A 113,425-nucleotide genomic window follows, 5' to 3' on the forward strand; every position below is an offset into this window, starting at 1 on the left:
TTGTTGTCCAAGAAACGGGAGGCAGTTCATTCTCTCAGCGGGGGCTTTTACTATGCGCTGTCGACTGGGCCTGATGGGGTGTCGGTAGCAGATAGCTTATTGTTCATTGACCTCGCGGGGCTTCTGCGCGGGGTTGGTGACCAGCGGTTCGTCCTGGGCGATGGGTTCGGCGTCACCGTTCAGGTCGTAGACCTGGGCATCTTCGGGGATTTCCATGGCGGGAGCGCCGGGAATCCGGTCGTAGTCACCGGTGAGGCTCTCGCCGTTGGCTCCTGCCGTGAGAGCTTCTGCGGTTGCTTCGGCTGCCTCGTCGGTGGCGGCTCTATCGGCAATCTTAGTGTTAGATGCGCCTGCGCTCAGTCCCTTAGAGATTACCTTGATGGTCTTGCGCGGTCGCAGGTAGGTCACCCTGCCGTTCGCGTCCAGGTTTCCAGCCTTTTTAGCCAGGTTGAAGCTGTTGATAATACCTCGGCTGCAGAAATACTTATCGCACTTGATGCGGTTTCCCCCCGCGAGGGTGAACGCCTCCTCGACCTGCTTGGTGGTCATGGAGGTGCCGTTGACCAGCTGCTGCGCCAGCAGAGCGGAGACGTGCGGTGCCGACATGGAGGTGCCGCTCTCATAGTCGTAGCTGAACTTAGTGTTATCAGGGCGGTCGAGGCTGTTCATGGACAGGGTGAGGATGTTTTCACCCGGTGCCGAGATGTTAACCCTCGTGCCGTAGTTCGAGAATGATGCTCGCGTGCCAGCCTTGGTGGTTGCACCAACCGTGATGACGCCCATGCAGTTGGCGGGCGCGTACTTGGACGCCTCCGTGTTGCCGTTACCTGCCGCGGCGACCACGATTGCGCCCTTGGAGCGTGCAATGTTGATGGCGCGCTGGTACGCGGCGGGGCACGTGGTTACGGTGCCGATGGACATATTGATAATCTTGGCGGGGGAGGCGTTGTCCGGTACTCCGTCAACGTGTCCGCCAGCAGCCCAGATGATGGCGTCGGCAATGTCTGAGGTGCGGCCACCGCATCGGCCCAGTACGCGCACGGGCTGCACGCGGGCGAGGTCGGCAACGCCGACGATGCCCATGCGGTTATTGCCTCGGGCACCGATAATGCCAGCAACGCTGGTGCCGTGCCAGGTGGAGGTGTGGGCGTTCGCCTGGTCCTTGCAAAGGTTGTAGGGTGCGTAGTCGCCTTCATCCCTGGGGTTGGGGTCGCGGCCGTCGCCGTCGCGGGCGCTGAGCGGGTCGCTGACGAAGTCGTAGCCGTTCGCCATGCCGGTAACCAGGTCGGGGTGCGGCACGTAGCCGGTGTCAAGTACGGCGACCTTCACGTTTGCGCCGCGGCGCAGGCGCGCGTTACCGGTGTTCTGAACGCCGGTGGTGGGGTTGGTGAGGTTCCACTGCTTGCTGTACTGCGGGTCGTTGAACTGGAAGGTGATGTCGCCCTCTGCGGCGGGGTAGTTGATGTAGTCGGGCTCGACGGAGGCTACGTCCGGGTCGGAGGCGACCTTCGCCATGAACTCCTTCGCCTCGTTTTTGTTGAGGGTTTTGGAGGTCTGGATGACGGCGTCATCGGTGGAGGTGTTGTGCAGGAACTTGGTGTCGACGTTCAGTGCTTCGCTGACGACGTCGACGGTGTCCATGATGTCGTCAACGATGCCGCGGACTGCGTCCCACTCGCCGTCGCGCAGCATTTTGCGCTGCTTGGCTTCGTTGGTGTAGGTGACGATGAATCGGTCGAAGTTCTGCTGGGGGAGCGTGCCGGGTGCCGCCGCGGTGGGGGTGGTGGGGCGTGCTACGCCGTTGCGTGTGAGGGTTAAGGGGCTGACGGGGCCTTCAATCTGGGGTGCCGCCTGAGCTGCTGCCAGGATGGCTTCGTCGCTGGGTGCCTGCGCGAGGACGGCGGGCAAGTCGCCTCCGAAGAGGAGCGCGCCGGCGGCGAGCAGGCTCATGGCTGCGTGTGCGGGGCGCTTGCGGCGGCGGTTATCGGTGCAGGGGCGAGGAGGTGTTTCGGTGCGCTGCGCGCCGAAGTATGGAAGCCTCATCTGGTTCTCCTGATGTAGGTGTGTTGGTGTGGACTGTGTGATGTGTACGGGTGCGTTCGGCCTATGTTCGGCTTGTTTTTACGGGGCGGCAAAGGGGTCTGTTTTTGGGCGCGCTGAAGTGCAGAAAGGGGGTGAGGGAATAGTATTTCTTTGACCCTTTTTTGCGTACCGGAAGAACTCTTTTTGGACGCTGTGCAACGTACATTTCTAAGGTATCACCTCAAGGTATGCTTTAGGGATTTTTAAAGCAGTTTCCATGGGTTAATGTGCAGAAAATCAACCTCTGGAGGCTGAATAGTGCCCAATGGTTGAGGGTTTATGTAAGTAAAGCTTGAGGGTTGGAGTATACGAGGCAGGATATGCGGCACCTCTTGCTGACAGGGGAGAGAAATAAATGTTTTAACACTGTGGTGTAAGCACTAGAATGCATTAAAAATGCAGTTGATAGCAAAAAATAAAAATAGCCTGAAATACGCGTGAAAATAAATAAAAAGCTGGCATCAAACACACGGGACAGCACGCCCCGCCGGTAGACACACAAAGACCGGGGCGGCCACCGCATGGGTGACCGCCCCGGTCTATAGAATCATCAGCACCAGCAAGCTGGCGCTCGCTACCTACTGGAGAAAGCGTCCTTAGGAAGCGTAGGAGCCCAGCAGGCGAACCGCGCCGCCGTCCACGCCCTTAGCGCCCTGAATGTAGTCCGCGCTGTTTGCCTCGGGCTCGCCAGCGGCAACAACGTCACCCATAATCCAGGAGGGGATGCCGCGGTCGTTCAGGCGCTTGGTAGCGGCCTCAGCCACGGAGGGATCAACGATAGCAATCATGCCCACGCCCAGGTTCAGGGTGCGCTCCAGATCGGCCAGGGGCACGTTGCCCAGCGAACCGATCAGGGAGAAGATTGCAGGAATCTGCCAGGTGGAGCGGTCCACGCGACCCTCCAGGCCCTGGGGCAGAACGCGAGCCAGGTTGGCAGCCAGGCCGCCGCCGGTCACGTGAGAGAAGCCGCGCACACCGCTACCGGTGGTGCCGTCCTCACCGTTGACGGGGAATGCCGCCGCCAGATCCAGGCAGTCCGCCGCGTACACGCGGGTGGGCTCGAGTAGCTCCTCACCGATGGTGCGACCCAGCTCGTCCACCTGGCGCTCCAGGCCCCAGCCGGCTACGTTCAGGACCTTGCGGACCAGGGAGTAGCCGTTGGAGTGAATACCGGAGGAGGCCATGGCAATCAGCACGTCACCCTCGCGCACACGGTCCGGGCCGAGCAGCTCGTCCGCTTCAACCAGACCGGTTGCGGCACCGGCGACATCGTACTCGTCCTCGGCCAGCAGGCCGGGGTGCTCGGCGGTCTCGCCGCCAACCAGGGCGGTACCGGCCTGTGCACATGCGCCAGCGATACCGCGCACGATATCGGCGATGCGCTCGGGAACGACCTTGCCGGTGGCAATGTAGTCGGTCATGAACAGGGGCTTGGCGCCACAAACCACGATATCGTCTACAACCATGCCAACCAGGTCGTAACCGATGGTGTCGTGAATATCCAGGGCCTGAGCAATGGCAACCTTGGTGCCCACACCGTCGGTGGAGGTAGCCAGGTAGGGCTTGCGGTACTTAACCAGCTCGGAGACGTCGTACAGGCCCGCGAAGCCGCCCACGCCACCAACGACGGAGGAGTTGTGGGTCGCCTTGATAGCGCCCTTCATCAGCTCAACGGCGCGATCGCCAGCCTCTACGTCAACACCTGCGCTCGCGTAGGTTACGGTGGTGGTGTTCTCGCTCATGAGGATTCCTTCGGGGTAGCGGTAGCGGAGGAGTTTGCGGGGATGCGGTCCTGCTCGGTGAGCAATGCCTCGAGGTCGGCGTCGGGGCCGGGGTTGCACATGCCCATACCGGCGTCGTCTGCGGCAACCTGTACTGCGGAAGGGTCGAACTTCGTTTCGAGAGTTTCGGTGCCTTCGCGGGTCTCAATGGAGACGGCCTCAGCATGCTCAGGCTTGGAGGGGACGGGGCGCTCCACGGTTACCTCAGCTGCCTTGCCGGCGAGGGGTCCGCCCTTGCCCTTCTCCGCGGAGTCGAAGAGGGACTTGCCGCGTCGTTCCTCACTCGGCAACTCAATCGGGTATTTGCCGGTGAAGCATGCGGTGCACATGTTTTCGGCGGGCTGCTCGGTGGCTGCCATCATGCCGTCCTGAGAGATGAAGCCGAGCGAATCGGCACCCAGGGAGGAAGCGATTTCGTCCACGGACAGGCCGTTAGCGATCAGCTCCGCACGGGAGGCGAAGTCAATACCGTAGAAGCAAGGCCACTTCACGGGCGGGGAGGAGATGCGCACGTGCACTTCCTTCGCGCCAGCTTCGCGGAGCATACGCACGAGGGCACGCTGAGTGTTACCGCGAACAATGGAATCGTCAATAACGACGAGGCGCTTACCGGCAACCACAGACTTGAGCGGGTTCAGCTTGAGTCGAATACCGAGCTGGCGGATAGTCTGCGAGGGCTGAATGAAGGTTCGGCCCACGTAGGCGTTCTTGACCAGGCCGTTACCGTAGGGAATGCCGGACTCTTCGGCGTAACCAATAGCAGCCGGAACACCGGATTCGGGAGTGGGCATGACCAGGTCAGCTTCAACAGCGTGTTCGCGGGCAAGCTGACGGCCCATTTCTACGCGGGATTCGTAGACGCTACGGCCGGAGATGGTGGTGTCCGGGCGAGCGAGGTAAACGTACTCGAAGACGCAACCGGCGGGCTTAGCTTTTGCGAAACGCTGGGAACGCAGACCGTTCTCATCAATGGTGATGAGCTCGCCGGGCTCCACTTCACGCACGAAGGACGCACCGACAATATCAAGTGCCGCGGTTTCGGATGCGACAACCCAGCCACGCTCCAGACGACCGAGCACGAGGGGGCGTACACCCTGCGGGTCGCGTGCAGCGTAGAGAGTGTGCTCATCCATGAAGGTGAGGCAGAAAGCACCGCGAAGGGTCGGCAATAGGTCGAGTGCTGCTTCTTCGAGGGAGTCGAAGTCGTGCTCCGCCAGCAGGGCGGTGACGAGTGCGGTGTCGGTGGTGTTGCCCTGGGCGAGTTCGCCGTGCTTGGGGGGCTTGCCGCCGTTCTTTTCAATCAGACGCTCGTAGAGGTCTGCCGAGTTGGTGAGGTTACCGTTGTGCGCCAGGCAGAGCGTGCCGTGCGGGGTGGTACCGAGAGTCGGCTGTGCGTTAGCCCAGTGGGATGCGCCGGTGGTGGAGTATCGGGCGTGGCCGATAGCGTGGTCGCCGGGCATGGAACTGAGGGTGGCTTCGTCAAAGACCTGGGAGACCAGTCCCATATCTTTGTACACGTGGATGCGTTTGCCGTTACTGGTTGCGATACCTGCTGATTCCTGGCCGCGGTGCTGGAGCGCGTACAGGCCGTAGTAGGTTAGCTTTGCCACGTCCTCGCCGGGAGCCCAGACACCGAAGACGCCGCAGGCGTCCTTGGGGCCGTGGTCAATTGGATCGAGGTCGTGAGTGAGTTTTCCGTCGGGGCGAATCAATTCACTTCTTTTCGACGATGGGACTGCGGATGCGTCTGCGCAGGCGCAAGACGGACGTGTGTTTCTGTACTCGCACCTGCCTGTGTGTGCGGTAGCATACACCAGACCTTTAAAAGTGTACCGGGTTTCGGGGCCGATGCGGTGAAAGATACGCTAAATACCTCAGGATGGACCACTAGAACAGGCACCAAACACGCCAAATCACGAAAACTGCGTGGACCTGTGAGCTCGTAGCGAATTCTAGAAGAGCGGCAACAAACCCGAAAGGTCACTACGCTCACCCGACGCATCCAGCGCACCGGCACTCACCGCCTGCGCCCACGAACAGGCACCCAGAACCAGCGCCGCCCACACGAGCGGGCGCGCCTCCACAACGGACGGGGGAGTGCCGCGCGTATGGCGAGGACCCGCCACGCACTGGGTCACGCCCAGCGGGGGTACACGCACCTCCACGCTATTGCCGGGGGCGAGGGTCGCAAGCTCCTCCAGGGTGAAGCGCACAAAGGTCGCACGCACCGAGCGGGGGAGCGCGGCAAACGCCTGCTCCACCTCGGCGCTGTTCAGCAGGTACTCGCCTCGGGCCTGCACATCTGCAGGCTCGCCGACTGCCGCCGGTTGCGCCTCAAAGAAGGCACGCACTTCGCGTACCGCCGCCATGCCGTCTGCTTCGGAGGTTTTACGTCGAATCGCCACGACTAGTCCTCTTCCGCGGCGCCGGGAGCCAAATCCTCGCGGGTGAAAAGCTCCTCATGCACGCGCAGCTCGCCCACCTCAACCGGCTTGCCGTCCACGTAGCCGCCGGTCACCGGGTGAACCACCAGCGCAAGTAGGCGCTCGCAATCCTCGGCGCTCAGGTAGCCGCCAGCGGCGAGAACGCGCAGAGCCACGGCGTACATGGCGCGGTGCGAACCGTCGCTCATCTTCACCACCACGGATGCGCCCGAACGCAGACCAATGCAGAGCACGCCCTCCGCGCCGCCCTTGACGATCGCGTCCAGTTCTTCGCTGAGCACGGTGTCGGGGGAGCCGGGCGCTTGAATCAGCTCGGGGTAGTCCACCATGGCGGTTGCGACCGTGGAGGCGCGCGCATCCGCACCGAGGTTGCGGATTGCCGCACCGAGGGTCGAGTATGCGCGTGCGGCACCGGCCAGGGAAACGGCGTGCACGGGCGCACCGCAGCCGTCAACGCCGATGGCGGCTACGGGCTCGCCGGTGAACGCCTCAATTTCTTCGGTGATGACCTGCTGCAGCGGGTGCGCGGGGTCGAGGTAGTTGTGCAGGGTCCAGTTCTGCGAGCCCTCTTCGAGGTCGCCGCGCTCGAGCTTGGCGGTGCACGCCCACAGGAATGCGGCGTGCTTGCCGGAGCAGGGGTGCGCCAGGGTAGTAGCGGCAAGGTTCGCCTGAACCATTGCCTGGCGTGCCTGCTTGTCGGAGGGGAGCGTGGGCTTGAGCGCCAGGTTTGCCGGGGTGAGCGGGTTGGTTTCGGTGCTGCCCTGGGTGAGTACGTCCTGCACGGCGCGCATCTGCTCGAAGGTGCCGCGGTGCGAGCCGCAGGCGATGGCGACCTGGGAGCCGCGCAGGGGCGCGCCCGCCTTCATGGATCCGATGGCCTGCAGCGGTTTGGCGGCGGAGCGCAGGTAGAAGGGCTCGTGAATATCACCGAGGGCAAGCTGTACATCGCCGTCGGGGCCCAGCAGGATGAGGCGGCCGCGGTGGCGTGCCTCAATGAAGTTGTTGCGGGTGAGCTGCGCGAGTTCTACGTCGAAGGCGCTGCTGTGGTCGGTGGTGTGAGTGGTTGCCTGTGGGGTGGTGCTGTTGGTCATTCTTCTAGTTTAAGGGGTGTATTGTTCTGCCTTATGTACGCGGTTTTACGCGTATAGGGCGGCTCAGAATGGTATCCCCGCAAATATTTCCGTGCAGAACGTTGCTTGTAAGGGTGGGGCGGATTCATCCTTATTTTTGGATGTTTATGTGATATTTTTTGACCGACAGTGAGCTGTATATGTGATACCTCTCATATTAATTGGCGGTAGGGGTTATATCTTTAGCATGGGGGAGAATAGAATATTCGTGGAGTATGCCCGTAGAGGTCTGCACATGCCTCATCAACATGGGAGCGGCCCCTTCCTAGCGCCATGTATCCTAGCGCCACCTATCCTGGAGCCACCTAGAACAGATCCTCCCATCATCTACGTCTCCACTGTTTGCGAGAACGACAGCACCAGATAATACGCACACTAGATCATCAGAAATAGGTAATTTTATGGCAGAGCAGAACAACTCTTCTTCCACCACCCCTAAGAACACCGCAGAAAAAAGCGGCATGAGCGCTGAATCTGAATTTCACGCCAAGTTTTTCCCCATTCTTGCGCGAGTCGCTTCGATTACTGCCGTGCTCATGTATGTCTTCTACTTCCCGCAGATTATCGGTAACCTGAACGGTCACAAGGGCGACTGGATTCAGCCCCTGGTAGCCGCTATAAACTGCACTCTATGGTTGCTGTACGGCCTGTGGCGCCCCAAGAAGGACATACCAATTGTCATCGCTAATGCCCCCGGCATTGTTTTTGGTGGTCTTGCGGCTGTGACAGCATTGGTTTAACCCGAATCAAAGCCACCTATGTTGTGGTGAATACTCACCCGATGCGGTTCTTCTCTGATAGGCATTCTTTTGAGCGTGCCGCTAGATGAGAAGAGCCGCATTTTTAGTGTTCCCAGCTCACATTTTTAGCGTGATAGCGGGTACCCTGAATAGCATGAAGGTTTTGGTACTGGGCCCCGGCGGCCGCGAACATGCAATTATCCGAGCGCTTCTGCGCGACCCTGAGGTAACTGAGGTGCACAGCGCCCCCGGCAACGCCGGCATTGCCCAGGATGTTCCCGTCCACGCAATTGACGCAAATGATCCCGCTCAGGCAACCGCCCTGGCACGCGAACTGAACGCCGACCTGGTCGTTATTGGCCCGGAGGCGCCCCTGGTCGCCGGTGTTTCTGACGCGCTGCGTGAGGCGGGTTTTGATGTTTTCGGCCCCTCCGCAGCTGCTGCACAGCTGGAGGGTTCTAAGGCTTTCGCTAAGCAGGTCATGGAAGAGGCTTCCGTGCCGACTGCCCGCGCTTACGTGGCAACGAACGCCGCTGAGGCGCAGGCGGCACTGGACGAGTTCGGTGCACCCTATGTGGTGAAGGACGACGGCCTGGCAGCAGGTAAGGGCGTTGTGGTGACCGAGGACCGCACCGCAGCACTGGAGCACGCTCAGGCTTGCTTCAACGCTGGCGGTACCGTGGTCATCGAAGAGTTCCTGGACGGCCCCGAGGTGTCCCTCTTCGTCATTTCTGACGGTAAGAACGTTCTGCCGCTGTCCCCGGCTCAGGACTTCAAGCGCATTTTTGACAACGATGAGGGCCCGAATACCGGCGGTATGGGCGCCTACACCCCGCTTCCCTGGCTGCCCGAGGGCTTCGTGCAGGAGGTCGTGGAGAAGGTTGCACGCCCGACCGTGGCTCGTATGGCTGAGCGCGGCACCCCGTTCGTGGGCGTGCTCTTCTGCGGCCTGGCTGTGACCAGCCGCGGCGTGCGCGTTATCGAGTTCAACGCCCGCTTTGGCGACCCCGAAACCCAGGCGGTTCTGGCGCGTCTGCGCACCCCGCTGGGTCAGCTGCTGCGTGCGGCTGCTCGCGGTGAAATTTCTGAGGGTACCGAGCTGGAGTGGGATCCCCGCACCGCGGTGGACGTGGTCATGGCTGCTGAGAACTACCCGGACACTCCCCGCAAGGGTGACGTCATCTCAGGTCTGGACGAGGCGAACGCTCTGGAGGGCGTGCACGTGATCCACGCGGGTACTGCCGCATCCGAGGAGGGTGTGCTGACTGCTGGCGGTCGTGTGCTGGCTGTTGTTGCTCTCGGCGATGACCTGGCTGCTGCCCGTAACGCCGCCTACGAGGGTGTTCGCGCTATCTCTTGGGCTGGCGCGCAGTACCGTACCGATATCGCGTTGAAGGCTGTGGAGAACCGCATCCACATTCCCGCTCCGCGCGGTTAAAACCTTAATATGACCGGCTTTCCCGCTTGAGGGTGGGGGAGCCGGTCGCTTCTTTGCCTCAAGATTGTGCCGTATTGATGCCTGATTGGCACTATCGGGAGCCGCGCCTGTCGCGGTATTGTAATTACACAGACTTTTTGCATCCACATCACACCACCTCATCAGGAGAAATTCTCATGACTTCTCGTTCTAACCCCGTGGAAATCCCGGGCTGGACTCACATTTATTCCGGCAAGGTCCGCGACCTGTATGTTCCGAATGAGGAACGTTTTGATGCTACCGGCTTGACCGTCAATGATGACGCTGAGCTGCGTGCCGGTTCGGTCATGGTTGTTGCTTCGGACCGTATTAGCGCTTTTGACCGTATTCTGCCCACCGAGATCCCGGATAAGGGCAAGATTCTGACTCAGATGTCCCTGTGGTGGTTTGAGCAGCTTAAGCAGGTTCCGAACCATGTGCTGTCCACTGATGTTCCGGATGTTGTGGCTGGTCGCGCGATGATTTGCCGTTCGCTGAACATGTTCCCGGTGGAGTGCATTGTGCGCGGTTACCTGACTGGTTCGGGCTTGGCGGCGTATAACGAGACCGGTGAGATTGCTGGTGTAAAGTTGCCTGCGGGCCTGGTGGATGGTTCCCGCCTGGACACCCCGATTTTCACTCCGACCGGTAAGGCTGAGGTGGGTGAGCATGATGAGCTGGTGACCCGTGAGGAGCTGTACGCTGAGGTTGGTCAGCCGGTGGGTGAGCGCCTGGAGGAGCTGAGCCTGAGCCTGTACACCACTGCGGAGAAGATTGCTCGTGAGCAGGGCATTATTCTGGCGGATACCAAGATGGAGTTCGGTACTGATTCGTACCGCGGCGAGATTACCCTGGGTGATGAGGTTCTGACCCCGGATTCTTCGCGTTTCTGGGACGCGCAGCAGTATGAGCCGGGTCGTGCGCAGCCGAGCTTTGATAAGCAGTATGTGCGTGACTGGCTGCGTTCCCCGGAAGCGGGTTGGGACGGTTCGGATAACGTGCCGCACCTGCCTGAGGAGGTTGTGGAGAAGACTCGTGCCCGTTACGTTGAGGCGTATGAGCGTCTGACCGGCACGAAGTTCTAAACTCAATATTTCGGACCGAATAAGTCTTTGAGATAGCTAAAGGGCGGTGCCCCGGAAGGTCATTCTTCCGGGGCACCGCCCTTTAGCTATGTGGGGTTATGAGGTTGAGTGGCACATCCTAGCCGGCGTGAATGTTCTCGTGGCACAAATCCTCGTGCAGAATATCCCGCGCCGGATGCTGCCGCGCCCGCTCTTCCGCAGCACGGTCAGACAGCGAATAAAACCACGTAATGTGCTCGCACACCCGCTCATAGGCCGCCTGCTCATCGTGAGAGGTAATCGCCTCAATAATGCCGTAATGCTGCTGCTGCAACGTGCGCTTGACCGCCTCCCAATCCTTCAAGAAAGGAACTGCCTCCTGCACATAGCTCATCGTCGCCATGTGCAGAGAGTCAATAACCGTATCAAGCACAATATTGCCGCCGAGCTTCGACAGCTCATAGTGAAAACGCGTATCGCAGAAGTGGAAGCGCTCATCGCTGATCTGCTCATCCATCTCTGCCAGATGCACGCGCGCCCGCTCCAGCGCCGCCGCACGCTCCGGAGTGTCCGGCGCGGCAGCTGCCGCACGCGCCGCAGGGCCCTCCAGCAGCAAGCGGGTTGAGACAACGTCCTTCACCGGCAGGCTACGGGTCGCAATGTGCATGCGCAGCGCCCAGCTGAGCGCATCCGACGGCTCAGAAATGATAATCGCGCCCGACTTCGGTCCCGAACCCGTGCTGGAACGAATCAGACCCAGCGCGTTCAGAACCCTCAAACCCTCACGGACCGAGGGGCGGGAGATACCGTGCCGTGCCGCCAGCTCACGCTCGGAGGGGAGCTTATCGCCCACACGCAACTCACCCAGGCGCAGGCGCCGCTCAAAGGTCTCCAGAATGATGCTGTAGCTGCGGTCCGCCAGAATCGGCTGGCGCTCAACCACAGGGGGCGCCTCTGCAGGCTGGGTGTCGTCAAAAGAACGAGGCATACTCTCTCCTGATAACGAGGCGGATAACGAAAAGAAGTCTCGACTCAGCATGTTCTCCCAAACTATTGGGGCAACCTATCGAGTCATAAGGGGCATAAAAAGCGGGGCGGCGATACCGGAAAGGTACGCCGCCCCGCTGTGGCCTCCGGTCAAACCGGGGCGAATGTCCTACTGTTCGTGAAGCGGATGCTTCAGGAACTCTCTAAAACCTGAGCTTCAGATTAGGGAATCATGAAGGACAGCACGTTGGTCTGCAGGAAGACCAGGATGCAGACGACCACGAGCATAGCGAAGGACCAGGGGAGGACAGCCTTGAGGATGTCGGATTCCTTGCCTTCCATGTCCACGGAGGTAGCAGCAATAGCCAGCGACTGCGGGGAGATCATCTTACCGACCACACCACCGGTGGTGTTAGCAGCCAGCATGAGCTCGGGGGTTGCGCCGTGGATACCTGCGTGCTGCAGGTTCTCAGCAGCAGACACCTGCAGCTTGGCGAACAGTGCGTTGGCGCTGGTGTCCGAACCGGTCACAGCGGTACCGATCCAGCCCAGAGCCGGTGCGAGGAACGCGTAGACGGTGCCCAGGCCTGCCAGGTAGGTACCCATAGCAATGGTCTGACCGGAGAAGTTCATGACGTATGCCAGTGCCAGAACCGAAGCAATGGTCAGGATGGACCAGCGCATGCGGTAGACAACGGAACCGAATTCGGTGAAGATTGCCGGGAACTTGAAGGCGTAGCGGCCCTTCTCGTTGAAGAAGAAGTAGATAACAGCAACAACCAGGCCGGAGATGATCAGCAGGGTGCCGGGGTTGGACATCCACGCGAAGTTGTAGACAGCGTCCTTGACGGGCTTGCCGTCAGCGGTGACGAGGCGGGAGCTCAGAGCCTGGATGTCAATCTTGATGACGAAGCTCTTCAGCCATGCCTTCAGGCCGGCGTGCAGGTTAGCAATACCGAAGATTGCGACAACGATGACGTAGGGCAGCAGTGCCATCCAGACGCGAACTGCGGGCAGAGCTTCCTTCTCTTCGGACTGTGCGGGCAGACCGTAGCGCTCACGAACGCCTGCGACGCCGCGGGGCTTCCAGAACCGCAGGAAGATCACAGCAACGCCCATGGAGACGATGCAAGCAACAACGTCGGTCAGGTTGTATGCGGGGGTAGCAGCGGTGACCCACTGTGCGATTGCGAAGGAAATGCCGATGACCAGTGCGGGCAGCCAAGCGTCCTTCAGGCCCTGCATGCCGTCGAGGATGACGAGCAGGATGAGGGGAACGAGCATTGCCAGGAACGGAGCCTGGTGACCAACGATGGTTGCGATAACGTGTGGGTCCTTGCCGCCGACGTCAGCTGCGGTGGTAATCGGGACAGCAACTGCGCCGAATGCCACGGGTGCGGTGTTAGCGATCAGAACGGTGACAGCAGCCTTAAGGGGCTTAACGCCCAGGGAGAGAATCATGGTTGCGGTAATTGCAACGGGAGCGCCGAAGCCAGCCAGTGCCTCGAGCAGACCGCCGAAGCAGAATGCGATGAGGATAGCCTGGATGCGCAGGTCGCCGCCGCCGAGGCGGTCGAAGACGCGGCGCAGATCTTCAAAGCGGCCGGAAAGGACGGTGATCTGGTAGAACCAGATGGCTCCCAGAATCACCCAGCAGATGACCAGGCCGTAGATGCCACCGCGGATGGCGCTCAGACCGGCGAGGTCAGCGGGCATGTGGAAGCCCAGGACTGCTACGAGGATAGATGCTGCCAGTGCCACGAGTGCGGACCAGTGAGCGCGTGCCTTGACGCCCAGTAGCATCACGAAGAAGGTGAGGAGGGGAATGGTTGCCACGAGTGCGCTGAGGCCGAGGCTACCTCCCACTGCATTGGTTACAGCGGTATAAGTTTCCACTGGAACTCCTTTGGTTCAGGGTGTGTCTTGTATGTGGTCAGACCATAGATAATTCTGTGGGGAACGAGTCATTGTTCCCTGCATGGGGATGTGGTCAGACCATTGATCGCATGTTTAGAAGAGTACCGGATAATGTGGTGTTTCACCAAAAGTGACCTGACTCATTTTTGTGGAAGGCGACCGGAACCTGGGCTCGCTTCCAGTGAAACTGCCGAAATATTGCGGTTCTGATAGTTAATTCCAGGTTCTGAAACTCGAATATTTTCAGATACATCACGAGTTGGGTGTATGGGTCATTGGTTTACCCAGGGGAGAGTCTTCATTTGGACGCATATACCCGAAAAGAATGTTGTTTTAAAAAGGAAAAGCCCCATAAAACAACCATAAAATCTTCAGAACGGCGGATTTCTAGGGGGTTTATGGTCCACTTCTGTGTGTTTGATAAATGTTCAATCTGCGAAAAGAATATAGGGGTCTTACGGGGGGTGCATGGGAGATGAGGTCACATGTACCGGAAGGTAGGGAAGTGTACCTTAAGGTCAGGGTGACCTAACCCGTTATTTAACAAGGAAAGTATGTGCTATTTCGACTAGAGAAAAGCCGCACAACGGTGTTAAATGGCAAGGAAGATAAAAGACATCACCACGGTTTCTGATCCCACCGCATCCCACCTCCACTTGGGGCGCGCACATCAGCCGGAACCTACCGGCCCAGCTTCCCCGACTCAATACATCTGAGTCGCCTCTTTGGAAGACCGAACTTATTCGGACTGTGCCCCGCCTGCCCCAGACGCAGGCGGTGAGACCGAGAAACTCTGAACACAGAGGAAAGGACGGACAAGTCATGCGCATTGCACTCTTCTCCACGTGCATCGTTGACGGCATGTACCCCCGCGTAGCACGCGCCACCGTCGAAATTCTTGAGCGCCTGGGCCACGAGGTTGTCTTCCCCCCGAACCAGACCTGCTGCTCCCAGATGCACGTCAACTCCGGCTACTTCGATGACGGCTACGAAGTCATCAAGAACCACGTCGAGGCATTCGACTCCTGGGACTGGGACGTTGCTGTTGCACCCTCGGGCTCCTGCGTTGCTTCCCTGCGTCACCAGCAGGCAATGGTCGCACGTAGCCGCGGCGACGAAGCGCTGGCTCTGAAGGCAGAGCAGATTGCTTCCCGCACCTTCGAGCTTTCCCAGCTGCTAATCGACATCCTGGGCATCACCAACGCTGCCGAGCAGCTCGGCTCCTACTTCCCCGAGCACGTCACCTACCACAGCTCCTGCCACGGTATGCGTATGCTCGGCCTGGGCACCCGCCAGCAGGACCTGGTCCGCACCGTCGAAGGCATCAAGTACACCCAGCTCGAGGGCATGGACCAGTGCTGCGGCTTCGGTGGTACCTTCTCCTTCAAGAACGCTGACGTCTCCGGCGCAATGGTCAACGACAAGGCAGACAACGTTGAAGCAACCGGTGCTTCCGTCTGCACCGGCGGCGACTGCTCCTGCCTGATGAACATCGGCGGTGCGCTGATGCGTCGCGGCTCGGACGTTCAGACCATCCACTTCGCTGAGATCCTCGCATCCACCAAGGAAAACCCGCTCAAGATTAACTCCGAGCGTGTTGAGCTCTCGATCGGCTAAGGAAAGATAAGACCTCATGACCGCTATTCAGCTTGGTATGCCCAAGGTCGTTCACTACGGCGAGGGCAACATTTTCGAAGAAACCCCCTTCCCCAAGTACGCGAAGGAAGAGCTCAAGAACGAGCAGCTACGCGCCAACCTGCGCTTCGTGACCCACGCGATCCGTAACAAGCGCGCACGCGTCACCGCAGAGGTGCCCGACTGGCAGGACCTGCGTAACACCGGTGAGTCCGTCAAGAACTACGTTCTGGCGAACCTGCCCGAGCTACTCGAACAGTTCGAGCGTAACTTCACCGCCGCAGGCGGCCACGTGCACTGGGCACGCAACGCCACCGAGGCAAACCAGATCGCTCTGGACCTGATCCGCGAGCAGGGCGTGGACGAAATCATCAAGATTAAGTCCATGGCAACCGCAGAGACCGGCCTGAACGAATTCCTCGAGGAAAACGGCATCAACGCTATTGAGACCGACCTCGCGGAAGAAATCGTCCAGCTCGGCCACGACCGCCCCTCCCACATTCTGGTGCCCGCAATTCACCGCAACCGCCGCGAAATCCGCGACATCTTCCTGCGCGAAATTGAGGGTATTAACCCGGACATCACCGATGAGCCGGCAGAACTGGCAGAGGCATCGCGTAACCGTCTGCGCAACAAGTTCCTGAACACCACCGTGGCAGTCTCCGGCACCAACTTCGGTATTGCTGAGACCGGTACCCTGACCATCGTGGAGTCCGAAGGTAACGGCCGTATGTGCCTGACCCTGCCCGACACCCTCATTACCTTCATGGGTATTGAGAAGATTCTGCCCACCTTCCAGGACTACGAGGCATTCCTGCAGCTGCTGCCCCGTTCCTCCACCGGTGAGCGCATGAACCCCTACACCTCCATGTGGACCGGTGTGACCCCCGGTGACGGCCCGCAGAACATGCACGTCATCCTCATCGACAACGGCCGTACCGCCGTTCTGTCCGACGAGCTGGGTCGCCAGGCACTGCGTTGCATCCGCTGCTCCGCTTGCATGAACGTGTGCCCCGTGTACGAGCGCGCAGGCGGTCACGCCTACGGCTCCACCTACCCGGGCCCCATCGGCGCGATTCTGTCCCCGCAGCTCTCCGGTATCGAGGCTGCAGAGAACAACTCCCTGCCGTACGCATCCTCTCTCTGTGGCGCTTGCTACGAAGTTTGCCCCGTGAAGATTAACTTCCCTGAGGTCCTCGTGCATCTGCGCGCTAAGGATGTTGAGTCCCAGCACGCTGTCCGCGAGTTCGAGGGCAACAAGAAGGCTCCCTTCTCGCAGATGGACGGCATGATGCTTGGTGCGAAGAAGCTCTTCACCTCCGGCAAGATGATGTCGATTGCAGAGCGTGGTCTGCCCATGTCCCGCCTTATCAGCGGCCGCAAGCACAAGATCACCGCTGTTCCCGGTATCGTCAGCGGCTGGACCGCTTACCGCGACATCCCCGAGCCCCCCAAGGAATCTTTCCGCAACTGGTGGAAGAAGGAGAAGGGTCAGGCTCCGGCACGCGATAACGCTGAGCGCGTTGACATTCAGGCCCTCATCGAGGCAAACAAGGGTAAGGTCGCTGAGGCGGCAGCAAACGCCAAGGCAGCTATGGACGCCCAGGCAGCCCGTGAAGCTAAGGAGAACAACTAATGTCCTCTGCTAAGGAAGATATCCTCGCACGTATCCGCTCGTCCCTGGCTGACGCACCCGTCGCCCCCGAGCCCGTACGTAACTACCGCCGCGTCAGCGAGCTGAACGAAGAGCAGACCATTGAGATGCTCGTCGACCGCCTCATTGACTACAAGGCAAACGTGTTCCACGCGAACAAGGGGAACATCTCCGAGGTCATCGCAGAGCGCCTGGGTGAAAAGTCCACCTACGTGGTTCCCGAGGGCCTGAACATGGAGTGGCTGCCGGCTGACACCGCTGACCGCAAGCGCGTCACCGACTCCGGTAGCACCCTCAAACCCGGCTGCCTGAGCCTGAAGGAACTGGACGCAGTTGACGCTGTGGTGACCGGTTCGACCGTCTCCTGCGCAGAGACCGGCACGATCTTCTTGAACACCAACCCCGATGAGGGTCGCCGCGCCATCACCCTGGTGCCCGACCACCACATCTGCGTGGTGCCCCGTTCCACCGTGGTGGAGCTGGTTCCCGAGTCGATCGAGCGTATCACCTACACCCGCCCCGTGACCATGATTTCCGGTCCGTCGGCAACCAGTGATATCGAGCTGATCCGCGTGGAGGGCGTGCACGGCCCCCGTACCCTGGACGTCATCATCTACGACGCTTAAGGTGCAGCGCCAGAAGGCAAACCTCTAAAGAAACCGCCCGAGAGCTAAGGCTCCCGGGCGGTTTCTTTATGCCCTCGAGGCTCCTAGTCTTCAGAAGCATATGCACCAGTCATGAGGATGCAAAAACGGTGGCGGGCCCATGTACCCGCCACCGTTCTGTGCTTTATAGGGTGGTGTATCGACGGTTAGCGTCGTAGCGCCCCGTGAGGGTGCTTAGGCGCGTGCGTCGAAGTGCTGCAGACCGGAGTCCTCGCGGCTACCGCCCTGGCCATCGCCAACATCGTGGTAGTCCTTGATCCACTCGATCTTCTGAACCCACTTGACCATCTTGTAGCCGTGCATGGAGTCCGCACGCAGACGGAGCGGGCCACCGTACACATCGGGCAGGGGCTTGTCGTTCATGCCCCACGCCAGGATGGTCTCATCTTCCATTGCCATGGAGATGTCCAGGCACTCGTAGTAGGGTTCGGTCGGGCGGCCGTCGTAGGTGTGGCCCACGTGGCCGAAGGAGGTCACCATAACGTAGCGTGCCTCGTCGGTCTTCTCGACCAGTGCGAGAACGTCGCGCAGGCGTACACCCTCCCACTTGGCAATGCCGGTCCAACCCTGCATGCAGGTGTGCATGGTGATGTTGACTTCCTTGCCCAGCTGCTTGAGCTCGTCAATGCTCAGGGACTTGGATTCCTTCACCAGGCCGCCCAGCTCGAGGCGGTAGTCAACGAACTCGTGCTCCTTCAGACGGTTCCACTCGGTGCTCTCACGCTCGGTCGGCGGGCGAGTGTTGACCCAGTGGAAGGGCGAAATATCGGCATCGGTGAAGGTCTTCTTCTGCACCTGACGGGAGGTGATACGGTCCAGCAGGACGTTACGAATCGGCTGGGTCAGACCCCAAATGAAGGTCTGGGTGAATCGCAGGTCGCGCAGGGACCAGTACGAAGCGAAGAGCCACAGCGCCACAGCGAAGACAATGCCGCCAATGAGCATGGTGACTGCCTGAGCGAACTGTGCTGCGTCGACCTCGTTGTAGGGCTTGTTCAGCATCATGTGGGCGATGTTGTACTGGGGGTGAACCACGAACACCAGCGCCACGTGAATGACGGTGAAGACGCAGTAGAACGCCATGCCCAGGAAGTGGATGGAACGTGCGGTCTGGCGGTTACGGAAGAGGCGCACGTAGCCGGGGAAGCGGCCGCAGAATGCCGGGCTCATAATCGGGCCGGTTGCAATCATCAGCGGTGCCACAATGAACACCACGGTGAAGTACATAATCTGCTGCAGAGCGTCGTACGGCTGGAAATGCTCAATGGAGGGAATCTGGAAGCCAGCGTAAATCTGGATGGATTCCCACGCCTGCGGGATGATGTCCCAGCTGGTCGGGACGATGCGGCGCCACTGGCCGGTCAGGAATAGCAAGGAGACGTAGACGAGACCGTTAGCAATCCAGATAAAAGTAACTAGAGCGTGCCATGCACGGCCGAGACCAATCTGGCCGTTACCGGGTAGGGAGATAAGCGGCGACAGTCGACGCTGGTCGTCGCGGGCAGTGAACTCACCGGGGACAGTCGAAACCTTGTCCTTGGTGAACTTGAGCCACTCGGAACCCGGGGTGCATTGGTTGTTCCAGTACAGACGGGGGTGAGAGGCGAGAACTTCCCAACCTGAACGAATCAGGAAGCCCATCATAATGAAGTTGATGAAGTGCGTAATTCGGAGCCATGACGGGAAGTCTAGCTCTACGCCACCAGTGCTCGCGGTGAGGAGTAGTTGGTGCATGATTTTTCCTTCGGAAATGACTGTGTGTGCAGACAATCGTTAGGATTCAGTGCGAGGCCTTGAGATGTGAGGTTAGAAATAATTACCTTTCTGACCCATATAATCCTCCTCCGTGGTTGGGAGCCGCCGGGGTATCGTCGCGGATACTCCCGAAAGGGGCGCCTCCCGTGTGTGAATGGGGAGGTACACCAGCTCCCGCTGGGGCGGAAGCGGCTCTGTGCATGTATGTTGGTTTATGTGTGTTTTAGGGAAATACCCTGTGTGCTTTCAATTTTATAGGACAAAGTGTCAGTCGCGAAAGCTAAGACACGTCATCTTCTGTAATATTTGCATAAAAAATCCGAATTTAAGGATTTTTTGCCTCTTCCCCCTGATTTATAAGGAGATTCAGATGCAAAAACTCGCCACACCCTACGATGAGGGCGTGGCGAGTTTTGAGCCTATATGTGGGATGCCTTGTGAAATTGAATAGCGTAGCTACCTGTTATTATGTGGTTTTTATTAAGGTAATCCCACATAAGGTTGCTGTGACTGTATGCGGGGTACCTGTCCAAACTAGTTCATTCCATGAAAGATCGAACCACCACATAGCCGCAGCTACTTCTGCGCAGCATCCGTATTCTCTACAGAGCCCCTGCGCTTCTTTGCCGCATCCCGAGACGCAGTACAGGAAGCAACCTCAACCTCGACAGAATCAGATTCAGCCTGAGACTTCAAACGAACCACCGGAATCATACCCGTAGTCAGCTTCGTCTGAGCATTACGCTGAGCCTTCAGAGCATTCATCTGTTCCTTACGGCTCGGCGCCTGCTGAGACGGTCCAGCAGAACCAAACGCCTGACGAATACCCAACGCCCACAGCGGGAACAGTAGAACCGTCAGCGCGCCACCGGCAACCAGCAGCGACGCCGTGGACTCCTCCAGAAGACCCGAACTGGTCGCAACCTCCGTCACCGCCACAATAATCGGCAGACCCGCAGCCGAATACAACGCCAACTGCGCCTTCTGCGCGCGAGTGGTCAACCCCGAACGGGTATCGAAGAAATGCTCCGCCAAAAGCACCGGAACACCACGGCACAGCAGAATACCCACCACCACGGCAAGCAGACCCAAAGGCTTAGCCACCACGGCAGACACATCAATACCCATACCGCTGACCACAAAGAACAGCGGAATCATGAACGTAAAACCAACCACCTCAAGGCGGCGAGTCATCATATGCAAAGCCGCCGGAGGGGTCAGAGTACGCAGAATCAGACCCGCCGCAAAAGCACCGAGCACCGCATCCAAATCAAAAAGGGCAGTGCACATAATCAAGGTCGCCAGCAGGAACATCGCAAGACGCAAAACCGTCTGACCGGTCGTATTCGCCTCCGCAGCCATAATCTGACGCAGACCCGGCACATGCGCAAACAGACGGTGAGGAATCAGCGCCACAATCACCGCAACCACCATAAACGCCAGCAGCACCACAAACGCCATACCCGGCGAACGCGAAGACAGCAGCAACGAAATAGCGAAAATCGGCAGAAGCTCACCCACAGCACCGTGCACCAGCACCGCATTACCCACCGGCGTGCCAGCGGCACCGTGAGACTTCAACATCGGCAGCAGCGTACCCAACGCCGTAGAACTCAGCGCCACACCCACCGCAACATACGTATTCAGCTCACGCGAGAACGACGTGATTACCGCCGCACCCGCCATACCCAAGGCAAAGCACACAACCCAGGTGGCAATAGCGCTATAGCCCTGACGGCTACGCAACGACGACACGTTAATCTCAAAGCCCGCAATCAAAAAGAGCATGCCCAAGCCCAGCTCCTTCAGCAGCGGGATGCCGCCCTCACTGCTGGCAAGATTGAACATATTCGGGCCAATGAGCAGACCAAAAATGAGCAGGAAGACCACATCCGGAATCTTCTTACCCGTCAGCCGCGAAAGAATCGGCGACAGCAACGCAACCAACGTAATCCAGAAAATGGACACAAACTGGCCGCTATCGTGGCTCGACCCATCCGACAGAGTCGTACCCGAAGCAAGAAGAGCACCAGAAGCCCCCAAATCCGTCAAGAAAAGCGGGGAAAAAGTCGAAAACATAAAACCTCAACGTGGTGTGTGCAGGTGGGGCGCGTTTGGGACAGTAAAAGGAGCGAAATCATGCTCCCGCGGGATTGCCCCACCTTTAAGAACGTACCAATGGTACACACCCAACCTCGTGCAACAACACTTGAACATCACCAACAGGGCAAGAAGCTCCAGCCAGCAGCCGACAGAGACACGGTATGAGAGCAAAACCTCCGCGCCACCACCCGAGCAGACACAGCTTCCACCGTTACACTTAACACCTATGCCAGCGCATCCGGCACACACCACCGGACGCGGCAGATACCCTGGCAGCGCACATCCCCTGTCAGGGAACACACCCCTGGCAGGGCGCACAGACTCTCAAACACGGCACTACAAGGAGCGAGGACATGGCAGTAGGGCGCACACAACCCATCCCCACCGTCAGCAGCGGGGTACGCGCCGCCTCCCTCGGAGGCACCCGACGCGACCTCGGGCTCGACCTCGCCCGCGCCTTCGCCGTGCTCAGCCTGCTCATCCCCTTCGGATACTGGCTGCAACTGATCCCAGTGTCCTGGAAGTTCTGGATCCCTCAGACCCTCGTACCTGCAGAACCGCTCTTCGCCGCAATCCTGGGTGCCGCCGCCTGGCGCTACGCCTGCACCGCAAACTTTCCGCAGTTCTTCGCCGGAACCATCGTGCGATTCCTCGCGCTACTTCTGCTGGGCGTGGCACTCATGCAGGGTGCCACCTACCTGCCGCAAGCCGGAGTGACCGTACCGGCGCAGGGCTTCGCATACTCTCTGCCCTTCGACATGCTCGTGCACCTGGCGCTACTGACCCTGCTCACCCTGCTCGTCGTGCACCTGCCCCTGTGGGCAATCGCAGTGCTAGCGGTGGTCACCAGCCCCTTCATCACCTGGACCTACACCCTCCTCATGGACGTAGCCGCTCGGGCCGACCAGTGGACCGCTACCCAGCTGCCGTTCCTCGCAAACCACGGCGTCAACCACGCGCAGAGCGCGCAGCTCATCTGGGTCATGTGCCTGGGTATCGTGCTCGTGCGCCTCTACGACAACCTGCAGGCAAAGCTCGCAATCCCCGTAGTGCTCGCCGTGCTGGCGCTCGCCGTCTACCGCACCTTCAACCCCTACACCGAGCTCGGCTTCCTCAACAGCCCGCAGGTGCTGCTAACCCTAAACCTCGCGGCAACCCTCTACTTCTGGGCAGAATGCGCGCGCCTGCTCTCCGCGCAGGCCGGAATGCTCACCCCCATCGCCCGCCTGGGCCAGATGTCGCTGAGCGCCTCCATTGTGCTGAGCGGAATCATTATTTACACAGGCCCCACCGTCAAGGCTTTCACTGCGGGCGAGCACTACGTCGCCACCGGAGGCTGGGGCACCGCCGTGTACTGGAGCGTCTTCCTGCTGCTCGGCGCCGCAATCGCCCTGGGCTTCTGCACCCTCTGGTCGCGCATGGCGCGCTCCATTGCCGGACGCGGCCCCCTGGAGGCGATTCTCGCCCTCATCTCCGGGCGCGGCTAACCCAATCTGAACTCAATACGAAAGCGACCCCCTTCCTGCGTTCCTGCGCGGGTAGGGGGTCGCCTCTATGTGCTCAACATCTGCAACAGAATCTGCGCCGGAGTCTGCAACAGAAATACTGCGGATACGACAAAGCCCCGGTCCAGTGGACCGGGGCTAGCTGTCGGGATGACAGGATTTGAACCTGCGACCTCGTCGTCCCGAACGACGCGCGCTACCAAGCTGCGCCACATCCCGATGTTGACCTATCAGCGAATACCGTAGGCAACTCACCTAGGATAACCCAAAAAAATTCAGAACGCAACACAGCGGCACGCCACCGGTCGGGGGGAGGGCACATAAAGGTTCTACGCTTCAGCCTCCTGAACCTGATTCAGCTCATCCCAGGAGGCGTACATCGCCGCAAAACGACCACCGGAGGCAATCAGCTGCTGCGGGGAGCCATCCTCCACCACGGAGCCCTCATGAATCACCAGCACGCGGTCAGCGCCCAGAACCGTCGAGAGGCGATGCGCAATCACCAGCGCCGTACGCCCCGCCAACACGGTCCGCAGCGCCGCCTGCACCGCGCGCTCACTCGGAATGTCCAGCGAAGCCGTCGCCTCATCCAGAATCAGCACCCGCGGATTCGCCAAGAACACGCGAGCAAAGGACACCAGCTGACGCTGACCCGCCGACAGGGTAATACCGCCGCGACCCAGCTGCGACTCGTAGCCCTCACGCAGACGCTCAATGAACGCGTCAGCACCCACCGCCTTCGCGGCAGCCTTCACCTGCTCATCGGATGCCTGCGGGTTACCCATGCGGATATTCTCCAGAATCGACGCGGAGAACAGGAACACCTCCTGGGTCAGCATGAGCACCTCACGGCGTAGCTGCACATCCGCCAGTTGGCGAACGTCCACGCCGTCAATACGCACCTGACCGGCTGAAACATCGTAGAAACGAGCTACCAGCTTAGCGATAGTCGACTTGCCAGCACCCGTAGCACCCACCAGCGCCACGGTCGTACCCGGCTCAATGCGCAGGCTCGTCTCCTTCAACGCGTGACGATCCGAAGTGTACCCAAAGACCGCCGAATCCAGCTCCACCAGAGCGCCCTGAACCGTGCCGGACGCGCCCTCAGTAACGCCAGTAGCAGATTCAGCTACAGACTCTACAGCCCGCTCATGCGGATGCTCCGGCTCAGCAACCTCCGGCTCAGCAACCTCCGGCTCCTCAGCCAAGAACGACGACAGCTTCTCCAGCGCTGACATCGCCGACTGGAACATGTTGTAGAACTCAGAGAGCTGCATGACCGGCTCAAACACACGGTTCGCGTAAATCACCAGCGCCAGCAGGGTACCGATCTGCATGGTGCCGCCCAGCACCGCATAACCACCCAGCACTAGCGCACCGGCAATAAACACATTGCCCAAAAGCATCAGCACGGGTGAGTAGACGCCGAAAATCTTAATGGAATCCATCACCGCAAGGCGGTAACGCTCCGACGCCTGAGCGTACTCATAACGCATCTGCGCCTCCGCACCAAACGCCTTCACCGCACGGATACCCGTAAAAGTCTCCACAAAACGGCTCGTCAAATGCGCAGACTCGGTACGCATCGTACGGAAAACCGGCACCGCGGTCTTCTGGAACCAGCGCGTCAAGAAGTAAATCGGTACGCCCATGACCAGCATGAACAGACCAATACGCCAATCCAGAAGGAAAATAGCGACCGCAGAAATCACCATGGACAGCAAGGTAATCGCCAACTGGCTGATGCCGCTGTCCAAGAAGCTGCGGACCGTATCAATATCGCTGGTCAAACGCGAAATGACCTTGCCCGAGGTGTACCGCTCATGGAACGACACGCTCAGCGACTGCGCGTGGCGGAACACCCGCTTACGCAGGTACACCACCACGCCCAGCGACACACGCACCGTGTACGCCACGTTGACCCACGAAAAAATCGCGGTCACCGCGGTAGCCGCCACAAAAAATACCAGCAGGGTCAGCAGGGGAGAAACGTCACCCTGCTTGAGCGGCTCAATGGAACTATCCAGGACGCGGGCAATCAGAATCGGCGCAATCGCCGAGGAACCCGAGACCAAAAGCACCGAAATAATCGACAGAGCCAACGCCCCACGGTGCGGGCGCAACATCTGGCGCAGTAGAGCCATCGAGCGTTCACGGGTCTCCGCGCGCTCCTGCGGGCTCATCTGCTCCCGCGGCTCCGCCGGACGATGATGGGCCATTAGCCCTCCTCCATCGTCATCAGCTGACGGTACTGCTCCGAAGAGTCCATCAGCTCAGCGTGAGTGCCTTCGGCGACCACGGCACCATCAACCATCAGTAGCACACGGTCCGCCAACGCCACGGTGGAGGGGCGGTGCGCCGTCAACAGGGTCGTAGCGCCGCCCAGGCCCTCCAGACCCTCACGCAGACCGGTAATAATACGCTCCTCTGTGTTCACGTCCAGCGCCGAGAACGGGTCATCCAGCAGCAGTATGGAGGGGCGCTTCGCCAAAGCGCGCGCCAACGACAGACGCTGACGCTGACCACCCGAAAGGCTCAGACCCTCCTCACCAATGACGGTATCCAGACCCTGCGGAAGCTCCGCCACGAAATCGCATGCAGCCAGCTGTAGCGCGGTCTGGAGGGTCGCCTCCAGCTCTTCTGCGGCGGGGTAGTCCTCATCCTCGGTGCCGTGCTCGTACTGCTCAGCAACGCCCATCAGTACGTTCTCGCGGACCGTGCCGGAGAAGAGCACCGCCTCCTCAAAGACGAACGCGGTCTGGGCGCGCACCTCCTCAATAGACATGTCAGCGGTGTCTCGGGTGCCAAAACGCAGGGAACCGGAGGTCGGCTCGTAGAAACGCGGAACCAGCGACAGTACGGTCGACTTGCCGCTACCGGTTGCACCCACCAGCGCCAGAATCTCACCCGGGAAGACCTTGAAGTTTACGTCCTTCAGCACGGAAACCTCGGGTGCCTTCGTCTCAGAAGCAACTTCAGAATTCGCCTCAGTGGTAGACTCAGCCGGCACCTTGGCAGCATCGTAGCTGAACTGAACGTGATCGAAAGTGACAGATACTGCGCCACCGCTGGGGTACTGCATAGTTTCCTTCCCGGAGCCGCCCTGAGCGGACACTCCAGCTACTGTTGACGAATCAGAAGCACCCTGCGGATGCTCGGGCCCAGACACAGCCGCGGAGCCACGAACCAGCGGCACGGCCTCAAAGCCGGGCTCGTCCATGACCTCGTTGTGGCGTTCGAGCGCCACCTTATAGCTCAAATAGGCAGACATCAGCGCGGTCGAGCGTGTCACGTGGCTGAGCACGGTCGTCTGCACCGCAAAGTAGGCGGTCATCGCGCCCAAGCTCAAGGTGCCCGCCGCAACCTGCGAAGCGCCCACAGCCAGCGCCACCGCCGTGGAGACACCCACAATCAGCCCCTGGTACAGGGCAACACGAGCCACAAGCATCGACCTGCCGTACTCGCGCACCTGCAGAGCATCCACCGACTCGGAGTATTCCTGAATCTGCTCGGGGGAGCGACCCAGCGCCTTAATCACGCGGATGCCGCGTACCGACTCCTCAATACGAGTGGAGAGATCGCCCGTCATCTGCTGAATCTCATGTGAAGCGCGGTAGTACTTGCGGGTGAAGTTCACCAGTGACAGCACCAGAATAGGCACGGTCACCACGAACACTAGCGCGAGCGACGGCGAAGAACGCAGCATGAAGAAGCCACCGACCAGGAACATCACCGCAACAGTCAGCATCTGAACAATACCGAAAGACAACCAACGGCGAATCGTCCCCAAATCGCTCATGGAGCGGGTCAGCAACTGACCGGAGGGCCAACGGTCCAACAGAGAAAGCGGGGCACTGAGCAGGCGGTCAAAGAAGTTCATGCGCATGGACAGCTCAATTGTGGAGGTCGGGTCCACAATCAGCCAGCGCCTCCAATACATGAAGGAGGCGTGCGCAATACCCAGCAGAAGCACCAGGCCGCCGGCAATCCAGATGGCGCTCTCGGTGGTGCTCTGCGAGAGATGATCCACAATAATCTGCAACATCTGCGGGATGGAAATCTCAAGGGCACCGGCACCGAACGCCACGAGCAGGCCCACGCCCCAGCGCACACGAATCGAACGCGCATACGCGGCGAGGGTGCGCGGGGCACGCTGACCGTGCGCGTAGTCGATCGGGTCGGGGGTCGGTTCGCTCGCCGTCTCCAGGAAAGGATTACGGCGGCGCTTAGTCGTGCGCGCTGTAGAAACCTCAGACATTAGAGACGACCACCCGCCGAGGTAGCGGAGGCGCCCTGCTCCTTATCACGAGCCGTGAGGGTCACCAGGATTGCCTCCGGTGGGCAGAACAGACGCACCGGCGCAAAACGAGAGGTACCCAAACCGGCAGAAACCTGAACCGGAATACCGGACTGCTCACTGACACCCTTCGCACGCGAAGGCGGCAAATCGCAATTGCTGACCAGGGCATGACCGCCGGGCAGACAGACCTGACCGCCGTGCGTATGACCGGCAAAAATAGCCTGCGCACCGTCCTGCACGAAGCGGTGCAGAGTACGCATATAGGGGGCGTGTGCCACGCCGATACGGACGCTCGGCTCGTTCCCCTCATCGAAGGCGCCGGGAGCGAATCCGGGGTGCTCATCGTAACGCAGGTGCGGGTCATCCACACCGGAGAATTCCAGGCGCAGACCCTTGAGGCTCAGCGTGTCATAGCGGTTGATCAGGCCCGTCCAGCCGCGCGACTCGAAGGCGTCGTGCATCCGCTCAATGGGCAGGGCCACGCGTGAGCCTTCCTCAATCATCTGCGGGGTGCGCGGCTGCCACAGGTAACGCGCCGGGTTCTTGAACACTGGCGCGAAATAGCAATTCGAGCCGGGCACAAACACGCCGGGGAAGTCCATGAGCGGGTCGAGCGCCTCCAGCAGCGGACCCATACCGTCCACGTGGGAGAGATTATCGCCCGTGTTCATCACCAAATCCGGCTCCAGGGCAGCCAGCGAGTGCATGAAATCAATCTTCTTCTGCTGGCCCGGGATCATGTGCATATCCGAAATATGCAGAATCCTGAAGTCAGGACTACCGGCGGGCAGTACTGGCAGGGACTCGGTGCGGAGCTGAAAATTGTTCAGCTCAATAAAGTGCCCATACGCCGCCGTGGCGGCCCCCAAAGCTGCAGTGGCGGCTACCGCCCCCGCTACCTTCTTCAGGAGCGGGGAGGAGCCGCGTGCGCCGGGGACCGCCACGGGGACGCGGGCGTTGACTGCGTTTTCACACATTATCAATCGCCTTTCAGGCTTCAGCTGATGAGCTGTGATTCTAGCTGTACGACAGAATCTTATCGCTGGGGGTGGTGAAGTCCTTCGTGTTGTACTTCGGTGCGATCGTCTTCATGAACGACTGCCACTGAGCACCGGCGTAGGTCGCACCATCCACATAGTTCAGAACACGACCGTTAATGCCCACACCGTTCAGGGAACGGAAGCCGAGGTTGTTAGAACCAACCCAAGACGCGGTGGACAGGCCACGAGTGTAGCCAACCTGCCAGGTCTGGGAGGAGTTATCGTTCGTACCGGTCTTCGCAGCCGAACCGTTCGGCAGACCAATACCGCGCTGAGAAGCGGAACCGCCAGGCTGGATAACACCCTTCAGAACCCAGCTGACACCGTTCGCGATGTCCGGATCCAGAACCTGCTCACACTGGTTCTGGTATTCCTTCATGGTTTCACCGTTGGTCTTGGTGATCTTCTCGATGGGGCGCGGGGTGCAGTACTTACCCTCAGAAGCGAAGATAGCGTACATGGATGCGCTGGTCAGCGGAGAGATACCGTACTTGGTACCACCAATGTTGGTACCCAGGTCGGGGATGCTGTGCAGCGGTTCGCCGGTACCATCCAGGGCGTGCATCTTGATGGACAGGTCGTGCACATCGCACAGGTCAAGCTGGGAGAGCATGCCGTACAGGTACGAGTTCAACGACTGGCGAATACCGTACGCCGCGGTGTTGTAGCCTAGGCCACCGTTGAACGCGTTCTTGTAGGACCAGCCGTTCGGCTGACCGGTGTAGTAGTACTTACCGCCCTCGTAGCACTTGGCGTTCCAACCGAAGCTGGTGGGCCAGAACAGCTGGGTACCGTTCACGGTAGCGTTAGCGCCGCGGCCGCTGATGAGCCACTGAGCCAGAATAATCGGTTTGAACGTCGAACCGGGCTGGAAGCCGCGGGTACCACCGTAGGCGCTATCAACGTTGTAGTTGTACTCGGTCTTGGAGTGGTCGTTTGCGTCAGCCGGGGTGCCGAGCTCAGTGTTCTGTGCCATCGCGATGACGCGACCGGTACCGGGCTCAACACTGGTCAGGGCGGAGTTCACGTCGTTCCAGTTGGTTGCTGCGGGCTGGGTGGAGTCCACTGCCTGCTTAGCCGCGGTCTGAGCCTCGGGGTTCAGGGTGGTGATCACCTTCAGGCCGCCACGCTTGATGGCGGTGTTACGCAGCTCAGCGGTTGCGCCGAGGGATTCATCCTGCAGCAGGTAGTTGACCACGTAGCGGCAGAAGAACGCCTTATCACCTGCCAGGGAGCAACCCTGGGACTTGGGGTGGACGTTGAGCTTAATGTCGCTGGCGATAGCGTCGCTGTATTCCTTATCGGTAATCTTGCCGTCGCGGAGCATAGTGCCCAGAACGATGTCGCGGCGTTCACGGGCGAGCTCGGGGTTCACGGTCGGATCGTACACGTTCGGTGCCTGCACCAGACCGGCAAGAAGCGCGGACTGAGCCACGTTCAGGTCCTTAGCGGAAATACCCCAGTAGTACTGTGCAGCAGCCTCAACACCGTAGTTCGAACCACCAAGGTTCACGATGTTCAGGTAGCCTTCAAGGATTTCGTCCTTGGACTTGTTCTGCTCCATAGAAATCGCAAGCTTCATCTCGCGAATCTTTGCGGCGTAGGTCTTGTTACCGTTCAGGGTCGCGGTAGCGTCCTCACCGCGAGCCACAGCGGAGTCAACAATGAGGTTGTTGACGTACTGCTGGGTCAGGGTGGAAGCACCCTGGCGGCGACCGCTGTTGGAGTTAATGATGTTGTTCAGGAACGCACGACCAATACCGATAGCGGAGACCGCACCGTGGTTGTAGAAGTCACGGTCCTCCACTGAGACGATAGCGTCCTTCATGTGCTGAGAAATCTGATCCAGCTTGACCGGTTCACGGTTCTCTTCAAAGAAGGTTGCGATTTCGGTCTTGCCGTCAGCAGCGTAAATAGTAGAAGGACGGGAGGAGATGCCATCGGCAATGTCGTCAGGAAGGTCCTGGAACCATGACATCGACGCGTTCGCGACCATACCGGCACTCACTGCCGGGGGTACGACAATAATTGCCGCGAGGAAACCGGCAATCACGCTGAACGCGAGGAACTGCAAAAAATCTCCCGGGCGGCGACGCGCACGGGTTTTCTTAGATGAAGCCATTCATTCAGTTTATCCCATGAAGCTGTGAGAGGAAGTCCGGTTCGGCACCCCACAGGGAGGTGGGCGCCTCAGCCCTGAGAATAAAGCCCCCAAAAGCGCCGGACATTGACCGAAACCATAGTAAATCCCTTTTACTTATTCGACCCTGAAAGCTAGTCTAGAGGGTATGAAGAAATGGGAATACGCAACTGTACCGCTGATGATCCACACGACCAAGGCAATCCTCGACAACTGGGGTGAAGACGGCTGGGAGCTCGTAACTGTTCTCCCCGGCGCATCCGCACCTGCTGGCGCAACCCCCGCGTCGAACATGGTCGCTCCGACTCAGGGCAACCCCATCGCCTACTTTAAGCGCGAGAAGGCTGACTAAGAGCAGCGTACCCGGCGGTCACCTCGCTATCCCGGCCCTCCTATAACTAGGGGAGCGCGGGAATAGATGAGGAAGACCGCCGGTTAGCCATTTAACAGCTGCCTGAATATCAGTAGCGTTTAGATTTACGGCATTTCCCCTATCACCGTTTGGGTGCCAGCACCCGCCATCCTTCTGGAGTAATCATGACTGAATCCCGTATTGAAGCACGTATCCGCGAACTCGGTTACGAACTGCCCGTAGCACCCGCCCCCGTTGCAGCCTACGTTCCGGCTGTTACGTCCGGCTCCTACGTGTACACCTCCGGTCAGCTGCCCTTCGTTGAGGGTGCTCTGCCCGAAACCGGTAAGGTTTCCGACTCCGGCGCTGAAGGCTTCGTGACCCCCGAGGATGCGAAGAAGTACGCGGGTATCAGCCTGCTCAACGCCCTGGCAGCGGTCAAGTCCGTCATTGGCGACCTGGACCGCGTGCAGCGCGTCGTGAAGGTTGTCGGCTTCGTGGCATCCGAGGTGAACTTCACCGCTCAGCCCGCCGTCATTAACGGCGCATCCGAACTGCTCGGCGAAATCTTCGGTGAGGCAGGCCAGCACGCCCGCTCCGCCGTCGGCGTTCCCGTTCTTCCCCTGGACTCGCCCGTAGAGGTCGAGATCATTGTTGAATATGTCTAATCTGTACACCGGCGCACTGCCGCTGTCTGCTATTCGTGCTGCCCAGGCTCAGCGGGCAGCACAAAGTGGCGCCCAAAAGACGGTGAACGGTATAGACGGTCACGGATCCGGCGAATCACAGGATATCAAGACTCTGCCCCTGCCGGTGCAGGAACGCCGCTTCGGCACCCCCACCCCGGCTGAAGGCGTGGAACGCCCCCGCATGTTTACCGGCCGCCAGTCAGGTCCGCGCACCGCAGCCATTCAGCGTCTCTACACGATTCCCGAGTTCATGCGCACCGCCGCCGAAAGCTGGTGTGAAGGCGGTAACGAAGGTGCGACCGGCTGCACGATGCGCCAGGCGGCATCCGTCATTTTTGTGCGCGACGGCGAGAACGGTCTCGAAACGATTCTGACCTACCGTCCCGGCACCTCTCCGCTGGGCGTGGTGGCTTTCCCCGGCGGTACGGCTCTTCCCGGTGATGATGAGTCCGCCTCCTGGGTGGGTCCCGGCGCCGACTACTGGCAGGACCAATTCCACTTCTCCGATATTGCGCAGGCACGCCGTAGCGTCATGGCTGCCGTGCGTGAATGCTTTGAAGAGACCGGCATTCTGCTTGCCGGCGAGGACGAACAGGACGTCGTGGAGCGCTCCAGCACCCCTGAGTTCATGGCGTGGCGTGAAGCAGTTGCCGAGCAGGACAAGAGCTTCTCTGACTTCTTGACCTCCAGCGGTTTGAGCGTGCGCGCTGACCTGCTACGCCCGGTCGCGCGTTGGCAGTCCCCGGACTTCTTCCTCAAGCGCTACGATATCGCCTACTTCACCGCGGCGTTGCCCGTGGGCCAGGACCCGAAGCTACTGCTCGGCAAGGGTGTGTGGGGTGACTGGCTGAACGTGCGTGAACTGCTCGAAGCCAAGGACACCAGCGAACTGGGTGACCGCATCGGCCAGCCTAACACGGTGGGCCGTACCCTCGACCAGCTCATCACCCCCGGCGTGATGAGCTTGCTCGAATCTTTGGCGAAGGCACAGACTTCCGTGGCATGGCTGTCCAAACGCCGCAATATTGAGGTGAAGAAGCCCGTGCTCGTGACCCACAATGGCGCGTGCATGCTCTCCTTCACCGAGGTGGTTCCGGCAACCACCGGTAGCGTGTACACCGGCGCAGCGGGTGTGCACTAACAGGCGTGCTCTAACGAGCTGCAGCAATGCTCGCCCGTACGATGAAGCGTTAAAGAAATCAGGAGCCGTTTCCCCATGCAGAGGGAAACGGCTCCTGATTTCTTTAAGTCGCGTGTCTTTCAGCGAGGGCGACCTAGAATACCCTAACTCAAAGAGGCTTTAGCGGGAACGCTGGCGCAGGCGGGGCAGGTCCAGAATGACAACTGCGCGTGCCTCCAGGCGGATCCAGCCGCGGGAAACGAACTCGGCAAGAGCCTTGTTCACGGTCTCGCGGGATGCACCAACCAGCTGTGCCAGCTCTTCCTGAGTCAGTTCGTGAGCAACGAGCACACCGTCGGTCGCGGGGCGGCCGAAGCGGTCAGCCAGGTCCAGCAGTGCCTTAGCGAGGCGGCCGGGAACGTCGGAGAAGACCAGGTCAGCCAGTGCCTCGTTAGCGTGGCGCAGGCGGCGAGCCAGAGTCTTAATGACCTGATCGGAGATAGTGGGATCGAGCTGCTGTGCACGCTTGAAGGACTCGTGCTTGATGGCAGCCAGGCGAGTCTCAGAGACAGCCACAGCGTTGGTCGAACGGGGCGAAGGATCGAAGAGAGCCATCTCGCCGAAGACGTCACCGGGACCCATGATTGCGACCATGTTCTCGCGGCCGTCAGCGGCGGTGCGACCCAGCTTGACCTTACCGGAGAGCACCGCGAAGAGCTGGTCGTCCTGGTCGCCCTCGTAGAAGAGGACAGCGTTGCGGGAGAGGTCAATCTCCTGAATGTCATCGGTCAGCAGAGCGAATGCTGCGTCGTCGAGGTTAGCAAAGAGAGGGGTACGACGGAGGATCTCGAGATCCATAAAGTTCTCCTAGATATGAGGTGATGAGCCGAAACTCGTAAATGTTCAGTGAGTGAGCCCGAACCGGTGTCATGCGTCTCAACATCTGAAATGTGAGAAGGCTCAAGCTAGTGTGACATATTCAACTGATATGAGCGTACCCTAAAAAAGCGCTTTATGCATTCCGATACAGCGAGCTTTACAACAAAAGTTATTTCTTTCGAGTAAATTCAAAGCTTCCCCACAGGTTCACCACCTAATATCAGGCATTCAGGTGTGTACTTTTATCGGTACCAAGCACGCTGACGCCCTCATGACAAGGAGGCTCCCGCCTCCACACGCGGTACGATGCGACGAGGCAGAAACCCGGCCCCGAAACCTTCGGGTACACAAGCCCGCCGCACCCACCACCGGGTGTCAACGCGCCACCACACTCACCGGGCACAGCCCGCACCAACCACAATGGGCACACCGTGACCACTTCTACCCACCAAGGAGGCAATTAGTCATGACGACTGGCATCAACCTGCTTGATATTGCTATCCCCATCATCCTGCTGCTCTACTTCCTCGCCGGAGTCCGCAGCGGATTCTTCACCACCCTCGGAACCTTCCTCGGCCTGGGCCTGGGCGTCTGCGCCGCAGCCTGGCTCGTACCCCTCGCCGTGGCATCCGTGGGATCACAGTGGAGCCTCATTACCGCCGTCGGCGTGCTCATCATCTGCCTGACCATCGGACAGTGGCTCGGCCTCCTTGCCGGACGCACCATCCGCCGCGTCACCGATATCACCCCGCTCAAGGGCATTGAACGCTTCTTCGGCGGCGTGCTGAACCTCGCCGCCTGCGCCCTGGTCATGGTCGTACTGACCATCTCCATGCGCACCGTACCCATCCCGCAGCTCAACACTGCGCTCAGCGACTCCAAGACCCTCTCCTGGATGGTCGCCTCCACCCCCGAGGTCGTCAAGGACCGCATCAACACGGTACGCAATGACGTGCTCGCCTTCGGAACCATTCCGGAAGTCAGCCAACTCATCGCCCCCGAAACCAGCGCCCCCACCCAGACCGTAGAATCCGCGGCACTGGACCGGGCGGCTGCCTCCGTGGTTGAGATTCTGGGCGCTGCCGAGCAGTGCGGCTACACCTCCACCGGTTCCGGCTTCGTGGCGGATAACGGCCTGGTCGTCACCAACGCCCACGTGGTCGCCGGCGTTACCTCCCCGGTCGTACAGGACTCCCGCGGCCGCACCTGGCCCGGCACCGTCGTCTACATGGACACCGAACAGGACCTCGCCTTCATTAGCGTTCCCAAGCTGCCGCTCGCACCGCTGAACATCGGCACCAACGCCACCGCAGGTAGCCTCGTGACCTTCATGGGCTACCCCAAGGGCGGCCCGTTCAAGGCACTACCCGCCACCGTGCAGGGCATCGGCAACACCCAGACCATCGACGCCGACACCGGCCGCGCCAACGCTATGCGCCAGGTCTACCAGCTGGCAGCCGACGTGCAGCACGGCAACTCCGGTGGCCCCGTCCTCGACGAAAACGGCAACGTGGTCGGCGTGATCTTCGGTAAGGCAACCACCGGCCAGGCCGGATACGCCATCACCGCAAGCACCCTCAAGCATGCACTGGCAGAAGGCGGCGACAACACCGCCGCAGTCTCCACCGGCACCTGCCGCAAGTAACGAGTAAAAACATTCAGGCTCCCGAACCTCTAGCGAGGAACGGGAGCCTGAACTATTTAACGCTGAATTGTTGAGCGAGGGGGATAGGCGGGGCTATTCTGCCAAATGCTGCGCTGCTATTCCGCAAGGTGCTGCGCTAGGAAATCAACCGCCATGACGTAGCCGTACGCACCCGCACCGGCAATCACCGCGGTAGCCTGCGGCGACACAAACGAATGATGACGGAACTCCTCGCGGCGATGCACATTCGACAGGTGCACCTCAACCACCGGAAGCTCAGCCGCCTCCAACGCATCGTGCAGCGCCACCGAGGTGTGCGTGTACGCCGCCGGGTTGATAATAATCGCCGCGCCACGAGTGCGAGCACGCTGAATCTCATCCACCAGCGCCCCCTCATGATTCGACTGCATAAACTCAACATCAAAACCATGATCCGCCGCGCGTTCACGCACCATACGCTCAATATCGTGCAGAGTGGTGTAGCCGTACACCTCGGGGCGGCGCTGCCCAAGCAGGTTCAAATTCGGTCCATTAAGCACAAAAATCGTATCTGACATAAAACCAGTGTGGCACAGTAGGCGCCCGCCAAGCGCTAGTCGGCGCGAACTGCCCAAAAAAAGATGAGACACAGAAAATGATGGGCGAGCGAGCCAAGTACGGTGAACCTCGCTACCGCCCACATACCCAAGCCCGGTACCCTCGCGCTATGACCGAGAACGCCACCCAGCCCGCAGCGGGCGCACAGAACACTGCAGCACGCAACGCTGCGGCACAGAACACCGAATCGCTCCTGCAGATCCGATTCGTTCCCGAATTCAAAGCCGCAGCCGCCGCCCGCCGCCTCAACGCACGCGCACCCGAAAGCCACCTCGCCACCGTGCGCCGCGCCCGCAAAATCAACCGCATCCTCGGCGAAACCTACCCCTACGCCGTCGCAGAACTCGACTTCGACAACCCCTTCGAGCTGCTCATCGCCACCGTGCTCTCGGCACAAACCACCGACGTGCGCGTCAACTCCGTCACCGGTGCTCTCTTCGCACGCTACCCGGACGCTGCCGCGCTCGCCTCCGCACGCACCGAAGAGGTCGAACCCTATATTCAGTCCCTCGGCTTCTACCGCGCCAAGGCACGCTCCATCATCACCCTCTCCCAGCAGCTTGTAGAACGCCACAACGGGCAGGTTCCCTCAACCCTCGAAGAGCTCGTAGAACTCGCTGGAGTCGGCCGCAAAACCGCGAACGTCGTCCTCGGAAACGCCTTCGACGTGCCCGGACTGACCGTAGACACCCACTTCGGCCGCCTCGCCCGCCGCATGGGGTTCACCACCGCAGACGCCCCCGAAAGGGTCGAAAAAGACGTCGCCGAACTCATCGATCGCAAAGACTGGACGCTCTTCTCACACCGCATGGTCTACCACGGCCGCCGCATCTGCCACGCCAAAAAGCCCGCCTGCGGTGTATGCCCCGTTGCCGACCTCTGCCCGTCCTATGGAGCCGGGGAGACGAACGAACAAACAGCACGTAAACTCATGAAATACGAAATGGCACCCGGTCGAGAAGACCTGCACCTGCGATTCCTGCAGGGCGCAACCCGCCGCGAACTCATGGCAGAAGGCTACCCGCTCAGCGCCTAACGGCGACTGAACCAAACCGGAATGCAGCCGCACAGAAGAGAGGTACACAGATGAGCGCACCCGAGGTACAACCCGAACAGGCGGGGCAGGAGGCACAGCACCCCGCCCAGCAGGCACTGGCGGCTCTCGCAGAGGGCGGCGTGGAATTCGACGTCCAAGCCCTGCTAAGCAGCGCACCCGCCAGCCCGTTGAACAAAGAAGCCGCCGTGCTGATTCTCTTCGGCGTGCTCGACAACTCGCCCTCCACCGGCGAATTTGAAGGCTGCCCCGAGAACGTCAGCGCCGACCTGGATGTACTGCTCCTCGTGCGTGCCGCAACCCTGCGCTCACACGCCGGTCAGCCCGCCTTCCCCGGCGGCAAAATCGACCCTGAAGACTACGCGCACGCCGAAACCACCGGCGAACCCGTCGCCCACATCGCCGCCCTGCGCGAGGCGGTCGAAGAAACTGGGCTAGACCCCGCCGGCGTGCAGATCCTCGGCCAGCTGCACACCCTGCCGCTACCCATCAGCAACTTCATGGTCACCCCCGTGCTTGCCTGGTGGAACAGCCCCGTGCCCGTCGAAGTCGTCGACCACAACGAGTCCGCGCTCATCGCCCGCGTGCCCGTGCGTGACCTGCTCAACCCCGCCAACCGGCACACCGCCTACGTCAAACACGGCCGCACTTCACACCGCACCCCCGCCTTCGAGGTGCGCATGCCCGGCGGCGAAGAATTCACCGTGTGGGGATTCACCGCGATTCTACTGGACCGGATCTTCGACTCGCTCGGCTGGACCGTGCCCTGGGATACAAAAAAGATGCGCCCGGCACCCGGCTACGAGGAGTAACTACGAGGAGTAAAACCGGCTGGAATAAATACCTGACCAGCGGATACAGGGTGCAGAATAGTGCGCAAATAGGGGCGGCAGATAGCTTGAATGAAGCTACCTGCCGCCCCTATTTTCGCTGTTGCACGGTGCCGCATATATGCCGCTGATTATTTACCGCAGATTATTTACCGCTGATTATTTATTTACCCTCGGCGTAGTTGCGCACCCGCGCCACCGACACCGGAAAATCAACCGGCACCCGACCGAAGAGCAGACGTGCCGCCTCCGCAGCGCCCTCACGCACAATACGCTCCACGCGATCCGCCTCCAGCTCGGGACCGCACAGCAGAAGCTCATCGTGCAAAAAATACACAATGCGGGTGCGCATCGGCATACCAAAAATTCGCTCCGACAACAGGCGAGAACGCACCGCGCCCATCCAGCACAGAGCCCACTCAGCCGCCGTACCCTGCACAATAAAATTGCGGGTCATACGCCCGTGCGCACGTGCAGTCGACACCGCACGCGACTCAGCCGCCGGCGAAGACCGATCAGCCACAATCTCACGGAAACGCTCATCCACCGGCGGGGAGGTACGACCCAAAAAAGTCGTCACCTGACCGCCCGCCTCACCAATGCGCGCGGCACGCTCCGTAAAGTCCATCGCCTGCGGAAAAAGCGCCGCCACATGCGGCAACAGGGCACCAATCTCACCGCTACGGCCGCCATACATAATCGCCAGCATGCCCACCTTCGCGTGGGAACGCTCCGTCAAACCCACACCCTTCATGCGCGCCAACTCGGCAATACCCGCATACAGGTCAGCGCCACGACCCGCCGAGGCGAGCGCCTCATCACGGCTCAACGCCGCCAGAATACGTGGCTCAATCTGCGATCCATCCGTCACCGTCAGCACCTGACCCTCCGGCGCCTGCACCGCCTGACGAATCTCCGCAGGCAGCTGCAACGCACCACCGCCAGAAGCGCCCCAGCGCCCGGTCGCGGCGCCACCCACCTCAAGATGCGGGCGGAACGCACCCTCAGAAACCCAGGTATCAGCCCACGTCCAGCCGTTAGCAGTCCAAATACGGTACAGCTTCTTATAGCGCAGAATCGGGTCAATCAGCGCCCAACGCTTTTCCCGCTGAGCCGGAATCGCATCCGCCCAACTCTTCAACTCCCACGAACGCGTAGATTTCACCGAAACCCCCGCAGACTGCAGAGCACGCAAAAGATCCTGCGGCGAATCCGGATTCAACGACGGCATAAACAGCATGCGCTGAATCTGCTCCGCCAACTCCTGCATCTTCTGCGGACGCTCCCCAGGCACCGGGCGCGGACCCAACAACTCGCACAGATGCTCATGATGCGCCTGCACATTAAACGGGATGCCGTAATAACCAATCTCAGCCGCCACCAGCGCACCGGCAGACTCCGCCGCCGCCAAAAGACGCAACCGCTCCGGGTGCCTCGACTCGCTAATAGCGCGCGCCTGCGCCAGCCACTCACGCATCAGCACACGCACCACCGGATGCTCCGGCAGCAGAGTCACCGGGCCCGCCGCCAACTGCGGGGCAAAAGGCTCATGGGGCGCCGCCTCCAGGAAATTCGGGGAGGAATCGGTGGGGGAGGAATCGGCGGGTGCGGCGGAAGAGGTAGCGGGAGCACTCAAAAAATCAGTGCCGAACAGCTCCTCCTGGCCCTGAATCTGCCGCGCCACCGGCAGATACCCCTGAGGCTCCACCGCCTCACGCACATCAGAAAGATCTAGCACCGAGCTGTACTCCACAAAACCGCTCGGATGCGTAGCGGCAGTCGCCAAAATTCGCTGCACCAGACGCAAATCATGGCACAGATGCACCCGCACCCCGCGGCGCAGAAGCAGTGGGTCAACGTGGCGGGTATCAGCCCAAATCCAGCGGGGAAAACGCGCCTGCGCCGAATCTGCCGCTTGCCGCTCTACCTCTCGCACATACGCCGGAAGATTTGCCGCACTCACCCGATCCGCCCGCGTAATCCGCGGAATAAAGGTCGGGTCCTGCAACTGCTCAGCGGTCGGCGCCGAAAAATGAAAAGCACCCCACGAGGTCACCGGCTGAGCACCGCGCGGGGACGCACCCGCGGCAATAGCCGACGTGACCGGGTGCGCGGGGGTGCCGGTCTGGGCGGTAATACCCGCGCCGGTGGCAGGACTGAGCAGAACGTACATTCTTCCATTATCGAGGATGTGTCGGTAGAACGGGTGGTGCGTGGTTATCACCAGAATGTACGAGTGGTTTGTCATAAAAGCGCCGGATGCGTGCGTTTTGTTCGTTTGAGGTGCGTGCATCGTGGATATTTCGGGGTGCGCGAGGAGTTATCCACAGAACGCTCATTCTCATAAAAATTCGGGGCGGGCGCAATGCTCTCCTAGAGCCATGAACCCCGTCATGAATCCCTCCAGCAATCCCGCCGGGCACCCTGCCAACAATCCCGGCAACCCCAACGGTTGCTCGCCGCGTGCCGCACAGGGCGCGAATCAGCCGGGCGCACAGAATATGGGTGTCCAGAACACCCGCGCGCACTCGCTACCCGCCCTGCTCATTCCCGAAGACTATCGCGCCCGCGCCGTCGCCCTGCACGCCCGCGAGCTGATTCTGCGCTCGCCGCAGATGAGCGCTATCGCCCTGGGTGGTTTTAGTGGCGGGTTCAGTGCCGGGTTCTGTGGCGGACCCAGTAACGGATTCAGCGCCGGGGCCGAGCGGGCAGGGGAGCGGCCGCCCGCAGAGGGCGTGGTTGCCGCGGGCAGTGCAAACGCTGCGAGTGCCGCGGGCGGTGGGCTACTCCAAGAATCCCAGCCCCTCCGCGAGATTCTCGAAAACGCCGTGGACGAGGCAATCTGCGCCATCGACGGCGGATGCCAGGGGAATGCTCGGGGGAACGCCTGGGGGAACACGAGTGCAGAAGTAACGGGCGCAGACGGAACTAATGTGACGAAGCCCCGAAAATTCCGTGTCAAAACTGCACCGCCCACCTCCTGGAGCTACCCCAGCGTGGAATACGTGCCCGTCAACCGGCAGACCGCGCTGCGCTACCTCGCCGCGGAACTCTACGGCCTCGGTGCCCTCGACCTGCTCCTCGACGAGGGGCAACGCGCCGGAACCATCACCGATATCTACGTGAACTCGCCCTGCGATATCTGGGTGGGCATCAACGGAACCACCCGCCCCGTGGCGCTAAGCCTCGGCAATGAGCGGCGCGTGCGTGACCTCGCCGAGCGGCTCATCCGCAGGCACGGCGGACAGCTGGATGCCGCGCATCCGGCAGCTGACATTAGCGACGCGCAGGGTCGGCGTATCCACGCGATTATCCCTCCGCTGAGCAAACGCACCCGGCTCTCCGTGCGCCTACCCGCCCGCGAGCGCCCCACCCTGGCGCAGTTACAGGGCGCCGGGCTGTGCGATGAGGCGACTGCCGCCTACCTGCGCCGCATGATTGCCGAGCGCCGCGGGTTCCTGATTAGCGGGGGCACCGGCACCGGCAAAACCACCCTGCTCAACGCACTGCTGGGGCTGTGTACGCCGCAGGAGCGCCTCATTCTGCTCGAAGACACCCCGGAACTTGCGCCGCAGCATGAACAGGTTATTGCCCTCAAAACCCGCGCCGCCAACTCCGAAGGCGCCGGCGAAATCGGGTTGGGTGAGCTGATTGTGCAGGCGCTGCGTATGGGCCCGGATCGGCTCGTGGTCGGCGAGTGCCGCGGTGCGGAGGTGGTGCACCTGCTGACCGCCATGAATACCGGTCACCGCGGCGCCGGAACGACCCTGCACGCCAATAGTGCGCAGGCGGTGCCCCTGCGTTTGTGCGCCCTGGGTGCGCTCGCCGGACTGGATAGTAGAACGGTCGCTCTACATACGGCGACGGCTTTTGAACGCATCATCCACCTGGAACACCGGGACGGACGCCGCCGCATCGAGGGCGTCTACAGCCTGCACCCCGCAGTTGAGGGGAGCGAAGAGTATCTGCAGGTCAGGCGTATTTCTGTGGGCTCCGAAGTTGGGTACTAGCCCCCGTAAAGGGGAAACGGAAAACGTGAAAGGAGGAACCATGAAAAGGGAAGAAACGAGTCGAGGAAGCCTTCGCGAACGCTGGGCTGAGCACCTCGCCGGAGCAGCCAGCGCCGAGGAAATGCGCATGTGGCCGCTCATGCTACGCACCCTCGCCCTGAACCTGCGCGCCGGCATTCCCCTGCAGGAGGCGGTGCACGCCGACCCTGGCACCGGGCAGTTTGCACAGTTCGGGCAAAACGAACCGGTGCCGGATGCGGGGAAAATGCACGCGAAGAAAATAACAGCCCGGAAAAGCGCTGGGAAAAGCGCCCAAGCTCGACGGGCACGAGGCTTCTCGCCCCTCTCCGAAGACTACGGGCACAAGCGGTGCGCCGAAGATATCCGTCGTTTCACGCAGGCGCTTGCCGCACTTGCCTCCTGGGGCGCACCCGCACACCTCGCCTGCGCCCAGCTACTCGAAAACAGCAGCCGGATGCGCCCGCACAGCCGCGCCCGCCTGTACGACCTGCAGCTGAGCCTGCGTATGAGCGAGAGCGCCGGTGCGCCGCTCGCCACGAGCCTGGAACGCGCCGCAGAACACGCCGAAGAACGCATCGACGCGCTCCTGGGGCGGCAGAGCGCCCTTGCCGCGCCGCGTGCCACTGGCAGGATTCTCTCCTGGCTGCCGCTACTCGGCCTGGGGTTGGGTGTGCTCATGGGAAGTGACCCCGTGGGCGTGCTGACCGGCTCCATCCTCGGGGCGCTTACCGGTTTGTTCGGGCTGGGGCTCGCCTTCGCCGGGCGCCGCTGGACCGCCGCGCTCGTGCATCGGGCGGAGGTGGAGAGCACACGAGCTGGGCATACAGGAGGCGAGCAGGCCTTGAATGCACCGACTGTTGATACCGCCCTCGTACTGGAACTACTCGCCGCGCAGTTGAGAGCCGGGCTTGCACCGCTCGCCGCACTGGGCACCCTCGCCGAGGCGCTTAACAGCCGACCGTTGCACACGGTCTGCCAGCGCCTACAGATGGGCAGCGGCTGGGGGAGTGCCTGGTCGGGGTCCGCGGCGGGAACCTTCGGTGAGCTGCGGGATGCACTCGCCCCCGCCTACACGGGCGGCGCACCCAGCACGGCGCTACTGCTCTCCCTAGCCGATGCGCACCGCCTCAACGAACGCCGCGCGGCAGAACGCGCCGCCGGAAAGCTCTCTGTAGCGCTCGTAGTACCCCTCGGGTTGTGCTCGCTACCTGCCTTTATCTGCCTGGGCATTATGCCCATCCTCATCTCGCTACTACCCACGCTGACCGGCTAAAGAACCAAGCCCATAAGCACTGTCGACTAGCCGAAATGCTGAAAAGTTTAGACCTTCGCTTTAGACCTTCGTCCATCTGCAGCGAACGCGGATGGGCACCCACCCCGCCCCGCATGTTTAGGGCACAACGAAAGGAAAACCAATGACGAACACCCTCTGCGAAGCAATCCGCCACGACCTGCACCCGGTCGGCGCTCCGGTAAACGCCCCGGCCGGTGCTCCGAGCGAAATTCAGCCCGCCGCACCCGGCGCAGAAGCGCAGACCATTCTGGGCCCCGTGCCGCTGTCCGTTGCTATTGCAACCACCATGAAGCAGCTGCGTGAAGAATGCCCCGAGCTCTTCAACGATGCCGAGCTTTTGAGTGATGCTGAGCTGAACCACACCGGCCCCAGGATTGACCCTAACGAAATGGAGATTGATATGAACACGAACAGCCTGAGCCCCGAGCAGGCGCTGACCATTGCCCGTGCGCTCGCCGAGGGCTGCACCCTGGACGAATGCGGCGCCACCTGCCGCAGCCTGGGTGAGCACGCGCCCGGCTGCACCGAATATGTACCAGCTGAGAGCGACGATAAGGTACTCGAAGAGTACGCCCCGGCGGGGGACCCGGAGGAAGGCGCCTCCACCGCGGAGTACGGCATCGTGATGCTCGCGGCGGTCGGTTTCGCGGGCCTGCTGGTGCTGATTCTCAAGTCAGATGAGGTGCGTTCCATGCTCCTGGATATTGTGCGTAACGCCCTGTCCATTGCGGGCAATACGGGACTGCTCTAGAGGCCTTAGTCTAGAGGTATTGGAAAACCCGCCGTAGGGTTTTGTCCCTAGATGCTAGGTTCTTTGGAAAATCAAGCCAGAAGGGAGGAATAAAGAATGAACGCTCATGTGAATTTGGGTGCTTTGCGGCGCACTTGCTCCGCAGGGAAAACCAGTGTGGACCCGACACTCTCGACCCCGCACAAGAGCCCGGCAGAAGAGGGTGTGATCACCGCCGAATTTGCGGTCGCCCTACCCGCCGTGACGGTGGTGCTCGCCCTCTGCCTGGGTGCCGCCTCCACGGGGGTTGCGCAGCTGAAGGTGGAGGAGTCCGCGCGAACGGCTGCACGAGCCGCCGCCCGCGGAGACTCCGAGGCGCAGATTCGCTCCGCCGTCAGCCGCATCGACCCTGCGCAGAGCGTGCAGATTTCTGTTTCTCCTGATGATGTAGCCGCGACGGAGGCGGGGCGCACCCGGCAGGTGCACGTGCGGGTGAGCCGCCCCGCCCCCGGTGTGATTGGTTCGGCAACCGGCTGGGTGCTGCGGGCGGACGCCCACGCCCGCGTTGAAGCCGGCGCTGAAAACGATGCTGAAAACGGTGCGGGTCATGAAGGTGAGTAGAGCCGCTATGGGTCCCACCCCGAAAACAGCCTCCGAGAATCAATACCCCGAAGCGGGTAGCGGCACCGTCCTTGCCCTCACCATTATTGCCGCGCTACTGGTGGTGACCGTGGTGATTGCCGGGCTCATTGGGGTGGTGTCCGCAAACCGCAGGGCTTCCGCGGCCGCCGATTTGAGTGCGCTCGCGGCGGCAGACGCCTACCGCGGGCTCACCGAGGGGGACCCGTGCGCGGTCGCGGCGGATCTTGCCGAACGCCACGGCGCGCACCTGGAATCCTGCACTTTTCCGGATCGCCCCGAAACGGTGGAGGTGACGGTCGCCGTCCCGGTCGCGGGGCCCATGGGTGCGCTGGGCCCGGCGAGGGTGCGTGCCCGCGCAGGGGCTGAGCATCTCGAAGAAGGGCGCCCCGAAGAAGAGCACGCGGCGGGCAACGTGGAGGAGCTGAGCCCCGATGAGGTAGCCGAGCTGGAGGAAGAGCTGGAAGCTGCGCAGGACTCAGCGCCCGAGCCTCCCGCACCAGAAAGCTCCGCAGAATCAGAGAATCCAGTTGAGCCAGAAAACCCGCCTGAGCCAGAAAACCTAACCGACTAGGCTATTTACGTTCATCGGGAGTTGTCATTCCGGTATGCTCTACCCCCCCAGCACGCCCCGCGCCTCCTGTACGCCCCGTGCCTCCTGCAGTAATCTACGCCCCTGTAATAACCTACGCCTCCGCCATACTCTGCAGCATCGCCTGCAGTAGCGCCCGCGCGCCGTGCTTGCTGAGCGGCTCGTTGCGGTTGCCGCACTTGGGTGAGTGCACGCAGGAGGGGCAGCCGTTGTCGCATCCGCAGCTTTCGATCGCTTCGAGGGTGGCGCTCAGCCACTGCGCAACCGCGTTGAAGCCGCGCTCGCTAATGCCCGCACCGCCGGGGGCTGCGTCGTAGACGAAAATGGTGGGCCTGCCGGTGTCCACGTGAAGCAGCGTGGAGAGCCCGCCCAAGTCCCAGCGGTCGCTGGTGGCGATGAGCGGCAGCAGTCCGATGGCGGCGTGCTCGGCGGCGTGCAGGGTGCCGGGGCTGTCCTCTTCGGTCACGCCCGCGCCGAACAGGTAGCTGGGTTCGAAAGTGAACCAGACCGCCTCGGTCATGAGCACTTCCGGCGGCATGGGTTGCTCTTCTTCGCCCAGGTATTCGCCGCCGTAGACGGAGAAGCGCCGATAGCCGGTGACCTGGTCGGTGACCTGAACCTGTCCGCGGTGCATGGTGAGCGGGGCGAGCTGCGGTTCGCCGGGAACAGGCTCGCCAGGAGCAGACTCGGCGGGAGCAGTTACACCGGGAGTAGTCTCGCCGGGAATCGCTTCCCCAACAGCGTTTTGCGCACCGTAACTAACCCGCGCACGCTCCGCCAGAATACGCACCTCGGTGCTCTCAACGGCGCGCGTGTAGTAGTCCGGGTAGACGCGGCTGAGCAGGATCACGCGCTCGCCCTCGCTGAGGGACTCGACCACGTACTGCGCGCTCTGGTGAATATAAATCGCGCCCGGGTGCCCCTGGCTCATGGCGTGCGCGGCGTCCATGGTGCCAACCAGGGTGCCGTCTTCGGCGTCGATGAGCTGGTAGGGTCCGCCGCCGGTGCCGCGGATATCGACCAGGTCGGCGGCTGATTCGGCGTGCGTCCAGTACCAGCCGTCCGGGCGGCGACGCAGGTACCCCTGCTGCACCAGCCGATTCAGCAGGGCTGCGGTATGCGGCCCGAAGAGGCTCAGCTCTTCGGCGCGGATGGGTGCCTCCTGCGCGGCGGCGCACAGCTGCGGTGAGAGCACGTACGGGTTTGTCGGGTCGAAAACGGTCGCCTCAACCTCCTGCCCGAAAATCGCCTCCGGGTGGTGCACCAGGTAGGTATCGAGCGGGTTGTCGTCGGCAATGAGTACTGCGAGCGCGTCCTGACCGCTTCGACCCGCGCGGCCCACGCGCTGCATGAAGGAAGCACGGGTGCCCGGCCAGCCCGCCACGAGTACGGCGTCCAGTCCGGAGATATCGATGCCCAACTCCAGTGCGGAGGTGCTCGCCAGACCGAGCAGTTCGCCGTTGCGGAGTTTGCGTTCGAGTTCGCGGCGCTCTTCGGGGGTGTACCCGGCGCGGTATGCGGCGACGCGGTGGGCGAGGCCCGCCTCCACCTCGTCGAGGTAGCGTTGGGTCTTCTGCGAGAGGATTTCTACGCTGCGGCGTGAACCGGCGAAAACCAGGGAACGGGTGCGGGAAAGCGCCAGGTCGGTGAGCATTTGCGCGCCCTGCTCCACGGGGGAGACGCGGCGCGGCGCCTCCTGCTCAGCCTTCGACTGGACTGCCTGCTGCTGGGTGCTGCGGGCGCCCTTGGCTAGCTGATCGTGCGCCTTGGGTGGCATGAATTCAGGCTCCCAGAGCGCGACGGTGGTTTCACCGCGTGCGGAGGTGGACTCGGTAATGGCGGTGACCGCCTGCTGCGGCACGCCGATGAGCTTGGAGAAAGACTCGACCGGGTTGGAACTGGTTGCGGAGGCGCCGTAGAACACGGGCACGGTGCGGTAGAGTGCGCAGACGCGGCGCAGGCGGCGCAGCAGGTTGGCGATATGCGCGCCGAAAACGCCGCGGTAGCTGTGCGCCTCGTCGAGCACCACGTAGCGCAGCCCGCGCAGGAAGGATGCCCACTGCCGGTGGTTGCTCAGGATTGAGTAGTTGAGCATGTCCGGGGTGGTGAGGATGAAGTTGGTGTGTTCGCGGATCCAGCGGCGTTCGCCGGTGGGGGTATCGCCGTCGTAGCTTGCCGCGTGGAGCCCCGGCAGGTTGTAGGAGGTGAGGGCGGTGAGCTGGTCGGCGGAGAGTGCCTTCGCCGGCGAAATATAGAGAACGTTCGCTCTATTATTGAGGTTTTCTGCCCCCGAATACGCGGAAGTTGAACTCACCGGATCGCCACAGGATACGCGATAAATAGCGTCCAGGGTGGGCATCAGGTAGCTCAGGGTCTTGCCCGAGGCGGTGCCAGTCGCCACAATCACGTGCCCGCCGCTGCCGGCACTCTTCGCGTCTTCGGCGTGCGCGGGAGTCGGTGCTTCAACGCGTTCAGCTTCAATGCGCCCCGTCTGCCAGCCGTAGCGCGCCGCACTTGCCGCCAGCGCCGCATCAAGACCCGCGTGGGCGGCGTCTGCCGCCTGCACCTGGTGGGCGTAGGGCTCGGCAATGCCGAGCGATTCAAAGGCCTCCACCACGCGCGGATGCAACCACTGCGGCCACGGCGCGTAGCTCGCATCCCTGGCGGGAACGGTGTGGATATGGGTTACCTGCTCGGGCAGGGTTCCGGTGCGTTCCGCCTCCGGCAACAGGGATGCCAGCACCTGCTGTGCGCTCGCGGGCAGCTCGCGGTAGCGTAGTGTTTTTGGGCGCGCCGCAGACTGCCCCTGCGGCTGTTCGGGCTGGTGTACAGGCTGGTGCGTGGGTTGCTGTTCGGGGTGTTGGTTGGCGTTCTGCGAGGAGGTGCTGTGCGGCATGGGTTCCATTGTAGAGCGGCGGGCTACACCCCGACTTGCCGCCGGTCACGCGCTACCCTGAACGCCGGTTCCGAACCCGCTCGGATCCTCCCTCGACCCAGAGCCTGACCCCGAGCCTAGCCCCTAACCTAATCCCGCCCCGGCACCGCCTCTGTGCCGCCGACCCCGTAGTCAGCGCGCACATATCAAAAAATCTGCATGCTTTAGGCGTATATGACGATAAAATAGTTTCGTGGCTCAAAATAAGATTATTCTGTATTACCAGTTCGCCCCCATCGCCGACCCGCAGGCGGTCATGCTCTGGCAGCGTGCCCTCTGTGAGAAGCTCGGCCTGCGCGGGCGCATCCTCATTTCCAAGCACGGCATTAACGGCACCCTCGGCGGCGAGATTAACGCGGTCAAGGCGTACACCAAGGAAACCCGCAAGTACCCCGGCTTCAAGAACATGGAGTTCAAGTGGTCCGAGGGTGGCGCGGAGGACTTCCCCCGCCTGTCCGTGAAGGCTCGCGACGAGATTGTGGCTTTCGGTGCTCCCGACGAGCTACAGGTGGACGAGAACGGCGTCGTTGGCGGCGGTGTGCATCTGAAGCCTGAAGAGGTTAACAAGCTTGTTGAAGAGCGCGGCGACGAAGTGGTCTTCTTCGACGGCCGTAACGCGTTCGAGGCGAAGATTGGCAAGTTCAAGAACGCTATCGTTCCTGACGTGCGCACCACCCACGACTTCATTCGCGAGATTGAGTCCGGCAAGTACGATCACCTTAAGGACAAGCCGGTCGTCACCTACTGCACCGGTGGTATTCGCTGCGAGATTCTCTCCGCGCTCATGAAGAACCGCGGCTTCAAGGAGATTTACCAGATTGACGGCGGCATCGTCCGTTACGGTGAGAAGTACGGCGATAAGGAACTCTGGGAAGGCTCGCTCTACGTCTTCGACAAGCGCATGCACATGGAGTTCACCCCGGACACCGTCACCATCGGCAAGTGCGAACAGTGCGGTGCCCCCTCGAACAAGTTCGAGAACTGCTCCAACGATTCTTGCCGCGAGCTGGTTCTGCTCTGCCCCGAGTGCGCAGCTGATGACGCAAAGCGCCGCTGTGTGCCCGAGTGCTCGGTGGACCGCGAAGCAGCTGAGGTGAACGCCTAATGGCAGCCGCTAAGGGCGGCGCGGTTCAGATTTCTAAACCTCGCATTGAGGAGCACCCGGCGCTGGTTGTTGCTGGCGTCTCGCAGGTGTTCCCCCTGGATGGCGACTTCTCCTCGCTGTGGGATGAGCTGAATCAGAAGGCGTCCCCGGCGATGCTGGATGTTCTGAACGTGACCCAGTATCTGGGTGTGTGCACTCAGCCGAACCCGAAGGGCCAGGTCCGCTACACGGCGGGCTTCTTGGTGTCGGAGCCGGCGAGCGCGGCGAAGCTTGGTCTGGGCGTGCTGGAGTTGCCAGCGAGCACCTACGCGGTGGTTGAGGTGACCGGCCCGATTTCGGAGTCCATTCCGGCTGGCTTTGCGAGCTTTGAGGAGGCGTTCTTCGCGAAGAATCCGCAGTACCGCCCGGTGGGTGGCCTTGAGGTGTACGGTCGCGGCGATATGCAGGCGGCTGATTACCGTATGGAGCTGTGGGTTCCGCTGGCGAAGCGTTCCTAATGTAGGTTGTCTCGGTAACTTTGGTTGCTGAGTGGAGAGCCCGGTGGTGCGATGTGTTCGTTCCGCCGGGCTTTTTTGTGCCCTTTTCGGCTGTATTTTGCGCCAGCATTTTGTGGCGGTATGTGTGCCTCGTGCGGGTGAGGCGTGCGGGCGGGTGAGGCGTGCAGGTGGTGTGTGCAGCGAAAGTTGGGGAGGGATGCTCTGTGCGTAATACCCTGAAACAAAATACTTGACATGTAAAGTAATTGGGTTTAGATTTAAAACACTAGCCCGGCACTACAAGAGCCCGAGCGCAACCCGCAAAGGAAAAACCATGAGCACCAACCTGAACAGCACCCCGCAGCTTGACGAGTCTATCCGCATCAGCCACCTCGAGCCCATGCGCGGCGACGAGAAGAAGCTCGGCTTCCTCTCCTTCGGCCACTGGGCTGAGGTCCCCGGCTCCCGCGTACCCTCCGCCGCAGAATCTCTGCACCAGGCAATCGACCTTGCCGTAGGTGCCGAAGACATCGGGCTGGACGGCGCGTTCTTCCGCGTGCACCACTTCGACCAGCAGCAGGCAACCCCCTACCCGCTGCTCTCCGCAATCGCCGCCAAGACCGAACGCATCGAGCTGGGTACCGGCGTGATTGACATGCGCTACGAAAACCCGCTCTACATGGCTGAACTTGCCGCCATGGCAGACCTCATTGCGGCGGGCCGACTGCAGCTCGGTGTCTCCCGCGGCTCGCCCGAATCCGTTATCCGCGGCTTTGAGAGCTTCGGCTACTACCCGGCAGAAGGCGAAAACGAGAGCGATATGGCGCGCCGCCACCTCGACATTTTCCTCAAGGCAATCGAGGGTGAGGGCATGGCGCCCAGTGCTCGCGTGGCGGGCAAGTACGCCCCCGTACAGCCGCAGTCGCCGGGTCTGCGTGAGCGCATCTGGTGGGGTGCAGGCACCGATAGCACCGCCGTGTGGACCGCGCAGAAGGGGCTGAACCTCATGTCTTCAACCCTGATGCTGGAAGATAAGGGTATTCCCTTCGATCAGCAGCAGGCGCAGCAGATTCGCCTCTTCCGCTCCGAGTGGGTGAAGGCGGGCAATTCGGGTGTTCCGCGTGTTTCGGTGTCCCGCTCGGTGCTGCCCATTATTGATGAAACCTCGGCGCGCTACTTCGGGCGCCGCGCCGCGGAGGACTCGCAGGATTACACCGGCATTATCGACAACAGCTTCTCCCGCTTTGGTCGCAGCTACATTGGTGATCCTGCGGATATTGCCGAAGAGCTCGCTCGTGATGAGGCGGTTCAGGCGGCGGACACCGTGCTGCTGACCATCCCGAACCAGCTGGGTGTGGACTTCAATCTGAAGATGCTTGAGGCAATCGTGAAGGAGGTCAAGCCCGCGCTGACCACTAAGTAAAGCCCCTGAGGTGAAGACTCCGCAGAACCTTCTGCGCTAGCAGGGTTTCGCGCCAGCGTGCCGCCGTCGCTTCCGTGATGGGCGGTGGTCGCTGATGAGCGCGAACTCTGCCGCCTCCCGAGGGCAAGGGCGCGGAGCACGTGCGGCAGCCCGCACAAGTGGACAATTGGTCAGTTATCACTGTATAGTCATCGTATGCTGACTATTGCTTCACACCTCGACGTCATGAACCGGCTCGGCCGCGCCATGGCCGACCCGACACGTTCCCGGATTCTGATGACCCTCCTCAGCGGCCCGAGCTATCCAGCCGTGCTCTCGCGCGAGCTGGAGCTGACCCGCTCGAACGTGTCCAACCACCTGACCTGCCTGCGCGATTGCGGAATCGTCGTCGCCGAGCCCGAGGGCCGCCAGACGCGCTACGAGATTGCCGACCCGCACCTCGCCGCGGCACTGACGTCCCTAATCGACGTCACGCTCGCGGTGGACGAGGCCGCGCCGTGCATCGACCCGGCATGCTCGGTGTCGGGCTGCTGTGGAACGGCGGCGGGAGCATGAGCGAGACCCTGACCACCGCACGCCGCGCGATGCTGCACCGGCGCGTCCGCTTCATCGTCGGCTTCACGATCACGTACAACGTAATCGAGGCAATCGTCGCAGTCTGGGCAGGCGTCCTCGCCTCGTCCGCGGCTCTCATTGGCTTCGGGCTCGACTCGGTTGTTGAGGTACTCTCGGCCGCGGCCGTCACCTGGCAGTTCACCCGCAAGGACCCTGAGCGGTGGGAAACGGTCACCGTCAAGGCCATCGGCATCGCGTTCTTCGCGCTGGCGGCCTACGTCTCAATCGACGCGGTGCTGGCCCTGGTCGGCCAGGAGGGCCCCGACCGCAGCCCGCTGGGTCTCGGTATCACCGCGCTGAGCCTGGTCGTCATGCCTCTGCTGGCGTGGATTGAGGTCCGCACCGGGCGGGAGCTGGGCTCCAAGAGCGTGATGGCCGACGCCAAGCAGCTCATCCTGTGTATCTACCTCTCCGGTGCAGTGTTCATCGGCCTCGTCCTCGACAGCCTGTTCGGCTGGTGGTGGGCTGACTCGGTCGCGGCGCTGGTCGTGGCGGTGCTCGCGGTGCGCGAAGGCCTGGAGGCCTGGCGCGGCGACGTCGAGTCGCCGTTCGAAGTGCTAGAGGACCTTGAAGACGACTGACCCGTCACCCGACGATGAAGAGCCAGTGCTGCAACCCAGACATGCGCTACGAAAACCCGCTCTACATGGCTGAACTTGCCGTCATGGCCGATCTCATTGCGGCGGATCGACTGCAGCTGGGCGTGGACTTCAACCTGAAGATGCTGGAGGCAATCGTGAAGGAAATTAAGCCCGCGCTGGCCACCAGGTAAAGGTCCTGAGGTGAAGGTCCTGGGGTAATGACCCCGTGCCAAGCTGTTTCCAGCGCTCTGTAATGCGCTGAGATGCTTGTTTCCATACAGCTTGAGCCACACATACAGCGATGCCCCGGCAGGCACCCGCAAAGGTTCCGCCGGGGCATTACTATGCTCACGTTCTTAGAAATCCTTCTGTCTAAAAGTCTTTCGTCTTTTCCCAAGGCTCAATAGCGCCCGGAACCACCTCAAAGAGCGGATGCGCACACGCCGCCAGCTCGCCGCGCGCCGCCAGCTCGCCGCGCGCCGCCAGGCGCTCGCTCAACCGGTGCTCCCACTCGGGGTCACGCCCAGCCACCTTGTGCCGCAGAAAGGCGAGCTCGTACTCCAACTGACCCAAAGGAACAGGAATACGCGCGACCGAAGCATAAGGGTTTTCTGCCTTGTCAGCGCAGTTTTTATCGGTGTCGTTTTTGCCTGCGCTATTTTCGTTTGTACTATCTTTGCCTGCATCATGTTCGCCCGCGCCAATCAGTGCACGGTTGAACGAGTAGCCGCGGGCATCCGCCTCATCCACCAGCCCGGACAGGTAGGCGGCAACCGCCTCCAGCGGCTGCGGATGCGCGCGAAAACGAATCAGCTGCGGGTGGTTCGTGTACCCGCGAGTCAGACCCCGCAGCACCTTCTGCGCCAGCAGGGTTTCACGCCAGCAGGCGACCAGGGCGCGCCGATCGAGAAGGCAGGGGTGAAGGGACCAAATGCGCACGCCTAGCCCTGCGCTTCTGCCGCATATACCTCAGCGGCATTTTCACCAGCCGACGCTGCGCCCGCGTGCTCGTCGCTAAAGTGCAGGAAGCTCTTGAGCACCAGCTCACGCACCGCATGCAACAGGGTATCGCGCGGATGCTGCTCCTGCGTACCGCGTGCCGCGGCGGCAGCCTCATCGTATTCGGGCCAGGACAGCAGCATGGCAAGAGCCGCCACAATCTGACCCACGGCAAGCTCACCATCGCTTGCCGACGCAAAACCAGCGGTCTCGGTGGAGAGCAGCTGGGTGCGGCACAGACCCGAACCGGCACGCAGCAAAATGACGCTGGGATGCTCGGCGCCGGGGCGGCCGTGGCGTTCCTCGGTGACGTCCTCGGCAACCTCCAGATGCGCGGCAAGCAACGCCTCATCGTCCATGGCGGCGAGGCGGTCGTAGCGGCGCACGGACTCGGTGAGGGCGCGGGCGATGGGCTGCTGAATCGGGTAGGTGATTTCCTCGAAACGCTGCAGGGGCTCGGTCACGCCTGCCGCGGTCGCCTCGGTCGGGCGGCGCAGCCAAATCATGCCGAAACCAATAGAATGAACGTTCCGGGAAGCGAAGTCGTTCAGGTACGCCACGTAGGTCTGCTCGTAGTGGCTACGGTCGCGGTTCTCGCTCGCGTCCTTCAACCAGGTCTCCGCGTAGGAGGCGGGGGTCAGCGCCTCACGCTGAATAAACCACGCCTCCGCGCCGCCGTCGGCAACCCAGGCACGCGGACGCTCATCCCACGGACGCGGTGCTTCCAGGTCCTCAGAATCGCGAATAATTTCCCAGTTGCCCAGCATCTGCGCGCGGCCACCGGGCACCAGCACCGACGGCAGCTGACGCACCATCGTGCTCACAATTTCGTCACCGGGCAGGCCGCCGTCACGGTAGGTGAACTGCTCTTCGGCGCTCTCACCGGCAACGCGCGGGGTAATCACGAACGGCGGGTTTGACACCACCAGGTCGAAAAGCTCACCGGCGACCGGCTCCAGCAGGGAACCCTCACGCAGGCTTACTCGCGCCTGCGGGTTCTGCGGATCAATATTGAGTGCCTGCGCGTTCAGCAGTAGGTTAAAATGGGTGAACGCCAGGGCGCGCTCCGAAATATCGGTGGCGGTCACGTGCTCGGCGTGGGCAAGCAGGTGGAAGGTCTGAATACCGCAGCCGGTGCCCACATCCAGGGCACGCTTGACGGGGGTGCGCTCGGTAATCTGCGCCAAAGTCAGGGAGGCGTGACCAATGCCGAGCACGTGATCCTTACGGAGCACGCCGGGGCGCTGATGCGCACCCAGGTCGGCGGCAACAAAGATTTCGGTGCCGTCATCGGCGGCGTGCGGGCGCAAATCAACGCTGGCGGTCCAGCGGGTAGAATCCGCAGCGTCGCGCTCAATCAGCGCGGCATTCTCGAAGTCAACCAGGGCATCGCCGAAAACCTCGGTTGCCTCCGCTTCGGTGAGCGGGCGAGCCAGCAGGAAAAACGCCAGCAGACGCGCCAGGTTCTTCTCACCCGCACTGTAACCGCCGCGCAGAATATGCTCCACACGCCACAGACCCGGAACCACCTGGTCGCGAGCCATCGCCTCAGCCGCCTCAACACCGAGCAGCTCCTGCACAGCGTCATAGCTGTAGTTCAACGCCAGCAGGCGTTCACGGATGCGGGTCAGGCGGGCGTAATCATCGCTGCGGGGAGCATCCGCAACGGCAGCGTACTCGGGAGCGAAAGAGGCGGCAGAAATAGTCATGCACACCATTCTACGCACCCGCCGCATCTGCCCGGGCGCGCCCACCGCGTATAGGCGGCAGCGCAATGACACAGCCCCGACCCACCCACTGACCAAAACCGTCATCTGCGCAAGAGCGCCCACCCCATCGCATACACTGAAACCATGAGTAACCTGTACCCCGATGAAAGTATCAGCGTCGACAAGTGCTGGGAGCGTCTGCACGCAAACACTCTCGGCCGCCTCATCCTCACTGACGGACAGCACGTCGATGTGCTGCCCGTGCTCTACGCCGTCGCCAGCCAAGACGACAAGCAGGAAATCTACATCCGCACCACCCGCGGCAACAAGTTCTCCTCCGTGGTGGTCAGCCGCCGCGTCGCCTTCGAAATCGACGAAACCCTCGAGGACGGCATCCGCTCGGTCATCGTGGTCGGCGTCGCCCACTGGCTCCCGCCCGAGATGACCCCGCAGATCGTGCGCACCTTCGACCTGCCGGACTCCGACACGCACGAAATGCAGTGGGTGCGCATCGCGCCGCAGACCGTGTACGGCCGCGAATACCCGCTACTGCCCGCATACCTGGACGGCACCCACCCCGACTCTGATACCCTCACCAGCTAGCGGTTAGCGTCCACACCCCGGAAAACGCGGCCCCGCAGGATCCCCGGTGAGCACGTCAACGGGTGCCCCGTGCACCAATCAGTCCACCGGTACCGTATGATGGAGCGAGTACCCTGCGACCACCGCGTCTCAGCGCACACACGGTGCGGGGCGCAACCTCGACCCCCGCTCCGGGAGTCCAACACACTAATCGCTCAACGAAACACCTCACCCATCGTATTGAACCGCCCCGACCGCCCGGACCGGACGTTCGTGTGGGTTATGGTTGAATACGTAGCGACAACACATAGATAGAGGAGTGCCGTGCCCGCTCAGGCCAAGAATGGAAAAGCCCTGCTAATCGTGGAGTCCCCCTCCAAGGTCAAGACCATTAGCGGCTACCTCGGCGAGGACTACCTGGTCGACTCGTCCATGGGTCATATCCGTGACCTTCCGCAGCCCTCCGAGCTGCCCGAAAACCTCAAGAAGGGCCCCTACGGCAAGTTCGCGGTCGACGTTGAAGACGGCTTCGAACCCTACTATGTGGTCAACCCCGACAAGAAGAAGAAAGTTACCGAGCTCAAGCGCAAGCTCAAAGAGGTCGACGCGCTCTACCTGGCAACCGATGGTGACCGCGAGGGTGAGGCCATCGCGTGGCACCTGAAGGAAGTCCTCAAGCCCAAGGTGCCCGTCTACCGCATGACCTTCCCCGAAATCACCCGGGAAGCCATCCAGCGTGCCTTCGGCGAACTGCGCGACATCGACCTGCACCTGGTCGATGCGCAGGAGACCCGCCGCATCCTCGACCGTATCTACGGTTACGAAATTTCCCCCGTGCTCTGGCGCAAGGTCGGTCGCGGCCTCTCTGCAGGCCGCGTGCAGTCCGTCGCGACCCGCCTCGTGGTCGAGCGCGAACGCGAACGCATGGCCTTCGTCGCCGCCAACTACTGGGACCTGTCCGGCCGCTTCCTGAACGCGGCCTCCGAGGGCTTCGACGCCAAGCTCGTCGCCGTGGACGGCAACCGTATCGCCACCGGCAAGGACTTCGCTGACGACGGCACCCTCAGCTCCTCCAAGGTCACCCACCTGAACGAGGAGGCGGCCCGCGCGCTCGCCGCCGCCCTACAGTCAGCGGCGTTCTCGGTGCGTTCGGTCGAGACCAAGCCGTACAAGCGCCGCCCGGCAGCGCCGTTCACCACCTCCACCCTGCAGCAGGAAGCCGCGCGTAAGCTGCGCTTCTCCTCTCGCGTGACCATGCAGGTTGCGCAGCGCCTGTACGAGAACGGTTACATCACCTACATGCGTACCGACTCAGTTGCGCTGAGCGATCAGGCCGTCAAGGCCGCTCGCCGCCAGGCCTCCGAGTTGTACGGCGCCGAGTTCGTGCCCTCCGCACCGCGCGTGTACACCTCCAAGAGCAAGAACGCGCAGGAAGCCCACGAGGCAATCCGTCCCGCGGGTGACACCTTCCGCACCCCGGACGCCGTGCGCGGCTCTCTGTCCAACGACGAGTTCCGCCTCTACGAGCTGATCTGGAAGCGTACCGTCGCCTCCCAGATGGCCGACGCGACCGGTTCCACCGCCTCCGTGCGCCTGGGCGCCGTGGCCTCCAACGGTCAGGACGCCGAGTTCGCAGCATCCGGTACCGTCATCACCTTCCGCGGCTTCCTCGCCGCCTACGAGGAGGGCGTTGACGCATCCCGCGTGGCTGAGCGTGAGGCGAAGGACGCTGAGAAGCGCCTGCCGAACCTGACCACCGGCGAGGCACTGACCGCCGAGGTGATTGAACCCGCCGGCCACGAGACCCTGCCGCCTCCGCGCTACACCGAGGCGTCCCTCGTGAAGACCCTGGACGAGCTGGGCATTGGCCGTCCGTCCACCTACGCGGCGGTTATTTCGACCATCATGGACCGCGGATACGTGAACGTTCGTTCTGGTTCGCTGATTCCCTCCTGGACCGCGTTCTCCGTGGTGCGTCTGCTCGAATCCAGCTTCGGCCCCTACGTGAACTACGAGTTCACCGCGCAGATGGAAGAAGACCTCGACCGCATCGCACGCGGCGAAGAATCCCGCGTCGAATGGCTGGGCGAGTTCTACTTCGGCGGCGGCTCCAAGCGCGGCCTGAAGCCCATCGTCGACAACCTCGGCGAGATTGACGCCCGTAGCATCAACTCCATCCCGATCGCGGACGGCATTGTGCTGCGCGTGGGCAAGTTCGGCCCCTACCTGGAGGCCGAGGGCACCCTCGACACCGAGACCGGTGAGCTGACCGAGCCTGTCCGCGCGAACGTGCCGGCCGACCTGGCACCGGACGAACTGACCGAAGCGAAGGCACGCGAACTGCTCGAGCAGGGCAAGTCCGACGGCCGCGTGCTCGGCGTTGACCCGGTCTCCGGCAACCAGATTGTGGCTCGCGACGGTCGCTACGGCCCCTACGTTACCGAGGTGATCGAGGAGATGACCGAGGAGCAGATCCAGGCATACCTGGACGCGCAGCCGACCGAATACTACAAGAACGGTAAGCCCAAGCCGAAGAAGAAGCCGAAGCCCGCCAAGCCTCGTACCGCGTCCCTGTTCAAGTCCATGGACCTGGCGACCGTGACCCTGGAGCAGGCACTGCAGCTGATGAGTCTGCCGCGCGTGCTCGGTACCGACGCTGAGGGCGTGGAGATTACCGTGCAGAACGGCCGCTTTGGCCCGTACCTGAAGAAGGGCACGGACTCCCGCTCGATTGGCAGCGAGGACGAGATCTTCACGATTACGCTGGAGCAGGCCCTGGAGATTTACTCCCAGCCGAAGCAGCGCGGTCGTGCGGCGGCTAAGCCTCCGCTGGCTGAGCTGGGCGTGGACCCGGTCAGCGAGAAGAAGATCGTGGTGAAGGACGGCCGCTTTGGCCCGTACATCACCGACGGTATTACGAACATTACGGTTCCGCGTGCGGAGTCGGTCGAGTCGCTGACCCACGAGCGTGCGGTGCAGCTGCTTGCTGACAAGCGCGCGAAGGGCCCGGTCAAGCGTAAGACCGCCGCGAAGAAGACCACCACGGCTAAGAAGACTACTGCTAAGAAGACGACCGCAAAGTCTACTACCGCGAAGAAGACGACCACTCGTAAGACCGCGGCGAAGAAGACCGCCGAGTAGCCTGACGCGTTGTCAGCAGCCAAGTAGCGTTTCTACTTGAAGGCGCAGGATGTGCCCCCTGAACCCCATAGCGGGGTGGGGCGCCTCCTGCGCCTTTTGCGTGCCCGGGGAACGTTTGTGCTCGGTGTGTTCGGCGCGTTTTTTGTGTCCGCGCTGTGTTTTTTAGGCTTGCGCTGTGCTGATGCTGGGCATCCGCCCGGATTGTTTGCGGAGTGAGCCGCGCCTCTGACAGACTGGAAGAGGCGCCGCACCTGCGGTACCGCACACAGACGATATCCCGCCGCGGGGCGGGGGAGGGGAGCGCACCATGCGCCTGGGAGTTCTGGATGTCGGGTCGAATACGGTCCACCTGCTGCTGATTGACGGCAGCCCTGGAGCGCGCCCCGAACCGTACGCGTCGCACAAGATTCCGCTGCAGCTCGTGCAGTACCTCGATGCTGAGGGCAACATCTCGCAGGAGGGTGCGGACGCGCTGACCCGCTTCGTGACTAGCGCCCGCGACTTCGCTATCGAGAATGAGGCGGAGGACCTGCTGGCGTTCTCCACGAGCGCTATCCGCGAGGCGGGTAACGGCTCGGCGGTGCTGCAGCAGGTGCGTGAGCAGACCGGCGTGAGCCTGAACGGTATTTCGGGCGATCAGGAGGCGGCGATTACGTACTTTGCGGTGCGCCGCTGGCAGGGCTGGGGTGCGGGCCGCGTCCTTGATTTTGATATTGGTGGCGGCTCGTTTGAGTTTTCGACGGGTACGAATGCGTTGCCGGATGCGGCGATGAGCGTGCCGTTGGGTGCGGGCCGTCTGACGCGTGAGTTTTTTGATGAGCAGCCGCCGAGCCCGAAGCAGGTGAAGCGTCTGCGTAAGTATGTGCGTGAGCAGATTGCCCCGGTGGCGGAGAATCTGCTGCGTTATGGTGCGCCGGATATGACGGTGGGTACGTCGAAGACGTTCCGTTCGTTGGCGCGTATTTGTGGTGCGGCGCCGTATTCGGCGGGTCCGCATGTGAAGCGTGAGATGCATCTGCAGGATTTGCGCCTGTGGACTCGTCGTATGGAGGCGATGACGGTGTCTGAGCGTAGCGATTTGCCGGGTGTTTCGAAGGCGCGCGCGGAGCAGATGCTGGCGGGCGCTATCGCTGCGGAGGCGGCGATGGAGGCGTTTGGGGTTGAGACGATGCGCGTGTGCCCGTGGGCGCTGCGTGAGGGCCTGATTCTGAAGCGTATTGAACACCTGGCGGAGGGTACGGGTACTCCGGTCAACCCGAAGACCCTCCTGGGTGAGTAACCGGTGCGCGATGTGCGCGAATAGCCGCAGCTGAACCCCGCAGGCTGGCGTGTAATGGGCACCGGCCTGCGGGGTCACCGCATATAACGCATATATCCCGCCGACAAAGATGTAGGAAAGGAACAATCACCGATGAAAATCCAAAAAGTTATTGACGAGGTCAACAACACCTGGGGTGAAGAACACGAAGAAAAGAAGAAACAAATACATTGGGAAAATATTGTAGTAAAACCTCTGAAGATATTTTTGGGAATTTCAATATTCTATCTATATGGAATAATTTGTTATTCGATTTTAGATGCGATACCGGATGTCACTCCAACAGAAGGAGCAATTCAAGGGTGGGGATATATTTTCAACATCCCATACTTTGTTTTTGATATTCGCGCAAGTATGATTATTTCATTGGCGAGCATTCTTCTGAGTTTATATGTTAGTGTCGGTAAATTTGCTGATGGTGATGATAGTATCTCTGGAGACGCGAAGCGCGCAGTATATAGGAGGTTTGCTAAAAGTGTCAGCGGGATTATTTTTGCTGTATTTATTCTTAATTTTTGGCATGGCTTATTCGCTGGGTATTTTCAGGGAACTTCGTATGCGCCTGAAATTTTCGAATCTTGGAAATATGGTCCTGGGTGGGGTAAATTAATTATACCTTCGGATATGGATTTATCTAGATATGGAGATGTTCCACTGTGGTCACTGCTTTTTCTGGGTTGGTTTACCTTATCTTCGGCACTATTATTGACGCAAAATGAAAAAGATATTCTCGTCCGGAATGCTTCTTTCTTGCGGAAGATTAATCGTATTCGTGAAGATGATGCTAGGTCCCTGGAGGTTGAATATAAACTGGCACAGGAACTATGGGAAAAGGATCAGGAGTCTAACTCTAGGCCGTTTAAGCTTGGGTATAAATACGGCACAGCGGTGGGGTATGTTAGCAGATTTGCTTTGGACTCTAACTATTCAGGGTTTAAATTTAGGACAAACCTAATTAGTTATAGGAAATTTAGCGAAGTGCGCTGGATTTTAATTCTTTGGATTTCTTCTATCGTTGCATTCTCTGTTATTTCGCTGTTTTTTCTGGGATTCCCTCGAGGGATATGGATTGGATTGGCTACGGTTGTTCTACCCTCAGTAATTGAGATACTTATAAGCTGGGTTTACACTGGTTACTTGCATAAGGATATACAACTTATCGATGTGAGGCAGCTGGATGGGAAAGAAAAAAATCTGTGGCATTTGCGGTTCTTTTTTAAGAATACCCTCGGTAAACTAATTATTCGGTTATTCTATGGTGCATCCTCGATTATTGGATTTTCTATATTCCTTGGGCGTGCTTTCCAAGATGGAATTTTGGTAGATGAGGTTTCTAAGCTGTATTTATTGTATGCAATGTTTATCTTTGTTTTCAGTGTTGCGGTCTATTTGTTGTCATTTTTCTTAAGAGTTGCGGTAAAATCTATCTATATAGAAGAGATTAAGGATTATTCGATCAAATTTGTTCCCGCTGATTTTTCTAATCAACACGATATCCAAAATATTAAATATTTATTTGTTGCATATATCTATTGTTTGATGCTGAAAATCGATGAATATTATTCAGATTATAAATCTGAAATTCATGTTATCGAATCTAAAGCTGCGGATGAGGAACTGTCGGGAGATGAATCTGACATAAAGAAAAACCGGAGTGTAAATCATGATGGAATCGTCTACGAATGAAAGGCTATATGTAGCGCCCCTCCGCAAGGTTACACATTGAGAAGCCACATGTGTTTCGAACAGTCACCATTATCGTAGCTTCTGGAAACACATGTGGCTTCTCGCTATGGGGCAGCTGTAACCCTCGCAGAATTTGTGTCATGGTTTAGTGTCTTCTGCCATGGTTTTTAACTACGACCAAAGACGCTAACCTGCGGCACAACTTCCGCCCCCTTCACTTCCAAGGGATTTTATCGCCATCTTGATACAATTTCAGAAGGGTAACTAGCAGACAGAAAGGTTGGAGCATATTAATGCATGGCAGAATTTTTCACAATAAAACGTAGCGGCGGCGACAAGAGAAATAATTTTACGAGGGACTATTGGAGGTATCGATGACTTTTCTAAACTATAACAAAGATGAAAAGCTAGAATTTAACTATAAGAGGGCATGCGGTCTGTGGTTAATTGTGGTGGCGGCGGTTATAGCAATAGCCACCATGGCCGGAGGAAAGCAAATAATAAATATGCAAGTATTCAGCATTGGCTATGTTATTAGCTTTTTCTCGATCAACATGAACAAAAAGGTGTTGAATAAACTATCCGATGGTCCTTCAAGTGAATTTCAAAAGAAAGTATCTTCACGTGCCGTTATTCTATTATTTGTCTTGATGATTTTGCTGGGCGGCCCATTCTTTGCGACTGAAAATTGGAGATTGATTTGGCTGGGGGCACTGATGGCAACCGCACTGCATTTCTTCCCTTATTATTTTGTGCATGGAAAGTCAATGATCTATCTGGGTCTAGCCTGTGCCATTAACGTGTTTGCAGGATATATTTTTACCAGCATCCCGTTAGAGGTAATTGCATATATCGATGCGGCGATTAAGCTCCTCTTCGGAATCTATCTGCTATTCCTTTCAAAGCCGTCAAAACAAAAGTAAGGCAAATCTTCGGCACAGCAAAACAGGGCGGCCCCGGACGCACACGCATCCGGGGCCGCCCCCTTACTTCTGAAAGCTACTTCTTAGAGTCGAACACTCGCGTCCACGCCCAGCGGGTCAGCACCGCCGTACCCACCGCAACCGCCATCGGCAGCCACGCACTCGTACCCTGACCCGTCAAACCAATCAACAGAGTCAGCGCAGACAGCGGCGCATTCATCGAAATACCCAAAAACGCCGCCGTACCCGTCAACGCCGCCGCATACAACACCATCGACGCACCACCCGGCACCCCACCCAAACCCGGGAACGCCCACAGCACCAGCGCCGCAACGCTAAACGCGGCCGCCGCACCCAACGCCAAACCCGGTGTCAACGTACCGCCATAAGAACCGAAACGCAGACTCACCACCACCACCGCAGCCTTCGCCACACACAACGCCAACACATACGCCGCCGCCGCCGCGGTCAGGCCGCCCGCCGCCGCATCCAACGACACATTAAACGTGTGCTGAGTCAGCAGACGACCATTACCCAGAATCTCCGGAAGCCACAGCGAAACCACCGCGACCAGTGCAAACGCTACAGGAATACGCCACAGAAGAGAACGATCCTTCGCCTTCAACTTCTCCGCACGCTGCGACAACGCCCTAAAACCCAACGCCAACGGAGTCAACACCACACCCGTTAGCGCCGCCACTGTCAGCGTCGTCGCATCCAACGGAAGCTGCGGCACCGGGTACGTCGGCTCATTGACAATCACCAGATTTGCCGTGACCGTCGCCGTCCACACCGTCACCGCACCCACATACAGCGACCGCAGGCTCAAACCAACAGCCATCGCCTCCACAAGGTACACCACGCCACCAATCGGCACCTGATACACCGCCGCCAAACCAGACGCCGCACCCGCCGCCACCAGCAGACTACGCTCACGAACACCCAACAGCGGGGCACCATCAGCGCCCACAAAACCAAGACGCTCCAACAGGTTCGCGGTACGGCCAGCCGCCAAAGCACCCAGCTCACGAGGCGCGACCTCCTTACCCACAGGAGAGCCCGCACCCACAGCAACAATCTGAATCACCGAATGCGAAATCTGCCGCCACAGCGACGGGGTACGGTTCTCCTCGGTAGCACCGGCAATCTGCGACTTCACGCCGACCACACGCCGCCCACCGGACTGCAGGTAGTACCACACCAGCGCCACGAACGGACCCAGCGCCGCCAAAACCAGGGCACGACGCGCCGGATCGGCACCGTCAGTCACCATCGGGTGATGCCCCTCAGCCTGACCGAAAGTTAGCTCCTGCATAAAGTCCAGAACATAATGCAGAGCAATCGCGCCCAAGCCGCTGAACACGCCCGTGACGAGCGCGGCAAGGGTCAGCCCCAGCAGGAGGCGAAACGAAAAAGAACGGAAACCCGCAGGATTCTGCGGGCTATTCGAGGAAGATTTCGAGGAAGAACCAGTATGAGAAGACATAGAAAAAGGGGTTTGTGTGTTGCGTGCTGTGTGGTTTGAAGGCTTCATGCCCGGCGCAAACTGCCGCGGGTGAAGCTGTTTTCATTCTACGCCCGCAGAATTACGCCCTCCCCGGCATGCCAGAACGTGAGAAGCGGAGCCCCGCGCATTGGGTCGCGGAGCATGAGGTGAAGCCGCTGCCCAGAAAACGCGGAAGAAACACGAGCCAGGTCATATGCCCGTAGCCGCACCCGCTATGCTGGAAGGGTACGCCTCCACGCGCCCGCCGAACAGTAGCCCCCGGAACACACCGGCGGCACGCCTGCCGGCACCCGGCGCAGGCACCCCATTAGGAAGGATCAACGATGACCGCAACTATCGCTTTTCTCGGCACCGGCTCCATGAACGGCTCTATCGCCGCAGGTTTGCTCGCTGCAGGCCACGACCCCGCCCACATCCGCGCCACCGTGCGTAGCGAAGAATCTCGCGCCGCCCTCGCCCAGCGCCTCGGCGACAAGGTCGAAATCATCACCACCGGCGGCGAAGCCGACGGCAACCACAAAGCAACCGCCCACGCAGACGTCGTGCTACTCGGCGTGAAGCCCTACGGCATCGTTGAGCTTGCCCGCGACATTGCACCCGCCCTCGCCCCGAATGCTGTTGTGGTGTCCGTTGCTGCTGGCGTGACCCTCGAAACCCTCGCCGAGTGCCTTCCCGCAGGTCAGCCCATTGTTCGCTGCATGCCGAACACCCCCTCCTCCGTGGGCAAGGGCGTGCTCGCCATCTCCACCACCGACACCGTGAAGGACGAGCAGAAGAAGCTCGTCGAAGAGGTCCTGGGCACCGTCGGCACGGTCGTTGAGGTTCGCGAAGACCAGATGGATGCGGTCACCGCCGTCTCCGGTTCCGGCCCGGCATACGCGTTCCTGCTCGCGGAGGCGATGGCAGCCGCCGGTGAGAAGCTCGGCCTGGACGCAGACACCGCCCTCAAGCTTGCCAGCGCAACCGTTGCCGGTGCGGGCTTCCTGCTCGACACCAACCCGGATGCGCCCGCCCTGCGCCGCGCCGTGACCAGCCCGAACGGCACCACCGAGCGTGCACTGAACACCTTCGTGGACGGTGGCCTCTTCCAGCTGACCGAGGACGCGATGCGCGCCTGTGCGGCACGTTCGGCGGAAATGAGCCAGCTGTACACCGCTGACGAGGACTAATCAGCGGGGACTAACCAGCGGAGACTAATACCGTCTGGTAGCATCCCTCTGACTAGGTGAAACTACAGAAAAACAGCCTCCTCCCGACAGAACGGGAAGAGGCTGTTTTTCTATGTCTATTTGCGGGTTCCTCAATCGCGGGCTGTTCAAAAGCAACAGGCGAGGAAAAGCTCTCTTAGGGTCGCGCCGCAAAACGCTCGATCAGATCCACCTGACCGGACACGATCAGAATGTCACGCGAGTGAATGCGGGTGGTCGCATCCGCGTAGGTGAAATCCTCACCGGGGGACTTAATACCGACCACGGACACACCGTACTTGGATCGGATATCCGACTCCGCCAGAGTGAAACCGTGGGTTTCCTTCGGCGGGCGCATCTTCGCAATCGCGAAGTCGTCATCAAACTCAATGTAATCCAGCAGTCGACCCGAGACCAGGTGTGCGGCGCGGCGGCCGGCGTCCGCCTCCGGGTAGACCACGTGGTGCGCGCCAATACGCTCCAGAATCTTGCCGTGCGCCGGGGTGATAGCCTTCGCCCAAATACGCTCCACACCAATGTCCACGAGGTTCGCGGTAATCAGCACGGACGCCTCAACGGAGGTGCCCACACCCACCACAGCGGACCCGAAATCGTCCGCACCCAACTGGTGCAGGGTGTCGATATCGGTCGCATCCGCAGAGACCACGTGGGTCAGCACGCCGGACCACTTCTGCACCAGCTCGGGGTCCTTCTCAATAGCAAGGACCTCCTTGTTCTGCAGGCGCAGCTGGGCCGCCACCGCGGAGCCGAAGCGTCCCAGACCAATCACGAGGACGGGGGCGTTATGTGCACTAGCCAATGGTGGGCCTTTCTTCGGGGAACTTGTAGAGGCGGCGGCGTGAACGCAGCGCCAGGCCGGTCGCGGCGGTTGTGGTGCCCACACGGCCAATGAGCATCAGGCCGCTGAGCACGTATACGCCTGCCGGAGGTAGGCTGGCGGAGAGGCCGTTCGAGAGGCCGCAGGTCGCGAAGGCGGAGATGACCTCGAAGATGACTTCTTTGAGATCTGCGCCGCTGATGATAAGAATCGATGCGGCGCCAACAGCTACCACGGTAGCACCCATAACAATCACAGAGATGGCAATGCGCAGGGAGGATTCGGGGATGGTGCGATTGAACGCTACGACCTTCTGATCACCTCGCGCCTCGGCAAGAATCGACAGGGCAATGACCGCGATGGTGGTGACCTTCACGCCGCCTGCGGTCGAGCCGGAGCCGCCACCAATGAACATGAGCGTGTCCGTCAGCAAGGTGGAGACGGGCGTAATGCTACTCATATCGACCAGGTTGAACCCGCCTGAACGCATCATCACGGAGGCGAAGATGGCGTTGAGGATTTTATCGCCGGGAGAGTAGGAACCGATGGTTGCGGGGTTATTCCATTCGAAAAGACCCCAGAAGAAGGCACCAAAACCGAAGAAGAAGAGGGTGGTGACCATGGTCAGTTTTGCGGTGAGCTGCCAGTGTGAGGGGCGGAAGGGGTTGCGCTGAATCGCAATGAACACGGGGAAGCCGAGCGAGCCGAGGAACACCGCGATGCAGATGGGCACGAGCAGGAAGAGATCGTGGCCGTAGGGCACGATACCGTCTGAGTGCGGGGTGAATCCGGCGTTGTTGAAGGCAGAGACGGCGTAGAAAATGCCGTGCCACAGGGCCTCGTGTGGTGCTTCACCGAGCGCGAGGAATCGTGGGGTGAGGAGCATTGCAATGAACGCTTCGATGGAGAAAGACGCGTACGCCACCGCTTTGACGATGCCGCCGACCTCGCCGAGTCGGCTAATATTCAGGTCTTCCTGGGCGATGAGTTTGGTGCGCAGACCCATTTTGCGGCCGATAGCCAGCGCCAGCAGGGAGGTGATGGTCAGCGTGCCCAGGCCACCCACCTGGCAGGCGAGAAGAATCATTGCCTGACCGAAGGTTGACCACTGATCTGCTGTGGAGACGGTGGTCAGACCGGTCACGGTGACCGCGCTGGTTGAGGTGAAGACCGCGTGGTGTAGCGCGACGCGCTGCCCGTCTGCCGAAGAAATCGGCAGGGACAGCATGATGGTGAAGAAGATGATGACTAGAAAGAAGGCACCGATTGCGGTGCGTGAGGGAGACGCCAGAACTGAGGAATCAATGAAGTCGCGGAAGCGTTCGAGAGTCTTCTGGTTGAACTCTAGTGGGGTTCGTTTGCGCTGAGTCTTGGGGTCTTCGTGGTCACGTAGGGTAGGCAGACGGTCAAGATCGATGCCGGGCACGCTGGTGAGGATGCTGAGCTTTTCAGCTTCGAGGCGGTCGCGGCGGCTTCGGCGAACCTGCTGCTTTTGCGGTTCGGAGGTGGCACCGCTGAGGGTGTCCCAGCGGCGGTTGAGCTGGCCCTGGGGGTGGTGGTGTCGGCGCCGGGTGCGGCGGAGTATGCGTCCCATGCGCCTCCTTCAGTGGGTGTCTGGGTGTTGGTGTGTTGATGTGTTGGGCGGCGGTTTGAGCCTGTGTTTAACGCCTTCTAGTGTATCGCGCCGGGTGCCCGCTGAGGGGGTTGAGGCTCTGGTGGTTCGGGGGTAAATATGTGAGCTTGGAGAAGACGTGTGGCTGGTTTTGTGGGGTGGAGCCACGAAAACTATATATTCTGTATTGGTTATATAAGTATTGAGGGGTTTGCTGGGTCGCATATGCCTAGGATGAGATACAGGAAACCACCATGAGATGTGATAGGCACTTCATGCTTTTCTCCCCTTCAGTGCTCCATATTGAGCTAGCACTCAGTAGTCTTTCAGAATTTTTGAAGGTAATTTCTGTATCACCCTCATTCTAAGCTTGAGGCGCCACTTTATATGTCATAATCGCTATATGCATTCTGATGTTTTTTCTGTCATCGCGGATCCGACTCGCCGCCGAATTGTGCGTATTCTCGCTGAGCAAACCCACACGGTGGGCGCAGTGGTTGAAAAGCTGGGCATGAGCCAGCCGACCATTTCGAAGCACCTGAAAGTCCTTCGCGATGCAGATGTGGTCTCCGTGACCGTGGAGGGGCAGCGCCGCCTCTACTCCCTGAACCCGGATGTATTCGCCACCGTGACCGAGTGGATTAACGAGACCGTTCAGATTGCACGCCAGTCCAATGAGGCGCACGCACCCGTGGCACTGCCCGGTGGCGTGACTGTATCTGCCTCCGATAAGGCGACGGCTGAGAAGCCGGTCGAGAAGACCTTCGAAAAGAGCGCTCCGAAGCCCGCAGTCGAAGAACCCGCTCAGAAGCTTGCACCCGCCGCAACTGCACCGGCTGCATCCGAGAAGAGCGCAACCGCGGAGAAGCCCGAGGCGACCGACTCTGAAACTCTCACCGTTGAGGCACCCACCCCCGAGGAAATCGAGCAGGCACGCATTCAGCGCGCCCGCGCCCAGTACCTGACCCCGAGCGCACGTATTTACTCGCGCCCGGCGGAGCAGGCTGCTGAAAGTGCCGCCTCCGAATCGACTGTTGAGAAGACCGCTGCTGAGCCCACCTCGCAGGAAGAGGCAGTGGATAGCACCCCGATGCGCCCCTTCACTCCCGCATCCTACGGTTACGATGCTGGGGTGACCCCCGCGGCGTCGGCAACCCCCGCTCAGCCCACTACCCCTGCGGCACCTGCTGAGGCTAAGCCTGTTGTAGCGCAGAAGCCGGTGGTATTCCCTCAGCCTGCGGCTGTGGTGCCTTATGGCATCGACCCCGCTGCGGTTGTGGGTGGCTCGATTCAGCCTATCGCTGTGATCCCCGAGGCTGTTGTGCTTGAAAAGATCGCCGAGGAAAAGGCTACCGACGAAAAGGGCGCAGCTGAGAAGCCTGTTGCACCCGCTGAGTCCGTCAAGGAAGAAGCAACCCGCAAGGAATTTGCAGCTGAGGATTCTGCAGCTGAAAAGTCTGTGATTGAGAAGAACGTAGTGGATGAAGCCGCGGCAGAAGAGCCCGTGAAGGCTGAATCTGCTGAGGAAGTAGCTTCGCCTGCAGAAGCTACTGAGAAGGCTGAACTCGGTAAGGTCGAGCCTGCCAATGATGAGCTCACCAATGATGAGCTCACCAATGATGAGCCCACCAATGATGAGCCTGTCGAGGGTGAGCCTGCTAAGGCTGAAACCTCCGCTGAGGAGCCCGAGTATCAGACCATGCCCGCTTACGATTCGGTGTACCGCCCCAGCACTGAGACGACCAGTACCGAGGTGAAGGACGCCCACCGCGGTGGCCTCTTCGGCTTCCTGCGTGGCCGCCGCCGCTAAGACGGGCGGCTAGGGTCTGCCCTGCCGATCACTTCCGGCATTAACTCTCTGTAAAACACACACTCACTCACTTTTAACCGAAAGACGCATTCACGTGGCTATTCATCGTAAAATTCTGCGCTGGCTCGAGAACGAACTGTTCGAGGGCAATATTCAGCTGGGTCAGGACCTGCCCAGCGATAGCGAGATTGCACGCGCTATTGGTGTGGGTCGTTCCCGCACTCGCGAGGCTCTGCGCACCCTGGAAGATATGGATCTGGTGCAGCTGTACAACGGTCGCGGCAAGGAAATGCTGGTACACCTGAGTGATGAGCCTGCCGCTGCCGCGAGTGCCGCTCTGCGCCTGCACATGTCCAGCTCGCGTTATCCGACTCGTGACCTGGTGCAGACTCGTATTCTGCTGGAAAGCTGGGCGATTGCGCGTATTGACCCGAAGACCGCCTCCTTCGCGGAGATGGACGAGGTCCTGGAGCAGATGGAAGATTTCGATCTGTCGATTTGTGACTTCCTGGAGCTTCTGTTGACGTTCCACCACCAGGTGATGCGTTGCGGTGGTAACGAGCTGCTGGTGGGTCTGCTCGCGTCGGTGCGTCAGCCTAGCTTTGAGTCGATGCTGTCGCTGGTGGGCCGTATGCCGCTGTGGAGTAGCGCTGTGGAGCGTTTGCGTGCTGAGAGTCGCGCTATTGCGGAGGCTCTGAAGGCTGGCGACGCTGCGACTGCGCGTGCCATGGTGATTGGTCAGCTGCGCGGCATGTATTCCGATGCCGGTATTGACCTGGAGCAGGAGGCGACCTCGGCGAATGGCCTGCCGGGCGAGCCGATTGCGTCTGAGTTCGCGCCGGTTGATGTGGATGAGTTCGCCGCTGATGACTTTGATGATTTGATGCAGGATGACCCGTCCTTCGCTGATGTGGGGGCACTTTCTGCCGCGGATGCTCCTGTTGCGGCGCCGGTTAAGCCGGCTCAGGTTCCTGCTCCGGTTTCTGTCGCGGTGTCTGCGCAGTCTGCTGACGTGGAGTATGAGCAGTCTGAATCCGAGGCTGCCCACGTTGAGGTTGCCTACGTTGAGGAGGCGGCATCTGAGATTCCCTCCGAGCCGACTGATACCTCTGCCGAGACTGCAACTGGTGCGAATATTTCTGCTTCTGACAAGGTGGAACGTTCCATTCCCGTTGCGTCTCAGCCCGCACCTGCCGCGGCCCCCGCGCAGCCTACCGCTCATACGGTGAGCGCGGATGTGCCGCTGAGCTTCGGTACCCCGCGCCGCAGCACCCCGGTAGCGCAGGTAACCCCCGCTGCTTCTGCGGCTCCGGTATCTGGTGTCCAGGCGCCGGCCTCCCAGACTCTCACTTCCCAGCCCCTCAGCTCCCAGACCCCCAGCGGTCAGCTGCCGAGCGTCCCTGCCGCGTACGCGCAGGAAGAGGCTGAGGGTCCCGCGAAGGTTCTGCGCGCCTCCACGGCGGCTCCGCGTCGTCGTAGCGGTCAGATTATTTCTCCGGTGCGTGCGACCATCATTAAGCCGGTGGATCGTAGCAAGGTGCTGACTGCGCCTGCCCGTACCGCCCGTCCTGCGGCTGTTGTGACTGCTGCGGCTCCTGCGGAGACTGAGTCGGCTGAGAATGTTCTGCGTGCCCCTGCACGCCAGGAGGCGCCCGCCGTTCAGCCTGCTGAGCCTACCCGTCTTGAGGCGGCTGCGACCATTCACGACACCTACGAGAAGCTTCCGCATGATGAGCCGGTGCAGGAGCGCGGCGGCATCTTCTCGAAGATGAAGCGTTTCTTTGGCGTGGATGTGTACGAGCCTGATGAAGCGCAGGAGAGCCCTGAGAAGGAACAGGCTGTGAAGGAGCAGGCTCTGAAGGCTGAAACGAGGCCCGAGTCCCAGCCTGAGCCCCAGCCCGTCATTGATGAGGAGGCGCTGGCTCGTGCCGAGGCTGAGCGTGCTGAGCGTTTGAAGGCGTTGCATGCGGCGGCTGAGGAAGAGGCCGCTGAAGAGGTATCCGTAGATGAGCCGGTTGAAGAACCCGCTGAGGCTTCTGAACCCGCGCAGGAATCGGTTGCGGAATCGGTGGAGGCCGCCTCCTCTGCTGAGGAGAGCACTCATGAGGGTGCTGTAGCTTCTTCCGGTTCGGTGCTGTCTCATGGCCGTGCTAAGGGCTCGAAGAAGTCGAAGAAGAAGCGCCGTTAGGGTTACCGAATCCCCATTTTGGGCCCGATATACCCCGGATATACCCGCGGGAAAAGCGGAAATTCAGGGAAAAACTCCTGAAAAGCCGCTCTCGAATGGTGAAAATGGGGGTAAACCTAGTACTCTAGGTAGGTAGCGCTCTAAAACGCAAGGGTATTTCTGTGCCTAAAATGCGTTTTGGATCGGTTATACCGGTATAAATATCCCCGGGTAGCTACCGAGTCGAATGGCTCGGCCGGGTACGAGTAAAGTGAGGAAATCCTATGGGTTCCGTTATCAAGAAGCGCCGCAAGCGTATGTCCAAGAAGAAGCACCGCAAGCTGCTTCGTAAGACCCGCCACCAGCGCCGCAACAAGAAGTAAATAGACTTCTTTCGCCCCGCCCTCCGTATGGAGAGGCGGGGTTTTCGCGTTCCTGCAGTTTTGGCGGGCCGGGTTTTGTACGCCAGGTTTTGTATTTGTAGAGGGTATGTGCGGGTCACTTGTTTGGGGTGCGGCGCGCTATCTGAGAGACTGGGATTATGACTGAAACTTCCACCATTAAAGTTCACCTCATGCGTCACGGCGAGGTGCACAACCCCGAGCGTATCGTGTACGGCCGTCTGCCCGGCTACCGTCTGTCCGATAAGGGCCAGCAGATGGTGCGTCTGAGCGCTGAGGAGTTCGCGGCTCGTGCTGAGCGAGGCGCCCGTTTCGTGCATCTGGTCTGCTCGCCGTTGCAGCGTACCCGTGAGTCTGCCGCCCCGGTTGAGGAGCTGCTGGGTCTGACCGCGCAGCCGGATGAGCGCGTCATTGAGGCGGATAACTACTTTGAGGGTCTGCACGTGAACGCGCAGGAGCTGCTGAGGAACCCGCGTCACTGGACGAAGCTGTACAACCCGGCGCGCCCCTCCTGGGGTGAGTCGTACCTGGATCAGATTCGCCGTATGGCTGCAGCTGTTCAGGATGCGGCGCGTACCGCCTACGAGCGCGGCGGCGAGGGTGCGGAGGCGATTATTGTGTCGCACCAGCTGCCGATTTGGATTACTCGCCTGGGCGTTGAGGGCCGTATGCTGCAGCATGACCCGCGTGCCCGTGAGTGCAACCTGGCGTCGATTACGACTCTGGCGTTTAGCACCACTGATTTTGAGCATGAGATGCCGCATTTTGTGGGGTATTCGGAGCCTGCGGCGCCGCTGTACGGTGGCGTGATTCAGCTGCCCGGTAGCTAACAAACCCGGTAGCTAAAACATCCGGTAGCTAGTTCCTGAAGCTGTTTTTGAGCATAGTAAGAGGCTGTGAGCCCGTCCGTTACGGATGCGCTCACAGCCTCTTGCTGTAAACCTTGAGGGGCGCAGGAGCTGCAAACCTAGCTGTCCTGACTAGTTCTGCCCGCTGCTTTGACCAGGAGTGTTGTCCTCGGGGTCCTGCTTGGTCTGGGATTCTGCCTCGCGGCTGCGGCGTTCGCGTTCTGCCTTTGCTTTGAGCCAGCGCAGGTACTCTTCATCATCGTCGGGGGAAGATACCGAGGGCGCCGGGGTGCTGCGTCGCTGACCGAAGCCGGGTCGAGGAGCACCTGCTGCGGGCTGTGCCTTGGGGCGGCCCAGGATAAGCCACATGAGCGGGCCCACCACGGGGAAGAGCAGGGTGACGAGAACCCACAGCCACTTGGGCAGGGTTCGCGCCTCGTGTGCGGGGGTGCGGACGGCGTCCAAGAGGGTGTAGAGGGTCAGCCCCACGATGAGGGCGGCACCGCCAATAATCAGCATGGCTCGAATCATAAGCACTACTATGACATACCGCCGCGTTATTGCGGAACTATGAACCGGGTGCCCGCTAGCGGCGTAATGGCGCGGCAATCCGGCGCAGAATCGTACGTCGGCTTAGTAGCCGGTGAACACCTGAACCTCGTGGCTAATAATGTCCAACGAACCCAGCCACACGGCGAGGGCAAGAATCACGGAGTACACGAGCGCCACAATACCCGCCTGCTTGAGCACGGGAATCAGGTCGCGGCCGCCGCGCGTCCACACGGTCACGCAGGAGTGGATGGTCGGGCCGACCAGCAGGAAGATCAGCAGGAACCAGGGGTTCTCGTCGAGCAGGAGCACGCCCAGGCCCAGTGCCAGCGCCATCTCCACGATGTAGGTGATGCGCGACCAGCGTTCGCCCAGGCGGACCGCCATGGTCAGCTTGCCCGCCTCAATGTCGGTGGGAATGTCACGCACGTTATTCGCCATGAGCAGCGCACAGGAAATCAGACCAATGCCGATAGCACCAACCCAGCCGAGCAGGGTCAGGGTGTGTGCCTGCGTGTAGAGGGTGCCCAGGGTCGCAACCAGACCAAAGTAGACGAAGACGAACACGTCGCCCAGGCCCATGTAGCCGTAGGGGTGCTTGCCGCCGGTGTAGCCCCACGCCGCGAAGACGCTGGAGGCGCCAATCGCCAGGAACCACCACTGGTTCGCCAGAGCCACCAGGGCAAGACCGGCAAGCATCGCTAGGCCGAAGCAGGCGAAGGCGGCGTACTTGACGGAGCGGGGGCTTGCCACGCCGGAACCAACGAGGCGTAGCGGACCCACGCGGTCTTCGTCGGTGCCTTTGATGCCGTCGGAGTAGTCGTTGGCGTAGTTCACGCCGACCTGCAGGAAGAACGCGACGAGGAACGCCAAGAACGCGTAGAGCGGCTTGAATTCGTTGATCTCGTAGGCGGCAGCTGAGCCGGCAATAATGGGGGCGACGGCGAGCGGCAGGGTGCGCAGGCGAGCGCCTTCAATCCATTGGGCGGCAGTTGCCACGGGGGTTCCTTCCGGGTCTATGTGCGTATGATGCGTGGGTTTTGTGATGAGACGGGTTGTGACGGTGACGGTCAGGGCATGCGGGCGGGTGCGTGTGCGGGGTGAAAACCCGCGGATGAGCTTGCTTTAGCCCTGACGGTAGTCTCTGTCCAGGATACTGTATATTTCTGCGCGGTCCGGCTTGCCGGTGCTGGTGAGCGGGAAATCCGGCAGGATGCTCAGCTGCTTGGGTGCGGCGGGGGCACCGAGCTTTTCGGCGCAGTGGGCACGCAGTAGGGCGCAGAGTTCTTCGTTCAGGGCGGGGCGATTCTCGGTAGATGTAGCCGCGGCACCGGCAGAAGGTACGAGCGTGACCGCGGCGGCGATGGCTGTGCCCCAGCGGGCATCGGATAGGCCGACTACGCAGGCTTCGCGTACGGAGGGGTGCTCTTCGAGGACGGTCGCTACGGCGCGGGCGGAGATTTTTACGCCTCCGCTAATGAGGACGTCGTCGCTACGTCCGAGCGCTTGCAGGCGTTGCTCGCTACAACTCTTGTTGCTGTTGGGAGCTGCTGCAGAGCTCAGCAGCCCGTAGTCGTCGGTGCGGTACCAGCGGGTGCCGTCGGCGGCGGTGAAGAAGTGCTCGGCGGTGCGGGCGGCGTCGCCAATGTAGCCGCTGGCGAGGTGCGCGCCGCTGATCCAAATACGGCCCACCTGCACAGACTCTTCAATCGCCGACTTCCCCTCAATATCCGGCACGGCGGGCATACCTTCTTCGGGGACGAGTTTAACCTGCACGCCGGGCAGTACGGAGCCGGAGTAGACGCATCCGCCAGCGGTTTCGGCGCTACCGTAGGTGGTCACCGTGTTCAGCCCCAGGGCGGTGGCGGCGGCGAGCAGGTCGGCGCTGGCGGGGGCGCCTCCGAGCAGGATTCCGGTGAAGGAGCTGAGCGCCTCGTGAATATCAGCGCCCAGGTGCGAATCGGCGTCCGCGCTTTCAAGGAGCTTATGTAGCTGGGTCGGTACCAGGGAAATAAACCTGCGTGCCGAGCTCATTCGCTCAACCGCCTGCAGAAAAACCTCGGGGCTAAAGTGCACGGGCTCAATGACGGAGCGGGCGATGACCGGGGCGGTCCCGGCGAGTACGGAGCGGGCGAGCACCTGCGCGCCGGCAATATAGTGCGCCGGAAGAGCCAGGAGCCACTGCGATGCTGCATCGGAGTTTGAGCCGAAGAACTGCTCGGTGGCTGCCGCACTGGCGGCAAGAGCTCGCGCGGTCAGTGCGGTGCGTTTGGGGGTTCCGGTGGATCCGGAGGTGCCCACCACCAGCGCGATAGGCTCCGCAGCCGCACCCGCATCCGCCGCGTACCCGCCCAGTAGTTGCTCAAAGGCGCCCAGCATGGCGTGAGGGTCGGCGGGCTGATCGGCACGCACCTGTACCGCCTGCGGATGCAGGGCAACCTCCTGCGGGGCGGGGGAGGGCATGAGCCCGGGTACGGGGGTGTTCATCATGGCTAAATCCTTAGCGGCTGTTTGTAGCGGCTGCGTGCTGTCATGCGCCGGTGTCATATGCCGGTGCGGCATCAAATGCGCCGGAGCCGGATTCTTAGCTGAGGTTCTCAGGGTTGAATCCGGCTCCGAGCCTATGCATCTGAAACTACTTCTGTAGAAGGGGCTGTCTCTTAGAAGTAGTAGGGGTAGTTGGACCAGTCCGGGTCACGCTTCTGCAAGAACGCGTCGCGGCCCTCCACAGCCTCGTCGGTCATGTATGCCATGCGGGTTGCCTCACCAGCGAAGACCTGCTGGCCGAGCATGCCGTCGTCGGGCAGGTTGAAGGCGTACTTGAGCATGCGGATTGCCTGCGGGGACTGGCGAGCAATGTGCGCCGCGTATTCCAGGCCCTTGTTCTCGAGCTCTGCGTGGGGAACGACGTCGTTGACTGCGCCCATTTCGTACATGCGCTGTGCGTCGTATTCCTTGGCGAGGAAGAAGATTTCGCGGGCGAACTTCTGACCCACCTGGCGTGCGAGCAGCGCCGAACCGTAACCCGCATCGAAGGAGCCGACGGTTGCGTCGGTCTGCTTGAACTTGCCGTACTCTTCGGAGGCGATGGTCAGGTCAGCAACTACGTGCAGGGAGTGGCCGCCGCCTGCAGCCCAGCCGGAGACGAGGGCGATAACGACCTTGGGCATGGTGCGGATGAGGCGCTGCACTTCCAGGATGTGCAGTCGGCCTGCGCGTGCCGGGTCGATGCTTTCTGCGGTGTCGCCGCTGGCGTAGTGGTAGCCGTCGCGACCGCGGATGCGCTGGTCGCCGCCGGAGCAGAATGCCCAGCCACCGTCCTTGGGGGAGGGGCCGTTGCCGGTGAGCAGTACGGTGCCCACGTTAGAGGTCATGCGGGCGTGGTCGAGGGCGCGGTAGAGCTCGTCCACGGTGTGCGGGCGGAATGCGTTGCGCACCTCGGGGCGGTCGAAGGCGATGCGCACGGTGGGCAGATCGCGCAGAATCTCACCGTTTTCGTCGCGCTCAACCTGGCGGTGGTAGGTGATGTCGGTGAAGTCCTCGAAGCCCTCAACGACGCGCCAGTCGGCGGGGTTGAAGATGTCCGAGACCTTTTCGGGAAGTTGTGCAGTCATAGACCCTATTTTACGGTGCCCGCGGTGCGGCTCGTCGAGGCCGGGGAACGAAGCACGCTCGGCATAATATTCCAATAGCAGAATATGATGCGTGGGGAAGGGTCTCTGTCCTTGCGCTCATACCTGTATCTTGGCAGGTTAAGACCCTATAAACAGACCAAGGCCCGGACCGCGTGTGTGCGGCCCGAGCCTTGGGGAAGAGACTCTTTACTTGACCTTGGCGAGTTCAACCGCGCGGTCGAACTCTTCGTCAATGGCGTCGTTCTTCTTGTAGGTCATGAGCGAAACCACGATGGCGACAAGCAGCGCCGAAGCGAAGCCGGGAACCATTTCGTAGAGCACAGACTTCATGGGGCTCTGGCCCCATGCGAATGCCACAACGGCGCCGGTAATCATGGAGGCCAGTGCACCCTGGGTGGTCAGCTTACGCCAGTAGAGGGAGAGCAGAACGGTCGGGCCGAATGCCGAACCGAAGCCAGCCCAAGCGAATGCGACCAGCTGCAGAATGGAGCTGTTGGGGTTCCATGCCAGGGCACCGGCGACCAGCGCCACGATTGCCACGCCTGCACGGCCGAGCCACAGGGACTTGCCGGCGCTGAGCTTCTTCGAGGAGAAGATGCCGTAGAGGTCCTCCACCAGAGCGGAGGAGCACACAATCAGCTGCGAGGAGAGGGTGGACATAATTGCCGCCAGAACCGCAGCCAGAATTAGGCCCGCAATGAGGGGGTGGAACAGAATCTGGGCGAGGTCCAGGAAGACCGACTCAGCGGTTTCCGGGTTGGTGAGGGACGCCTCGGGGTGGCGTGCAAAGTATGCGATACCCATGAACGCGCCGCTCAGTGCGCCGAACACGGTCAGAACCATCCAGCTGATGCCGATGCGGCGGCCAGACTTAGCGTCCGCGGGGGTGCGCATTGCCATGAATCGCACAATAATGTGCGGCTGACCGAAGTAGCCCAGACCCCATGCGAGGGATGAAACAATACCGGCGAAGGTGGTACCCGCGAAGATGCTCAGTGCGTCGGGGCGTACCTGGCTGATGGACTCAACCACGGGGCCCACGCCGCCGAGGTCAATGATGGTGACGACCGGAACGGCAATCAGTGCTGCGAGCATGAGCAGACCCTGAACCATGTCGGTGTAGGACGCGCCCATGAAGCCGCCGAAGAAGGTGTAGAACACGGTAATGCCTGCCAACAGGAGCATACCGGTGTGGTATTCCTGACCGAAGGAGGACTTGAAGAACAGACCGCCGGACACCATACCGGAGGAGACGTAGAAGGTGAAGAATACCAGAATCACGACACCGGAGACGATGCGCAGCACGCGCTTGGTGTCATGGAGGCGGTTGCTCAGGAAGACTGGGACGGTCACTGCGTCGCCTGCTACTTCGGTGTAGCTACGCAGTCGCGGTGCCACGAACGTCCAGTTGCACCATGCGCCGATGGTCAGGCCGACGGCGAGCCATGCCTGGGAGAGGCCGCTGAGGTAGACGGCGCCGGGCAGACCCATGAGGAGCCAACCGGACATGTCGGAGGCGCCCGCTGAGAGTGCGGCGACGGTGGGGGAGAGCTGACGCCCGCCCAGCACATAGTCGTCGAGGCTGTTGTTCTTGCTATTTGCCCATAGGCCGATTGCGATCATGGCAACAAAATAAATCGCCAGCGCGATGACCTGGTATGTACTCGCGGCCATAATGTTCCTTCTCTCCTGGTGGTAGTGTGCGCCTGTGTGTATTTATGCGCTACCCCATAACTTTATGAGTGGCATAGGATACAGTCTAGGCTTTGAAGGACTGAAAATAAAGTCTATTTGACGCTTAGGGGTGAGGATCTATGGAATAAATATGTATTTTCTGTGTAAAATCCATGGTCGTACACGTGGGTCATTGTGGGAGCGTGTGCGAAAAAGTGCCCGAAAAATCCTTGAATTTCAGGGTTTCGGGCACTTGAGTGAAAGATATGTAGTTGAAAAGCAACGCAAACGCTCAATGGCATATGCATCTAAAACGAATTAAACGAAAAATTTAAAAGCCGTTCGGAGTGTTGAACTGTTACACGACAATGTCACAGAGGCTTAGAGATCCCTCACAACCCATGGTTCAGTAGCCATACGAGCCGGATCAAAACGCTCCAAAATCGCTGCCGCATTGGGCACCGGAACATCCGCCGAATGGGTGGAGCCATCGGCGTTATACACCGGAATAGATGCGGCAATCCACCCCAAAATCGTAGGGATTTCAACGCCCGCCTCACGCAACTGCGGCAGAGTCACCGCACCGTCACGCTTCGCCAGGCGCTTGCCCTCCTCGTTCAGCGCCAGCGGCACATGCGCGTAACGCGGCTGCGTCAAACCCAAAAGCTGCGCCAAATACGACTGGCGGGGCGCAGAAGGCAACAGATCATCGCCGCGCACAATCTGCTCAACGCCCACAAAGGCATCATCCACCACGGAGGTCAGGTTGTAGGCGTAGGTTCCGTCATTGCGCACCAGCACAAAATCATCCACCAGGCCGGTGTAGGTGCCGTAAAAATCATCCTGTACCGTGTAGTTCGTGCACTCGGCACGCAGACGCAGAGCCGGCGGACGCTGGGTGCGGCGCTCCTCCCGCTGGTCCTCGCTTAGGTCGCGGCAAGTACCCGGGTAGGCGCCCGGTGCACCGTGCGGGGCGCTCGACGCCTCCTGAATTTCGCGGCGGGTGCAGTAACACTCGTACACGAGGCCCGCCTCTCGTAGGTGCTGAACCGCCTGCTCATAGGCGGCAAGGCGCGTGCTCTGATACAGCACCCCTGCCTCCTTGCCCTCGGTGCTTTCGCTACCCTCAATACGCTCCGTCGAGGTGCCGGGGCTCGCATCCCAATCCAGGCCCAGAGTCGCCAAGTCAGCAATCTGGCGTTCCGCCGCGCCCGGGCGCACGCGATCCAAATCCTCCACGCGCAGGTAGAAGGGCTTGCCGCCGCGGCGCGCCATAGCCCATGCCAAAATGGCGGTACGCAAATTACCCAGGTGCAAATCACCCGAGGGGGAGGGGGCGTAGCGTCCGGTGCCGCTGGGGAACGGCTGAGTTACAGGCTGAGCAGAGGAAGGGCTAGAGGAAGAAGTCATACTCCTATCCTATAGGGCGCGAATTTCTGGTTCCTGCTCAGAGTCTCAGCGGCTCCTCAATGAATCCTAACCGGCGCTGGACTAGCTGGGGGAACGCGCCACCCGGCTAATCAATCTGTGGAGGTTGTCAAGCATCACGTATTAGCTGTCCGTAGAGGCTGAATTATGCAGAATGATGCACTTTCATCCCCTTAGAAGCGTGCAATAGTGCAAAAATATGTTCTCCAGAAGCCCGAATAGCCCCTCAGTCGCCAAAAATTACAGTAGGGTTGTATCTATGGCTCGTACTATTGAACTCGCAGACGGCGTGTACCGTATTGCGACCGACAACTACCGACTGAACACCGGACTGGTCCTCGGACTGGAACGGGCACTTGTCGTGGATACCGGCGCAGGTCCCCGTCAGGCAACCGAAATCTATGATGAGGTTCGCCGTCTCACGCGCCTTCCTATCACCGTCGTAAACACTCACGGTCACTATGAGCGTTTCTTCGGTAACGATGTTTTCGCGGCAATGGGTGCCGAAGAATTCTGGGCGCATCCTCGCGCCGCGCGCGCAATTCGTAAATACGGTGAGGCGCAGCGTCCCTACGTCGAGACGCTCGAACCGGAAATGGCGCACCATCAGGGTGCAGCCACCAATATTATTGTCCCCAACCGCCTGGTCGCCAATAGCGGTGACGGCATTACCTTCACCCCCATTGATCTGGGTGAGCGTAGCGCAACCCTCATGTACATGGGTCCCGGCCACACCGATGGTGACATTCTGGTCGGTATTGAAGATGTGCTCTTCATGGGTGGTCTGATTGAAGAGGGTACCGACCCCTACTTCGAGGATTCCTTCCCCGACCGTTGGATTGACACTCTTGGTGCCGTGCTCGAATTTGATCGTTACCGCGTGTTTGTGCCCGGTAACGGTGAGCCGGTAGACCGCACCTTCGTGGAGCGTGAACGTAACACCATGGTGACCGCTATTGAGTCGATTCGCTCCTCCACTTTGGATCGTGATGATGAGGCGACGACCGCGGCAATGTATAAGCTGCCGTATGCGCCGGGTGCTACTCGCTTCCTGCTGGATCGTTTGGCTCAGCTTGAAGGTGCACCGGTAGCGGCATATCTCGAAGCGGATTACCCGGACACCAGTGGTTTCACGGGTCCAATTACTCTGGGTCAGGCTTCGTACTAAAACCCCGTATGCAATATGCCTCATGGGGCATAAATGCAGGTGAGGGCTGGTTTCTATGATAGAAACCAGCCCTCACCTTTTATATACCCATAACCTTAGGGCACGTATTTAGCGCTGAACGTACTGGGCGCGCATTGCCTCGCAATCAGCCGCCAAAGAAGCCGGGACTTCACCCATTGCCTCGCAAAGCTGCACGAAACGGTGACGCCAATCCAGGTGCTGCAGAGCCTGACGAATCTGCTGCTCACCCTGCGCGGGGGTCCAGCGGGAGACCGCATCGGCAACCTGCGCGAGGCCCGCGCGTGCATCCGCGTGATCAATGTCGATGGTCGCGCCATCCCAAAGGATTTCACGTACGGTGGTGGTGTTCGGAACCTTGCCGACCACGGTCACGCCCGAAGCCAGGGCGTCGGTCCAACGACCGGTGATGTACTCCTTGGTCGGGTGAGTGTACGGCGCCGGGCTGACCGAAGTGGAGAACGCCAGCAGGAACTTCGCGCGGTTCAGAGAATTCTGCAGGTGCTGAGCCGACTCGCGGTCATTTGCACCGAAGGGCGGGCGGCCCTCAAAGCTCAGACCCAGCTCCGCGGCGAGGGCGGCAGTCGCCTCGTCATCTTCGTAGGCGGCGGGCTGACGGCTCACGCGCAGCAGGTCGGTGCTCTTCGACTCCAGCGCCGCCAGACGGTCGCTGAACTTGCTCCAAACATCCGCACCCCAGGGCAGAACGCCGGGGGCCTTCACGCCCGCAGCGGTCCAGGGCTGAACGTCGTCAACGTCCGCAACGAAAATACGGTCGTAGGTGGAGGACTTAGCCACCGCGGGAATACGGTCATCCCAGAAGCTATCAATCACCCAGCCATAAATCGCGCCGTAGCGACGGAAGGCGAAGGAACGTTGCGAAATGGCGTACAGCTGACCGGGATCAGAAGCAATCACCAGGCAACGATTGGAACCGCCCTTGAGGCGGGGCAGACGCGCCAGAAGCTTCGTTTCCTTGCTGAGGGATGCGCCCACATCCACGGTGTGTACGGTACCGCCGGTGTAACGGGCGAGAAGCTCCGCCATGGCGTGTACGGGAACCCAACCGGCTCCGGAGGGGACAGCAACAATAATATCGAGTGAGCTCATGAGAATCCTTGGGAGCGACGTCCGCCGCATGCACCGGGCTCACCGGGGTAAAACCTCGGGTCGCGGGCGGTGTGCATCAGCGGCAAGAGCGTGAATGTCAATAAATGATAGATAGGGTGCCTTACGTCAGCAGGCGCGCAAAAAACGCGAATGCAGCGGCGAGTGAAACCGCTACGACCGGCTAGCGTTCAGCCACGGAAGGCTATGGCACAGGTAGTTTTCAGTATATCGGTCAACCCTGCGCACGGGGCTTAGCCTGCAGCCTTTAGAAACAGCTTTAGGGTGTGTGAATGCGCACCTCAACGCCCGATTCGGTGCCAAACCCGGCAGCCATGCGCGCCAAATCAGTATTCGGGGCGGCAGCCACCGTGAAGAAACGATCCACAGCCGCAGTGAACTGCTCCTGACGAGCCATATCACCGTGTTCAAGGGTCGTGAAAATACCGCCGCCGGCATCGTCAAAGACCTCAACGCGCAGTTCGGGCAGAAGCTCAGTATTCGGCAGGTTCAGCGAGGACACATCGTGCTGGAAGGTCAGGTCACCGCACAGCAGGGTCACCGGCAGGGCGGCACCACCAATGACCGGGCGGGAGTTCTCATCCACACCGGCAGGATAGTAGCCAGACAGAGACACACCAATAGCGGTCGCAATCGTCCCGTCAATACCGGCAAGACCGCGATTAGCAAACACGCGCGCGGGGGCGGGCTCGCCCAGGGCGGGGGCTGCCGCATCCAAATCACGCACCAGGTTTGAAGAACCCAGCACCATGAGGCGGCGCTGAGCCACCGCATCCTGCCAGACGCGGCGGGCGTAGGAGCGGCCAGCGGTGCGGTTGCGGTAATCGGTGTAGTCAACCGTGCTCTCAGCACCGGGATGTTCGTAGGCGGCGATGGCGCGCAGGCACTCATCCTGCAGCTCGCGGGCGGGCTCAACCCACTGCTCTAGCCAGCTCAGCTCGTCCACCAGCTCATCAGCGGCAGCAGAGGATGCGCACGCAAACTCGGTGAGCTCGTGCGGGGTCGACAGCTCCACGAAGGAGCGAGCGCCCGGCTCGTACCAGCTGGCGCGGCGCGGGGCGTAGAACGCGCACTGAATATCTTCGCGTTCCAGCAGCGCCGTAATCGGGCGCGAAAGCGTCGGGTGGCCGAAGAGCACCACACGCTCAATCTGCGCGGCGGGCTTGAAGGACGCATCGCCGAGCAGCTGCGGGTAGTGAGGAATGGAGGTTACGCCGTGGCGCGCCTCGGAGGAAGGCTCCGCAAACAGCGGCAGGTTCAGCACGCGCGCGAACTCCGCCGCAAACTCGCCGGCACCGTCAGCGGCAACCACCACGGTGCGGTGCGCCGGGGTGAACTCCGCCAGGTCCGCCTGCGCCTCCAGGGAATCCAGAAGCCAACGCTGCTCAGCACTGGAGAGCCCGGAACCTTCAGCGCGGGCGGCGCGGGCACGGCCCTCAGCCTGCGGGTCGTAATCCTCCAGCAGGCTCTGCGCCCACTGCGGCAGCATCTGCGCAAAACGGCCAGAGGGAGTCAGCGGCGTATCGAAACAAATGTTCAGGTGCACCGGGCCAATCGGCTCCGCCGACTGCTTGCGCCAGTGTTCGGCGCTACGACCGGTCAGCGCATTCAGGCATGCGGCAAAGGCCTGAGTCTGCTCGCCCTCCACCTGCTCGGGGTAGGAGGTCAGATCAGCTTCAGCACGCACAAAAGGATAGAAGAAACTCGCCTGGCGGGTCGTCTGATTCACGCCGCTACCGCGCAGACGCTCCGGGCGGTCAGCGCTCAGCACCGCCAGGGGCACACCGGCGTGGTACGCCTCCATGACGGCGGGCATGTACTCGCCCAGCGCCGTACCGGAGGTGCACACCAGACCCACGGGCTGACCGGATGCCTTGGCAATACCCAGGGCGGTAAAGGCTGCACTTCGCTCGTCCACGCGCACGTGCGCAATGAGGGCGCCGGCTTCAGCGGCGGCGGCAATAGCGTACGCAAGAGGTGCGCTGCGGGAACCCGGAGACACGACAACATGCCGCATGCCGGCACGAATCAGCGAATCGAGCACGGATACTGCGGTGAGCATGGCGGGGGTTGAGCGGTTTTCAGTCACCGTACCATTCTAATGCCGTAAGGTTTTTCATTCAGTTATGGTTACCCTTCACGGGCGCGACCTTGATAACTGCAGTCTTCACAGTCCGCAGGCGCGTTCCAGTACCCGGTAGCAGGCGGTGACGCGCTCCACCCACCACTGGCGGGTCTGCTCATCGGTGGCAAGACGCTCCAGGCGCTGCGGGCTGGGGGTGATGGCGCGCAGGTCCATGAACCCGTCGCGGGCGATGAGCGGCTCATCGGTGACGTCCTCAGCCATGAGGGAGACCGTGCCCAGACCGCACCCGTACCTCAAAGTCGGTAGAGAGGCCGCCAGAGAGGCACCGGTGGCAATGCCCACCGAAGACTCCAGCGCAGAAGAAACTACCGCCGGAAGCTGCGCCTGCTCCACCAGCGCGAGCGCACGGCGTACACCGCCCAGCGGCGCCGCCTTAATAACCATCAGGTCCGCGGCGTTCGCGCGAGCCACCTTCAGCGGGTCTTCCGCCTTGCGAATCGATTCGTCGGCGGCAATGCGGGCGGGCAGCCCCTCCTTAGCAATGGCAAAGCGGAGCGCAGCCATATCCTCAATGGATGCCACGGGCTGCTCTGCGTAGATAATGCCGTACTCGCAGAGCTTGCGCAGCGCATCAAGGGCACCGGCGAGGGTGTAGCCCATGTTCGCGTCCACCTTCAGACGCGCATTCGGGAGCGCCTCGCGAGCGGCTGCTACCCGCGCAATATCGTCGGCGAGGCTTTGACCCTTCTCCGCCACCTTGATTTTCAGTTCCTGAATCTCACCCTCGTACTTGGCGAGCACCTCCGGCACACGCTCGGCGGGCACCGCGGGCAGGGTCGCGTTCAGCGGGATGCGCGTACGCACCGGCTCTGGGGCAGGCAACCATGCCGCCTCTAGCGCGCAGGCAAGCCACGCCGCAGACTCCTGCGGACCGTACTCGAGGAAGGGCGCGAACTCGCCCCAGCCGTACGGGCCGCAAATCAGCGCGCTCTGGCGGCTATTGACCCCACGGAAGGTGACCGTCATCGGAATTTCGACCGTGAACAGGTTCTCCAGAACCTCCTGTAGCGGCGGCAGGGGAGTGTTCGTGAGGTGAAAACCGTAGCCGAGAGGCGGCACGCTCATACTGGTGTTCAAGGTATCTGCCCTTCTGTGATGCGCTATGAGCTCACCATAACATTCCGGGGGCGGGTGGGTGCGCTCGCACCCTGTCACGCATTCTCTGGAAACTCTCAGGTTGTGGTCGAAAAAACTTTAGTTTTTCATAGCTTAACCTGGGATAGTAGGTAGTTATTCGCCCGAGAACTCGGACGGTGCTTCGCATAAAACGGCAGCTTGGGGGCTACTGTTTTGAGGGGCTGGCATCGGCGGGCTCGGGTATGGCTAACAGACATGAGGGCGAGAAGGTACGAAGGGTTATGAAGAAGACACCGCAAGCGAATACATCAGGTTCGGGAAACTCCGGTTGGGAGAGCTCCGAAAACCTCGACGCTACCAGTGTGCTTCACCCCGATGACGTGCGTGCAGCCGCTGCCGATAACGCGCCCACTACGGTGTTTTCCTCTGATGAGACTGCGGTTCTCTCCGATTATCAGGACCCGACTGCGGTGCTTTCTGATTATCAGGACGCTACCCAGGTGCTCGCCTCCCACGAAACGGCTACCCATGCCGCTGCGCACAGTGATGACCGTACGAAAGTTTTGACGGATTACGGTTCGTCGCCGGCTCACGAAGCTGCGCCTGTAGGTTCTGCAAACGTGGGTTCCGTAAACGCGGGTTTCGTGAACGCTGAATCGGCGAATACCGAAGTTATTTCTTCGCACCCCGACACCTCAGAGGTTATTGGTGCGACCCGTCCTTTGCCGCGCGTTTACCGTGCCCCCATTAAGATTCCTGAGACGATTCCCTCGCCGCAGGAACGCGCCTCTCAGGGGAACTACAGCGCGGATGAGCTGATGCAGGCTACGCGCCGCCTCGATCCGCCGAAGCCTCCGGTGAGCGGTTTCCCGCTGAACAATCAGATGGGTGCCTCCCCAATGGGTGCGCCTCAGATGGGCGCGCAGCAGCCTCTTCCCACGCGTGCGATGCCTCCGCAGGCACCTCCGCAGCCGGTGGCTTATCCTCCCGAGGCGTATCCTGCCGCCGCCTACCCGAACGGTGCGTATGTGCAGACCGGTCAGGTTCCCGTGGATGCTTCGGGCCGCCCTGTGAATCGTCCCGGCGAAGAGCAGGGGCACCATCTTCCGAGTACCGGTATTTTGATGCGTCACGTGATGGCGTTGCTGTTCTTGGGTCTGTCTCTGTACGGCGCGTTCGTGTTCTTCATTTACACGGCGACCGGCCAGCAGGTTGATGAGCAGGCGTACACCGAGTACGCGAACCAGTTCAAGAGTTACCGCGGTCCGACCCTGACGGCGCTGGATTCTTTGCCCACGATTGTTGGTGTGATTGCGGTGCTGGGTCTGATTGCGGTGCTGATTTGGAAGCACCGGTTCCTGCCCTCGCTGATTGGCGTGCTAGTTGGGGCTGCGGCGGTGACGAGCACGTACCTGCTCAAGCACTACCTGATCGTGAAGCCCGACCTGGGTGTTCAGGAGGCGCTGAGCAACTCGGCGCCCAGTGGCCACACGACCTTCGCGGCGGCGGCTGGCGCGGCGCTCTTCCTGGCGGCGCCTCGTTTCTTGCGGCCCACGGTGGCTCTCTGCGCGGCATTGGCTACCTGCCTGACGGGTGCCTCCACGATTATTAACGGTTGGCATCGCCCGGCGGATGTGGTGACCGCTATTCTGGTCACCGCCATCTGGACGGTCGTGGGTATGGGCGTGTTGCGTTATGTGCGTCCGGCAGATTTTGCGGTGCCGGCGCGCGGTGGTTTGGTGCTGGTGCCGTTGATGACGATTGCGACGCTGTTCCTGTCGTTCTGCGCGGTCATCCTGTATCTGATTGCGATTTTTGCGCCGATTCCCGGTGGTGCGTTTACCGCGGCGACCTGCATGATTATTGCGGTGAGCTTTGGTACGACGGCGTTGATGGTGAACCTGTTGCGTCCGCGTAATAGTAATCGCTCCGCCTATTCGAAGGTGTGGAGTTATCAGTAAATGTTGTTCCCCTCCTTGCGCGGGATGTTTCAGCTTGATGTGAGCTGAGATATTGTCCGGGTGCGGGGAGGGGAATACAATATAAGAAATTTAGTATTTTTAATACCAATATTAGAGAGGGGGTGTGTGCCCCCTTTCACTCACCCCTGAAGAGAAAGGTGCGTACCATGGCAGGTACCCATGAAGGCCGCGTCCTCGTATTCCCCCAGCTCACCGAAGCGCTGACCCCCTTTGAAGATAAGCCCCAGGCCCGCAAGATCGTTGATGCCGACGGCGGCAACCTGACCCTCATGGAACTGGCTGCAGGCCAGTCCTGGCACGAGCACCACAGCGTCCACCCCGTCTTCGTGCAGGTGCTCAAGGGTGAAGTTATCTTCCACGTGAAGGACCGCGATATTACCCTGGTGCCCGGCAAGCCGATTCACGTGACCGCCAAGCTGCTGCACTCCCTGCGCGCTGTGAAAGACTCCACCCTGCTGGTGACCATGCTGACCGGTGAATCGCACCCCGAACCCAAGGTCAATATTGACGTCGAAGAGGTCTAATCCCCGACCCCAAAACCCCTGACCCCAAAACCCCCGACCTCAAAACATTAGCTCGCCGCCGCATCTGCATAGGATGCCGCGGCGAGCTTTTTCTCTGTCTTCCTGCCCTCACATATGCCGGTGAGAATACCCTCACGCTACGCCCTGAGCTTTCTGCACGCCGGTTCACCCCGCGCGGGCGTACCCTGAAAGTACCCGCCCGCTAATATGCCCGCTACCACTGCAGGGAACAACCCGAAAGGGGAGCAACCCGAAAGGATACGCAATGCCCAAGTCACTGCAACGCCCCGTCGTTCTTCTCACCGGCGCCAGCTCCGGTATCGGCTACGACGTGGCGCCTCTACTGGTGCGCTGTGGCTACACCGTCTACGGTGCCGCCCGCCGCGTTGAGAAGATTGAAGAGCTCGCCTCCGAGGGCGTGAAAGCGCTCAGCCTGGACGTTACCGATGAGGCATCCATGGAAGCCGCCGTACAGCAGGTCATTGACGCAGAAGGCCGCATTGACGTGCTCATCAACAACGCGGGCTACGGATTCTACGGCGCTATTGAAGATGTCCCCATCGACGAGGCGCGCCGCCAGTTCGAGGTGAACCTTTTCGGCCTGGCACGCCTCACCCAGCTGGTGCTGCCGCATATGCGCGCACAGGGCAGCGGGCGCATCCTGAACATCTCCTCGATGGCGGGGCGTATTACCTCGCCCCTGGGTGCCTGGTACCACGCCACCAAGTACGCCCTTGAGGCGTTCAGTGATGCACTGCGCATGGAGGTTGAAGAGTTCGGTATTGACGTGGTCATTATCGAGCCCGGCGGCATCAAAACCCCCTGGGGACTCATCGCGGCAGACCACCTCGAGGAATCCTCCCGAAACGGTGTCTACGCGGTTCAGGCGCAGCGGGTTGCGGCAAATATGCGTAGGCTCTACTCGCCATCCTCCAACCTCTCAGAGCCCAAAGTAATCTCTAGGACCATTCTGCGAGCCCTGGAGGCGCGCCGCCCCAAGACCCGCTACCTGGTGGGTTTTGGCGCTAAGCCCTCCGTGTTCTTGCATGCCGTGCTGCCGGACCGTCCCTTTGACAAGGTGGCGCGCCGTATCTTCTAGAACCGAAATAGCCGTGAACTAGAGCATTAAAAAGCGGGCGGTGCTGCGCGAAACAGAATGTTTCGTACAGCACCGCCCGCTACGTTTTTCAAGAGCTAGTACTAGTCTACTACGGCGTGGGTCGGATCGAGCACGCGCGCCAAGAAAGCCTGAGTACGTTCGTGCTGGGGGTTGCCAATCACCTGATCGGCGGGACCTTCCTCCACGACCACGCCATCGGCCATGAAGACGACCTTATCGGCGACCTCGCGGGCGAACGCCATCTCGTGGGTCACCACGATCATGGTCATGCCCTCGTCAGCAAGGTTGCGCATAATGCTCAGAACCTCGCCGACCATCTCCGGGTCGAGTGCACTGGTCGGCTCATCGAAGAGCATCAGATCCGGGTGCATGGAGAGCGCACGCGCAATAGCCACACGCTGCTGCTGACCACCGGACAGCTGAGCCGGGAAGCGGTCTTCCTTGCCCTCCAGACCAACCTTGGCGAGCTGCTCGCGGGCAACCGCCTCCGCCTCAGCCTTGGAACGGCCCAGAACCTTAATCTGAGCGATTGTGCAATTATCCAGAATGTTCAGGTGACCGAACAGGTTGAACTGCTGGAACACCATACCCATGTGGGTACGCACGCGGTTAATGTCTACGTCCGGGTCGGTGACCTCGGTATCGCCCACCATGATGGTGCCGTCGTTCGGCTCCTCCAGCAGGTTCACGCAACGTAGCAGGGTGGACTTACCGGAACCCGAAGGGCCGATAAGGCACACGACCTCGCCCGGCTCGACCTGCATGTCAATGCCCTTGAGAACCTGAACCTTGCCGTAGGACTTGTGCAGGTTAGAAATGCGCACCGAGGAGGCGGCCATGGATGAAGTTGAAACAGTCATAGTATCTTCCGTAATCCGTATCTGTCGTTGCGCTTACTTGCGGCCCGCAAGCTGGGTGCGGCGCTCAAAGTATGCGGAGAGCTGGCCCAGCGGAACAGTGATAATCAGGTAGCACAGACCCGCAACCACCAGGGGAGTCAGGCCCGCGTTAGCGGCGGTCAGGCCCTCACGACCGAACTTCGCCAGCTCGTACTGAGACACCGTCACGCCCAGCAGGTACACGAGGGAGGAATCCTTGGTCAGCAGGATAACCTCGTTGGTCAGCGGGGGCAGAACCACTCGGAACGCCTGAGGAATAATGATCGAAATCATTGCACGAGTGTGGGACATGCCCAGGGAGCGTGCCGCCTCCATCTGGCCCTTCGGGATCGTCTGCAGGCCCGCACGCAGAACCTCACTAATGTAAGCAGCCGAAACCATACCCAGGGACAGGGTCACCGGAATCAGGTTATCCACGAAGCGGATCTTGAACGCCAGGGGAATACCGTAACCGAAGGCGAAGAAGACCAGCAGTGCCGGGATGCCGCGGAAAAGCTCCACGTACAGGGTCGCAATCCAACGGTAGGGGGCGATAGAGGAAATACGCATGAGCGCCAGCAGTAGACCGCCGGAGAGGCCCACGATGAAGCCCAAGGTGGTGTACAGCAGGGTGTTCTTCAACGCCACGGTGATGACGTCGGGGAACTGGGCAGCCGCAACGTCCAGGTTGAATACCTGCTGGCTGAGGGTCTTCCAGTCAGCCAGAAGAATGGCTGCCAGGGCGATAACTGCCAGAAGGGCGTACTGTGCGTAGCGGAAGAGCTTCTGCTTCTGACGGGGTGAGAGTTTAGAGGACATGCGCTTTCTTATCCGTGTGCTGTTTATCCGTGTGCTGTTCGGTTAGGAGCGTTCTACACGCTCACAAGGGTGAAGGCCGGAGAAGCCCCCAACCCAAAAGTAATAAGAGTACTCCTGAATTTTTTTTTGGGGGGGGGGGAGAGAGGCTAACCGGCTAGATGCTTAGGAAGCGGAGGAAGAGGCGCTCGTGGAGGTGGAGGAAGTGGCACCAACCCACTTGGCCTTCATCTTGTCGAGCTCGCCGTTTTCCTTGAGCTTGGCGATGGTGGCGTTTGCCTTGGTCAGCAGTGCCTTGTTGTTGGAGGAAACTGCTGCGGCAATCTGCTCGGTGTTCTCGGAATCCTGGTAGGCAATCTTGAAGGAGTCCGGGTCATTGGTCAGCGCCTCGGACACCACGGAGAGGTTCGCTGCGACTGCCTTGACTTGACCGGTCTTCAGGGCGGAGAACATGAGGGAGGTGTCTTCGTACTGGATGACCTCTGCGCCGTTTTCCTTGGCGTAGGTTTCACCGCTGGTTGCCTGCTGTGCACCAACGCTGACACCCTTCAGGTCTGCGGCGGAGGTGATGGAGGAGCCCTTGGGAACCAGGATTGCCAGGTTGTCGTCGAAGTAGACGGTGGTGAATTCCATCTTGCTCTTACGTTCGTCGGTCACGCCGATACCCGCCAGGGCGATATCGCACTGACCGGTGGCCAGGCCGGTACCGGAGTCCAGGCCCTCAAAGCTGATGGAGGTCAGCTGAGCCTTCACGCCCAGGTCGGAGGCGATAGCGTTGGCGATGTCTGCATCCAGGCCGACAATGGTGCCGTTTTCTTCGTATTCGAAGGGCTTGTAGGGGGTGTTGGTGCAGACGCTGAGGGTGCCGGACTTGACGAGGCTGACCTCGCCGTTAGGGTCGGTGTTCTCGTTGGCGGTGGAGACGCAGCCGGTCAGTGCCAGGGGCAGCACCGCCAGCAGTGCGAGGGGCTTGAGGGATGCCTTCTTGAGGATTGCGGTGTTCATTGGGATGCTCCTGTGTGGGGTGTGCGTTCACTCGTGGAGTGGCGCGTTCTATGAAATCTATGGTCTATTGTGCGCCCCAATGTTAAAAAATGCAAGCATATACATAAATATTCATAAATTTTTGCTGAATATACATAAATCCCACCGGGAAAACTGAATAAAACCCCGAATTAGAGACTCAAAAACAACTCCAGAACGCACCTTAACGTACCGTGCGACACTACTACGGTTTACCCAACTATCTAATCTCCTAACCTCCATGCCACAATTGAGAGCGTGAACGCAGAGAAGAACACCCGCGCAACCCGCGCAACCCTAGACAAGAAAACCGGCGATATTGCCGCCATGTTTGATACCGTCGCTGAACGCTACGACCTCATGAACGGCATCCTCTCCCTCGGGCAGCACATCTACTGGCGTAAGCAGGCAGTCGCCGCCGTAGACGCGCACCCCGGCCAGAAAGTACTGGACGTAGCCGCAGGTACCGGCGTCTCCTCCGAACCCTTCGCCGACGCCGGCGTAGACGTTATCGCTGCAGACCTCTCCGAAGGTATGCTCGACGTGGGCCGCCGCCGCCGCCCCGACATGACCTTCGTGCAGGCAGACGTCACCGCCCTACCCTTTGACGACGAAACCTTCGACGCAGTGACCATGTCCTACGGTCTGCGCAACGTCGCCAACTACCCCAAGGCACTGAGTGAAATCTACCGCGTGCTCAAGCCCGGCGGACGCATCGTCGTCCTGGAGTTCTCCACCCCGACCTTCGCCCCCTTCGGCGCGGTCTACAAGAACTACATCATGAAGGCGATCCCGCCGATTGCCCGCGCGATTTCCTCCAACCCCGAATCCTACGAATACCTCGCCGAGTCCATCATCACCTGGCCTAACCAGCAGGAACTGGCGCAGAAGTTCAAGGAGGCGGGCTTCACCTCCGTGCAGTACCGCAACCTCACCGGCGGCATCGTCGCCATTCACCGCGGTTTCAAGCCTGAAGCACATAACGCATAGACACCGCGTTCACACACCACCGAAGACACTAACACCGCTGAAGACACCAACACCAAGAAGATAGAAGACACCGTGAGCAACGCAGAGCAGCCCATTGCCGCAACCGACCTGCTGGGAGACCTCGACCTGAAACTGCCCGCAGGCTTTGAACTCATCGCCGCTGACCCCAAGCTGGGTCCGCAGATTCTCTCCTCTCTCGCACGTATTGAGGAGCGCCTGGCAGAAGCCATCGCACAGACTGACCACCTGGCGGACGTCGCATCCCGTCACCTGCTCTCCGCGGGCGGCAAGCGTGTGCGCCCCCTGCTGGCGCTGCTCTGCGCAGCCGTAGACGGCGAAATCAACGATGACATCATTGAAGCTGCCGTGGTCGTTGAACTGACCCACCTGGCAACCCTCTACCACGACGACGTGATGGATGATGCTCCCAAGCGCCGCGGCGTGGACAGCGCCCAGATGATTTGGGGCAATTCCGTCGCGATTCTGACTGGCGACCTGATCTTCTCCCGAGCATCCCTGTTGGTGTCCGAGCTGGGTACCCGCCCCATGAAGATTCAGTCCCAGACCTTCGAGCGTCTGGTGCTCGGCCAGCTCTTCGAAACCACCGGCCCCCGCGAGGGTCAGGACCTGCTCGACCACTACATTGCCGTCATTGAGGGCAAGACCGGCTCCCTGATTGCAGCTGCTGGCGAGTACGGCTCCCTGCTTTCGGGCGCTTCCGAAGAGATCATCTCCATGGTCAAGGCGTATGGCGAGCTGGTCGGCGTGGCATTCCAGCTGGCTGACGACGTGATCGACATCGTTAGCGACGGCAAGACCAGCGGTAAGACCCGCGGCACCGACCTGCGCGAGGGCGTGCCCACCCTGCCGACCATCCTGCTGGACCGCGCGGTAGCCGCCGGCGACGAATCTGCTATCAAGGTTCGTGCACTGCTGGATGCCGACCTCAGCTCCGACGAGGCACTGGATGCAGCCGTGGAGGCGCTCGCCGCCCACCCGGTCACCCAGGAAGCATGGCAGATCGCCTACGATTGGGCGGACCGCGCAATCGCCGCGATTGCTCCGCTGCCCGAGTCCACCGCGAAGGCTGCGCTGGAGTCCTTCGCTCACGCTGTGGTTCACCGCGAGGGCTAAACTCGCCGTGTAGCGTGTACCCGAGTCTAATGACTCCAGGTGTCTCATACTTCAAAACCCCCGCTGAATCTGCCCGGATTCGGCGGGGTTTTTCTGTGTTACGGCTAGTCAGCGCCGGTTTTTGGGAGAGCTGGGCGCAGCCCCTGCCTCCCGAAAAGTTCCGTATGCTGGGGTCTCCTTGACCGGCCCCTACCTTTAAGGTAAACCTTATAGGCATGTCCGAGGTGCACATCCACCCCTCCGGCGCTTGACGGCTCCCACACCCAACCCGTGTTGGAGAGCCATTTACTATTTCTGGACGCGAGCAGAGCCCAACCACTCCGACGGGTTATTCTCGCACCAACCATCCGCGTCCCCACACATTCGAGGTTTACAACTATGGGAGCATCTACCCCTAAGGCGCCCACGAAGCGCGAAGGCTTCTCCAGCCGTCGCGTCTTCATCTTTGCCGCCATCGGTTCTGCTGTTGGCCTGGGCAATATTTGGCGTTTCCCCTACATCGCATTTGATAACGGCGGCGGCGCCTTCATGATTCCCTACATTGTCGCCCTGCTGACCGCTGGTCTGACCTTCCTTTTCTTTGACTACGCTATCGGTCACCGTGCGCGTGCGTCTTCCCCGCTAGCTTTCCGCCGTCTGAACCGTAAGACCGAGTTCATCGGCTGGTGGCACATGGGTATTAACTTCGTCATCGCTATCTACTATGCCGCTATTGTGGCGTGGTCGCTGCGTTACATGGTTTTCTCCTTCACCAATGAGTGGGGCGATAACCCGAAGGCGTTCTTCAATGGCGAGTTCCTGAAGGTCGCAGAAACCCCCGGTGTCTCCCTGGACTTCAACATGAACGTCCTGATCCCCATGGTTCTCGTGTGGGGCGTCCTGCTTGCTGTGATGGCTCTGGGCGTTCAGAAGGGTGTGGGTGCAGCCAATATCATCTTTATCCCGCTGTTGCTGGTCATGTTTGTTGGTCTGGTGATTTACTCGCTGACCCTGCCCGGTGCAGCCGATGGTCTGAATGCTCTGTTCACCCCTAGCTGGGACTCCCTGGCTAACCCGGATGTGTGGGTTGCTGCCTACGGTCAGATTTTCTACTCCCTGTCCATTGGCTTCGGCATTATGGTCACCTATTCTTCCTATCTGAAGCCTAAGACTGACCTGACCGGTTCCGGTGCTGTGGTTGGTTTCGCGAACTCCGGTTTTGAGCTTCTGGCGGGTATCGGTGTGTTCGCTGCTCTGGGCTTCATGGCTCAGGCTGCTGGCACCCAGGTGAGCGAGGTTGCGACCAGCGGTATTGGCCTGGCGTTCATTGCGTTCCCGACCATTATTTCTCAGGCTCCCGGCGGCGTGCTGATCGGTATCCTCTTCTTTGGCTCCCTGCTCTTTGCTGGTTTCACCTCCCTCATTTCGATTCTTGAGGTGATTATCGCTGGTATTCAGGATAAGTTCGCGACGTCCCGTCTGGCATCTACCATTCTGGTGATTGTTCCGATGGCTCTGATTTCGCTGTTGCTGATGCCGACTACCACCGGTCTGTACGTGCTGGATATTCTCGATAACTTCGTGAACCTCTTCGGTATTCTGGCTGCTGGCCTGTGCGCCATTATCGTGGTTGCATACGTGGTGCGTGCACTGCCGGCTCTGGCTGAGCACCTGAACCGCTACTCCTCCATCAAGGCTGGCAAGATCTGGATGATTCTGCTGGCTGTCGTGACCCCGCTGGTTCTGGGCTACTCCCTGATTCAGAGCGTTATTAAGCTTGTGGTAACCCCCTATGAGGGTTACCCGGCAGATATGCTGGCTATTTTCGGTTGGGGTATGAGCGCACTCCTGCTGGTTGGCGCAATTGTTGTTTCTCTCTTGCCCTGGTCGAAGAAGTCTCGTGCGGCTGAAGAGCCTCCGGCGCCTCCGGTGATTGCCGGTCAGGTGGAGCACGGCCACGTTGATTCGACCATTACCCGTTAGGAGCCCTCATGTCTTTCTCCGCAATTGTGATGCTCATTGTGGCAATCCTGATCATTTGGGGTGGCCTGGGTTTGGCTCTGCTGAACCTGCACCGTCATCCGGATTTGGATGCTCTCGATGCTGCTGAAGCTCAGGATTCTGAGCTTTAGAGTGTGAACGCGATATAAAGTGATGCCCCGCAGGCGTTAGCCTGCGGGGCATCACTGTGTTTTATGCGGGACTGTGTTTTGTTCGGGTTGGGGAGATCTACTTGCTCTGTACGTCTTCAGCCTGCACGAGCGGGATCATGCCGGTTTCCGGGTCGGACAGCGCGGAGGCGCGGTAGGCGCGGGAGGCACGCAACGCATCCACGGTGAAGATGATGAGAGCGACCCAGATGAGGCTCAGACCCAGCACCTTATCGGCGCTCATCTGCTCGTGCAGAACGGTCAGCGCCAGAATAAACTGGATGGTCGGGCCCAGGTACTGCACCATGCCGATGACCGACAGCGGAAGAGCCTTGGTCGCCGCGGCAAAGAGCATGAGCGGCACAACGGTGACCACGCCGGTGGAGGCGAGAAGCCAGAAGTGTCCGGGACCCTCACTGAAGAGAGTCATCTGTCCCTGCGCGTTCAGCATCAAGAGGGCGGCAACGCCGAAGGGCGCCAGGATGAAAGTCTCTAGAGACAGTGAAATAATGGGGCTGACATCGTGGGCGATGCGCGCCTTCAGCAGACCGTAGATGCCGAAGGAGAACGCCACGCCCAGACCCGTCCACGGCACCTGGCCGTAGATGAGGCTCATCATCAGCATCGCAATACAGGAAATCGCCACGGATACCCACTGCGCCGGGCGTAGACGCTCATGCAGGAAGATGACACCCAACACCACGGAGACCAGCGGGTTAATGAAATAGCCCAGGGATACGTCAATGGTGTGGCCGCTGGTCGTCGCCATCACGTAGATGAGCCAGTTTGCGCAGATGAGGAATGATGCTGCCGTCAGCACCAGCATGATGCGGCGGTCCCGCAGCGCGCGGCGGAAGTCTGCAGTTACCCTTAAAATCGGCAGCAGCAGGGCGCAGAAGATGAGGGAGAAGACCACGCGCGCCACGACAATCTCAATAGGGCCTGCAGGTGCCATCAATACAAAATACAGGGGGAGCAGACCCCAAATAATGTAGGTGCCGATGATGGCGATGAACCCGTTGCGGGTGGTGTGCTTCTGAGTTTCTGACATGGTCTCTTCTTCTGAGTTAAGTTCTTCGGTTAAGTTCTTCTAATGCTAGTCGTCCGGATGCGCCAGCGGGGGCATTGATGCGCACCGAGGCTACTCTACCCGCCGGGTACGCCACAGGCGCGGTACCACGAGGATACCGCGCCTGAGAAATGCTGCGTATTCGGTTTAGAGGCCGAAGAAGCGGGAGAAGAAGCCCTTCTTCTTGGGCTGCTCTGCCTCGCGGCGTGCAGTTTCTTCCTGCTCGCGGCGGGCTGCCTCTTCGTGCTCTGCCTGCAGGTCGGGAGCTGCGCCAGCGTTGCGGATGGGCTCCACGTGCTGCTCTTCGTATTCTGCTGCATCCTGCTCAGCCTCTGCGGACTGCTCAGCTGCAGTCTCAACGGCGACCGGCTCCTCAGCGTACTCTGCGGAAGCCTCAACGGTCTCGTACTCGGGCTGCTCGGCGCCGATGGACTCGTCGGTGTAGACGCGAGCCTGCTCGGTCTCCTCTGCCTCGTACTCGCCGGGCAGGGTCTCTACGGTGACCAGGCCGGGCTCTGCGTGCTCTGCCGGCTCCTGATCGAAGGGAGCTTCGTCGGTGGGGTAGAGGTTCTCGGTGCTCTCAACGCCGGCAATCTCGGTCTCTGCGACCGGTGCGTGCTCGGCAATTTCTGCGGCGCGCTCAGCCTCAGCCTCGGCACGTGCGGCGGCGCGTTCTGCCGCCTCCTGCTCGCGCTGTGCGTTCTGAGCGGCTGCTTCAGCGGCTGCCACGCGCTCAATCTCGGCGCGCAGTGCCGCGAGGGATTCGCGACGCTGTGCGGCAGCGGCTGCGCACTGCTCCAGTACCTCGGGGCCAACCTGAGGTTCAGCCTGCTCGATGCCGCTGATACGGCCCTCGTCGAACCACAGGCGCAGGGCACCGTCGGTTGCGGTCAGAACGGCGGTTGCCTCGGTGTCCCAAGCAATGTGGAAGCCACGCTGCTGAGCGTAGGAGTCCACCGCCAGAACCTGGTTGTGTACCTCTTCGCTCTGCAGGGTCTTAGCAATGACGCGGCCAATACCCTTGTAGGTCGGTGCCTCGAGGGTCAGCTCAGCACCCTCCAGCAGGGTCCATGCGCGCACGCCAGCGCCCGCGGGTAGCGGGTAGTGTGCGTACAGGCCACTGATGGTTTTGGTCGCCAGGGTCAGGCGGCGTGCCAGAGACTCGGAGAGGGGCAGCTCGTCGGTGGTCAGCTCAACCAGACCGTCACGCTCACCGGTTTCACGCGCCTGAATAGCGGCAGAAACAACGGAGTCGGGGAAGTAGCCCAGCTGCTGCCAAGACCAAATCCAAGTACCGCGGTTCTCGGATTCAGTGCCCAGCAGATGCGGCTTGAGCGAGAGCGGGGGAGTGGTCTCAAAGTCCAGAGACTGGGAGGTGAAATCCACGTTCCACTCGGAGGTACCCACGAGCTCGGCGAGTCGAGCCTGGTACTCGGTGGAGATAAAGATCGATGCGTCGATAAGGTCCTGCAGAGAATTCGTCATGCTTCAAGATTATCAACCTTTTAGCGTTCACTATGCCGTGTATCCCCGGTTTTAGTGTGTGCTTTAGGCGTATTGGGCTCTAAGGCGCCTGTTTGAGCCGTATCCAAGAGCTCTGAGGGAGAGGTAGAGCATATATCTTTCGGCGTAAACTATCTGCGTTGAGTGCCTGTGTTCGTTAGAATCGAAGGGACGGCTTCTTCCGGCACCCTGTAAGCCGACACTACGACCGAACACGGATGCCTCCAGCCGCGCCGTATTCACACTCAAGGATGTATGAACTATGACTGAACCCCGCCTTGCCGAGACGAGTAGCCGTGCCGCGCGCATCCAGGATGCGCTGAATAACATTGGAAGCTGGCTGCTGGATGTCGTTAGTGTTGACCCCGGCTGGAGCGAAATGGTGCTGGACGTCAAGCCTCTGGCAGGTCAGATTTTCGTGCGTGTGCGTGAATTCCGCGACGGCGAAGAGTTCATTGGCACCATCGGCCCGCTCAAGGACGGCTCGCCCATTATTGCTGAGGTCCGTAAGCTACAGCGCGCCGCCTACGACGGTAACCGCGGCACCTGGTTTACCGCCTCCATCGTGGTTGCGGCTACCGGCTGGCCCAACCCGCAGTTCAGCGTGGGTGCCTCCTACAACCGTGACGACGAGCCCGCTAGCTGGAAGAATGAGGGCACCCTGACCGCAACCGACGTGCGTGAGCACCTGGCTGAGTTCCCTCGCGATGCGTCGCGTATCCCGCAGTGGGCTCGTGAGCGTATGGAGGGTCGTGCCCGCCACTCCGCCGCCGCGGCACTGTCTTCGAGCGAGCATGAGATTCCGAACCCCTACTTGGTTGCTGCTCTGGAGACCTTCCGCAACGACGTGCAGGAGCGAACCCTCATTAACGTGGTTCGTACGATGCTTGGTGGCGACGTTCTACTTGATGCGACCGGCTCCCTGCTGATTCCCTCCGAGACTGACCCGATGGGCCCCGAGTCGGTACTGGCCCACCAGGTCATTCGCATGCCCGAGACCGGCATGCAGGCGCTGTGCGTGTTCTCCTCCTCCGAGCACATTGGCAAGAGCTACGTGCGCCAGGAATCCGAGGGAGATGAGCTGATTCTGCGCGAACCGGCGATGAAGGTCTTCATTGACTTCCTCAGCAATGAGGCGCTGGACTTGATCGTGGTTGACCCCGGCACTGACCACGAGTGCTACATTGAGCGCGCTCAGGTGCACTGGATTGTCACTTCTCCTCGCAATGACGGCGCGAAAATGGCGCTTGTGCAGGACAATATGCAGATGCTGCTCGGCTCCCTGGTGTCCCCGGCATCCGTGCTGCTGGTGGGTGTTGACCCGGCTGACCCGTCCGGTACCTCTTTCGTCTTTGACCCGGATGAGAACGGCAACCCGCAGAGTCTGCTGGTGTTCACTTCGCCCATTGAGATTGCGGCACTGGATCCGCATATTGAGGTGCGTTCGGCGAACGCCCTGGATATTCTGCGTTACGCCCTGGAGATTGGTGCTCCGAGCGTGAAGGTGAACGCGATTAACCCCTCCACGGTGTTGACCGCGGCGCAGATTCGCGAGCTCCTCGATATTGTGGGTGAATAGGAAGCGGTCTTCGGCGCTTCTCCCGCTGGTGCTAGTGCATCCGCATAGTTCGTAAAACCCGTCACGTAAAATCGCCCGGAAGAGACACCCACACGGTGTTGTCTCTTTCGGGCGATTTTTGTGTTTGGAGAGGGTTGTAATCCTGCAAACGGGTTTAAAATATGGGGCCGGTGACTCCACCTTACTGAAAGTCACCGACCCCATAGTAGTAGCCAGCTGTGCGTCATGTTCTCGAATCTACAGGAGAACAGACGCTGCCGTATCTTATGAACCAGATGCGGCGGCTGCCACGGCCTCGCGAACGCGAGAACCGAGCTCAGGGTGAACGCTATCCCAGTATTGGAACGCGCGTTCACGAATCTCGTCGGAACGAACAGCGCCTACGTGACCGGAGATGTTGCTGATCAGGCGCTCGCGTTCTTCGTCGTTCATGGTTACCTCGTAGAGGGTGCGAGCCTGCGAGAAATCATCATCATCCGGGCGCAGGGTGTAGGCGGTGCGTACCAGCTCGCCATCAGACTCCCAGCTACCTTCGCCAGCGCGTTCCGCATCCGCATGCGGTCCACCCAGACTATTCGGCGCGTAGGTCGGAACGGAGGGGTCGTTGAAGTTATAACGCATCGAACCGTCATGCGAATAGTTGTTCACCGGCGCTGCGTGTGGTGCGTTCACGGGCAGCTGTGCGAAGTTGGTGCCGATGCGGTAGCGATGCGCATCCGGGTAGGAGAAGATACGACCGAGCAGCATCTTATCGGGCGAAGCCGCGATACCGGGCACAAAATTCGAGGGGGAGAAGGCTGCCTGCTCGATTTCGGCGAAGAAATTCTGCGGGTTGCGATCCAGCACCATGCGGCCCACCTTGATCAGCGGGTAATCCGAGTGCGGCCACACCTTCGTCAGATCGAAGGGGTTAATACGGTAGGTCTTCGCGTCCTCATAGGGCATGATCTGCACATAGAGCGTCCAGGCGGGGTAGTCGCCACGCTCGATAGCCTCGCGCAGGTCGCGGCGGTGGAAGTCAGCATCCTTACCCGCCATTTCATCGGCCTGAGCCTGGGTGAAGAACTCGTTGCCCTGCTCGGTCTTGAAGTGGTACTTAACCCAGAAGCGCTCGCCCGCGGCGTTAATCCACTGGTAGGTGTGAGAGCCGAAGCCGTCCATGTGGCGCAGGGTGCGGGGCAGGCCGCGGTCGCCCATCAGCCAGGTTACCTGGTGCGCCGATGCCGGATTGAGGGTCCAGAAATCCCACTGCATATCGTGATCGCGCAGACCCGAACCGGGCATACGCTTCTGCGAGTGGATGAAGTCGGGGAACTTAATGGCATCGCGAATGAAGAAGATAGGAGTGTTGTTGCCTACCAGGTCGTAGTTGCCTTCGGTGGTGTAGAATTTCACCGCGAAACCGCGTGGGTCACGCCAGGTATCGGGGGAACCGGATTCGCCCGCCACGGTTGAGAAACGAATCAGCAGCTCGGTTTTAACGCCGGGCTGAAAGAGCGCCGCACGGGTGTACTGCGAAACGTCTTCGGTGGTTTCAAAGTAGCCGTATGCGCCGGTTCCCTTCGCGTGCACCACACGCTCGGGCACACGCTCACGGTTGAACTGAGCGAGCTTTTCAACAGTGTAAGCATCGTGCAGAACGATGGGACCATCGGCGCCCACGGTGAGCGAATGATCATCTGAAGCCACCGGCGTGCCAGTGCTCGTGGTGGTGTAAGAACCGGGCTGAATGGGGTTCTGCGGGGTCTGATACATATTTGCTTCTCCTTGTGTTTTTGGTGATGCTATGTGGTTTTCGACGAGCATTCTTCCTGTTTTAGGGTGCAGCTAACGAACACTGAGGCGCTGTTTCACGCCCGGAGTAAGGTGTGGGAATGTGGTTCGTTAGTGCTGAACGCTCGCTGCGGCTTGCACCTGGCTCTTCGCCAGTTCTGCTTCTGCCTCAGTTTGACAGTCTACGCACACGCCCTGATAGAGCACGTCTGCGCTGAAGAGTGCCATGCCGTGAAAATCGCTGGGGGTCAGGCAGGGTGCGGAGCCGACCGCGCAGTCCACGTCTTCGACCTTGCCGCAACGTACGCAGAAGGCGTGGTGGTGGTTGTCGCCCGTGCGGGTTTCGTAGAGGGCGGGGGTTCCCGGCGGCTCAAACTTACGCAGCAGGTCGATGTCGGTCAGGTCGGCAAGAATCACGTAGACCGACTGAACCGTAATGGCGGGGATACGCTCGCGGACTGCCTGCACGATGGTGTCGGCGGTGGAGTGCGGGTGTTCCTGCACTGCGTGGAGTACGGCGAGGCGCTGCTTGGTGACGCGGCGGCCCCTGGCGCGCAGTCCGGTGGTCCATGCTTCTTCGAGCTGTTCGGGGCTCATTGCGGAGAGCAGGGGTAGGCCGGTGGTGTGGGCGCAACCGGTGTTGTGATGGTCTGGGCTTTGAGCCTTCTTCGTGTCGGAGGTTGTCTTTGCGTCGGTCATAGGTTTAAGTCTACACGTTATTATGAGAAATTCATCATTATTTTATGAAAAGCTCATAATAAGCCGGCAAGGCGTCCCTTTCATCCACTCTGTGGCGCCCCTCCTCGCCCCGGCCTCGGGTGTGAAGAGATGCCGTACAATCAAAGAACCTAGAGTAACCCGTACCGGCGATCACCATCAAGGAGGATAGGGTCATGGTGTACGACTTCACAAACCCCATCTACATTCTGCTGATGATTCTGCTCTTCGGTGTGCCCATCGTGACCCCGGTGATTTACGGCCAGTACCGCAGTACTACCACTGGTTTTGATCTGGAGGGTCAGCTGATGCTCGGTCTGCTCTTCATCCTTTTTCTGGGCGCGTACGGCACGATTCTGCTGCTGGGTATTTTCCCCACTGCTACGGCGCAGGTGCTGGAGCAGGTGCCCCTGGTGAATATTCCGGGCGCTATTCCCTAATCCCTTTTGAGCTTTCGGCGCATGGGTGACGCTCTGGGTGAATCCGCGTGCCATAAGGTGCGCCCGCGGGTGCTTGCACGTATTCTATAGAGTCAAGTACACGCTGTACGCACTGACCTAATTGTTCAGGAGGATACCCATGCACAGCCATAACAACGGACTGAAAACTGCCCTGTTGATGGGCTCCATGGTGGGCATGATGTTGCTCATCGGTGGCCTGCTTTCGGCGACTTTCCGCACCTCCATTTTCATCTGGGTTATGGGCCTGTTTAGCTTGGGTTCGGTCGCGTACACCTACTGGAACTCCGATAAGCTTGCTCTGAGTTCCATGAATGCTTACCCGGTCAGCCGCGAAGAGGTTCCGGTGCTTTACGACATTGTGGAGGAGCTGTCCTCCCGCGCGGGTCAGCCCATGCCCGCCCTTTACGTGGCACCGACCATGACCCCGAATGCGTTTGCAACCGGTCGTAACCCGCAGAATGCAGCTGTGTGCTGTACCGAGGGTATTTTGCAGTTGCTGGATGAGCGCGAGATGCGCGGCGTGCTCGGCCACGAACTGATGCACGTGTACAACCGCGATATCCTCACCTCTTCGGTGGCAGCGGGTATCGCCTCCATTATCGGTACGATTGCGCAGATTCTTTCGTTTGGCGCGATGTTCGGCGGATCCAGCCGCGATGGTGAACGCTCCAACCCCCTCGCCATGTTCGTGATTGCGTTGCTGGCTCCCATTGCTACGCAGGTCATTCAGATGGCTATTAGCCGCACCCGCGAATTTGATGCCGACGAAGACGGTGCACGTCTGACCGGCGACCCGCTGGCTCTGGCTTCGGCGCTGAACAAGCTGGAGAGTGGCGTGTCCATGTATCCGATGGACCCGAACAACCGCAACACGGAGGCGGCGAGCGCCATGATGATTGCGAACCCCTTCGGCTCCCTGAAGAACATGCTCTCTACTCACCCGCCGATGGACCAGCGTATTGCGCGTCTGCAGCAGCAGGCTCGTGAGATGGGTCAGTACTAAGTCTTTTCTTCGCTGAATCATCCGGGCGCAAATGTGGCGCTGTATGAATATGACCCGGCGTGACGATTGTGACCCGCGATGACGGGTCGGCAGGCAAAAAATCCTCGGGGTGGCTACTGTGGAAGTAGCCACCCCGAGGATTTTGCATTTCGGCTTCTATTCGCTTCCCTCACCCATCACTGGGGGGTGCATGAGCTTAGCGGTAGTTGACGAACTGCAGGTCAACCTCAAGGTCAGCGGACTTGAGCATTGCAATAACTTCCTGCAGGTCATCGCGGGACTTGGAGGAGACGCGCAGCTCATCACCCTGGATGTTTGCCTTCACGCCCTTGGGGCCCTCTTCGCGGATCATCTTGGAGATCTTCTTCGCCTGATCCTGCGCGATGCCTTCCTTGATGGAGCACTCGATGCGGGTTTCCTTGCCGGATGCGTAGGGCTTGCCGGAGTCTAGGGACTTCAGGGAGATGCCGCGCTTGACCAGCTTGGACTGGAAAACGTCGAGCACTGCCAGGGCGCGCTCTTCGGCGTTTGCCTTAATGAGGATCTTGTCGCCGGAGTAGTCGATTTCTGCACCTACGCCGCGGAAGTCGTAACGCTGGGAGATTTCCTTCTGCGCCTGGTGCAGTGCGTTGGAAACTTCCTGCTTGTCCACCTTGGACACAATGTCGAATGACGATTCGCTAGCCATGGGCTTTCCTTTCGTGAATGAGGTGCTACTGGCACCGGTTAGTACTAGCCTACCGGGTTGGGGCTCTTGTTCACAGCTAACTATCAGAATAACGAGCCTGTTTTACAGGCGTTACTAACCTTAAAAGAGGACAATAGAAATATGACCACTCCTAACCTGTCCACGACGGACCTGCGCACGAGCGAGGAAGCTCGCGACCTACAAACCCTCCTTTTCATCGACCTGCATACCTCTCTGGGTGCTGAGCCCGAGGGTATTCCTGAGGCGGAGCGTCTCAACGAATCTGACCACCACGAGATTCATCTTGATTTGCACGAGGAAGATGCCGAGCCCTCTCCCTTTGACGGTATCGGTATCACTCTGACGGAACCTTCGCTGGTGGCACGTTTCCGTGGCGTTCGCCGTGACCTGGAGCGTGAGATTGCTGGCGACATGTGCACTGTGGAGCAGGCGCGCCGCTATCTGGAGCACCTGGAGATCGTGCTTCTGCTTGAGCAGGATGGCGATACTCCGTCCCGCTCCTTCTAAAGTTGCTGTAGGCGGTAGCTTTATTTACGGCTTTATTCATGAGGGCTTTATTCATGAGGTGAGGGCGCGGGCGTTGCAATAGATATGCGCGATAGATATGGATGCGCGGTGAGCGTGCACCGACGCTCTGATGTGACGAAAAGACGATAAATATAACCAGATATATAACCTTCGTCACAAAACCCTATGTGAAGTGTACAAGTCCCTAAAACTGCTGTAGAGTAGTCTCTGTTCGCTTGAGCGAGCAACTAGCACCTAGCTAGGCGGCAGGTTACCCGAGCGGCCAAAGGGGGCTGACTGTAAATCAGCTGGCACTGCCTACGGGGGTTCGAATCCCTCACCTGCCACAAATAGCCCGGTTACGAAAGTAACCGGGCTTTTGTGTATCTAAAACCAGTTTTATAGCGGATTCCGCAGCCGCTTTCCAACCCAGCGGCTTTCCACCGCGGTAATCTTCCACCGCGGTGATCTTCCACAGCAACGGTCTTTCATGGTTGCGCCCGTATTTTCTTGGTGCCCGCATTGGGGGCTTTCCTCAGGATGCTGTAGGGGACGACCACGGGGCTTCGCCCGCCGGGTCGGGCGCCTCCATCATTCGGCTACAGGGGCATTCGCCAGAGTATTCGCGACACGCCCGTGAACCGGCTGAAACAGCCGCAAAAAGTATTTACTATGACCGCAATTTGTCATATCTTTCACATGTTTGAATCCCAGAGCGAACAATTAGCGATTGGGGTCTTGAGGGTGTAGCTTTATCTCATGGCTACTAATGAAATTACTCAGCAGAACCTGACTGCTACCGTCGAGAGCAACGATATTGTCTTCCTGGACTTCTGGGCAGATTGGTGCGGTCCCTGCAAGCAGTTCTCCCCCGTCTACGAGGCGGCTTCGGAGAAGCACAGCGACATTGTTTTCGGCAAGGTCGACACCGAGGACCAGGGCCAGCTCGCTCAGGCAGCAGGCATCACCTCCATCCCCACCATCATGGGCTTCCGTGACGGTATCCTGGTATACCAGCAGGCTGGCGCACTGCGCGAAGACCAGCTGGAGACCGTAATCGGTTCGATCCGCGAGCTCGACATGGACAAGGTCCGTGCAGAGATCGCAGCAGCAGAGGGCTCTGCAGAGAAGAAGTAAGCTCACCACCACAAAAGAGCTTGAACGGGGCGCACCCGCCGGCACAACCGGCAGGGGCGCCCCGCCCCCTTTTAACCTCGTGAGGGTGCAGGAGCGTTAGCGGTCGCGGTGATCCTCAATGGTCATGCGCGCCCCGTAGCGCTGCTTCGAAAAGCCCGAAGCATGCATGAGCCGCACCAGACGCTGCCGATGCGGGCTAAAGGGCGCCAGCAGGGAGAGCATTCCCGCATCATCGGTGCGCTGACCTATGAACAGCTCACCGACCGCGTGCGCCAGATGGTAGTCGCCCACGCTGATGGCATCCGGGTGCCCGCACACACGCTGCAGGGCCTCGGAAATACTCCACGGGCCCACGCCGCGCACAGCGTGCAGGCTCCGCGCCAGAAGTGCGACGTCGCCTTCTGCCGCAATGTTTTTTAGAGACTCTGCGGAACGAGCGTAAGCGTACACGGCATCGTAGCGGCTTTTATCAACGCCAGCCCGATGCCAATCCCAGGTAGGAATCGTCGCCAGGGTCCGGGCGCTTGGATAGACGCGCATCCCCTCCGGCTGATTCCCCAACCCGGTCGAAGGGGCGGGGGAGCCGTACTTTCGCAGAACCCAGCCTAAGGTCCTGAACGCTTCGGTCTGGGTGATGCGCTGCTCCACAATGGCGTTGAGCATCTGCCGGTCCAGCTGCCCCGAAGCGCTGAGGCGGAGCCCCGGATTCTGCCGCCACGCCTGCTGAACACGCGGCGGAAGAGACTCAAAAGAAGACAGAGCACCGAACTGTTCGGCGGGGTCGTGCAACCCCAGCCAGTACGTCATTTCCTGCGCTAGCGCCTGAAGGTCGGCTCGCGCCTGCATCTGCTGATCAGCGGCACTATAAGAAACCCAGATACGAATACGCACCGGGCGCATCAGCAGGCGATGCAGGGAGGGGAGAGTCTCGGGAAGCGTGGCTGTCTCCGCAACTCGTTCAACGTACAGCACCGCTGGGAACTCGTGAAACGGCGTGCGAGCCGTCAACCAGATTCTCTCAGCACCATCCGCGCGGCTCAGCGCACGATACGAAAAATCCTGAGCGCCGCGACGTAGCGACCCCAACGTCTGCGCCAACTGCACCGGAACATGCGGCTCAATCACAACCTCGCACACCTCAGGAGCCAGGACACTCGGAAGGGGCGAAGCGGCGGAGGAGAGAGTACGAACCTGAACGCGCGGCTGGTGAAGAACGGTAGGCTCCTGAAGAACATCCGCAAGCGCTGGCGCATAGGGCACACCAGCTGCCGCCAAAGGATGCCGGATGCGCCGAGCACCCGCTACCGGGTGGCTGTCAAGGGCCGCACAGTTAGGGGTGACACCGCCGGGGGTTGAGGAAGGAAACGTACTCACCACACCAGTCTATGCGCCCAAACCGGGCCCTAGCATCCGGGGCAGATATTTGAGGGACAAGATACAAAAAGCGCAGGAAGGGCAGGCACAGCGCTAATGCGATACCCTAAAGGGTAGAGTGAGAACGAACGCAAACTCCGCCACCGGCAACGACAAAGGCGACGCGTTCCACCCGTTCTGTGGGCGCCTGTAGCCCGGACACACACCCCGAGAGAAGGACGCCTATGGCAGCGGAAGCACACGAAGCATCCTCGAATACTGACGCACCTGAACAGAAGAACAGCACCGCCACCAGCGCGGACCGTACTCAGCGCGCCAAAAAACAGCCGCGTCAGTCCCTCACCGAGCGCGTCAAAAGCATCCGCCCCCTCGAACTACTACCCGGCCTGCTGCTTGCCGCCGCCGTCATGGCGTTGTACACCTACTACTCGCTGCAACAGATGAAGCACTGGATTACCCCCTCCTGGGACCTGGCGATTTTCACCCAGATGGCGCAGGCGTACTCGCACTTCTCCGTGCCCATCGTGCCCATTAAGGGGCCCGACTTTAACCTCTGGGGTGACCACTTCCACCCGATTCTGGTGCTCCTGGGACCCGTCTACGCGCTGTTCCCCTCGCCGACCACGCTACTGGTCGTGCAGAACGCCCTGGTCGCCTTCGCAAGCTTTGCCATTGTGCGCTTCACTCAGCGTGCCTTCGCGCTCGCCCAGAAGACTGAGGACGCACAGAAAACTGAGGACGCGCAGAAGAACGAACCTGCGCAGACTGCTCAGTCCGCAAAACTTCAGAGTGTCATCCCGACCATCACCGGTCTGCTGCTCGGCGCCGGATTCGCCCTCAGCTTCGGAGTTCAGCAGGCTATCGCCGCCCAATTCCACGAAGTAGCCTTCGCCGTGCCGCTGCTTGCCATGAGCCTCGGTTACCTGGTGCTCGCCTCGCGAGTGAGTGGCACCGAACGTGCCCGCTACCTCGCCTACGCTTGCTGGTGGTCCCTGCCCATTGCCTTCGTCAAAGAAGATATGGGTATCACCGTCGCAGCCATCGGCCTCATTATCTTTATTCGCACCGGCTGGCTGAGCACCGCCGTAGACATTCTGATGCCGCGCCTCTCCGCGGGCACCCCCGCCCCCATGCGAATCCGCGTGCATCAGCTCTACTCCTCCTGGGCGCGCACCCCCGCCGTCGCCGAATCCACCATGGTCATGATTTGGGGCGTATTCTGGTCCGCCGTCGCCATCTACGTGATTCTGCCCTACTTCAATAGCGGCGGAAACTTCGACTATGCCGACAAGGTGAACTTATCTGCGGCTCTGGGCGACCCCTTCGGCTCGGCACTGCAGATGCTCAGCAACAACACCAAGCTGGCAACCCTCGGCCTGCTGCTCATTACCGGAGCAGTCCTCTGGGTGATTTCTCCGCTCGCGGCAATTGCCCTGCCGACCCTTGCCTGGCGTCTACTCTCCACCATGGAATCCTACTGGGCAAGCACCTGGCACTACTCGCTCGTGCTCATGCCCGTCGTCTTCTTCGCCCTGCTCGACGCTGTCATGCGGATACGCTACGGAGTGGTTCCCGCTGCGATTCCGGCGCGTTTGGGCGCGCGCGCAGCCGATAGCGCCTCCGCGCAGGAACCTCAGACCAATACCGAGCCCGGCCGCCTGACCGCCACGGCGCGCCGCATGCCCGTGTGGGTTCTGCCTGCCGTGGCGCTCTTCCTAGCCGCGTCCCCGATTTTCGTGCCCGGATCCCAGCAGCCCCTCGCGTCCCTGGGTAATGCGCAGTTCACCGCCTCCGCGCTGACTACGACTGACCAGATGAAGCGGGACGCCGTCCAGAAGGTACCTGAAGGGGTATCGGTCGCATCTGACCTGTCGATTCTGACCCAGCTGATTCCCGGTCGTACCGTCTACTGGATTGGACACACCGGTAAGCCAGCGCCCGACTACGTGGTCATCGACCGCATGAGCAACTCCTGGGGCGGCAACCCGCCGACCAACGCCGCACAGTATGCGGCTGACCGCTACGGCAGCTCCTACGCTAAGTATGCGACTGTCGGCACGATTGATATTGTGCGTCGCGTGGATTAATCCCAGGACTGCATAGGCATGATGCGTGCCTGAAAAGCGCCCGCCCTCCGGCTGTGAGGGTGGGCGCTCGCCGTTAAGAGATGAGGTTTTAAGCACCTTTTGGGGTTAAATGGACGCCGCTAAGGTAGACTAGGTAGAATACGGGAACCCCCGATGAAGGTCTTGTGCGCACCCGGCACCCAAGGTGGTGCTGGAATTGTAGGTGCGCCGTACTCACCATCACCGATTGATACGCCCCATAAATTTGCGGTTTACACCGTACACGAGGGCTTCTCTTAACGATCTCTGGTCCAGCGTCTTTGCTGCGTCTGCTGTAACAGACACACCACCGCCGTGTAAGCGGGAAGGCGAACCACCAGGAATACGTGACATTGCATGTGAGCATTACCCACCCTGTACACCCTGATTCACAGGAACTACTGTGCGTTGAGCGTAGAGTACGAACAAGCGTGCGGATAATGTGCCGAGAAATTCAAGACCACCCCCAGCAAAGAGCCGCTACCCATAGCATCCGCAGAACACCTCTGCAGAATGTGCCGGTAACGGAGGACCCCTGGACTCTACTCCCCAGGGGATGATGTGTGGCTGGGCCGTGAAGGGGACACCCGGTAAGCGCCGAAAAGCGTGCGCTATCCACCCCTACCGTATAGAGGAAAAATTGACTGAGAATACTGCTACCCCGGCCGAACTGAACGCCGAGGCAGAGACCGCTGTGACCACTGAGAACATCACCGAGAACACCGTTGAGAGCCCTGCTGTAGAAGCAGAAGAAACCATCGCAGAAGCTACTGCAGAAGCACCCGCCGAAGAAACCGCCGACAAGGCTGAAGAAGAAGGCGTACGCTTCACCGACCTGGGCCTGGACGCACGCGTCCTGGCAGCCCTGGAAGAGGTAGGCTACGAGAAGCCGTCCCCCATTCAGGAACAGACCATCCCCCTGTTGCTTGAGGGCCACGACGTGGTTGGTCTGGCACAGACCGGTACCGGTAAGACCGCAGCATTCGCGCTGCCGGCACTGTCCCGCATGGCTGAACTCGCCGACATCAACGGCGTCTCCCGCGACACCCAGGTTCTGGTCCTGGCACCCACCCGCGAGCTGGCTCTGCAGGTTGCAGAAGCCTTCTCCTCCTACGCAACCCACATGGAGGACTTCACCGTCCTGCCCATCTACGGTGGCTCCCCCTACGGCCCGCAGCTGGCTGGTCTGCGCCGCGGTGCGCAGGTCGTCGTCGGTACCCCCGGCCGCGTGATTGACCACCTGGAAAAGGGGTCCCTGGACCTGTCCAACCTGCAGTACCTGGTACTCGATGAAGCAGACGAAATGCTGCGCATGGGCTTCGCCGAAGACGTGGAAAAGATCCTCGAAGGCACCCCCGACAGCAAGCAGGTTGCCCTCTTCTCCGCAACCATGCCCAACTCGATCCGCAAGATTGCTCAGCAGTACCTGAACGACCCCCGCGAGGTTCGCGTCAAGGCTAAGACCACCACCAGCTCAAACATCTCCCAGCGCTACATGCAGGTCATGCACTCCCACAAGCTGGACGCAATGACCCGCGTGCTCGAGGTTGAAAACTACGACGGCATCATTGTCTTCGTGCGCACCAAGAAGGAAACCGAGGAAGTTGCCGACAAGTTGAAGGCACGCGGTTTCGCGGCGGCAGCGATTAACGGTGACATCCCCCAGCAGCTGCGTGAGCGCACCGTTGACGCCCTGCGTGACGGCCGCATCGACATCCTCGTGGCAACCGACGTGGCGGCACGCGGCCTGGACGTTGAGCGCATCTCCTTGGTCGTCAACTACGACATCCCCCACGACACCGAGTCCTACGTGCACCGCATCGGTCGTACCGGTCGTGCAGGTCGCGAAGGTGCCGCAATCCTCTTCGTCACCCCGCGTGAGAAGTACATGCTGCGTCAGATCGAGAAGGCAACCCGCCAGAAGGTCGAGCCGATGCACATGCCCACCGCAGAGGCAGTGAACGAGACCCGTAAGCAGCGCTTCGCACAGCAGATTACCGAGACCATCGAGTCTGAGGACCTGAGCTTCTTCCGCCAGATTATCGAGGACTACGAGAACGAGCACGACACCACCGCTGAGGACATTGCGGCCGCACTGGCTGTTATCGCCCAGCAGGGTCGCCCCTTCTTCCTCGATGAGAGCGAAGATATCGCCCACAAGTCCCGCCCCTTCTCTGACGAAGATTCGGATCGCGGCGGCCGCAAGGCAAAGCGCGCGCACAACGATGAGGGTATGGTCAACTACAAGCTGAACGTTGGCCGTTCCTCCCGCGTGACCGCAGGCGCTATTGTGGGTGCATTGGCTAACGAGGGTGGTATTAAGGGCTCCCAGATTGGCTCCATCGACATTCGCCAGCACTTCACCATTGTTGGCCTGCCCGAGGACCTGCCCCGCGACTTCTTCGACCGTCTGCGTGACACCAAGATTGCTGGCGAGTTCATCAACATCCGCAAGGACAACGGTCCCAAGGGTGGCGGCGGTGGCCGCGGCTTCGGTGGCGGCCGTCGTGAGGGCGGCTACCGTGGCAACCGTGAGGGTGGCCGCGATTTTGGCGGTCGCGATAACCGTCGCGAGGGCGGCTACCGCGGTAACCGTGACGGTGGCCGCGACTTCGGTGGCGACCGCGACTTCAAGCGTCGTGACTTCGGTGGCAAGCGCAATGACCGCGACTTCGGTGGTCGCGACTTCGGCGGCCGTGATAACCGCCGCGATGGTGGCTACCGTGGCAACCGTGATGGCGGCCGCGACTTCGGCGGCCGCGACTTCGGCGGCCGTGATAACCGTCGCGATGGAGGCTACCGCGGTAACCGTGAGGGCGGCCGTGACTTTGGCGGCCGCGGCAAGCGCTACTAAAATTTCGGCTAAGCCTGGATTTGCGGTACGAGGGGCTTGCTGAGGCTATCGGCTAGCAGCCTTGTCATCCGCATATGATTCAAAGACCGGCAGGGGAGTGATGAGCTCTCCTGCCGGTCTTTATGTATTTGTGTGTTGATGTGTTTGCATCAGCTGTTGTGGTGATACCTGGTCAATGCTGGGCTCTCATGCGGCAGTGTGGAGAGCGGATAAGCATAAATGTGGCGTATGCCATAGCTTCTCCGCTTGCGAGCATTCGTGAAGACCTGTATAGTTTTACCTGTTGCCCCGATAGCTCAGTGGTAGAGCGCCATCTTGGTAAGATGGAGGTCCCGGGATCGATTCCCGGTCGGGGCTCTCTCATTAATTCATGCGAGAGCACGTATTAATGATGTGGCGGTGTAGCTCAGCTGGTTAGAGCGCACGACTCATAATCGTGAGGTCGACGGATCGAGCCCGTCCACCGCTACGCCCCGATAGCTCAGTGGTAGAGCGCCATCTT

88 protein-coding genes, 4 tRNA genes and 1 pseudogene are annotated in these 113,425 nt (G+C 60.5%); 52 read left to right on the forward strand and 41 right to left on the reverse strand.

Going from position 1 to position 113,425, the window contains the following annotated elements; translation table 11 throughout:
* Nucleotides 1-96: 96 nt before the first annotated feature.
* From HMPREF2710_RS00080 to HMPREF2710_RS00100, 5 genes are all read right to left on the reverse strand, one after another.
* Nucleotides 97-2,043 (reverse strand): S8 family peptidase, encoded by a 1,947-nt coding sequence (locus HMPREF2710_RS00080; protein WP_070598872.1) that lies wholly within the window; start codon nt 2,041-2,043, stop codon nt 97-99.
* A 635-nt stretch (nt 2,044-2,678) separates the two neighbouring features.
* Nucleotides 2,679-3,824, reverse strand: a complete 1,146-nt coding sequence (gene purM, locus HMPREF2710_RS00085; RefSeq protein ID WP_044150117.1) for a phosphoribosylformylglycinamidine cyclo-ligase — start codon at nt 3,822-3,824, stop codon at nt 2,679-2,681.
* Complete coding sequence (gene purF, locus HMPREF2710_RS00090; protein ID WP_070598874.1) at nt 3,821-5,575, reverse strand: amidophosphoribosyltransferase; 1,755 nt, start codon at nt 5,573-5,575, stop codon at nt 3,821-3,823. The genes purM and purF overlap by 4 nt, the downstream gene beginning before the upstream one ends.
* 240 nt (nt 5,576-5,815) lie before the next feature.
* Nucleotides 5,816-6,268, reverse strand: coding sequence for a sterol carrier family protein (locus tag HMPREF2710_RS00095; protein ID WP_141746575.1), 453 nt, complete (start codon nt 6,266-6,268; stop codon nt 5,816-5,818).
* A gap of 2 nt (nt 6,269-6,270) precedes the next feature.
* A complete protein-coding gene (locus HMPREF2710_RS00100) occupies nt 6,271-7,398 on the reverse strand; it encodes an asparaginase (RefSeq protein WP_070598876.1) in 1,128 nt (375 codons plus the stop codon).
* A 440-nt stretch (nt 7,399-7,838) separates the two neighbouring features.
* Here HMPREF2710_RS00100 and HMPREF2710_RS00105 point away from each other — a divergent pair, with 440 nt between their 5' ends.
* The 3 genes from HMPREF2710_RS00105 to HMPREF2710_RS00115 all read left to right on the forward strand — a co-directional run bounded on the left by HMPREF2710_RS00105 (nt 7,839) and on the right by HMPREF2710_RS00115 (nt 10,718).
* Nucleotides 7,839-8,177, forward strand: coding sequence for a PQ-loop repeat-containing protein (locus HMPREF2710_RS00105; RefSeq protein ID WP_049351963.1), 339 nt, complete (start codon nt 7,839-7,841; stop codon nt 8,175-8,177).
* A 154-nt stretch (nt 8,178-8,331) separates the two neighbouring features.
* On the forward strand, nt 8,332-9,615 hold the full coding sequence (gene purD / locus HMPREF2710_RS00110) for a phosphoribosylamine--glycine ligase (RefSeq protein WP_070598877.1): 1,284 nt from the start codon (nt 8,332-8,334) through the stop codon (nt 9,613-9,615).
* 176 nt (nt 9,616-9,791) lie between these two features.
* A complete protein-coding gene (locus tag HMPREF2710_RS00115) occupies nt 9,792-10,718 on the forward strand; it encodes a phosphoribosylaminoimidazolesuccinocarboxamide synthase (protein WP_070598879.1) in 927 nt (308 codons plus the stop codon).
* 118 nt (nt 10,719-10,836) lie between these two features.
* Here HMPREF2710_RS00115 and HMPREF2710_RS00120 read toward each other — a convergent pair whose 3' ends face one another.
* Both HMPREF2710_RS00120 and HMPREF2710_RS00125 read right to left on the reverse strand, forming a co-directional pair.
* The gene (locus HMPREF2710_RS00120; protein WP_070542905.1) at nt 10,837-11,685 is read right to left on the reverse strand and encodes a FadR/GntR family transcriptional regulator; all 849 of its coding nucleotides are present in this window, start codon (nt 11,683-11,685) and stop codon (nt 10,837-10,839) included.
* A gap of 221 nt (nt 11,686-11,906) precedes the next feature.
* Complete coding sequence (locus tag HMPREF2710_RS00125; RefSeq protein WP_070598882.1) at nt 11,907-13,580, reverse strand: L-lactate permease; 1,674 nt, start codon at nt 13,578-13,580, stop codon at nt 11,907-11,909.
* 843 nt (nt 13,581-14,423) lie between these two features.
* On the opposite strand from HMPREF2710_RS00125, the gene HMPREF2710_RS00130 reads away from it, so the two are divergent.
* The 3 genes from HMPREF2710_RS00130 to HMPREF2710_RS00140 are packed head-to-tail and all read left to right on the forward strand — an operon-like array spanning nt 14,424 to nt 17,516.
* A complete protein-coding gene (locus tag HMPREF2710_RS00130; RefSeq protein WP_005504630.1) occupies nt 14,424-15,218 on the forward strand; it encodes a (Fe-S)-binding protein in 795 nt (264 codons plus the stop codon).
* Nucleotides 15,219-15,234: 16 nt separating this feature from the next.
* Nucleotides 15,235-16,872, forward strand: coding sequence for a LutB/LldF family L-lactate oxidation iron-sulfur protein (locus HMPREF2710_RS00135; RefSeq protein ID WP_049353896.1), 1,638 nt, complete (start codon nt 15,235-15,237; stop codon nt 16,870-16,872).
* Nucleotides 16,872-17,516, forward strand: a complete 645-nt coding sequence (locus HMPREF2710_RS00140) for a LutC/YkgG family protein (protein WP_049359531.1) — start codon at nt 16,872-16,874, stop codon at nt 17,514-17,516. The genes HMPREF2710_RS00135 and HMPREF2710_RS00140 overlap by 1 nt, the downstream gene beginning before the upstream one ends.
* 213 nt (nt 17,517-17,729) lie before the next feature.
* Here HMPREF2710_RS00140 and HMPREF2710_RS00145 read toward each other — a convergent pair whose 3' ends face one another.
* A complete protein-coding gene (locus tag HMPREF2710_RS00145) occupies nt 17,730-19,289 on the reverse strand; it encodes a molybdopterin-dependent oxidoreductase (RefSeq protein ID WP_049359528.1) in 1,560 nt (519 codons plus the stop codon).
* Between the two features lie 597 nt (nt 19,290-19,886).
* Nucleotides 19,887-21,389 carry a cation:proton antiporter gene (locus tag HMPREF2710_RS00150; RefSeq protein ID WP_070598885.1) on the reverse strand — a complete coding sequence of 501 codons (1,503 nt, stop codon included), beginning with the start codon at nt 21,387-21,389 and terminating at the stop codon, nt 19,887-19,889.
* A 377-nt stretch (nt 21,390-21,766) separates the two neighbouring features.
* On the opposite strand from HMPREF2710_RS00150, the gene HMPREF2710_RS00155 reads away from it, so the two are divergent.
* Nucleotides 21,767-22,900, forward strand: a complete 1,134-nt coding sequence (locus HMPREF2710_RS00155) for a hypothetical protein (protein WP_070598887.1) — start codon at nt 21,767-21,769, stop codon at nt 22,898-22,900.
* Nucleotides 22,901-23,063: 163 nt separating this feature from the next.
* On the opposite strand, the gene HMPREF2710_RS00160 is transcribed toward HMPREF2710_RS00155, so the two are convergent.
* The 5 genes from HMPREF2710_RS00160 to HMPREF2710_RS00180 form a co-directional block, all read right to left on the reverse strand.
* A tRNA-Pro gene (locus HMPREF2710_RS00160) sits at nt 23,064-23,137 on the reverse strand.
* Nucleotides 23,138-23,247: 110 nt separating this feature from the next.
* Nucleotides 23,248-25,137, reverse strand: a complete 1,890-nt coding sequence (locus HMPREF2710_RS00165) for an ABC transporter ATP-binding protein (protein WP_070598889.1) — start codon at nt 25,135-25,137, stop codon at nt 23,248-23,250.
* Nucleotides 25,137-27,176, reverse strand: a complete 2,040-nt coding sequence (locus tag HMPREF2710_RS00170; protein ID WP_070598892.1) for an ABC transporter ATP-binding protein — start codon at nt 27,174-27,176, stop codon at nt 25,137-25,139. The genes HMPREF2710_RS00165 and HMPREF2710_RS00170 overlap by 1 nt, the downstream gene beginning before the upstream one ends.
* Entirely contained in the window at nt 27,176-28,195 is a 1,020-nt protein-coding gene (locus tag HMPREF2710_RS00175) for a metallophosphoesterase (RefSeq protein ID WP_070598894.1), read from the reverse strand. The genes HMPREF2710_RS00170 and HMPREF2710_RS00175 overlap by 1 nt, the downstream gene beginning before the upstream one ends.
* A 40-nt stretch (nt 28,196-28,235) precedes the next feature.
* Nucleotides 28,236-30,380, reverse strand: a complete 2,145-nt coding sequence (locus HMPREF2710_RS00180) for a transglycosylase domain-containing protein (RefSeq protein WP_049351940.1) — start codon at nt 30,378-30,380, stop codon at nt 28,236-28,238.
* Nucleotides 30,381-30,546: 166 nt separating this feature from the next.
* Here HMPREF2710_RS00180 and HMPREF2710_RS00185 point away from each other — a divergent pair, with 166 nt between their 5' ends.
* The 3 genes from HMPREF2710_RS00185 (at nt 30,547) to HMPREF2710_RS00195 (ending at nt 32,580) form a co-directional block, all read left to right on the forward strand.
* Complete coding sequence (locus tag HMPREF2710_RS00185; RefSeq protein ID WP_005504647.1) at nt 30,547-30,750, forward strand: DUF4177 domain-containing protein; 204 nt, start codon at nt 30,547-30,549, stop codon at nt 30,748-30,750.
* A gap of 185 nt (nt 30,751-30,935) precedes the next feature.
* Nucleotides 30,936-31,418, forward strand: a complete 483-nt coding sequence (locus HMPREF2710_RS00190) for a RidA family protein (protein WP_049363379.1) — start codon at nt 30,936-30,938, stop codon at nt 31,416-31,418.
* On the forward strand, nt 31,411-32,580 hold the full coding sequence (locus HMPREF2710_RS00195) for an NUDIX hydrolase (protein WP_070598897.1): 1,170 nt from the start codon (nt 31,411-31,413) through the stop codon (nt 32,578-32,580). Before HMPREF2710_RS00190 ends, HMPREF2710_RS00195 begins: the two co-directional genes overlap by 8 nt.
* Before the next feature lie 159 nt (nt 32,581-32,739).
* Here HMPREF2710_RS00195 and HMPREF2710_RS00200 read toward each other — a convergent pair whose 3' ends face one another.
* Nucleotides 32,740-33,417 carry a Crp/Fnr family transcriptional regulator gene (locus HMPREF2710_RS00200; protein ID WP_012902921.1) on the reverse strand — a complete coding sequence of 226 codons (678 nt, stop codon included), beginning with the start codon at nt 33,415-33,417 and terminating at the stop codon, nt 32,740-32,742.
* Nucleotides 33,418-33,904: 487 nt separating this feature from the next.
* Between HMPREF2710_RS00200 and HMPREF2710_RS00205 the strand changes: the two genes are divergently transcribed.
* A complete protein-coding gene (locus tag HMPREF2710_RS00205) occupies nt 33,905-35,083 on the forward strand; it encodes a MarP family serine protease (protein ID WP_049363374.1) in 1,179 nt (392 codons plus the stop codon).
* 116 nt (nt 35,084-35,199) lie between these two features.
* Here HMPREF2710_RS00205 and aroQ read toward each other — a convergent pair whose 3' ends face one another.
* Nucleotides 35,200-35,640 carry a type II 3-dehydroquinate dehydratase gene (aroQ, locus tag HMPREF2710_RS00210; protein WP_044150130.1) on the reverse strand — a complete coding sequence of 147 codons (441 nt, stop codon included), beginning with the start codon at nt 35,638-35,640 and terminating at the stop codon, nt 35,200-35,202.
* 149 nt (nt 35,641-35,789) lie between these two features.
* Here aroQ and nth point away from each other — a divergent pair, with 149 nt between their 5' ends.
* Both nth and HMPREF2710_RS00220 read left to right on the forward strand, forming a co-directional pair.
* Nucleotides 35,790-36,716 (forward strand): endonuclease III, encoded by a 927-nt coding sequence (gene nth / locus HMPREF2710_RS00215; RefSeq protein ID WP_070598899.1) that lies wholly within the window; start codon nt 35,790-35,792, stop codon nt 36,714-36,716.
* Between the two features lie 50 nt (nt 36,717-36,766).
* A complete protein-coding gene (locus tag HMPREF2710_RS00220; protein ID WP_049360386.1) occupies nt 36,767-37,546 on the forward strand; it encodes an NUDIX hydrolase in 780 nt (259 codons plus the stop codon).
* Between the two features lie 181 nt (nt 37,547-37,727).
* Here the strand turns inward: HMPREF2710_RS00220 and HMPREF2710_RS00225 are convergent, their stop codons facing one another.
* Nucleotides 37,728-39,737 (reverse strand): bifunctional 3'-5' exonuclease/DNA polymerase, encoded by a 2,010-nt coding sequence (locus HMPREF2710_RS00225; protein ID WP_070598901.1) that lies wholly within the window; start codon nt 39,735-39,737, stop codon nt 37,728-37,730.
* 220 nt (nt 39,738-39,957) lie between these two features.
* Between HMPREF2710_RS00225 and HMPREF2710_RS00230 the strand changes: the two genes are divergently transcribed.
* From HMPREF2710_RS00230 to HMPREF2710_RS00250, 5 genes are all read left to right on the forward strand, one after another.
* The gene (locus tag HMPREF2710_RS00230) at nt 39,958-41,574 is read left to right on the forward strand and encodes a TadA family conjugal transfer-associated ATPase (protein ID WP_070598903.1); all 1,617 of its coding nucleotides are present in this window, start codon (nt 39,958-39,960) and stop codon (nt 41,572-41,574) included.
* Nucleotides 41,575-41,614: 40 nt separating this feature from the next.
* The gene (locus HMPREF2710_RS00235) at nt 41,615-42,868 is read left to right on the forward strand and encodes a type II secretion system F family protein (protein WP_070598906.1); all 1,254 of its coding nucleotides are present in this window, start codon (nt 41,615-41,617) and stop codon (nt 42,866-42,868) included.
* Between the two features lie 142 nt (nt 42,869-43,010).
* Nucleotides 43,011-43,640: a DUF4244 domain-containing protein gene (locus HMPREF2710_RS00240; RefSeq protein ID WP_070598908.1), complete on the forward strand. Its 630-nt coding sequence runs from the start codon at nt 43,011-43,013 to the stop codon at nt 43,638-43,640.
* A gap of 156 nt (nt 43,641-43,796) precedes the next feature.
* Nucleotides 43,797-44,240, forward strand: coding sequence for a TadE family type IV pilus minor pilin (locus HMPREF2710_RS00245; RefSeq protein ID WP_239665160.1), 444 nt, complete (start codon nt 43,797-43,799; stop codon nt 44,238-44,240).
* A 7-nt stretch (nt 44,241-44,247) separates the two neighbouring features.
* Nucleotides 44,248-44,832, forward strand: a complete 585-nt coding sequence (locus tag HMPREF2710_RS00250) for an Rv3654c family TadE-like protein (protein WP_049357235.1) — start codon at nt 44,248-44,250, stop codon at nt 44,830-44,832.
* Between the two features lie 112 nt (nt 44,833-44,944).
* Here HMPREF2710_RS00250 and HMPREF2710_RS00255 read toward each other — a convergent pair whose 3' ends face one another.
* On the reverse strand, nt 44,945-47,755 hold the full coding sequence (locus HMPREF2710_RS00255) for a DEAD/DEAH box helicase (protein ID WP_070598911.1): 2,811 nt from the start codon (nt 47,753-47,755) through the stop codon (nt 44,945-44,947).
* A gap of 223 nt (nt 47,756-47,978) precedes the next feature.
* Here HMPREF2710_RS00255 and HMPREF2710_RS00260 point away from each other — a divergent pair, with 223 nt between their 5' ends.
* The 6 genes and pseudogenes from HMPREF2710_RS00260 to HMPREF2710_RS09615 form a co-directional block, all read left to right on the forward strand.
* Entirely contained in the window at nt 47,979-48,890 is a 912-nt protein-coding gene (locus HMPREF2710_RS00260) for an oxygen-dependent tRNA uridine(34) hydroxylase TrhO (protein ID WP_070598914.1), read from the forward strand.
* Nucleotides 48,890-49,387, forward strand: coding sequence for a GyrI-like domain-containing protein (locus HMPREF2710_RS00265; protein ID WP_070598917.1), 498 nt, complete (start codon nt 48,890-48,892; stop codon nt 49,385-49,387). The genes HMPREF2710_RS00260 and HMPREF2710_RS00265 overlap by 1 nt, the downstream gene beginning before the upstream one ends.
* 313 nt (nt 49,388-49,700) lie before the next feature.
* Nucleotides 49,701-50,789 carry an LLM class flavin-dependent oxidoreductase gene (locus HMPREF2710_RS00270; RefSeq protein WP_070598921.1) on the forward strand — a complete coding sequence of 363 codons (1,089 nt, stop codon included), beginning with the start codon at nt 49,701-49,703 and terminating at the stop codon, nt 50,787-50,789.
* A gap of 195 nt (nt 50,790-50,984) precedes the next feature.
* A complete protein-coding gene (locus HMPREF2710_RS00275; RefSeq protein WP_005508274.1) occupies nt 50,985-51,344 on the forward strand; it encodes a Cd(II)/Pb(II)-sensing metalloregulatory transcriptional regulator CmtR in 360 nt (119 codons plus the stop codon).
* Nucleotides 51,341-51,985 carry a cation diffusion facilitator family transporter gene (locus HMPREF2710_RS00280; protein ID WP_049331681.1) on the forward strand — a complete coding sequence of 215 codons (645 nt, stop codon included), beginning with the start codon at nt 51,341-51,343 and terminating at the stop codon, nt 51,983-51,985. Before HMPREF2710_RS00275 ends, HMPREF2710_RS00280 begins: the two co-directional genes overlap by 4 nt.
* Before the next feature lie 38 nt (nt 51,986-52,023).
* Nucleotides 52,024-52,110, forward strand: a pseudogene (locus HMPREF2710_RS09615) (luciferase); the annotation flags it as partial.
* Between the two features lie 247 nt (nt 52,111-52,357).
* Here the strand turns inward: HMPREF2710_RS09615 and HMPREF2710_RS00290 are convergent.
* Together HMPREF2710_RS00290 and HMPREF2710_RS00295 are read right to left on the reverse strand one after the other, a co-directional pair.
* Nucleotides 52,358-52,924 carry a pyrimidine dimer DNA glycosylase/endonuclease V gene (locus HMPREF2710_RS00290; protein ID WP_070598925.1) on the reverse strand — a complete coding sequence of 189 codons (567 nt, stop codon included), beginning with the start codon at nt 52,922-52,924 and terminating at the stop codon, nt 52,358-52,360.
* 2 nt (nt 52,925-52,926) lie between these two features.
* On the reverse strand, nt 52,927-54,693 hold the full coding sequence (locus HMPREF2710_RS00295; RefSeq protein WP_246824505.1) for a DUF7059 domain-containing protein: 1,767 nt from the start codon (nt 54,691-54,693) through the stop codon (nt 52,927-52,929).
* Between the two features lie 144 nt (nt 54,694-54,837).
* Here HMPREF2710_RS00295 and HMPREF2710_RS00300 point away from each other — a divergent pair, with 144 nt between their 5' ends.
* The 5 genes from HMPREF2710_RS00300 (at nt 54,838) to HMPREF2710_RS09520 (ending at nt 62,343) form a co-directional block, all read left to right on the forward strand.
* A complete protein-coding gene (locus HMPREF2710_RS00300) occupies nt 54,838-55,296 on the forward strand; it encodes a pyridoxamine 5'-phosphate oxidase family protein (RefSeq protein WP_070598931.1) in 459 nt (152 codons plus the stop codon).
* A gap of 303 nt (nt 55,297-55,599) precedes the next feature.
* Nucleotides 55,600-58,416 (forward strand): type I DNA topoisomerase, encoded by a 2,817-nt coding sequence (gene topA / locus HMPREF2710_RS00305; protein WP_070598934.1) that lies wholly within the window; start codon nt 55,600-55,602, stop codon nt 58,414-58,416.
* A gap of 307 nt (nt 58,417-58,723) precedes the next feature.
* Nucleotides 58,724-59,695 carry a Ppx/GppA phosphatase family protein gene (locus HMPREF2710_RS00310; RefSeq protein WP_070598937.1) on the forward strand — a complete coding sequence of 324 codons (972 nt, stop codon included), beginning with the start codon at nt 58,724-58,726 and terminating at the stop codon, nt 59,693-59,695.
* 132 nt (nt 59,696-59,827) lie between these two features.
* Entirely contained in the window at nt 59,828-61,420 is a 1,593-nt protein-coding gene (locus HMPREF2710_RS00315; RefSeq protein WP_070598940.1) for a hypothetical protein, read from the forward strand.
* Between the two features lie 374 nt (nt 61,421-61,794).
* Nucleotides 61,795-62,343, forward strand: coding sequence for a DUF6609 family protein (locus HMPREF2710_RS09520; protein ID WP_070593828.1), 549 nt, complete (start codon nt 61,795-61,797; stop codon nt 62,341-62,343).
* A 76-nt stretch (nt 62,344-62,419) separates the two neighbouring features.
* Here the strand turns inward: HMPREF2710_RS09520 and HMPREF2710_RS00325 are convergent, their stop codons facing one another.
* Nucleotides 62,420-63,829 (reverse strand): chloride channel protein, encoded by a 1,410-nt coding sequence (locus HMPREF2710_RS00325; RefSeq protein ID WP_070598942.1) that lies wholly within the window; start codon nt 63,827-63,829, stop codon nt 62,420-62,422.
* A 344-nt stretch (nt 63,830-64,173) separates the two neighbouring features.
* Between HMPREF2710_RS00325 and proC the strand changes: the two genes are divergently transcribed.
* Complete coding sequence (proC, locus tag HMPREF2710_RS00330; protein ID WP_070598945.1) at nt 64,174-65,019, forward strand: pyrroline-5-carboxylate reductase; 846 nt, start codon at nt 64,174-64,176, stop codon at nt 65,017-65,019.
* A gap of 175 nt (nt 65,020-65,194) precedes the next feature.
* Here proC and HMPREF2710_RS00335 read toward each other — a convergent pair whose 3' ends face one another.
* Complete coding sequence (locus HMPREF2710_RS00335; protein ID WP_005504725.1) at nt 65,195-65,857, reverse strand: potassium channel family protein; 663 nt, start codon at nt 65,855-65,857, stop codon at nt 65,195-65,197.
* The gene (locus tag HMPREF2710_RS00340) at nt 65,850-67,469 is read right to left on the reverse strand and encodes a TrkH family potassium uptake protein (RefSeq protein WP_070507065.1); all 1,620 of its coding nucleotides are present in this window, start codon (nt 67,467-67,469) and stop codon (nt 65,850-65,852) included. Before HMPREF2710_RS00340 ends, HMPREF2710_RS00335 begins: the two co-directional genes overlap by 8 nt.
* A 421-nt stretch (nt 67,470-67,890) precedes the next feature.
* Between HMPREF2710_RS00340 and HMPREF2710_RS00345 the strand changes: the two genes are divergently transcribed.
* The 4 genes from HMPREF2710_RS00345 to HMPREF2710_RS00355 all read left to right on the forward strand — a co-directional run bounded on the left by HMPREF2710_RS00345 (nt 67,891) and on the right by HMPREF2710_RS00355 (nt 72,695).
* Complete coding sequence (locus tag HMPREF2710_RS00345) at nt 67,891-69,297, forward strand: metalloregulator ArsR/SmtB family transcription factor (protein WP_070598948.1); 1,407 nt, start codon at nt 67,891-67,893, stop codon at nt 69,295-69,297.
* A gap of 94 nt (nt 69,298-69,391) precedes the next feature.
* Entirely contained in the window at nt 69,392-71,485 is a 2,094-nt protein-coding gene (locus HMPREF2710_RS00350) for a FadR/GntR family transcriptional regulator (protein WP_070598951.1), read from the forward strand.
* A gap of 263 nt (nt 71,486-71,748) precedes the next feature.
* Complete coding sequence (locus tag HMPREF2710_RS09200) at nt 71,749-71,847, forward strand: 30S ribosomal protein bS22 (RefSeq protein WP_005504750.1); 99 nt, start codon at nt 71,749-71,751, stop codon at nt 71,845-71,847.
* Between the two features lie 158 nt (nt 71,848-72,005).
* The gene (locus tag HMPREF2710_RS00355) at nt 72,006-72,695 is read left to right on the forward strand and encodes a histidine phosphatase family protein (protein WP_070598954.1); all 690 of its coding nucleotides are present in this window, start codon (nt 72,006-72,008) and stop codon (nt 72,693-72,695) included.
* 150 nt (nt 72,696-72,845) lie between these two features.
* Here HMPREF2710_RS00355 and HMPREF2710_RS00360 read toward each other — a convergent pair whose 3' ends face one another.
* The 6 genes from HMPREF2710_RS00360 to gluQRS all read right to left on the reverse strand — a co-directional run bounded on the left by HMPREF2710_RS00360 (nt 72,846) and on the right by gluQRS (nt 79,981).
* Nucleotides 72,846-73,244: a PLD nuclease N-terminal domain-containing protein gene (locus HMPREF2710_RS00360; protein ID WP_070598957.1), complete on the reverse strand. Its 399-nt coding sequence runs from the start codon at nt 73,242-73,244 to the stop codon at nt 72,846-72,848.
* A 102-nt stretch (nt 73,245-73,346) separates the two neighbouring features.
* Nucleotides 73,347-74,261 (reverse strand): 1,4-dihydroxy-2-naphthoate polyprenyltransferase, encoded by a 915-nt coding sequence (locus HMPREF2710_RS00365; protein WP_005504756.1) that lies wholly within the window; start codon nt 74,259-74,261, stop codon nt 73,347-73,349.
* Nucleotides 74,262-74,387: 126 nt separating this feature from the next.
* Nucleotides 74,388-75,752 (reverse strand): AMP-binding protein, encoded by a 1,365-nt coding sequence (locus HMPREF2710_RS00370; RefSeq protein ID WP_070598960.1) that lies wholly within the window; start codon nt 75,750-75,752, stop codon nt 74,388-74,390.
* 170 nt (nt 75,753-75,922) lie between these two features.
* The gene (locus HMPREF2710_RS00375; protein ID WP_049343219.1) at nt 75,923-76,876 is read right to left on the reverse strand and encodes a 1,4-dihydroxy-2-naphthoyl-CoA synthase; all 954 of its coding nucleotides are present in this window, start codon (nt 76,874-76,876) and stop codon (nt 75,923-75,925) included.
* A gap of 207 nt (nt 76,877-77,083) precedes the next feature.
* Nucleotides 77,084-78,571: a sodium/proline symporter PutP gene (putP, locus tag HMPREF2710_RS00380; protein ID WP_049341036.1), complete on the reverse strand. Its 1,488-nt coding sequence runs from the start codon at nt 78,569-78,571 to the stop codon at nt 77,084-77,086.
* Nucleotides 78,572-78,952: 381 nt separating this feature from the next.
* Nucleotides 78,953-79,981 (reverse strand): tRNA glutamyl-Q(34) synthetase GluQRS, encoded by a 1,029-nt coding sequence (gluQRS, locus tag HMPREF2710_RS00385; RefSeq protein ID WP_049349151.1) that lies wholly within the window; start codon nt 79,979-79,981, stop codon nt 78,953-78,955.
* A 277-nt stretch (nt 79,982-80,258) separates the two neighbouring features.
* Between gluQRS and HMPREF2710_RS00390 the strand changes: the two genes are divergently transcribed.
* Nucleotides 80,259-81,167, forward strand: a complete 909-nt coding sequence (locus HMPREF2710_RS00390) for an MBL fold metallo-hydrolase (protein ID WP_070598963.1) — start codon at nt 80,259-80,261, stop codon at nt 81,165-81,167.
* 108 nt (nt 81,168-81,275) lie between these two features.
* Here HMPREF2710_RS00390 and HMPREF2710_RS00395 read toward each other — a convergent pair whose 3' ends face one another.
* The 3 genes from HMPREF2710_RS00395 to HMPREF2710_RS00405 all read right to left on the reverse strand — a co-directional run bounded on the left by HMPREF2710_RS00395 (nt 81,276) and on the right by HMPREF2710_RS00405 (nt 85,524).
* Nucleotides 81,276-82,295: a glycosyltransferase gene (locus HMPREF2710_RS00395; protein ID WP_070598966.1), complete on the reverse strand. Its 1,020-nt coding sequence runs from the start codon at nt 82,293-82,295 to the stop codon at nt 81,276-81,278.
* A 277-nt stretch (nt 82,296-82,572) separates the two neighbouring features.
* The gene (gene menD / locus HMPREF2710_RS00400) at nt 82,573-84,402 is read right to left on the reverse strand and encodes a 2-succinyl-5-enolpyruvyl-6-hydroxy-3-cyclohexene-1-carboxylic-acid synthase (protein ID WP_070598969.1); all 1,830 of its coding nucleotides are present in this window, start codon (nt 84,400-84,402) and stop codon (nt 82,573-82,575) included.
* A gap of 78 nt (nt 84,403-84,480) precedes the next feature.
* A complete protein-coding gene (locus HMPREF2710_RS00405; protein ID WP_070598972.1) occupies nt 84,481-85,524 on the reverse strand; it encodes an o-succinylbenzoate synthase in 1,044 nt (347 codons plus the stop codon).
* Between the two features lie 293 nt (nt 85,525-85,817).
* Between HMPREF2710_RS00405 and HMPREF2710_RS00410 the strand changes: the two genes are divergently transcribed.
* The 3 genes from HMPREF2710_RS00410 (at nt 85,818) to HMPREF2710_RS00420 (ending at nt 89,141) form a co-directional block, all read left to right on the forward strand.
* Nucleotides 85,818-87,497: a phosphatase PAP2 family protein gene (locus HMPREF2710_RS00410; protein ID WP_049363307.1), complete on the forward strand. Its 1,680-nt coding sequence runs from the start codon at nt 85,818-85,820 to the stop codon at nt 87,495-87,497.
* 167 nt (nt 87,498-87,664) lie between these two features.
* Nucleotides 87,665-88,042 carry a cupin domain-containing protein gene (locus HMPREF2710_RS00415; RefSeq protein WP_005504776.1) on the forward strand — a complete coding sequence of 126 codons (378 nt, stop codon included), beginning with the start codon at nt 87,665-87,667 and terminating at the stop codon, nt 88,040-88,042.
* Nucleotides 88,043-88,307: 265 nt separating this feature from the next.
* Complete coding sequence (locus HMPREF2710_RS00420; RefSeq protein WP_049363305.1) at nt 88,308-89,141, forward strand: oxidoreductase; 834 nt, start codon at nt 88,308-88,310, stop codon at nt 89,139-89,141.
* 101 nt (nt 89,142-89,242) lie between these two features.
* Here HMPREF2710_RS00420 and HMPREF2710_RS00425 read toward each other — a convergent pair whose 3' ends face one another.
* The 3 genes from HMPREF2710_RS00425 to HMPREF2710_RS00435 all read right to left on the reverse strand — a co-directional run bounded on the left by HMPREF2710_RS00425 (nt 89,243) and on the right by HMPREF2710_RS00435 (nt 91,861).
* On the reverse strand, nt 89,243-90,022 hold the full coding sequence (locus tag HMPREF2710_RS00425; protein WP_049363304.1) for an amino acid ABC transporter ATP-binding protein: 780 nt from the start codon (nt 90,020-90,022) through the stop codon (nt 89,243-89,245).
* 33 nt (nt 90,023-90,055) lie between these two features.
* A complete protein-coding gene (locus HMPREF2710_RS00430; RefSeq protein WP_049363301.1) occupies nt 90,056-90,859 on the reverse strand; it encodes an amino acid ABC transporter permease in 804 nt (267 codons plus the stop codon).
* A 162-nt stretch (nt 90,860-91,021) separates the two neighbouring features.
* Entirely contained in the window at nt 91,022-91,861 is an 840-nt protein-coding gene (locus HMPREF2710_RS00435) for an ABC transporter substrate-binding protein (RefSeq protein WP_049363299.1), read from the reverse strand.
* A 276-nt stretch (nt 91,862-92,137) separates the two neighbouring features.
* Here HMPREF2710_RS00435 and HMPREF2710_RS00440 point away from each other — a divergent pair, with 276 nt between their 5' ends.
* From HMPREF2710_RS00440 to HMPREF2710_RS09205, 4 genes are all read left to right on the forward strand, one after another.
* Complete coding sequence (locus tag HMPREF2710_RS00440; protein WP_049363297.1) at nt 92,138-92,869, forward strand: demethylmenaquinone methyltransferase; 732 nt, start codon at nt 92,138-92,140, stop codon at nt 92,867-92,869.
* Between the two features lie 72 nt (nt 92,870-92,941).
* The gene (locus HMPREF2710_RS00445; protein ID WP_070598974.1) at nt 92,942-94,003 is read left to right on the forward strand and encodes a polyprenyl synthetase family protein; all 1,062 of its coding nucleotides are present in this window, start codon (nt 92,942-92,944) and stop codon (nt 94,001-94,003) included.
* Nucleotides 94,004-94,381: 378 nt separating this feature from the next.
* Complete coding sequence (locus HMPREF2710_RS00450; protein ID WP_070598977.1) at nt 94,382-95,965, forward strand: sodium-dependent transporter; 1,584 nt, start codon at nt 94,382-94,384, stop codon at nt 95,963-95,965.
* 8 nt (nt 95,966-95,973) lie between these two features.
* Nucleotides 95,974-96,114 carry a methionine/alanine import family NSS transporter small subunit gene (locus HMPREF2710_RS09205; protein ID WP_083303469.1) on the forward strand — a complete coding sequence of 47 codons (141 nt, stop codon included), beginning with the start codon at nt 95,974-95,976 and terminating at the stop codon, nt 96,112-96,114.
* Nucleotides 96,115-96,211: 97 nt separating this feature from the next.
* On the opposite strand, the gene rarD is transcribed toward HMPREF2710_RS09205, so the two are convergent.
* Nucleotides 96,212-97,183: an EamA family transporter RarD gene (gene rarD, locus HMPREF2710_RS00455; protein ID WP_070598979.1), complete on the reverse strand. Its 972-nt coding sequence runs from the start codon at nt 97,181-97,183 to the stop codon at nt 96,212-96,214.
* A 165-nt stretch (nt 97,184-97,348) separates the two neighbouring features.
* Entirely contained in the window at nt 97,349-98,686 is a 1,338-nt protein-coding gene (locus HMPREF2710_RS00460) for a DUF6882 domain-containing protein (protein WP_049356296.1), read from the reverse strand.
* 280 nt (nt 98,687-98,966) lie between these two features.
* On the opposite strand from HMPREF2710_RS00460, the gene HMPREF2710_RS00465 reads away from it, so the two are divergent.
* A complete protein-coding gene (locus HMPREF2710_RS00465) occupies nt 98,967-100,283 on the forward strand; it encodes an SseB family protein (RefSeq protein WP_070598981.1) in 1,317 nt (438 codons plus the stop codon).
* A 264-nt stretch (nt 100,284-100,547) separates the two neighbouring features.
* On the opposite strand, the gene HMPREF2710_RS00470 is transcribed toward HMPREF2710_RS00465, so the two are convergent.
* Both HMPREF2710_RS00470 and HMPREF2710_RS00475 read right to left on the reverse strand, forming a co-directional pair.
* A complete protein-coding gene (locus HMPREF2710_RS00470) occupies nt 100,548-102,038 on the reverse strand; it encodes a catalase (RefSeq protein WP_049353375.1) in 1,491 nt (496 codons plus the stop codon).
* A gap of 129 nt (nt 102,039-102,167) precedes the next feature.
* Nucleotides 102,168-102,755: a Fur family transcriptional regulator gene (locus HMPREF2710_RS00475; RefSeq protein WP_049353374.1), complete on the reverse strand. Its 588-nt coding sequence runs from the start codon at nt 102,753-102,755 to the stop codon at nt 102,168-102,170.
* Nucleotides 102,756-102,949: 194 nt separating this feature from the next.
* Here HMPREF2710_RS00475 and HMPREF2710_RS00480 point away from each other — a divergent pair, with 194 nt between their 5' ends.
* Together HMPREF2710_RS00480 and htpX are read left to right on the forward strand one after the other, a co-directional pair.
* A complete protein-coding gene (locus HMPREF2710_RS00480) occupies nt 102,950-103,213 on the forward strand; it encodes a hypothetical protein (RefSeq protein ID WP_005504804.1) in 264 nt (87 codons plus the stop codon).
* 139 nt (nt 103,214-103,352) lie between these two features.
* On the forward strand, nt 103,353-104,237 hold the full coding sequence (htpX, locus tag HMPREF2710_RS00485) for a zinc metalloprotease HtpX (RefSeq protein ID WP_070598984.1): 885 nt from the start codon (nt 103,353-103,355) through the stop codon (nt 104,235-104,237).
* Nucleotides 104,238-104,433: 196 nt separating this feature from the next.
* Here htpX and HMPREF2710_RS00490 read toward each other — a convergent pair whose 3' ends face one another.
* A complete protein-coding gene (locus HMPREF2710_RS00490) occupies nt 104,434-104,925 on the reverse strand; it encodes a YajQ family cyclic di-GMP-binding protein (RefSeq protein WP_005508322.1) in 492 nt (163 codons plus the stop codon).
* A 141-nt stretch (nt 104,926-105,066) separates the two neighbouring features.
* On the opposite strand from HMPREF2710_RS00490, the gene HMPREF2710_RS00495 reads away from it, so the two are divergent.
* From HMPREF2710_RS00495 to trxA, 3 genes are all read left to right on the forward strand, one after another.
* A complete protein-coding gene (locus HMPREF2710_RS00495; protein WP_049347079.1) occupies nt 105,067-105,453 on the forward strand; it encodes a hypothetical protein in 387 nt (128 codons plus the stop codon).
* A 265-nt stretch (nt 105,454-105,718) separates the two neighbouring features.
* Nucleotides 105,719-105,800 (forward strand) — tRNA-Tyr (locus tag HMPREF2710_RS00500).
* 412 nt (nt 105,801-106,212) lie between these two features.
* Nucleotides 106,213-106,590 (forward strand): thioredoxin, encoded by a 378-nt coding sequence (trxA, locus tag HMPREF2710_RS00505; RefSeq protein ID WP_012902990.1) that lies wholly within the window; start codon nt 106,213-106,215, stop codon nt 106,588-106,590.
* A 96-nt stretch (nt 106,591-106,686) separates the two neighbouring features.
* Here trxA and HMPREF2710_RS00510 read toward each other — a convergent pair whose 3' ends face one another.
* Complete coding sequence (locus tag HMPREF2710_RS00510; protein ID WP_246824506.1) at nt 106,687-107,964, reverse strand: DNA-3-methyladenine glycosylase family protein; 1,278 nt, start codon at nt 107,962-107,964, stop codon at nt 106,687-106,689.
* Nucleotides 107,965-108,188: 224 nt separating this feature from the next.
* Between HMPREF2710_RS00510 and HMPREF2710_RS00515 the strand changes: the two genes are divergently transcribed.
* The 4 genes from HMPREF2710_RS00515 (at nt 108,189) to HMPREF2710_RS00530 (ending at nt 113,392) form a co-directional block, all read left to right on the forward strand.
* Nucleotides 108,189-110,051, forward strand: coding sequence for a DUF2079 domain-containing protein (locus HMPREF2710_RS00515; protein WP_049349180.1), 1,863 nt, complete (start codon nt 108,189-108,191; stop codon nt 110,049-110,051).
* Between the two features lie 658 nt (nt 110,052-110,709).
* On the forward strand, nt 110,710-112,923 hold the full coding sequence (locus tag HMPREF2710_RS00520) for a DEAD/DEAH box helicase (protein WP_070598988.1): 2,214 nt from the start codon (nt 110,710-110,712) through the stop codon (nt 112,921-112,923).
* Between the two features lie 285 nt (nt 112,924-113,208).
* Nucleotides 113,209-113,280 (forward strand) — tRNA-Thr (locus tag HMPREF2710_RS00525).
* Nucleotides 113,281-113,318: 38 nt separating this feature from the next.
* Nucleotides 113,319-113,392 (forward strand) — tRNA-Met (locus HMPREF2710_RS00530).
* Nucleotides 113,393-113,425 lie beyond the last annotated feature (33 nt).

The sequence above is a fragment of the Rothia sp. HMSC069D01 genome (assembly GCF_001810135.1).
Taxonomy (GTDB): domain Bacteria; phylum Actinomycetota; class Actinomycetes; order Actinomycetales; family Micrococcaceae; genus Rothia.

What these genes read in the sequence shown, in the direction of transcription:
- HMPREF2710_RS00080 (WP_070598872.1), bottom strand. Translation starts at nt 2,043, where the DNA reads ATGAGGCTTCCATACTTCGGCGCGCAGCGCACCGAAACACCTCCTCGC.
- purM (WP_044150117.1), bottom strand. Translation starts at nt 3,824, where the DNA reads ATGAGCGAGAACACCACCACCGTAACCTACGCGAGCGCAGGTGTTGAC.
- HMPREF2710_RS00100 (WP_070598876.1), bottom strand. Translation starts at nt 7,398, where the DNA reads ATGACCAACAGCACCACCCCACAGGCAACCACTCACACCACCGACCAC.
- HMPREF2710_RS00105 (WP_049351963.1), top strand. Translation starts at nt 7,839, where the DNA reads ATGGCAGAGCAGAACAACTCTTCTTCCACCACCCCTAAGAACACCGCA.
- purD (WP_070598877.1), top strand. Translation starts at nt 8,332, where the DNA reads ATGAAGGTTTTGGTACTGGGCCCCGGCGGCCGCGAACATGCAATTATC.
- HMPREF2710_RS00115 (WP_070598879.1), top strand. Translation starts at nt 9,792, where the DNA reads ATGACTTCTCGTTCTAACCCCGTGGAAATCCCGGGCTGGACTCACATT.
- HMPREF2710_RS00120 (WP_070542905.1), bottom strand. Translation starts at nt 11,685, where the DNA reads ATGCCTCGTTCTTTTGACGACACCCAGCCTGCAGAGGCGCCCCCTGTG.
- HMPREF2710_RS00130 (WP_005504630.1), top strand. Translation starts at nt 14,424, where the DNA reads ATGCGCATTGCACTCTTCTCCACGTGCATCGTTGACGGCATGTACCCC.
- HMPREF2710_RS00135 (WP_049353896.1), top strand. Translation starts at nt 15,235, where the DNA reads ATGACCGCTATTCAGCTTGGTATGCCCAAGGTCGTTCACTACGGCGAG.
- HMPREF2710_RS00140 (WP_049359531.1), top strand. Translation starts at nt 16,872, where the DNA reads ATGTCCTCTGCTAAGGAAGATATCCTCGCACGTATCCGCTCGTCCCTG.
- HMPREF2710_RS00145 (WP_049359528.1), bottom strand. Translation starts at nt 19,289, where the DNA reads ATGCACCAACTACTCCTCACCGCGAGCACTGGTGGCGTAGAGCTAGAC.
- HMPREF2710_RS00150 (WP_070598885.1), bottom strand. Translation starts at nt 21,389, where the DNA reads ATGTTTTCGACTTTTTCCCCGCTTTTCTTGACGGATTTGGGGGCTTCT.
- HMPREF2710_RS00155 (WP_070598887.1), top strand. Translation starts at nt 21,767, where the DNA reads ATGGCAGTAGGGCGCACACAACCCATCCCCACCGTCAGCAGCGGGGTA.
- HMPREF2710_RS00165 (WP_070598889.1), bottom strand. Translation starts at nt 25,137, where the DNA reads ATGGCCCATCATCGTCCGGCGGAGCCGCGGGAGCAGATGAGCCCGCAG.
- HMPREF2710_RS00170 (WP_070598892.1), bottom strand. Translation starts at nt 27,176, where the DNA reads ATGTCTGAGGTTTCTACAGCGCGCACGACTAAGCGCCGCCGTAATCCT.
- HMPREF2710_RS00175 (WP_070598894.1), bottom strand. Translation starts at nt 28,195, where the DNA reads ATGTGTGAAAACGCAGTCAACGCCCGCGTCCCCGTGGCGGTCCCCGGC.
- HMPREF2710_RS00180 (WP_049351940.1), bottom strand. Translation starts at nt 30,380, where the DNA reads ATGGCTTCATCTAAGAAAACCCGTGCGCGTCGCCGCCCGGGAGATTTT.
- HMPREF2710_RS00185 (WP_005504647.1), top strand. Translation starts at nt 30,547, where the DNA reads ATGAAGAAATGGGAATACGCAACTGTACCGCTGATGATCCACACGACC.
- HMPREF2710_RS00190 (WP_049363379.1), top strand. Translation starts at nt 30,936, where the DNA reads ATGACTGAATCCCGTATTGAAGCACGTATCCGCGAACTCGGTTACGAA.
- HMPREF2710_RS00195 (WP_070598897.1), top strand. Translation starts at nt 31,411, where the DNA reads ATGTCTAATCTGTACACCGGCGCACTGCCGCTGTCTGCTATTCGTGCT.
- HMPREF2710_RS00200 (WP_012902921.1), bottom strand. Translation starts at nt 33,417, where the DNA reads ATGGATCTCGAGATCCTCCGTCGTACCCCTCTCTTTGCTAACCTCGAC.
- HMPREF2710_RS00205 (WP_049363374.1), top strand. Translation starts at nt 33,905, where the DNA reads ATGACGACTGGCATCAACCTGCTTGATATTGCTATCCCCATCATCCTG.
- aroQ (WP_044150130.1), bottom strand. Translation starts at nt 35,640, where the DNA reads ATGTCAGATACGATTTTTGTGCTTAATGGACCGAATTTGAACCTGCTT.
- nth (WP_070598899.1), top strand. Translation starts at nt 35,790, where the DNA reads ATGACCGAGAACGCCACCCAGCCCGCAGCGGGCGCACAGAACACTGCA.
- HMPREF2710_RS00220 (WP_049360386.1), top strand. Translation starts at nt 36,767, where the DNA reads ATGAGCGCACCCGAGGTACAACCCGAACAGGCGGGGCAGGAGGCACAG.
- HMPREF2710_RS00225 (WP_070598901.1), bottom strand. Translation starts at nt 39,737, where the DNA reads ATGTACGTTCTGCTCAGTCCTGCCACCGGCGCGGGTATTACCGCCCAG.
- HMPREF2710_RS00230 (WP_070598903.1), top strand. Translation starts at nt 39,958, where the DNA reads ATGAATCCCTCCAGCAATCCCGCCGGGCACCCTGCCAACAATCCCGGC.
- HMPREF2710_RS00235 (WP_070598906.1), top strand. Translation starts at nt 41,615, where the DNA reads ATGAAAAGGGAAGAAACGAGTCGAGGAAGCCTTCGCGAACGCTGGGCT.
- HMPREF2710_RS00240 (WP_070598908.1), top strand. Translation starts at nt 43,011, where the DNA reads ATGACGAACACCCTCTGCGAAGCAATCCGCCACGACCTGCACCCGGTC.
- HMPREF2710_RS00250 (WP_049357235.1), top strand. Translation starts at nt 44,248, where the DNA reads ATGGGTCCCACCCCGAAAACAGCCTCCGAGAATCAATACCCCGAAGCG.
- HMPREF2710_RS00255 (WP_070598911.1), bottom strand. Translation starts at nt 47,755, where the DNA reads ATGGAACCCATGCCGCACAGCACCTCCTCGCAGAACGCCAACCAACAC.
- HMPREF2710_RS00265 (WP_070598917.1), top strand. Translation starts at nt 48,890, where the DNA reads ATGGCAGCCGCTAAGGGCGGCGCGGTTCAGATTTCTAAACCTCGCATT.
- HMPREF2710_RS00270 (WP_070598921.1), top strand. Translation starts at nt 49,701, where the DNA reads ATGAGCACCAACCTGAACAGCACCCCGCAGCTTGACGAGTCTATCCGC.
- HMPREF2710_RS00275 (WP_005508274.1), top strand. Translation starts at nt 50,985, where the DNA reads ATGCTGACTATTGCTTCACACCTCGACGTCATGAACCGGCTCGGCCGC.
- HMPREF2710_RS00280 (WP_049331681.1), top strand. Translation starts at nt 51,341, where the DNA reads ATGAGCGAGACCCTGACCACCGCACGCCGCGCGATGCTGCACCGGCGC.
- HMPREF2710_RS00295 (WP_246824505.1), bottom strand. Translation starts at nt 54,693, where the DNA reads ATGACTATTTCTGCCGCCTCTTTCGCTCCCGAGTACGCTGCCGTTGCG.
- HMPREF2710_RS00300 (WP_070598931.1), top strand. Translation starts at nt 54,838, where the DNA reads ATGAGTAACCTGTACCCCGATGAAAGTATCAGCGTCGACAAGTGCTGG.
- HMPREF2710_RS00310 (WP_070598937.1), top strand. Translation starts at nt 58,724, where the DNA reads ATGCGCCTGGGAGTTCTGGATGTCGGGTCGAATACGGTCCACCTGCTG.
- HMPREF2710_RS00315 (WP_070598940.1), top strand. Translation starts at nt 59,828, where the DNA reads ATGAAAATCCAAAAAGTTATTGACGAGGTCAACAACACCTGGGGTGAA.
- HMPREF2710_RS09520 (WP_070593828.1), top strand. Translation starts at nt 61,795, where the DNA reads ATGACTTTTCTAAACTATAACAAAGATGAAAAGCTAGAATTTAACTAT.
- HMPREF2710_RS00325 (WP_070598942.1), bottom strand. Translation starts at nt 63,829, where the DNA reads ATGTCTTCTCATACTGGTTCTTCCTCGAAATCTTCCTCGAATAGCCCG.
- proC (WP_070598945.1), top strand. Translation starts at nt 64,174, where the DNA reads ATGACCGCAACTATCGCTTTTCTCGGCACCGGCTCCATGAACGGCTCT.
- HMPREF2710_RS00340 (WP_070507065.1), bottom strand. Translation starts at nt 67,469, where the DNA reads ATGGGACGCATACTCCGCCGCACCCGGCGCCGACACCACCACCCCCAG.
- HMPREF2710_RS00345 (WP_070598948.1), top strand. Translation starts at nt 67,891, where the DNA reads ATGCATTCTGATGTTTTTTCTGTCATCGCGGATCCGACTCGCCGCCGA.
- HMPREF2710_RS09200 (WP_005504750.1), top strand. Translation starts at nt 71,749, where the DNA reads ATGGGTTCCGTTATCAAGAAGCGCCGCAAGCGTATGTCCAAGAAGAAG.
- HMPREF2710_RS00355 (WP_070598954.1), top strand. Translation starts at nt 72,006, where the DNA reads ATGACTGAAACTTCCACCATTAAAGTTCACCTCATGCGTCACGGCGAG.
- HMPREF2710_RS00360 (WP_070598957.1), bottom strand. Translation starts at nt 73,244, where the DNA reads ATGATTCGAGCCATGCTGATTATTGGCGGTGCCGCCCTCATCGTGGGG.
- HMPREF2710_RS00370 (WP_070598960.1), bottom strand. Translation starts at nt 75,752, where the DNA reads ATGATGAACACCCCCGTACCCGGGCTCATGCCCTCCCCCGCCCCGCAG.
- HMPREF2710_RS00375 (WP_049343219.1), bottom strand. Translation starts at nt 76,876, where the DNA reads ATGACTGCACAACTTCCCGAAAAGGTCTCGGACATCTTCAACCCCGCC.
- putP (WP_049341036.1), bottom strand. Translation starts at nt 78,571, where the DNA reads ATGGCCGCGAGTACATACCAGGTCATCGCGCTGGCGATTTATTTTGTT.
- gluQRS (WP_049349151.1), bottom strand. Translation starts at nt 79,981, where the DNA reads ATGACTTCTTCCTCTAGCCCTTCCTCTGCTCAGCCTGTAACTCAGCCG.
- HMPREF2710_RS00390 (WP_070598963.1), top strand. Translation starts at nt 80,259, where the DNA reads ATGGCTCGTACTATTGAACTCGCAGACGGCGTGTACCGTATTGCGACC.
- HMPREF2710_RS00395 (WP_070598966.1), bottom strand. Translation starts at nt 82,295, where the DNA reads ATGAGCTCACTCGATATTATTGTTGCTGTCCCCTCCGGAGCCGGTTGG.
- HMPREF2710_RS00405 (WP_070598972.1), bottom strand. Translation starts at nt 85,524, where the DNA reads ATGAGCGTGCCGCCTCTCGGCTACGGTTTTCACCTCACGAACACTCCC.
- HMPREF2710_RS00410 (WP_049363307.1), top strand. Translation starts at nt 85,818, where the DNA reads ATGAAGAAGACACCGCAAGCGAATACATCAGGTTCGGGAAACTCCGGT.
- HMPREF2710_RS00415 (WP_005504776.1), top strand. Translation starts at nt 87,665, where the DNA reads ATGGCAGGTACCCATGAAGGCCGCGTCCTCGTATTCCCCCAGCTCACC.
- HMPREF2710_RS00420 (WP_049363305.1), top strand. Translation starts at nt 88,308, where the DNA reads ATGCCCAAGTCACTGCAACGCCCCGTCGTTCTTCTCACCGGCGCCAGC.
- HMPREF2710_RS00425 (WP_049363304.1), bottom strand. Translation starts at nt 90,022, where the DNA reads ATGACTGTTTCAACTTCATCCATGGCCGCCTCCTCGGTGCGCATTTCT.
- HMPREF2710_RS00430 (WP_049363301.1), bottom strand. Translation starts at nt 90,859, where the DNA reads ATGTCCTCTAAACTCTCACCCCGTCAGAAGCAGAAGCTCTTCCGCTAC.
- HMPREF2710_RS00435 (WP_049363299.1), bottom strand. Translation starts at nt 91,861, where the DNA reads ATGAACACCGCAATCCTCAAGAAGGCATCCCTCAAGCCCCTCGCACTG.
- HMPREF2710_RS00450 (WP_070598977.1), top strand. Translation starts at nt 94,382, where the DNA reads ATGGGAGCATCTACCCCTAAGGCGCCCACGAAGCGCGAAGGCTTCTCC.
- HMPREF2710_RS09205 (WP_083303469.1), top strand. Translation starts at nt 95,974, where the DNA reads ATGTCTTTCTCCGCAATTGTGATGCTCATTGTGGCAATCCTGATCATT.
- rarD (WP_070598979.1), bottom strand. Translation starts at nt 97,183, where the DNA reads ATGTCAGAAACTCAGAAGCACACCACCCGCAACGGGTTCATCGCCATC.
- HMPREF2710_RS00460 (WP_049356296.1), bottom strand. Translation starts at nt 98,686, where the DNA reads ATGACGAATTCTCTGCAGGACCTTATCGACGCATCGATCTTTATCTCC.
- HMPREF2710_RS00465 (WP_070598981.1), top strand. Translation starts at nt 98,967, where the DNA reads ATGACTGAACCCCGCCTTGCCGAGACGAGTAGCCGTGCCGCGCGCATC.
- HMPREF2710_RS00470 (WP_049353375.1), bottom strand. Translation starts at nt 102,038, where the DNA reads ATGTATCAGACCCCGCAGAACCCCATTCAGCCCGGTTCTTACACCACC.
- HMPREF2710_RS00475 (WP_049353374.1), bottom strand. Translation starts at nt 102,755, where the DNA reads ATGACCGACGCAAAGACAACCTCCGACACGAAGAAGGCTCAAAGCCCA.
- HMPREF2710_RS00480 (WP_005504804.1), top strand. Translation starts at nt 102,950, where the DNA reads ATGGTGTACGACTTCACAAACCCCATCTACATTCTGCTGATGATTCTG.
- htpX (WP_070598984.1), top strand. Translation starts at nt 103,353, where the DNA reads ATGCACAGCCATAACAACGGACTGAAAACTGCCCTGTTGATGGGCTCC.
- HMPREF2710_RS00490 (WP_005508322.1), bottom strand. Translation starts at nt 104,925, where the DNA reads ATGGCTAGCGAATCGTCATTCGACATTGTGTCCAAGGTGGACAAGCAG.
- HMPREF2710_RS00495 (WP_049347079.1), top strand. Translation starts at nt 105,067, where the DNA reads ATGACCACTCCTAACCTGTCCACGACGGACCTGCGCACGAGCGAGGAA.
- trxA (WP_012902990.1), top strand. Translation starts at nt 106,213, where the DNA reads ATGGCTACTAATGAAATTACTCAGCAGAACCTGACTGCTACCGTCGAG.
- HMPREF2710_RS00515 (WP_049349180.1), top strand. Translation starts at nt 108,189, where the DNA reads ATGGCAGCGGAAGCACACGAAGCATCCTCGAATACTGACGCACCTGAA.